The sequence below is a fragment of the Rhizobium sp. 01L410 genome (assembly GCF_056400165.1).
Window position 1 is genome coordinate 1 of record NZ_JBFTST010000010.1, and the last position, 112,337, is coordinate 112,337.

The 112,337-nt window shown below is 61.4% G+C and carries 100 protein-coding genes, 1 tRNA gene, 1 other RNA gene and 4 pseudogenes; 47 read left to right on the forward strand and 59 right to left on the reverse strand.

The window, feature by feature from the left end:
- Positions 1-2,543: pseudogene (locus tag AC1DV9_RS20845) on the forward strand (hypothetical protein); the annotation flags it as partial.
- A gap of 590 nt (positions 2,544-3,133) precedes the next feature.
- Here AC1DV9_RS20845 and AC1DV9_RS20850 read toward each other — a convergent pair.
- Together AC1DV9_RS20850 and cpdR1 are read right to left on the reverse strand one after the other, a co-directional pair.
- Positions 3,134-3,208, reverse strand: a tRNA-Val gene (locus tag AC1DV9_RS20850).
- Positions 3,209-3,292: 84 nt separating this feature from the next.
- Positions 3,293-3,655 (reverse strand): response regulator CpdR1, encoded by a 363-nt coding sequence (cpdR1, locus tag AC1DV9_RS20855; RefSeq protein ID WP_003542883.1) that lies wholly within the window; start codon positions 3,653-3,655, stop codon positions 3,293-3,295.
- A gap of 188 nt (positions 3,656-3,843) precedes the next feature.
- On the opposite strand from cpdR1, the gene AC1DV9_RS20860 reads away from it, so the two are divergent.
- Positions 3,844-4,725, forward strand: coding sequence for an N-formylglutamate amidohydrolase (locus tag AC1DV9_RS20860; RefSeq protein WP_112385543.1), 882 nt, complete (start codon positions 3,844-3,846; stop codon positions 4,723-4,725).
- 248 nt (positions 4,726-4,973) lie between these two features.
- Positions 4,974-5,747: a histidinol-phosphatase gene (gene hisN, locus AC1DV9_RS20865; protein ID WP_112518087.1), complete on the forward strand. Its 774-nt coding sequence runs from the start codon at positions 4,974-4,976 to the stop codon at positions 5,745-5,747.
- Between the two features lie 3 nt (positions 5,748-5,750).
- Here the strand turns inward: hisN and AC1DV9_RS20870 are convergent, their stop codons facing one another.
- Complete coding sequence (locus AC1DV9_RS20870) at positions 5,751-6,725, reverse strand: alpha/beta hydrolase (RefSeq protein ID WP_112518086.1); 975 nt, start codon at positions 6,723-6,725, stop codon at positions 5,751-5,753.
- A gap of 419 nt (positions 6,726-7,144) precedes the next feature.
- On the opposite strand from AC1DV9_RS20870, the gene AC1DV9_RS20875 reads away from it, so the two are divergent.
- Entirely contained in the window at positions 7,145-7,612 is a 468-nt protein-coding gene (locus AC1DV9_RS20875; protein ID WP_112385540.1) for an Hsp20 family protein, read from the forward strand.
- A gap of 82 nt (positions 7,613-7,694) precedes the next feature.
- Here AC1DV9_RS20875 and AC1DV9_RS20880 read toward each other — a convergent pair whose 3' ends face one another.
- Positions 7,695-8,699, reverse strand: coding sequence for a bile acid:sodium symporter family protein (locus tag AC1DV9_RS20880; protein WP_112385539.1), 1,005 nt, complete (start codon positions 8,697-8,699; stop codon positions 7,695-7,697).
- Positions 8,700-8,791: 92 nt separating this feature from the next.
- Here AC1DV9_RS20880 and AC1DV9_RS20885 point away from each other — a divergent pair, with 92 nt between their 5' ends.
- A complete protein-coding gene (locus tag AC1DV9_RS20885; RefSeq protein ID WP_477949897.1) occupies positions 8,792-9,649 on the forward strand; it encodes a LysR family transcriptional regulator in 858 nt (285 codons plus the stop codon).
- 41 nt (positions 9,650-9,690) lie between these two features.
- Here the strand turns inward: AC1DV9_RS20885 and AC1DV9_RS20890 are convergent, their stop codons facing one another.
- Positions 9,691-10,128, reverse strand: coding sequence for a BA14K family protein (locus AC1DV9_RS20890; RefSeq protein WP_112385537.1), 438 nt, complete (start codon positions 10,126-10,128; stop codon positions 9,691-9,693).
- A 206-nt stretch (positions 10,129-10,334) separates the two neighbouring features.
- Between AC1DV9_RS20890 and AC1DV9_RS20895 the strand changes: the two genes are divergently transcribed.
- Positions 10,335-10,463 (forward strand): hypothetical protein, encoded by a 129-nt coding sequence (locus AC1DV9_RS20895; protein WP_477831541.1) that lies wholly within the window; start codon positions 10,335-10,337, stop codon positions 10,461-10,463.
- A 7-nt stretch (positions 10,464-10,470) separates the two neighbouring features.
- On the opposite strand, the gene AC1DV9_RS20900 is transcribed toward AC1DV9_RS20895, so the two are convergent.
- A complete protein-coding gene (locus tag AC1DV9_RS20900; protein WP_112518083.1) occupies positions 10,471-11,523 on the reverse strand; it encodes a threonine aldolase family protein in 1,053 nt (350 codons plus the stop codon).
- A 538-nt stretch (positions 11,524-12,061) separates the two neighbouring features.
- Between AC1DV9_RS20900 and gltB the strand changes: the two genes are divergently transcribed.
- Both gltB and AC1DV9_RS20910 read left to right on the forward strand, forming a co-directional pair.
- A complete protein-coding gene (gene gltB, locus AC1DV9_RS20905) occupies positions 12,062-16,786 on the forward strand; it encodes a glutamate synthase large subunit (RefSeq protein ID WP_477949898.1) in 4,725 nt (1,574 codons plus the stop codon).
- Positions 16,787-16,986: 200 nt separating this feature from the next.
- Positions 16,987-18,462: a glutamate synthase subunit beta gene (locus tag AC1DV9_RS20910; RefSeq protein WP_477949899.1), complete on the forward strand. Its 1,476-nt coding sequence runs from the start codon at positions 16,987-16,989 to the stop codon at positions 18,460-18,462.
- A 45-nt stretch (positions 18,463-18,507) separates the two neighbouring features.
- On the opposite strand, the gene AC1DV9_RS20915 is transcribed toward AC1DV9_RS20910, so the two are convergent.
- Entirely contained in the window at positions 18,508-19,704 is a 1,197-nt protein-coding gene (locus AC1DV9_RS20915; protein ID WP_477949900.1) for an SGNH/GDSL hydrolase family protein, read from the reverse strand.
- Between the two features lie 87 nt (positions 19,705-19,791).
- A complete protein-coding gene (locus tag AC1DV9_RS20920) occupies positions 19,792-21,015 on the reverse strand; it encodes a lytic murein transglycosylase (protein WP_477949901.1) in 1,224 nt (407 codons plus the stop codon).
- Between the two features lie 200 nt (positions 21,016-21,215).
- Between AC1DV9_RS20920 and galU the strand changes: the two genes are divergently transcribed.
- The gene (gene galU, locus AC1DV9_RS20925; protein ID WP_112385532.1) at positions 21,216-22,103 is read left to right on the forward strand and encodes a UTP--glucose-1-phosphate uridylyltransferase GalU; all 888 of its coding nucleotides are present in this window, start codon (positions 21,216-21,218) and stop codon (positions 22,101-22,103) included.
- 3 nt (positions 22,104-22,106) lie between these two features.
- On the opposite strand, the gene AC1DV9_RS20930 is transcribed toward galU, so the two are convergent.
- Complete coding sequence (locus AC1DV9_RS20930) at positions 22,107-23,678, reverse strand: outer membrane beta-barrel protein (protein WP_477949902.1); 1,572 nt, start codon at positions 23,676-23,678, stop codon at positions 22,107-22,109.
- A 145-nt stretch (positions 23,679-23,823) separates the two neighbouring features.
- Between AC1DV9_RS20930 and AC1DV9_RS20935 the strand changes: the two genes are divergently transcribed.
- A complete protein-coding gene (locus AC1DV9_RS20935; protein ID WP_112518078.1) occupies positions 23,824-24,819 on the forward strand; it encodes a KpsF/GutQ family sugar-phosphate isomerase in 996 nt (331 codons plus the stop codon).
- On the opposite strand, the gene AC1DV9_RS20940 is transcribed toward AC1DV9_RS20935, so the two are convergent.
- The 8 genes from AC1DV9_RS20940 to AC1DV9_RS20975 all read right to left on the reverse strand — a co-directional run bounded on the left by AC1DV9_RS20940 (position 24,820) and on the right by AC1DV9_RS20975 (position 33,001).
- The gene (locus tag AC1DV9_RS20940; RefSeq protein ID WP_112385529.1) at positions 24,820-25,275 is read right to left on the reverse strand and encodes an NfeD family protein; all 456 of its coding nucleotides are present in this window, start codon (positions 25,273-25,275) and stop codon (positions 24,820-24,822) included.
- 3 nt (positions 25,276-25,278) lie between these two features.
- The gene (locus tag AC1DV9_RS20945) at positions 25,279-26,289 is read right to left on the reverse strand and encodes an SPFH domain-containing protein (protein ID WP_477949903.1); all 1,011 of its coding nucleotides are present in this window, start codon (positions 26,287-26,289) and stop codon (positions 25,279-25,281) included.
- A gap of 102 nt (positions 26,290-26,391) precedes the next feature.
- Positions 26,392-27,426 carry a ferrochelatase gene (gene hemH / locus AC1DV9_RS20950; protein WP_477949904.1) on the reverse strand — a complete coding sequence of 345 codons (1,035 nt, stop codon included), beginning with the start codon at positions 27,424-27,426 and terminating at the stop codon, positions 26,392-26,394.
- A 126-nt stretch (positions 27,427-27,552) separates the two neighbouring features.
- Positions 27,553-29,424 (reverse strand): 5'-nucleotidase C-terminal domain-containing protein, encoded by a 1,872-nt coding sequence (locus AC1DV9_RS20955; protein ID WP_477949905.1) that lies wholly within the window; start codon positions 29,422-29,424, stop codon positions 27,553-27,555.
- Between the two features lie 212 nt (positions 29,425-29,636).
- The gene (gene omp10, locus AC1DV9_RS20960; RefSeq protein WP_112385525.1) at positions 29,637-30,005 is read right to left on the reverse strand and encodes an outer membrane lipoprotein Omp10; all 369 of its coding nucleotides are present in this window, start codon (positions 30,003-30,005) and stop codon (positions 29,637-29,639) included.
- Positions 30,006-30,173: 168 nt separating this feature from the next.
- Positions 30,174-31,628 (reverse strand): homospermidine synthase, encoded by a 1,455-nt coding sequence (locus AC1DV9_RS20965; RefSeq protein ID WP_310297144.1) that lies wholly within the window; start codon positions 31,626-31,628, stop codon positions 30,174-30,176.
- 135 nt (positions 31,629-31,763) lie between these two features.
- Complete coding sequence (locus AC1DV9_RS20970; RefSeq protein ID WP_477949906.1) at positions 31,764-32,669, reverse strand: heme-dependent oxidative N-demethylase family protein; 906 nt, start codon at positions 32,667-32,669, stop codon at positions 31,764-31,766.
- A gap of 47 nt (positions 32,670-32,716) precedes the next feature.
- Positions 32,717-33,001, reverse strand: coding sequence for a YciI family protein (locus tag AC1DV9_RS20975; protein ID WP_477949907.1), 285 nt, complete (start codon positions 32,999-33,001; stop codon positions 32,717-32,719).
- A gap of 130 nt (positions 33,002-33,131) precedes the next feature.
- Here AC1DV9_RS20975 and AC1DV9_RS20980 point away from each other — a divergent pair, with 130 nt between their 5' ends.
- A complete protein-coding gene (locus AC1DV9_RS20980) occupies positions 33,132-34,037 on the forward strand; it encodes a GGDEF domain-containing protein (RefSeq protein WP_477949908.1) in 906 nt (301 codons plus the stop codon).
- On the opposite strand, the gene AC1DV9_RS20985 is transcribed toward AC1DV9_RS20980, so the two are convergent.
- The 3 genes from AC1DV9_RS20985 to AC1DV9_RS20995 all read right to left on the reverse strand — a co-directional run bounded on the left by AC1DV9_RS20985 (position 34,034) and on the right by AC1DV9_RS20995 (position 37,922).
- The gene (locus AC1DV9_RS20985; protein ID WP_477949909.1) at positions 34,034-34,660 is read right to left on the reverse strand and encodes an aminotransferase class IV family protein; all 627 of its coding nucleotides are present in this window, start codon (positions 34,658-34,660) and stop codon (positions 34,034-34,036) included. The genes AC1DV9_RS20980 and AC1DV9_RS20985 overlap by 4 nt on opposite strands.
- A complete protein-coding gene (locus AC1DV9_RS20990; RefSeq protein WP_477950037.1) occupies positions 34,657-35,763 on the reverse strand; it encodes an aminodeoxychorismate synthase component I in 1,107 nt (368 codons plus the stop codon). The genes AC1DV9_RS20985 and AC1DV9_RS20990 overlap by 4 nt, the downstream gene beginning before the upstream one ends.
- Before the next feature lie 305 nt (positions 35,764-36,068).
- A complete protein-coding gene (locus tag AC1DV9_RS20995; RefSeq protein WP_477949910.1) occupies positions 36,069-37,922 on the reverse strand; it encodes a M3 family oligoendopeptidase in 1,854 nt (617 codons plus the stop codon).
- A gap of 208 nt (positions 37,923-38,130) precedes the next feature.
- Here AC1DV9_RS20995 and AC1DV9_RS21000 point away from each other — a divergent pair, with 208 nt between their 5' ends.
- Together AC1DV9_RS21000 and AC1DV9_RS21005 are read left to right on the forward strand one after the other, a co-directional pair.
- Positions 38,131-39,684: a sigma-54-dependent transcriptional regulator gene (locus AC1DV9_RS21000; protein WP_477949911.1), complete on the forward strand. Its 1,554-nt coding sequence runs from the start codon at positions 38,131-38,133 to the stop codon at positions 39,682-39,684.
- Positions 39,685-39,862: 178 nt separating this feature from the next.
- Positions 39,863-41,716 carry a peptidoglycan L,D-endopeptidase MepK gene (locus AC1DV9_RS21005; protein ID WP_477949912.1) on the forward strand — a complete coding sequence of 618 codons (1,854 nt, stop codon included), beginning with the start codon at positions 39,863-39,865 and terminating at the stop codon, positions 41,714-41,716.
- A gap of 128 nt (positions 41,717-41,844) precedes the next feature.
- On the opposite strand, the gene AC1DV9_RS21010 is transcribed toward AC1DV9_RS21005, so the two are convergent.
- The 3 genes from AC1DV9_RS21010 to AC1DV9_RS21020 form a co-directional block, all read right to left on the reverse strand.
- Entirely contained in the window at positions 41,845-42,108 is a 264-nt protein-coding gene (locus tag AC1DV9_RS21010) for a DUF2312 domain-containing protein (RefSeq protein ID WP_007822869.1), read from the reverse strand.
- 91 nt (positions 42,109-42,199) lie between these two features.
- Entirely contained in the window at positions 42,200-42,505 is a 306-nt protein-coding gene (locus AC1DV9_RS21015; protein ID WP_477949913.1) for a DUF1244 domain-containing protein, read from the reverse strand.
- 10 nt (positions 42,506-42,515) lie between these two features.
- Positions 42,516-43,307: an N-formylglutamate amidohydrolase gene (locus AC1DV9_RS21020; RefSeq protein WP_477950038.1), complete on the reverse strand. Its 792-nt coding sequence runs from the start codon at positions 43,305-43,307 to the stop codon at positions 42,516-42,518.
- A gap of 219 nt (positions 43,308-43,526) precedes the next feature.
- Here AC1DV9_RS21020 and AC1DV9_RS21025 point away from each other — a divergent pair, with 219 nt between their 5' ends.
- Together AC1DV9_RS21025 and pyk are read left to right on the forward strand one after the other, a co-directional pair.
- Complete coding sequence (locus tag AC1DV9_RS21025; RefSeq protein ID WP_477949914.1) at positions 43,527-43,997, forward strand: DUF1036 domain-containing protein; 471 nt, start codon at positions 43,527-43,529, stop codon at positions 43,995-43,997.
- Positions 43,997-45,436 carry a pyruvate kinase gene (gene pyk / locus AC1DV9_RS21030; protein WP_112385514.1) on the forward strand — a complete coding sequence of 480 codons (1,440 nt, stop codon included), beginning with the start codon at positions 43,997-43,999 and terminating at the stop codon, positions 45,434-45,436. The genes AC1DV9_RS21025 and pyk overlap by 1 nt, the downstream gene beginning before the upstream one ends.
- 70 nt (positions 45,437-45,506) lie before the next feature.
- Here pyk and AC1DV9_RS21035 read toward each other — a convergent pair whose 3' ends face one another.
- From AC1DV9_RS21035 to AC1DV9_RS21045, 3 genes are read right to left on the reverse strand one after another with little or no spacing between them, the layout of a single operon-like run.
- Positions 45,507-46,061 (reverse strand): DUF4865 family protein, encoded by a 555-nt coding sequence (locus tag AC1DV9_RS21035; protein WP_477949915.1) that lies wholly within the window; start codon positions 46,059-46,061, stop codon positions 45,507-45,509.
- Complete coding sequence (locus tag AC1DV9_RS21040) at positions 46,058-46,459, reverse strand: cupin domain-containing protein (protein WP_477949916.1); 402 nt, start codon at positions 46,457-46,459, stop codon at positions 46,058-46,060. The genes AC1DV9_RS21035 and AC1DV9_RS21040 overlap by 4 nt, the downstream gene beginning before the upstream one ends.
- Complete coding sequence (locus AC1DV9_RS21045; protein ID WP_310297184.1) at positions 46,456-46,875, reverse strand: tautomerase family protein; 420 nt, start codon at positions 46,873-46,875, stop codon at positions 46,456-46,458. Before AC1DV9_RS21045 ends, AC1DV9_RS21040 begins: the two co-directional genes overlap by 4 nt.
- Before the next feature lie 105 nt (positions 46,876-46,980).
- On the opposite strand from AC1DV9_RS21045, the gene AC1DV9_RS21050 reads away from it, so the two are divergent.
- Positions 46,981-47,898 (forward strand): LysR substrate-binding domain-containing protein, encoded by a 918-nt coding sequence (locus AC1DV9_RS21050; RefSeq protein ID WP_477949917.1) that lies wholly within the window; start codon positions 46,981-46,983, stop codon positions 47,896-47,898.
- A gap of 71 nt (positions 47,899-47,969) precedes the next feature.
- Here the strand turns inward: AC1DV9_RS21050 and AC1DV9_RS21055 are convergent, their stop codons facing one another.
- From AC1DV9_RS21055 to AC1DV9_RS21070, 4 genes and pseudogenes are all read right to left on the reverse strand, one after another.
- Positions 47,970-53,432 carry a beta strand repeat-containing protein gene (locus AC1DV9_RS21055; protein WP_477949918.1) on the reverse strand — a complete coding sequence of 1,821 codons (5,463 nt, stop codon included), beginning with the start codon at positions 53,430-53,432 and terminating at the stop codon, positions 47,970-47,972.
- Between the two features lie 450 nt (positions 53,433-53,882).
- A pseudogene (locus AC1DV9_RS21060) lies at positions 53,883-54,033 on the reverse strand (helix-turn-helix domain-containing protein); the annotation flags it as partial.
- Positions 54,034-54,078: 45 nt separating this feature from the next.
- Entirely contained in the window at positions 54,079-55,053 is a 975-nt protein-coding gene (locus tag AC1DV9_RS21065) for a threonine ammonia-lyase (RefSeq protein WP_477949919.1), read from the reverse strand.
- Positions 55,054-55,125: 72 nt separating this feature from the next.
- The gene (locus tag AC1DV9_RS21070) at positions 55,126-56,187 is read right to left on the reverse strand and encodes a helix-turn-helix domain-containing protein (protein ID WP_477949920.1); all 1,062 of its coding nucleotides are present in this window, start codon (positions 56,185-56,187) and stop codon (positions 55,126-55,128) included.
- Between the two features lie 157 nt (positions 56,188-56,344).
- On the opposite strand from AC1DV9_RS21070, the gene AC1DV9_RS21075 reads away from it, so the two are divergent.
- On the forward strand, positions 56,345-57,052 hold the full coding sequence (locus AC1DV9_RS21075; protein ID WP_477949921.1) for a hypothetical protein: 708 nt from the start codon (positions 56,345-56,347) through the stop codon (positions 57,050-57,052).
- Here the strand turns inward: AC1DV9_RS21075 and ggt are convergent, their stop codons facing one another.
- The 7 genes from ggt to AC1DV9_RS21110 all read right to left on the reverse strand — a co-directional run bounded on the left by ggt (position 57,053) and on the right by AC1DV9_RS21110 (position 62,725).
- Entirely contained in the window at positions 57,053-58,795 is a 1,743-nt protein-coding gene (ggt, locus tag AC1DV9_RS21080; RefSeq protein ID WP_477949922.1) for a gamma-glutamyltransferase, read from the reverse strand.
- Positions 58,796-58,861: 66 nt separating this feature from the next.
- Positions 58,862-59,875, reverse strand: a complete 1,014-nt coding sequence (locus tag AC1DV9_RS21085) for an alpha/beta fold hydrolase (protein ID WP_477949923.1) — start codon at positions 59,873-59,875, stop codon at positions 58,862-58,864.
- A 65-nt stretch (positions 59,876-59,940) separates the two neighbouring features.
- Positions 59,941-60,555 carry a hypothetical protein gene (locus AC1DV9_RS21090; protein WP_477949924.1) on the reverse strand — a complete coding sequence of 205 codons (615 nt, stop codon included), beginning with the start codon at positions 60,553-60,555 and terminating at the stop codon, positions 59,941-59,943.
- Positions 60,556-60,666: 111 nt separating this feature from the next.
- Positions 60,667-60,792 carry a type B 50S ribosomal protein L36 gene (gene ykgO / locus AC1DV9_RS21095; RefSeq protein WP_003566454.1) on the reverse strand — a complete coding sequence of 42 codons (126 nt, stop codon included), beginning with the start codon at positions 60,790-60,792 and terminating at the stop codon, positions 60,667-60,669.
- A 154-nt stretch (positions 60,793-60,946) separates the two neighbouring features.
- Positions 60,947-62,011 carry a 5-(carboxyamino)imidazole ribonucleotide synthase gene (locus AC1DV9_RS21100; RefSeq protein WP_477949925.1) on the reverse strand — a complete coding sequence of 355 codons (1,065 nt, stop codon included), beginning with the start codon at positions 62,009-62,011 and terminating at the stop codon, positions 60,947-60,949.
- A complete protein-coding gene (gene purE, locus AC1DV9_RS21105; RefSeq protein ID WP_112385502.1) occupies positions 62,008-62,502 on the reverse strand; it encodes a 5-(carboxyamino)imidazole ribonucleotide mutase in 495 nt (164 codons plus the stop codon). The genes AC1DV9_RS21100 and purE overlap by 4 nt, the downstream gene beginning before the upstream one ends.
- A 19-nt stretch (positions 62,503-62,521) precedes the next feature.
- On the reverse strand, positions 62,522-62,725 hold the full coding sequence (locus tag AC1DV9_RS21110) for a YdcH family protein (protein ID WP_112385501.1): 204 nt from the start codon (positions 62,723-62,725) through the stop codon (positions 62,522-62,524).
- A 228-nt stretch (positions 62,726-62,953) separates the two neighbouring features.
- Here AC1DV9_RS21110 and AC1DV9_RS21115 point away from each other — a divergent pair, with 228 nt between their 5' ends.
- Positions 62,954-63,127, forward strand: coding sequence for a YdcH family protein (locus AC1DV9_RS21115; protein WP_112385500.1), 174 nt, complete (start codon positions 62,954-62,956; stop codon positions 63,125-63,127).
- Positions 63,128-63,287: 160 nt separating this feature from the next.
- On the opposite strand, the gene AC1DV9_RS21120 is transcribed toward AC1DV9_RS21115, so the two are convergent.
- Entirely contained in the window at positions 63,288-63,548 is a 261-nt protein-coding gene (locus AC1DV9_RS21120; protein ID WP_112385499.1) for an ArsR/SmtB family transcription factor, read from the reverse strand.
- A gap of 123 nt (positions 63,549-63,671) precedes the next feature.
- Between AC1DV9_RS21120 and AC1DV9_RS21125 the strand changes: the two genes are divergently transcribed.
- Positions 63,672-64,064 (forward strand): GFA family protein, encoded by a 393-nt coding sequence (locus tag AC1DV9_RS21125; protein ID WP_477949926.1) that lies wholly within the window; start codon positions 63,672-63,674, stop codon positions 64,062-64,064.
- On the opposite strand, the gene AC1DV9_RS21130 is transcribed toward AC1DV9_RS21125, so the two are convergent.
- Complete coding sequence (locus tag AC1DV9_RS21130) at positions 64,061-64,825, reverse strand: sulfite exporter TauE/SafE family protein (RefSeq protein ID WP_477950039.1); 765 nt, start codon at positions 64,823-64,825, stop codon at positions 64,061-64,063. The two genes, AC1DV9_RS21125 and AC1DV9_RS21130, sit on opposite strands and share 4 nt — an antisense overlap.
- Before the next feature lie 107 nt (positions 64,826-64,932).
- On the opposite strand from AC1DV9_RS21130, the gene AC1DV9_RS21135 reads away from it, so the two are divergent.
- Positions 64,933-65,589 (forward strand): thiamine phosphate synthase, encoded by a 657-nt coding sequence (locus AC1DV9_RS21135; protein WP_477949927.1) that lies wholly within the window; start codon positions 64,933-64,935, stop codon positions 65,587-65,589.
- A 10-nt stretch (positions 65,590-65,599) separates the two neighbouring features.
- A complete protein-coding gene (locus AC1DV9_RS21140) occupies positions 65,600-66,679 on the forward strand; it encodes a tetratricopeptide repeat protein (RefSeq protein ID WP_477949928.1) in 1,080 nt (359 codons plus the stop codon).
- Positions 66,680-66,682: 3 nt separating this feature from the next.
- Here the strand turns inward: AC1DV9_RS21140 and AC1DV9_RS21145 are convergent, their stop codons facing one another.
- Positions 66,683-68,419, reverse strand: coding sequence for a methyl-accepting chemotaxis protein (locus AC1DV9_RS21145; protein ID WP_112518051.1), 1,737 nt, complete (start codon positions 68,417-68,419; stop codon positions 66,683-66,685).
- Positions 68,420-68,761: 342 nt separating this feature from the next.
- Here AC1DV9_RS21145 and AC1DV9_RS21150 point away from each other — a divergent pair, with 342 nt between their 5' ends.
- The 15 genes and pseudogenes from AC1DV9_RS21150 to AC1DV9_RS21220 all read left to right on the forward strand — a co-directional run bounded on the left by AC1DV9_RS21150 (position 68,762) and on the right by AC1DV9_RS21220 (position 83,287).
- Entirely contained in the window at positions 68,762-69,091 is a 330-nt protein-coding gene (locus AC1DV9_RS21150) for an STAS domain-containing protein (RefSeq protein ID WP_442210093.1), read from the forward strand.
- Positions 69,088-69,456 (forward strand): response regulator, encoded by a 369-nt coding sequence (locus tag AC1DV9_RS21155; RefSeq protein ID WP_112385492.1) that lies wholly within the window; start codon positions 69,088-69,090, stop codon positions 69,454-69,456. Before AC1DV9_RS21150 ends, AC1DV9_RS21155 begins: the two co-directional genes overlap by 4 nt.
- Entirely contained in the window at positions 69,453-71,507 is a 2,055-nt protein-coding gene (locus AC1DV9_RS21160) for a chemotaxis protein CheA (protein ID WP_112518050.1), read from the forward strand. Before AC1DV9_RS21155 ends, AC1DV9_RS21160 begins: the two co-directional genes overlap by 4 nt.
- A complete protein-coding gene (locus AC1DV9_RS21165) occupies positions 71,504-72,007 on the forward strand; it encodes a chemotaxis protein CheW (protein ID WP_112385490.1) in 504 nt (167 codons plus the stop codon). Before AC1DV9_RS21160 ends, AC1DV9_RS21165 begins: the two co-directional genes overlap by 4 nt.
- Before the next feature lie 32 nt (positions 72,008-72,039).
- The gene (locus AC1DV9_RS21170; protein WP_112518049.1) at positions 72,040-73,746 is read left to right on the forward strand and encodes a methyl-accepting chemotaxis protein; all 1,707 of its coding nucleotides are present in this window, start codon (positions 72,040-72,042) and stop codon (positions 73,744-73,746) included.
- Between the two features lie 53 nt (positions 73,747-73,799).
- Positions 73,800-73,928: a hypothetical protein gene (locus AC1DV9_RS21175; protein WP_310297247.1), complete on the forward strand. Its 129-nt coding sequence runs from the start codon at positions 73,800-73,802 to the stop codon at positions 73,926-73,928.
- An 82-nt stretch (positions 73,929-74,010) separates the two neighbouring features.
- A pseudogene (locus AC1DV9_RS21180) lies at positions 74,011-74,514 on the forward strand (MCP four helix bundle domain-containing protein); the annotation flags it as partial.
- A gap of 180 nt (positions 74,515-74,694) precedes the next feature.
- A pseudogene (locus AC1DV9_RS21185) lies at positions 74,695-75,843 on the forward strand (methyl-accepting chemotaxis protein); the annotation flags it as partial.
- A 2-nt stretch (positions 75,844-75,845) separates the two neighbouring features.
- Positions 75,846-76,322 (forward strand): chemotaxis protein CheW, encoded by a 477-nt coding sequence (locus AC1DV9_RS21190; RefSeq protein ID WP_112385487.1) that lies wholly within the window; start codon positions 75,846-75,848, stop codon positions 76,320-76,322.
- Positions 76,323-76,349: 27 nt separating this feature from the next.
- Complete coding sequence (locus tag AC1DV9_RS21195; RefSeq protein WP_112518046.1) at positions 76,350-77,204, forward strand: CheR family methyltransferase; 855 nt, start codon at positions 76,350-76,352, stop codon at positions 77,202-77,204.
- Between the two features lie 12 nt (positions 77,205-77,216).
- Positions 77,217-78,314: a protein-glutamate methylesterase/protein-glutamine glutaminase gene (locus tag AC1DV9_RS21200; protein ID WP_112518045.1), complete on the forward strand. Its 1,098-nt coding sequence runs from the start codon at positions 77,217-77,219 to the stop codon at positions 78,312-78,314.
- Between the two features lie 185 nt (positions 78,315-78,499).
- Complete coding sequence (locus AC1DV9_RS21205; RefSeq protein WP_112385484.1) at positions 78,500-79,300, forward strand: inositol monophosphatase family protein; 801 nt, start codon at positions 78,500-78,502, stop codon at positions 79,298-79,300.
- A 113-nt stretch (positions 79,301-79,413) separates the two neighbouring features.
- Positions 79,414-80,493: a MotA/TolQ/ExbB proton channel family protein gene (locus AC1DV9_RS21210; protein WP_112385483.1), complete on the forward strand. Its 1,080-nt coding sequence runs from the start codon at positions 79,414-79,416 to the stop codon at positions 80,491-80,493.
- Positions 80,494-80,496: 3 nt separating this feature from the next.
- Complete coding sequence (locus tag AC1DV9_RS21215) at positions 80,497-81,528, forward strand: peptidoglycan -binding protein (RefSeq protein WP_112538686.1); 1,032 nt, start codon at positions 80,497-80,499, stop codon at positions 81,526-81,528.
- 121 nt (positions 81,529-81,649) lie between these two features.
- Positions 81,650-83,287 (forward strand): FAD-binding dehydrogenase, encoded by a 1,638-nt coding sequence (locus tag AC1DV9_RS21220; protein ID WP_477949929.1) that lies wholly within the window; start codon positions 81,650-81,652, stop codon positions 83,285-83,287.
- Between the two features lie 36 nt (positions 83,288-83,323).
- Here AC1DV9_RS21220 and AC1DV9_RS21225 read toward each other — a convergent pair whose 3' ends face one another.
- The gene (locus tag AC1DV9_RS21225; RefSeq protein ID WP_112385480.1) at positions 83,324-83,512 is read right to left on the reverse strand and encodes a YegP family protein; all 189 of its coding nucleotides are present in this window, start codon (positions 83,510-83,512) and stop codon (positions 83,324-83,326) included.
- A 65-nt stretch (positions 83,513-83,577) separates the two neighbouring features.
- Positions 83,578-84,567 carry a Bug family tripartite tricarboxylate transporter substrate binding protein gene (locus AC1DV9_RS21230; RefSeq protein WP_477949930.1) on the reverse strand — a complete coding sequence of 330 codons (990 nt, stop codon included), beginning with the start codon at positions 84,565-84,567 and terminating at the stop codon, positions 83,578-83,580.
- 230 nt (positions 84,568-84,797) lie between these two features.
- Here AC1DV9_RS21230 and AC1DV9_RS21235 point away from each other — a divergent pair, with 230 nt between their 5' ends.
- On the forward strand, positions 84,798-86,018 hold the full coding sequence (locus AC1DV9_RS21235) for an adenylate/guanylate cyclase domain-containing protein (protein WP_112385478.1): 1,221 nt from the start codon (positions 84,798-84,800) through the stop codon (positions 86,016-86,018).
- Between the two features lie 10 nt (positions 86,019-86,028).
- Here the strand turns inward: AC1DV9_RS21235 and AC1DV9_RS21240 are convergent, their stop codons facing one another.
- Positions 86,029-87,828, reverse strand: coding sequence for an ABC transporter transmembrane domain-containing protein (locus tag AC1DV9_RS21240; protein ID WP_477949931.1), 1,800 nt, complete (start codon positions 87,826-87,828; stop codon positions 86,029-86,031).
- Positions 87,829-88,020: 192 nt separating this feature from the next.
- On the opposite strand from AC1DV9_RS21240, the gene rpmE reads away from it, so the two are divergent.
- Positions 88,021-88,242 carry a 50S ribosomal protein L31 gene (gene rpmE / locus AC1DV9_RS21245; RefSeq protein WP_007527409.1) on the forward strand — a complete coding sequence of 74 codons (222 nt, stop codon included), beginning with the start codon at positions 88,021-88,023 and terminating at the stop codon, positions 88,240-88,242.
- Between the two features lie 148 nt (positions 88,243-88,390).
- Here rpmE and rcdA read toward each other — a convergent pair whose 3' ends face one another.
- The 3 genes from rcdA to AC1DV9_RS21260 all read right to left on the reverse strand — a co-directional run bounded on the left by rcdA (position 88,391) and on the right by AC1DV9_RS21260 (position 90,789).
- On the reverse strand, positions 88,391-88,906 hold the full coding sequence (gene rcdA / locus AC1DV9_RS21250) for a protease adaptor protein RcdA (RefSeq protein WP_112385477.1): 516 nt from the start codon (positions 88,904-88,906) through the stop codon (positions 88,391-88,393).
- Between the two features lie 379 nt (positions 88,907-89,285).
- Positions 89,286-89,477, reverse strand: coding sequence for a DUF1192 domain-containing protein (locus AC1DV9_RS21255; RefSeq protein ID WP_477949932.1), 192 nt, complete (start codon positions 89,475-89,477; stop codon positions 89,286-89,288).
- Positions 89,478-89,508: 31 nt separating this feature from the next.
- Positions 89,509-90,789 (reverse strand): MFS transporter, encoded by a 1,281-nt coding sequence (locus AC1DV9_RS21260; protein ID WP_112385475.1) that lies wholly within the window; start codon positions 90,787-90,789, stop codon positions 89,509-89,511.
- 174 nt (positions 90,790-90,963) lie between these two features.
- Between AC1DV9_RS21260 and AC1DV9_RS21265 the strand changes: the two genes are divergently transcribed.
- Positions 90,964-91,128 (forward strand): hypothetical protein, encoded by a 165-nt coding sequence (locus AC1DV9_RS21265; RefSeq protein ID WP_310297279.1) that lies wholly within the window; start codon positions 90,964-90,966, stop codon positions 91,126-91,128.
- Here AC1DV9_RS21265 and AC1DV9_RS21270 read toward each other — a convergent pair.
- From AC1DV9_RS21270 to tkt, 7 genes are all read right to left on the reverse strand, one after another.
- Positions 91,125-92,042: a PhzF family phenazine biosynthesis protein gene (locus AC1DV9_RS21270; RefSeq protein ID WP_477949933.1), complete on the reverse strand. Its 918-nt coding sequence runs from the start codon at positions 92,040-92,042 to the stop codon at positions 91,125-91,127. The two genes, AC1DV9_RS21265 and AC1DV9_RS21270, sit on opposite strands and share 4 nt — an antisense overlap.
- 112 nt (positions 92,043-92,154) lie before the next feature.
- Positions 92,155-93,075 (reverse strand): fructose bisphosphate aldolase, encoded by a 921-nt coding sequence (locus AC1DV9_RS21275; RefSeq protein ID WP_477949934.1) that lies wholly within the window; start codon positions 93,073-93,075, stop codon positions 92,155-92,157.
- Positions 93,076-93,310: 235 nt separating this feature from the next.
- On the reverse strand, positions 93,311-94,510 hold the full coding sequence (locus AC1DV9_RS21280; protein ID WP_477949935.1) for a phosphoglycerate kinase: 1,200 nt from the start codon (positions 94,508-94,510) through the stop codon (positions 93,311-93,313).
- 70 nt (positions 94,511-94,580) lie between these two features.
- Entirely contained in the window at positions 94,581-96,449 is a 1,869-nt protein-coding gene (locus tag AC1DV9_RS21285; RefSeq protein WP_477949936.1) for a potassium/proton antiporter, read from the reverse strand.
- A 279-nt stretch (positions 96,450-96,728) separates the two neighbouring features.
- Entirely contained in the window at positions 96,729-97,172 is a 444-nt protein-coding gene (locus AC1DV9_RS21290; protein ID WP_477940928.1) for an N-acetyltransferase family protein, read from the reverse strand.
- A gap of 147 nt (positions 97,173-97,319) precedes the next feature.
- Positions 97,320-98,330: a type I glyceraldehyde-3-phosphate dehydrogenase gene (gene gap, locus AC1DV9_RS21295; RefSeq protein WP_112385471.1), complete on the reverse strand. Its 1,011-nt coding sequence runs from the start codon at positions 98,328-98,330 to the stop codon at positions 97,320-97,322.
- Between the two features lie 68 nt (positions 98,331-98,398).
- Positions 98,399-100,372, reverse strand: coding sequence for a transketolase (gene tkt, locus AC1DV9_RS21300; protein WP_477949937.1), 1,974 nt, complete (start codon positions 100,370-100,372; stop codon positions 98,399-98,401).
- Positions 100,373-100,714: 342 nt separating this feature from the next.
- Here tkt and AC1DV9_RS21305 point away from each other — a divergent pair, with 342 nt between their 5' ends.
- The 3 genes from AC1DV9_RS21305 to ssrS all read left to right on the forward strand — a co-directional run bounded on the left by AC1DV9_RS21305 (position 100,715) and on the right by ssrS (position 101,600).
- A complete protein-coding gene (locus tag AC1DV9_RS21305; protein ID WP_112385709.1) occupies positions 100,715-100,990 on the forward strand; it encodes a DUF4164 domain-containing protein in 276 nt (91 codons plus the stop codon).
- Positions 100,991-101,003: 13 nt separating this feature from the next.
- A complete protein-coding gene (locus AC1DV9_RS21310) occupies positions 101,004-101,381 on the forward strand; it encodes a cell division protein ZapA (protein ID WP_112385469.1) in 378 nt (125 codons plus the stop codon).
- Positions 101,382-101,441: 60 nt separating this feature from the next.
- Positions 101,442-101,600: non-coding RNA, 6S RNA (gene ssrS, locus AC1DV9_RS21315), on the forward strand.
- A 9-nt stretch (positions 101,601-101,609) separates the two neighbouring features.
- On the opposite strand, the gene AC1DV9_RS21320 is transcribed toward ssrS, so the two are convergent.
- Complete coding sequence (locus tag AC1DV9_RS21320; RefSeq protein ID WP_162698732.1) at positions 101,610-101,762, reverse strand: hypothetical protein; 153 nt, start codon at positions 101,760-101,762, stop codon at positions 101,610-101,612.
- Positions 101,763-101,847: 85 nt separating this feature from the next.
- On the opposite strand from AC1DV9_RS21320, the gene AC1DV9_RS21325 reads away from it, so the two are divergent.
- Positions 101,848-102,768 (forward strand): LysR substrate-binding domain-containing protein, encoded by a 921-nt coding sequence (locus tag AC1DV9_RS21325; protein ID WP_477949938.1) that lies wholly within the window; start codon positions 101,848-101,850, stop codon positions 102,766-102,768.
- A gap of 4 nt (positions 102,769-102,772) precedes the next feature.
- Here the strand turns inward: AC1DV9_RS21325 and AC1DV9_RS21330 are convergent, their stop codons facing one another.
- Positions 102,773-103,174: a hypothetical protein gene (locus AC1DV9_RS21330; RefSeq protein WP_477949939.1), complete on the reverse strand. Its 402-nt coding sequence runs from the start codon at positions 103,172-103,174 to the stop codon at positions 102,773-102,775.
- Positions 103,175-103,450: 276 nt separating this feature from the next.
- On the opposite strand from AC1DV9_RS21330, the gene AC1DV9_RS21335 reads away from it, so the two are divergent.
- Positions 103,451-104,644 (forward strand): MFS transporter, encoded by a 1,194-nt coding sequence (locus AC1DV9_RS21335; RefSeq protein WP_477949940.1) that lies wholly within the window; start codon positions 103,451-103,453, stop codon positions 104,642-104,644.
- A gap of 38 nt (positions 104,645-104,682) precedes the next feature.
- Here the strand turns inward: AC1DV9_RS21335 and AC1DV9_RS21340 are convergent, their stop codons facing one another.
- On the reverse strand, positions 104,683-105,009 hold the full coding sequence (locus AC1DV9_RS21340; protein WP_112385466.1) for an ArsR/SmtB family transcription factor: 327 nt from the start codon (positions 105,007-105,009) through the stop codon (positions 104,683-104,685).
- Positions 105,010-105,065: 56 nt separating this feature from the next.
- Between AC1DV9_RS21340 and AC1DV9_RS21345 the strand changes: the two genes are divergently transcribed.
- Together AC1DV9_RS21345 and AC1DV9_RS21350 are read left to right on the forward strand one after the other, a co-directional pair.
- The gene (locus AC1DV9_RS21345; protein WP_477949941.1) at positions 105,066-105,560 is read left to right on the forward strand and encodes an SRPBCC domain-containing protein; all 495 of its coding nucleotides are present in this window, start codon (positions 105,066-105,068) and stop codon (positions 105,558-105,560) included.
- The gene (locus AC1DV9_RS21350; RefSeq protein ID WP_112538697.1) at positions 105,557-105,931 is read left to right on the forward strand and encodes a VOC family protein; all 375 of its coding nucleotides are present in this window, start codon (positions 105,557-105,559) and stop codon (positions 105,929-105,931) included. The genes AC1DV9_RS21345 and AC1DV9_RS21350 overlap by 4 nt, the downstream gene beginning before the upstream one ends.
- A gap of 1 nt (position 105,932) precedes the next feature.
- On the opposite strand, the gene AC1DV9_RS21355 is transcribed toward AC1DV9_RS21350, so the two are convergent.
- The 3 genes from AC1DV9_RS21355 to AC1DV9_RS21365 are packed head-to-tail and all read right to left on the reverse strand — an operon-like array spanning position 105,933 to position 110,728.
- Positions 105,933-108,101, reverse strand: a complete 2,169-nt coding sequence (locus tag AC1DV9_RS21355; RefSeq protein ID WP_477949942.1) for a glycosyltransferase family 2 protein — start codon at positions 108,099-108,101, stop codon at positions 105,933-105,935.
- Positions 108,086-109,375, reverse strand: coding sequence for a YyaL domain-containing protein (locus tag AC1DV9_RS21360; RefSeq protein WP_112518030.1), 1,290 nt, complete (start codon positions 109,373-109,375; stop codon positions 108,086-108,088). Before AC1DV9_RS21360 ends, AC1DV9_RS21355 begins: the two co-directional genes overlap by 16 nt.
- A gap of 54 nt (positions 109,376-109,429) precedes the next feature.
- A complete protein-coding gene (locus tag AC1DV9_RS21365; RefSeq protein ID WP_442210124.1) occupies positions 109,430-110,728 on the reverse strand; it encodes an HlyD family secretion protein in 1,299 nt (432 codons plus the stop codon).
- Between the two features lie 579 nt (positions 110,729-111,307).
- On the opposite strand from AC1DV9_RS21365, the gene gnd reads away from it, so the two are divergent.
- Complete coding sequence (gene gnd / locus AC1DV9_RS21370; RefSeq protein WP_112385460.1) at positions 111,308-112,327, forward strand: phosphogluconate dehydrogenase (NAD(+)-dependent, decarboxylating); 1,020 nt, start codon at positions 111,308-111,310, stop codon at positions 112,325-112,327.
- Positions 112,328-112,337 lie beyond the last annotated feature (10 nt).

Consider the following 112,337-nt stretch of genomic DNA (forward strand, 5'->3'; position numbering starts at 1 on the left):
GCGACAGCCAGATCGGCAAGCTCAGCGCCGACCAGATCAAGGTGATGACGCCGAAGCAGGTTACCGCCTTCACGGCTGGCCAGCTTGGCAAGTTCACCGACGATCAGATGGGTGCTCTGACGGCAGCCCAGGTCGGCTCTCTCTCCGACACGCAGATCGTCGGTCTCTCGGCTGCTCAGATCGGCAAGCTCAGCAACGCTGCAGTCGGCGGTCTGAAGGCAACGCAGATCAGCGGTATGTCTGACACGCAGCTTGAAGGTCTGAGTGTTGCTCAGGCTGGCGCACTGACGGCAGCCCAGGTCGGTGCTCTGAGTGCCGATGACATCAAGAAGTTCTCCGACGACGAAATCGGAGCGATTGGTGTAAAGTCGATCAACGGCCTGAAGAACGAGGCAATCGCTGCCCTTACCGAAAGCCAGATCGGCAAGTTGACGACCGGCCAGATCTCCGGTCTGCTGTCGACACAGGTTGCGAGCTTCACGGCTGCTCAGCTTGGCAAGTTCACCGACGACCAGATCGGCGCACTCTCCGCCGCTCAGGTTGGTGCACTGACCAACGACCAGATCGGTGGTCTTTCCGCCGGTCAGATCGGCAAGCTTAGCAACACAGCCGTCACCGGCCTCAAGGCAAGCCAGATCACGGCGATGACCGCCGATCAGGTTGCTGGCATCACCGCAGGCCAGAGCGCTCTTCTGACCGGTGCACAGGTTGCTGGCTTCACTGCCACGAACGTTACCAAGCTGACCGATGATGCGGTTGCTGGCCTGACCACCAAGGCAATCCCGAGCCTGACGAACGACGCGATCGCTGTCCTCAGCGAAAGCCAGGTCGGCAAGCTCAGTACCGACCAGCTCAAGGCGATGACGCCTAAGCAGGTCAGCGGCTTCACTGCCACGCAGCTCGGCAAGTTCACCGATGACCAGATCGGTGCGCTCTCCGCAACTCAGGTCGGCGCGCTGACCGATACGCAGATCGGTGGCCTCTCGGCCGGTCAGATCGGCAAGATCAGCAACACGGCAGTCACCGGCCTCAAGGCAACGCAGATCACGGCGATGAGCGCCGATCAGGTTGCCGGCATCACTGCTGACCAGAGTGCTCTGCTGACAGCTGCGCAGGTTGGTGGCTTCAGCGCCACGAACGTGACGAAGCTGACCGACAACGCAGTGGCCGGCCTGACCGCCAAGGCGATCCCTGGCCTGAAGAACGAAGCGATCGCTGTTCTCAGCGACAGCCAGATCGGCAAGCTCAGCGCCGATCAGATCAAGGCTGTGACAACGCAGCAGATCGCCGGCTTCACGGCTGGCCAGCTCGGCAAGTTCACCGACGATCAGATGGGTGCTCTGACGGCTGCTCAGGTCGGCGCACTCTCCGACACGCAGATCGCCGGTCTCTCGGCTGCCCAGATCGGCAAGCTCAGCAACGCTGCAGTGGGTGGTCTGAAGGCAACCCAGATCAGCGGCATGACCGACGTACAGCTCGAAGGCGTCAGCACGTCCCAGGCCGCTGTGCTGACGGCAGCCCAGGTCGGTGCCCTGAGCGCTGACGACATCAAGAAGTTCTCCGATGACGACATCGGGGCGATCACGGCGAAGTCGATCAACGGTCTGAAGGCCGATGCCATTGCCGCTCTCAGCGATAGCCAGATCGGCAAGCTCAGCGCGGACCAGATCTCCGGTCTGCTGTCGACGCAGGTTGCCAGCTTCACGGCTGCTCAGCTCGGCAAGTTCAGTGACGACCAGATCGGCGCACTTTCCGCCGCTCAGGTTGGTGCACTGACCAACGACCAGATTGGCGGTCTCTCTGCCGGTCAGATCGGCAAGCTCAGCAACGCGGCTGTAGCGGGCCTGAAGGCAAGCCAGATCACGGCGATGAGCGCCGATCAGGTTGCCGGCATCACCACAGGCCAGGCAGGTCTCCTGACTGCTCTGCAGGTCGCTGGCTTCAGCGCCACGAACGTCACCAAACTGACGGACGACGCGGTTGCCGCGATTGGCACCAAGTCGATCGGTGGTCTGAAGACCGACGCGATCGGTGTTCTCAGCGACAGCCAGATTGGCAAGCTGAGCGCTGATCAGATCAAGTCGATCACGACACAGCAGATCGCCGGCTTCAAGGCTGCCCAGCTCGGCAAGTTCACCGACGACCAGCTCGGCGCACTCTCCGCCGCCCAGGTCGGCGCACTGAGCAACGATCAGATCGCGGGTCTCTCCGCGGCTCAGATCGGCAAGCTCAGCGACACGGCGATCACCGGTCTCAAGGCAACGCAGATCACCTCGATGAGCACCGCTCAGATCGAAGGGATCACGCTGTCGCAGACCGCCAAGCTGAACGCTGCACAGATCGGTGCCATGGCGCCGGAAGGGGTCGCGAAGTTCTCGGTCGACGAGATCGCCGCAATCGACGTCAGCGCGATCAAGGGACTGTCTGCGGACGACATCACGGCTTTGGACAAGGATCACGCCAACGCCTTCACCACGCCGCAGATCCAGGCAATGAACGACGACCAGCTGGCAGCCGTCGTGGCCGCCTACAACGCAGCCTAAGACGCAAGGGAGGGTGGCCTGACGGCCACGCTTCACCGGCTTAACGCAATCGGGCCCGCAGCTTTGCGGGCCCTTTTCATTTTCCGGCCTCCGACCTCGCGCAGGGCAACAAGCTGCCGCCAGTTCGCTCCGAGACCATGCCGCGAATCATCATTGCCTTCCGATTCGAATCGGCTGTTTTATGTGATGGAAGTGTGCCACCGGCTGGGTCCGGTCATTCCGATTTTTCAACGGTCATAAAAGGCCCAGGGAAGGCCTTGGGCGAGAGATGACAGTCTTGTGCTGTTGCGCCCCGGCTGCATCGGCGAGCGCGTCCTGGAGGGCTCTGTAGAGGCTTTCACTTGTGCCAAAGATTCGGCCCGGCACACAGCCGCGATCGCCATGGTGTATCTCAAGGCATGCTTCTTAATTCGACTGAGAACCATACCGCAGCTTCCCTGCGGTAGTTCGCGGCAGACGCGGGAAATGGCAGTCCTGCAAAAGGCAGGGACGTGGGAGATTTTGCGAGAAAACTTAGCCGGCTTTGAGGGAGGCTAAAATCACCAATCAGCGGCTTGGTGAAAATCCTCTAATAAATCAAGAGGATCGGATGGTGGGCGTGACAGGGATTGAACCTGTGACCCCTACGATGTCAACGTAGTGCTCTCCCGCTGAGCTACACGCCCATCCGATGGCGGCGCATAGATCACAAAACCTTTGGGGCCGTCAATAGGCTTTTTTGAAGTTTTGTGACCTGACGCCTGCAAGCCTTATGCGGCAAGCATTTTGTTCACTTCGTCGACGAGATCGCGGAGGTGGAAAGGCTTGGAAAGGACCTTTGCATCCTTCGGTGCCTTCGAATCAGGGTTCAGTGCCACGGCAGCAAAACCGGTGATGAACATGACCTTGAGGTCCGGATCGAGTTCGGTCGCGCGACGCGCGAGTTCGATGCCGTCCATTTCAGGCATGACGATGTCGGTCAGCAGAAGCGAAAAGGGCTCTTCGCGGAGCCGGTCATAGGCGCTTGCGCCGTTGTCGTAGGACAGAACCTTGTAGCCTGCCTTTTCGAGCGCCTTCACGAGGAAGCGGCGCATGTCGTTGTCGTCTTCTGCAAGCAGTATCTTCTGAGTCATTATCCAGACCGCTGGTGAGATGAATTTTTATGGGAGGCTCCAGCCAATACACTAGTCCTTCCCCGGTAAACAACCGGTGAAGTGACCACCCGTGGCTGTCATCCCCTGTACATAGTATGGACTTGCGGCCGGGCAACTGGCAACATGGGGCAAGCAAGCCTCGAACGACATGGTTAAGAGGGTAGAAGGTGCCTGAAATCCGCGAATACGAGCTTTTTGAGATACGTGAGCCCGTGTCGCAGACCATTCCCTTCGTTTACAATTCCCCCCATAGCGGCCGCATTTATCCACCGGAATTTATCGCTCAGTCGCGTCTTCAGGGCATTTCGATCCGCCGCTCGGAGGATCACTACGTCGATGAACTGTTCTCGGCGGCGAGCCTGCTCGGTGCGCCGCTCCTGCTCGCAAACTTCCCGCGGGCCTATCTCGACGTTAACCGTGAACCCTATGAACTCGATCCGCGAATGTTCGACGGGCTTCTGCCGTCCTATGCGAACATCAATTCGCTGCGTGTTGCAGGCGGTCTAGGGACCATCCCGCGCATCGTCGCCGAAAACATGGAGATCTATGCGCGGCGCATTCCGGTCCAGGAAGGGCTTGATCGCGTCGAGAGCGTCTACAAGCCCTATCACGCCGCACTTCGGCGACTGATTGCCCGTACCCATGTTCAGTTCGGCTTCGGGGTGTTGATCGATTGCCACTCGATGCCTGGAAATGTGCGGGTTGCCGGCAGCAATCAGCGGCCGGATTTCATTATCGGCGACCGTTACGGAACGTCGGCCTCCGCCGAGTTGTCGCGCACTGCTATCAGCATCTTCGAAGAGATGGGCTTCACGGCCATTCGCAACAAGCCCTATGCCGGCGGCTTCATCACCGAGCATTACGGGCGCCCGTCGCGGGGCCTGCATGCGCTGCAGATCGAGGTCAATCGCTCGATCTATGTCGATGAGGTGACGCTGGAAAAGCGGGCTGATTTCCCTGTGATCGCCAATGCGGTGACGAGCTTCATGCGGCAGATGGCGGATTACGTGCAGCGTTTTGCTGACGATACGGCGCTAGCTGCCGAATAACTCCCTGGCAATACTCAAAAAAAACCGCGCTCTGCAGCGCGGCTAAGTCTAGGGAGGAAACACCCAAGGAGGGTATTTACAGTCAGAAGACTGTAAGAGGAAGCTACTATTGCATTGCACAATCGTCAAGCAAAATATTGCAGTGCAAAATAATTAGGCAGATAAAGATCGATTGCCTGAAGTGTTTGCATTTTAACGCAGTTTCGCTATGAAAAGCGCCAATCCCGAGGCCAGAAACGGATCCGCCAATGCTCCCCGACCGCTCGTTCTTCAATCGTCTAGCCGAAGCGGCCAAGGCCGAAACGCTGCCGCGCTTCCGCTCCGGCCTTGATGTTACCAACAAGCTCGCCAGCGGGTTCGACCCGGTCACCGAGGGCGACCAGGCGGCGGAAGCTGCGATCCGCAAGCTGATCGAGGCGCATTATCCCGAACACGGCATCCTTGGCGAGGAGCACGGCAGCGTCGGTCTCGACCGGGAATATGTCTGGGTCATCGATCCGATCGATGGCACGCGGGCCTTCATATCGGGCGTACCCGTCTGGGGCACGCTGATCGGCCTGCAGCAAAATGGCCAAGCCATCATGGGCATGATCGAGCAGCCGTTCACCGGAGAGCGCTATTTCGCCGACCAGAGCGGTTCGTTCTACACCGGGCCGGAAGGCGACCGGCAGCTCAAGGTGCGCGATTGCGATGCGCTTTCCAACGCCATCCTGTTTACCACCTCGCCGCATCTCTTCACCGGCAGCGATATGGACAAGTACCGGGAGATCGAAAGCCAGGTGCGGTTGTTCCGCTATGGCTGCGATTGCTACGCCTATGCGCTGCTTGCGGCCGGGCATATCGATCTCGTGATCGAAAACAGCCTGAAGCCCTACGACGTCGGCGGCATCATTCCCGTCGTCGAGAAGGCGGGCGGTATCATGACGACCTGGGACGGCGGGCGGCCGGAAAACGGCGGTTCGATTATCGCCGCCGGCAGCCGGGCTGTCTACGAACAGGCGATCGCCATCCTGCAGCGGTAGGCGTCAGGTGCCGATCGCTTCGACTTCCTGTATCGCCTCCGCATCGCTGCCGGGGATGAAGGCGTGGAAGGCGGCAAGGGCGGCTGCGCGATAGACATCGCGCTCCTGGAAGATCTCGTGACGGGCGCCGTTGACCGGCACCAGCTGACCGGCGCGGAAATAGCGCGACAGGCGCTCCTGGGCGATATAGGGCACGACGCCGTCACGCGTGGGGGCGATGACGACGGTCGGAATGGTGATGGAGAACAGGTGGTTCGGCGCCATCACCTTGTCGATCGTCTTGAAGGATTCGACCAGCCAGCGGGCAGTCGGCGGGCCGAGCGTTAGTTCGGGGTGATTGCGCATCATCGCGGCGTTGCGCTCGAAGCGGACCTCGTCTGACGTCAGCGGGTTGTCACGGAACTCGGGCTCGCGCAGTTTGGCGCTCAGCGCCATGGTGCCCAAGCCGACGCTGCAGGCAGCGGACGCCAGCCTACGGATAGTCGAGGCCGATGCAGCCTGGCCGATCAGACCGATGAACGGTGCCGATAGGACCATGCGTTCGATGCGCGTCGACAGATACGGTGCGGCGGAAAGCGCGATCAGCGCTCCCGTGGAATGCGCCAGAATGTAGAAGGGCAGGCGGGTGTCCGGCAGCACGATCTTTTCGAGGAAGATGTCCAGGTCGCGCTCGTAATCCGAAAACCGCCGGACATGGCCGTGCTGGCGCTTCTTGACGAGGCGCGGCGAGCCGCCCTGGCCGCGCAGGTCGAAGGTCGCCACCCAGAGGCCCTTCGCCGTCAGATCGCGGATCGTCTCGAAATATTTCTCGATATATTCGTTGCGGCCCTGCAGCAGCACCACCGTGCCCTTGGCGACGGAGGCGTTGGAGCGAAACACCGCATAGCGCAGCTGCTGCCCGTCAAAGGTCTCGAAATAGCCCTCGGTCCGGTTCTCTGGGGCCGGATTGTCTGGAGTCGAGATGAGAACCTGGTCCATGGGATTTGCCGCTGCTCGATGAACGTCCATTGTAGGGGATAATGCACGCGAGGCTGAAATCAACTCTTAAAGATCGTCCGGCCGCCAAGTCCGCTCGAAAAAAGAGACCGGCGGGGAGAGAGGGATGCCCGGCGCCGGTCCATAATCGGACTGAAGAAGAAGGGACGATGCACTTCAGCCATCGGGCCAGTTTGATTACCCGACGGTTTGATTTCTAGGACAGGGCGGCTGAACCGATACCGAACCGGGCGTTCATGCGTGGTTCACCGGTCTGATCGGCGGCACTTGAACTCCGGAAAATCGATCACCATCTGAATTCTGCAGGCGCCGGAAGGGCCTGCCGAACCGCTCCGAAGCTGCCGAATATGGGGTTTCGGGGACATGTTTTTCGCAACTCGTCGCTTCCCAAGGAGGACACTATGCGTCACGTCGATTTTTCTCCCCTCTACCGTTCCACCGTCGGTTTCGATCGTCTTTTCACGATGCTCGACAGCCTTGCTCAGCCCGATCAGGGCCAGACCTACCCGCCCTACAATATCGAGCGCACCGGTGAGAACACCTACCGCATCACGATGGCGGTTGCTGGTTTCGATGAAACCGAAATCTCGATCGAGGCTCAGGCGCACGCCCTGACCGTCAAGGGCGAAAAGAGCGAAGATGCTGCCGACGGCAGCGAATTCCTCTATCGCGGCATCGCCAAGCGCACTTTCGAGCGCCGCTTCCAGCTTGCCGATCACGTCGAGGTCACTGCCGCTTCGCTGAAGAACGGCCTGCTGCACATCGACCTTCTGCGCAGCATTCCTGAAGCCATGAAGCCCCGGAAGATTGCGATTGCCGCCGAGGCGGTTAACGCGCCCAAGGCCATCGAGGCTCAGGTCACCAACTGATCAATCCCTCCCAGGACTGAAAAGAAAAGCGGCGCTCCGATGGAGCGCCGCTTTTTTGTTGATTGCGTGCCGCGCTCACCGGTCAGGCCGGACTTGCCGCTTCCTCGAGTTCTTTAGCGCTGGCCCGCTTTGCGGCGGCAGCTGCGTATTTCTGGGCGATGACGGCGCAGGCCATCAGCTGGATCTGGTGGAACAGCATCAGCGGCAGCACGATGGCGCCGATCGACTGGCCGGCGAAGATGACGTTGGCCATCGGCACGCCGCTCGCCAGGCTCTTCTTTGAGCCACAGAAGGTGATGGTGATCTCGTCGGCCTTGTTGAAGCCAAGCGCCCGGCTTCCGTACATGGTGATCGCAAGCACCAGCGCCAGCAGCAGCATGTCGAGGACGATGACAACGGCGATATCGCCGATCGAGAATGTATGCCAGAGACCCTCGACGACGGCCTTGCTGAAGGCCACGTAGACGACCATCAGGATCGATCCGCGATCGACAGGCATCAGGATCTTCTTTTTCGAGCGGATCCAGTCACCGATCCACGGCTGCAATACCTGGCCAAGCACGAAGGGCAGCAGCAGCTGCAGCATGATCTGCTCAAGCGCATCCCAAGAAAAGCCGCCATGGCCGCCGACAGAGAACAGCAAGCCGACGAGCAGCGGCGTCAGGAACATACCGAAAATGTTCGAGGCCGATGCCGAGCAGATCGCTGCCGGAACATTGCCGCCGGCCATCGAGGTGAAGGCGATCGAGGACTGAACCGTCGAAGGCAGCACGCAGAGGAAGAGAATGCCAAGATAGAGCGGCTGCGGCAGGATCGTATCGGGGATGAAGCCGATGGCTACGCCAAGCAGCGGGAACAGCGCAAAGGTGGTCAGCAGGATCGCCAGATGCAGACGCCAGTGCAGCACGCCGGCGATCACCACGTCGCGGGAAAGACGCGCGCCGTGCAGGAAGAACAACAGGGCGATCGCCAAATCCGTGGCAATGCTGAAGTAACCAGCAAACGCACCGTCCGCCGGAAACAGCGACGCGAGGATAACGGTGCAGACGAGGAGGATCGTGAAAGTATCTGGCAGGAAGCGGCGCATGATCTGGTCCCGGGCAATTCTAAGTTCATTGTTTTGTCATCCATTATGATTCAGGATGCAAGGAATAACAGTTATCATGAATTGAGATTAAAATGCTCGATCTTACCCAGTTGCGCAGTTTCGTCACCGTCGAACAGATGGGCAGTTTCACTCTGGCTGCCGAGCGGCTGGGGCTTGGACAATCCACCGTCAGCCAGCATATTCAGCGGCTTGAAACGTCGGTCGGCCGGAAATTGCTGGCGCGGGATACGCATAAGGTGGTGCTGACTGGAGACGGTGAGGCGCTGCTGTCGCATGCCCGGGCCATGCTTTCGATCGAGGGGCAAGTGCAGTCTCTGTTTCGCGGCAACAGTCTGCGCGGCAAGTTGCGGCTCGGCGTTTCGGAGGATTTCGTCACCAGCCAGCTCCCGGCGGTGCTGGAAGATTTCGTCCGCTCGCATCCCTCCGTTGATCTGGAGCTCACCGTTGCTCTTTCTGGTGCGCTCTATGAGATGCAGGACAATGGCGAGATCGACCTTGTGCTTGCCAAGCGCCGGCTGGGGGATGCGCGCGGCAAGCTGGTTTACCGCGAGCCTCTGGTGTGGCTGGCGCGTGATCCCGAGCATATCATGGCGCAGAACCCGCTGCCGCTGATCGCCTTTCCGGCGCCAAGCGTCACCCGCAGCATCGCGCTTGAAGCACTGGGGCGAACGCAGGTGGCGTGGCGGATCGTCTGCACCTGCGGCAGCCTCAGCGGCCTTACGGCGGCGGCGCGTGCCGGAATGGGGGTGCTGGTGCAACCGCGCAGCATGGCACCGTCAGGATTGAAGGAAATTTCGCCTGGTCGGCTGCCGGTGCTCGAGGATGTGGAATTCGTGCTCGTTCCACGCAAGGGCGCCGATCGGGCTCTGGTCTCGGCGCTTTCCGAAGACATCCTCGGCAAGGTGCGCAGCTTGCGGTCAAGCAGCTAAACAGAAACCCCGCCGGATTGGCGGGGTTTCTGTTGTTCTGGTTATGGGCCTACGCACTGCTGGCGGGGGCCATTATAGGGCTGGAACGTGTTGTCCGAAGCCCGGTACGAACGGTAGCGGTCGGCGCACCAGCGGGTGTGCGAGTTGCCGCCATAGTAGCGCGGCTGCGACGCAGCGCTCAATGCGCCGCCGATGATCGCACCGGCTGCAAGTCCGCCGATAATCGCGCCAGCATTGTTGTTATGGCGATGGTAGTAGCCGTCGCGATAGTAGCGGCGGTTATAGTTCGAGTGGTAGCGGCCATTGTTCCAATGGTGGTTGTTCCAGTTGCGGTGGCGCACAATTCTTGGGCTGCGCACCTGCTGGATATCGGATGCCAGCTGCGGCTTCTCGATGTTGACCACCGGGAACGCCTGCGCTGGCGCAATGCCGGTGAAGGCGGTAGCGAGAGAAATAACTAGGATTGCGAGTTTTTTCATGATTTTCACCTTTCGCCTGTAAAATCGAAAGGCGGCTCGAAAGTTCCGCGAGACCACACATTTGTGCAGGCTTTCACGCAAACGTTAACGGGCTGCTTGCCGCTTTAAGCTCGTCTCAACCGTGTCGCTTAGACGTTTGGTCAGATTTCGGCCGATAGTTTAGCAATCCTTAAAGGTCGTCGTTCGGGGCAAGGGAGAACGGACCGATGATTTATGGAGCAATATTCGTATCCGGGCTGGTTGCCTGCGTGATGATGATCGTGGTGATCGGCCACGAAGCAGAAAAGGCGGATCAGGGTGCACCCCAATCCGCCGTCTTCGGACATCAGAATTGATGCCTCCTTATGCCGCCAGGCATTTCAGGAAGCCGTCGACATCGGCTTCCGTCGTCGCAAAGCTTGTCACCAGACGGATCAGCGTTTCGTTGTCGCCAACGAGTTCCGGGGTGGCGACCGGGATAGGCCACTCATAGAATTTTGCGCCGCGGCTTTCGGCGGTCTTGGCTGCGGCTTTAGTGATAACGGCAAAGACTTCGTTGGATGCCGTCGGCCAGGCAAGGCGGGCGGAATTGCTGGCGCCGATGCCGGAGCGCAGCTGGTCGGCCATGCCGTTAGAATGGCGTGCAAGGCCAAGCCAGAGCTCTTCCTCGAAGTAGGCGTCGAATTGCGCGGCGATGAAGCGCGACTTGGAGAAGAGCTGCGCGGCGCGCTTGCGGATGAAGGGAATGTCCTTGGCCTGCTCCGGGTTGAAGAAGACGATCGCTTCCGCACACCAGCAGCCGTTCTTGGTGCCGCCGAACGAGAGAATATCGACGCCGCGCTTCCAGGTCATTTCCGCCGGTGTTGCACCGAGCGCGACAAGCGCATTGGCAAAACGGGCGCCATCCATATGAAGCGGGAGGCCGCGCTTCCTGGCGATCGACGAGATCTCGCCGATTTCAGGCAGCGAGTAGACGGTGCCGATCTCTGTCGCCTGAGTGATGGTAATGGCGGAGGCGCGGCCGTGATGCACGGCATCTTCCGGGAAGCTGGCGATCTTCGCCGAGAGTTTGGCCGGGTCGATCTTTCCAGCCTCGCCGCTGACGGGGATCAGGCGGGCAGAATCGGCGAAGAATTCCGGTGCGCCGCATTCGTCTTCGATCACGTGGGCCTCGGAATGGCAGAAAGTCACGCCGCCCGGCCGTTGCACGCTGGCAAGCGAGAGCGAGTTGGCGGCGGTGCCTGTTGCCACGAAGAAGACGGCGACGTCGCGCTCAAAGACCTCGGAGAAGCGGGCTGCGACCTTCTTGTCGAGATCGCTGTTGCCATAGGCGGCGGCAAAGCCGGTGGAGGCGGAAAGAAGACGTTTGGCAATGGCCTCGTGGGCACCGGCCCAGTTGTCGGAAGCAAAAAACATGATGTGACCGCACTTGGTAGTTTGGGGGAGGGGCAAAGTTCGGCAGGGACATTACGCCATTGCCGCGGCCGATCAAGCGCCAGCCATCAGACACATCACGAAATCTGATTTCCGCAATCAATATACAAAATAGTGCAAAAGGGCGTAATTTTATGTCGCTTAGTTATTGTTTCTGGTAACTTTCGGTCGAAACTTGATGTTTTTTTAATTTATCACTCTTGCGGGAGCTCCGTCATTCTGGCATAGAACTTGTGAATTAGGACAGGGTTGTTGTCCTATTTTGGCCTTCGTGGCCGGAGAGGTGCCGAAAGTCCTGACCTTTGCAGGCTTTCACGTTATAGTCCGCACGAGCGCAAGACCTTTGAGGTTGCGCGGAAGCGGCTGACAGGCGCGGAGCGCGGCGGATCGCTTCTGGCGGACGCATGCGGCCGATCTTCACAATGCAACAGCGCTGTCACGCGCCGGACCTAAGATCGGGAACGGTGCATGACGAAAGGCCGCCCGCCGACCCCCGCGGGCTTTGACAGGAGCGAAGACGATGACGAACAAGACGCCATCCACGAGTTTTGACCAGAGTGCTGTGGCCAATGCGCGCGCAACGGCCAAAACGCGCAAATTCGCCTCCGGACTGCCGAAAAAGCAGGGCCTCTACGATCCCCGCAACGAGCATGATGCCTGTGGCGTCGGCTTCGTTGCGCATATGAAGGGTCAGAAGTCGCATCAGATCGTCAAGGACGGTCTCTTCATTCTCGAAAACCTGACGCACCGCGGTGCTGTCGGCGCCGATCCGCTGATGGGTGATGGCGCGGGCATTCTCGTGCAGATTCCTGATCGCTTCTTCCGTGAGGAGATGGCGAAGCAGGGCATCACCCTGCCGAAGGCTGGCGAATACGGCGTCGGTCACATCTTCATGCCGCGCGACGAAGCGCAGATCGAGCATTTCAAGAAGGTGATCAAGGATGTCATCACCGAGGAAGGTCAGGTTCTGATCGGCTTCCGCGATGTGCCGGTCGACAACTCGTCGCTCTCCAAGGCGCCCGAGATCGCCGCCACCGAGCCGCATCACGTTCAGATCTTCATCGGCGCCGGCGAAGATGCCGCGACGAACGACGAGTTCGAGCGCCGCCTGTTCACGCTCCGCAAGGTGATCTCCAACCGCATCTATGACGAGTTCGATGGCGAGGAGAGCAATTTCTATCCGGTATCGCTGTCATCGGCGACGATCGTCTACAAGGGCATGTTCCTGGCCTATCAGGTCGGTGCCTACTACAAGGATCTGGCGGACCCGCGCTTCGAGAGCGCCGTCGCCCTCGTGCACCAGCGCTTCTCGACCAACACCTTCCCGTCCTGGAAGCTGGCGCATCCGTACCGCATGGTTGCCCATAACGGCGAAATCAACACGCTGCGTTCCAACGTCAACTGGATGGCGGCGCGTCAGGCCTCGGTGTCCTCGCCGCTGTTCGGCGACGATATCTCCAAGCTCTGGCCGATCTCCTACGAGGGCCAGTCGGATACGGCCTGTTTTGATAACGCGCTCGAGTTCCTGGTGCGCGGCGGCTATTCCATGGCGCATGCCGTGATGATGCTGATCCCGGAAGCCTGGGCTGGCAACCAGTCGATGGCTGCCGAGCGCAAGGCATTCTACGAATACCATGCTGCGCTGATGGAGCCGTGGGATGGCCCGGCTGCCGTTGCCTTTACCGATGGCAAGCAGATCGGCGCGACGCTCGACCGTAACGGTCTGCGTCCGGCGCGCTACCTCGTCACCAACGACGATCGCATCATCCTCGCTTCGGAAGCCGGCACGCTGCCGGTTCCGGAAGAGGACATCGTTCAGAAGTGGCGCCTGCAACCCGGCAAGATGCTGCTGATCGACATGGAAAAGGGCCGGATCGTTTCCGACGAGGAAGTGAAGTCCGAGCTTGCAACCAAGCATCCGTATCGCAGCTGGCTCGACCGTACGCAGCTGATCCTCGAAGACCTGAAGCCGGTGGAGCCGCGCGCGCTGCGCCGAGATGTTTCGCTGCTGAACCGCCAGCAGGCCTTCGGCTATACGACCGAAGACACCAAGATCCTGATGTCGCCGATGGCGACCACGGGTCAGGAAGCCGTCGGTTCGATGGGCACCGATACGCCGATCTCGGCAATGTCGGAAAAGTCGAAGCTGCTCTACACCTATTTCAAGCAGAACTTTGCGCAGGTCACCAACCCGCCGATCGATCCGATCCGCGAAGAACTGGTCATGAGCCTCGTGTCGTTCATCGGCCCGCGTCCGAACCTGCTCGACCATACCGGCATGGCGAATGCCAAGCGTCTGGAAGTGCGCCAGCCGATCCTGACCAACGGCGATCTCGAGAAGATCCGCTCGATCGGCCACACGGAAGACCGCTTCGACACCAAGACGCTCGACTTCACCTATGACGTGGAGCGTGGCGCCGAAGGCATGCCCGAAATGCTCGACCGCCTCTGCGAACGCGCCGAGGCAGCCGTCAAGGGCGGTTACAACATCATCGTGCTGTCGGACCGTCAGCTCGGCCCCGACCGCATCGCCATCCCGGCGTTGCTGGCGACCGCTGCCGTCCACCATCACCTGATCCGCAAGGGTCTGCGCACCTCTGTTGGTATCGTCGTCGAGACCGGCGAGCCGCGCGAAGTACACCATTTCTGCCTGCTCGCTGGCTATGGTGCCGAAGCGATCAACCCTTATCTCGCTTTCGATACGCTGCTCGACATGCATGCCAAGGGCGAGTTCCCGAAGGAAGTCGACGCCTCGGAAGTCGTCTATCGCTATATCAAGGCTGTCGGTAAGGGCATCCTGAAGGTGATGTCGAAGATGGGCATCTCGACCTATCAGTCCTATTGCGGCGGCCAGATCTTCGATGCGATCGGACTGCAGCAGGAACTGGTCGACAAGTATTTCTTCGGCACGGCAACGATGATCGAAGGTGTCGATCTCTCGGCGATCGCCGAGGAAACCGTTGCGCGCCATACATCGGCTTTCGGCAAGGACCCGCTGCTGGCGACGACGCTGGATATCGGCGGCGAATATGCCTACCGCATGCGCGGCGAAAGCCATGCCTGGACGCCGGACGCTGTTGCCACGCTGCAGCATGCCGTCCGCGGCAATGCCGAGGACCGCTACCGCGAGTTTGCCGAAATGGTGAACACCTCGGCGCTGCGCATGAACACCATCCGCGGCCTCTTCAACATCAAGAGTGCCGAGCAGCTGGGCCGCACGCCGGTTTCCGTTGATGAGGTCGAGCCTGCGATCGATATCGTCAAGCGCTTCTCGACGGGCGCCATGTCCTTCGGCTCGATCAGCCGCGAGGCGCATACAACGCTGGCGATCGCCATGAACAAGATCGGCGGCAAGTCGAACACCGGCGAGGGCGGCGAAGAGAGCGACCGCTACATGCCGCTGCCCGACGGTTCGCAGAACCCGGAACGCTCGGCGATCAAGCAGATCGCCTCGGGACGCTTCGGTGTGACCACCGAATATCTCGTCAATGCCGACATGCTGCAGATCAAGGTCGCGCAGGGCGCAAAGCCCGGCGAAGGCGGTCAGTTGCCCGGCCACAAGGTCGATGCGACGGTTGCCAAGACCCGCCACTCGACGCCGGGTGTCGGCCTGATTTCGCCGCCGCCGCACCACGACATCTATTCGATCGAAGATCTGGCACAGCTGATCTACGACCTGAAGAACGTCAACCCGACGTCCGATGTTTCGGTCAAGCTCGTCTCGGAAGTCGGCGTTGGCACGGTTGCCGCCGGCGTTGCCAAGGCGCGTGCTGACCACATCACGGTCTCGGGCTTCGATGGCGGGACGGGCGCATCGCCGCTGACTTCGCTGAAGCATGCCGGTTCACCATGGGAAATCGGCCTTGCCGAGACGCAGCAGACGCTGGTGCTGAACGGTCTTCGCTCGCGCATCGCCCTGCAGGTCGATGGCGGTCTGAAGACCGGCCGCGACGTCGTCATCGGTGCGCTTCTCGGTGCCGACGAGTTCGGCTTCGCGACCGCGCCGCTGATCGCCGCCGGCTGCATCATGATGCGCAAGTGCCATTTGAACACCTGTCCGGTTGGCGTTGCGACGCAGGACCCGGTTCTGCGCAAGCGCTTCAAGGGCACGCCGGAGCACGTCATCAACTACTTCTTCTTCGTCGCCAACGAAGTGCGCGAAATCCTGGCCTCGCTCGGCTTCACCAAGCTCGACGATATCGTCGGCGCTTCGGAGCTGCTGGAGAAGGACGAGATGCTGGCGCACTGGAAGGCCAAGGGTCTCGATTTCAGCCGCATCTTCCACAAGGTCGAGGCCGCCAAGGAAGAGACTTACTGGACCACCCGCCAGAAGCATCCGATCGACGATATCCTAGACCGCAAGCTGATCGAGCAGGCGGAGCCGGCTCTCTCCTCAAAGACCCCGGTTGCCTTCGAAGTCGATATCAAGAACGTCGACCGTTCGGCAGGCGCGATGCTGTCTGGCGAAGTCGCGAAGCGCTATAACCATCGCGGCCTGAAGGAAGACACGATCAACGTGACGCTTCGCGGCACGGCCGGACAGTCGTTCGGCGCGTTCCTGGCCCGCGGCATCACCTTCAACCTGATCGGCGACGGCAACGACTATGTCGGCAAGGGCCTGTCGGGCGGCAAGATCATCGTTCGTCCGCCGGAAAATTCGAAGATCGTCGCGGAAGATTCGATCATCGTCGGCAACACCGTTCTCTACGGCGCGACCGAGGGTGAATGCTACTTCCGCGGTGTCGCGGGCGAGCGCTTTGCTGTCCGTAACTCGGGTGCGATCGCCATCGTCGAAGGCGTGGGCGACCACGGCTGCGAATACATGACCGGCGGCGTTGTCGTCGTGCTCGGCGCAACGGGGCGCAACTTTGCGGCCGGCATGTCCGGTGGCGTGGCTTACGTTCTCGACGAGATCGGCGATTTCGCCAAGCGCTGCAACATGGCGATGGTCGAACTCGAGCCGGTTCCGGAAGAGGACGACATGATGGAGAAGCTGCATCATCACGGCGGCGATCTGGCGCACAAGGGGCGTGTCGACGTCTCCGGTGACATGACGCGTCACGACGAGGAGCGCCTCTATCAGCTGATTTCCAACCATCTGCACTACACGGGCTCCACCCGCGCGAAGCAGATTCTGGACGGCTGGGCCGACTACCGCCCGAAATTCCGCAAGGTCATGCCGGTCGAGTACCGCCGTGCGCTTGAGGAAATGGAGCGCGCCCGGATGGGTATCGCTGCGGAATAATTTGCAAAGAAGTCCGCCGCGCCGAGTGCGTGGCGGATGACCGGACTATCTTCAAATGACCCGTGCCGATTGGTGGCAGCATCCTGCTGCTGGTCCGCGCGGATGGATCTCAGGGGATATGTGCTGATGACGGTCGAAAGAAGCAACCTGCCTCCAGAGCTGAGGCTGATGATGGACAACTGGCCGCAGGCGAGGCGGTCATGAGGGTAAGGGACAAAAATATGGGTAAGGTTACAGGCTTTCTGGAAATCGACCGGCAGGTTGCGAAGTATCAGCCGGCGTCGGATCGTATCCGGCATTTCCGCGAATTCACCATCCCTATGTCTGACCCGGAAGTGCAGAAGCAGGCAGCTCGCTGCATGGACTGTGGCATCCCCTATTGTCATGGCCCGACCGGCTGCCCGGTTCACAACCAGATCCCGGACTGGAACGACCTCGTCTACAACAACAACTGGGAAGCAGCGATCCAGAACCTGCATTCCACCAACAACTTCCCGGAGTTCACCGGCCGCGTCTGCCCCGCGCCCTGCGAGGAAGCCTGCACGCTGAACCTCGAAGATACGCCTGTGGCGATCAAGACGGTCGAACAGGCGATTGCCGACAAGGCCTATGAGCTCGGCTTCATCCGCCCGCAGCCGGCGACCGTTCATACCGGCAAGAAGGTTGCGATCATCGGTTCGGGTCCGGCCGGCATGGCGGCTGCCCAGCAGCTCGGCCGCGCTGGTCACGAGGTTCATCTCTATGAGCGCGAGAGCAAGGCCGGCGGCCTGCTGCGCTACGGCATCCCTGATTTCAAGATGGAGAAAAACTTCATCGACCGCCGTGTCGAGCAGATGAAGGGCGAGGGCGTTACCTTCCATTGCGGCGTCAATGTCGGCGTGGATGTGACGGTCGAGCAGCTCCTGGCAGATCATGACGCGGTGCTTTATTGCGGCGGTTCGGAAACCCCGCGCGAGGCCGGTATTCCGGGCACGGATTTCGCAGGCGTTCATGACGCCATGCCTTATCTCGTGCAGCAGAACAAGCGCGTCGGCCGCGAGAATATCGACAGCGTCGGCTGGCAGGCGGATCCGATCTTGGCCGGTGCCAAGCATGTCGTCGTCGTCGGTGGTGGCGATACCGCATCGGACTGCGTCGGCACGGCGTTCCGCCAGGGCGCCGTCAAGGTGACCCAGCTCGACATCCGCCCGCAGCCGCCGGAAAAGGAAGACAAGCTCGCCGTCTGGCCGTTCTGGGCCACGAAGATGCGCACCTCGTCATCGCAGGCCGAAGGCGCTGTCCGCGAATTCCAGGTCGCAACGCTCGAATTCGTCGGAGAAGATGGCGTGCTGACCGGCGTGAAGTGCTGCGAAGTCGATGAGCGCCGCAAGCCGGTTCCCGGCACGGAGTTCGTGATCAAGGCCGATCTGGCCTTCATCGCCATCGGCTTCCGCGGCCCGTTCACCGACAGCGTGCTCAAGGAACTCGACGGCAAGCTGACGCTGAACACCGACCGCCGCGGCTCGACCAACGTCGTTGCCAACGACAAGGACTACAAGACCTCTGTCGACAAGTTCTGGACCGCCGGCGACGTGCGCCGTGGCCAGTCGCTGGTCGTCTGGGCAATCCGCGAAGGCCGCCAGGCCGCGCGCGCGATCGATGAAGCGCTGATGGGCTCGACGGTTCTGCCGCGTTGATCGGAAGCTTGATCTGAAAAAGCAGGGCCGCTTTTGCGGCCCTTTTTATTTTGCGGAAACCTGCTTCGGTTCCTTGGCGGCGGGAAGCCTGTAATCATCGACGCGGCCGGCGGGCGCCTGTTCGACCATGCCGTCCTGCACCAGAATGTCGCGTGGCGATTTCGTCAGCGATACCGGCGGTGCCTTGGCGCCGAGCAGTTCGGATCCACCGTCGAGATTGGGATCGGAGAGGCTGATCGGCTGCGTGTGCGGCGCGTTGGGTTCCGGCAGGCCGAGGCTCGGCAGGTTGCTGGTGTCGAGGCGCACCAGGTCCGGGCTCGCCTGGGTGCCGAGAATGCGGCGTGCCGGCTTCTCGACATAGAAGGCAACCTTGCGGCGCCCCGCCTGCGTCAGGTTGATGCCGTCGGAGGTGCGCAGGCGTACCTGCTGGCCGTTGATATCCGAACCGGTGACGATGAACTCGCCACCCTCGTTGACGAAGCCGTCCCAGATGTCGACGAACTCGCCGCCGGCACTTTCGATCTGTTTTCGGAACAGCTGGTTCATCTGCACGGCATCCGCCGTCATCGAATCCGAATCGAAGGCCGGGAGACCGACCCAAAGCAGCGGGATCTTGCGGCTTGTCACTTCCCTGCCGAAATTCAGCACACGCTTCTGGTATTCGGCATACCATGCGTCGGTCCGGAATTTCTCCTTGGTGCCGTTGATCGCCATCTGCTGGCGGTCGTTGGCGCCGATCATCACGACGACGATGGCAGGCTTCACCTCGTCCATCATCTTCAGCAGTTGTTCTGGCCAATCGTAGTAGTCGTCACGCACGAGGCCTGAGGAGACGTTGCCGCGGGCATCGATGACGACGCCGGGAGAGGTCTTGAAGGCTTCGGTCATACCATCGCCGAGGCCGCTTGCCAGAAAGTCGCCGACGATCAGGATCTTCTGGGCATTTTCCTGCTTCTGAACGACGTCCTCATCGGGCACGGGCGCCACGGCCTTTGGCGCAGCCGCTGCCTTGGGCGGCGCAGTGCGCTTCTTCTGCGGGCGGGGCCGCTGGACATCGGGCGCTGGCGGATATTCTTCTTCGACGGCGCGGCGGCCGAGGAAGAAATCGAGGATCGAGCGACGCTGATAGCGCTCCTGTGCGTCGGCAAAATGGACAGGCGCAGTCACACCGAACGACAGCGCCAACGCAGCCGTCAGCAGCGTTCGTCCGCCGAGTTTCCGCTTGTGATCAGACTTCCGCATGGTCATGCCCCGCATCTCACGCCATTTTCGCATGGAGTGGGCGCAATCGTCCACTCACAACGCGATTTGTGCCGCGGATTCTTCCTGTTAGCGCCGCAGCGCGTTCAGAAGAGGAAGCGAAGGCTCGCCATCCGTCTGCATGCCGAGACGCTGCTGGACTGCCGAAATGGCCGCTTTCGAGCCGGAGCCGAAATTGCCATCGACTTCGCCGTCGTAATAGCCGAGCGTCTTCAGACGGGTCTGGAGCTCGAACTTTTCCTTCACATCGAGCGTACCATCTGGCCGCGGCCAGCGCTGCTTCATGCCGCCATAGCCGGCGATCTCGTCGGCAAGCAGACCGACGGCGAGAGCATAGCTGTCGGAAGCATTGTATTTCTTGATGGTGAAGAAGTTCGAGGTCATAAGGAAGCCGGGGCCGCCCGGGCCGCCCGGCATTTTCAGCTGCGCCTTGGTGGAGGCGTCCTTGAAGCTTTTGCCGTTCGGACGGGTCAGGCCCATCGCGGCCCATTGCGCCAGCGTGTGGGTCTTACCTGCCTGCTTGGCAGCACTTGCGGGAACCTGGACTTCGTAGCCCCAGGTCTTGCCTGTGTCCCAGCCGTTCTTGGCCAAGAGGTTGGCCGAAGTCGCCAATGCGTCCGGAACCGAGTTCCAGATGTCGCGATGGCCATTGCCGTCGGCATCGACGGCGTAAAGCAGGTAGCTGGTCGGGATGAACTGCGTGTGGCCCATGGCGCCGGCCCAGGAACCGGTCATGCCGTCGGCGGAGATATCGCCGTTCTGCAGAATCTTGAGTGCGGCAATGAGCTGCTTCTGGGCAAATTTCGCCCGGCGCTCATCGGCATAGGCAAGCGTTGCCAGTGCGCGCGGCACGTAATGCAGGCGGTCGTCTTTGGCGAGCACGGCGCCGTAATTCGATTCCATCGACCAGATGGCGAGAATGATCGTCTTGTCGACGCCGAAATGGCGCTCGATGGCGTTCAGGGTCGAGGCGTGCTTTGCGGCCATTTTGCGGCCGATCTCGACTGTATAGGGGTTAACCCGGGAATCCACATAGTCCCAAATCTTGGTGGTGAATTCCGGCTGAAAAGCCGCCTTTTCAAGGACTGTAGGGTCGGGTTCGGTCACTCCCGCGAAGGCTTTGCGGTACGTTGCCTTGCTGATGCCATTTTGCGCGGCAGTTTGATAAAAGTCCGCGATCCACTTTTGGAACCGTTGGTCGGCGGCTGCGTTATGCGGAGCCAATCCGGCGGAAGCGGTCACAACGAGGGCGAGAGCAAGACCACGAAGGGAGTATTTGTGATTTTTGGTCATCGGCAGTCCGTATCCGTCATCTCTGTTACAAGTGCGGCGGAGGGGCATTCCGTCCGGACCCGAGACTACCGGAACGAAGTCAACAAATTCTTTACCATGACAACGTCTTCCCGTCATCATTTGTAAAACAGTAGCGAATTTAGCTTAATTCACCCCAAATAGCTTGAGTTCAAAGCGATAAGCCCCCCAGGAGGTTCTACGTGACGCAGCAGAAAAAGGTTCGTAAGGCGGTATTCCCGGTCGCAGGTCTTGGAACGCGGTTCCTTCCGGCAACCAAAGCCGTTCCGAAGGAAATGCTGACCGTCGTCGATAAACCGATCATTCAGTATGTGGTCGACGAGGCGCTGGAAGCGGGTATCGAGCATTTCGTGTTCGTCACCGGCCGCAACAAGCACATCATCGAAGACTATTTCGACATCCATTTCGAGCTGGAGCAGACGCTGCGCGAGCGCAGCAAGAAAGCCGAGATGACGCTGCTCGCCGGCCAGCTGCCGAAGGCTGGTACCGTCAGCTTCACCCGCCAGCAGGAGCCGCTCGGCCTCGGCCACGCCGTCTGGTGCGCCCGCGAGATCGTCGGCGACGAACCGTTCGCGCTGCTGCTCCCTGACATGATCATGAAGGCCGAGGGCAAGGGCTGCATGAAGGGGATGATCGATCTCTATGCTCAGAGCGGCGGCAACATCATCGCCGTCGAAGAATGCGAGCCGGATCAGACGCACAAATACGGCATCGTCGGTGTCGGCGAGGCGATCGGTGAAGGCTTCCGCATCACCGGCATGGTCGAAAAGCCTGCCAAGGGCACCGCACCGTCGAACTTCTTCATCAACGGCCGCTACATCCTGCAGCCGGAGGTCTTCAAGATTCTCGAAACCCAGGAGCGTGGCGCGGGCAACGAAATCCAGCTGACCGACGGCATGCTGAAGCTTCTGACGTCGCAGGATTTCGCAGGCTATCACTTCAAGGGAACGACCTATGACTGCGGCGCCAAGGATGGCTTCATCCTCGCCAACGTCGCCTTCGCGCTCGACCGTGCGGATATCCGCCCGACCGTCGAGGACGGCTTCAAGGCTCTGCTGAAGGGTCTTTAAGACCTAGCGCTTCAGCCGCAAACCGACACCGGCTCGCCATTGCTGCGAGTCGGTGCCTTCATCCCGCGTCGTCAGCTCGTAGCCGAGAGTGCTGGTGAGATCGAGATAGCGGTTGATGTTCCAGATGAGACCGGCACTCGTCGTATAGACCGTCTCATCGCTGCTCGCTCCGGCCGGATAGTCGCGCAGCGTCACCCCACCCAGAACCGTTGCCTGCAGGTTGTCGCGCAGCTGATGCGTGATCGTCGTCGTCAAGGCGTGCGAGACATAGCCGCTCAGCCCCGGCGTCGTGGAAGGCTGGATGCTGGTCTGCAGGTCGAAATTGACATTGGTACCGCGCAGCGGCGACCAGAGGATATTGGCGTCGACAGTCGCCGTATCGATCGAGGCCAGGCGGTCGTCGTCGAAACTTGCGGTTTCGTATCCGGCGCTGACTTCGCCCCTGAGCTTCTCGCCGAGATCGACCTGCACGCCGGCCTTGGCGCCGTAGCTGTTGCCGGAGCGGGCGTAGCCTGAGCTGTCGCGGGTCTCGTCGTAGGCGGTCTTGCCTACAGTGCCCTCGATGAAGGGGATGAGTGCCGGGGAGAGCTCGTAGCCGATGCGGGCGCGGAAGGTGCCGGCGGTCTGGTCGCGGTCGCTGAGAGAAACGTCCGTGCCGTTTGCCAGCGTCACGTCGGAATAGATGGTCCTGACGACATCGAGTTCGGTGGTGCCGCGCAGCACGCCGAAGTCGCGCTCGATTGAAGCACCGGTGCTGAATTCCTGAACATTCGACTGCTTGCTGGCATCGGAGATGGCGTTCGGATCGTCGGTGTCTTCACGGTAGAAGCGGTAGCCGCCCTTCAGATGCGCGACCGTATCCTCCGGCAGATCGAGGCGCAGATCGCCGTCGATCTGGAAGGAGGGCTGCTCTTCGCCTTCGCCGCTGATGTTCTGCTGCCAGCTGCCCTGGCTGGTGACGGTCAGCTGGTGCAGCGCCCAGTCGGATGTGAGCGTCGCGTTGCCATCGGTCTGCAGGAAGCCGCGGCTTTCCTTGGTGCCATTTTCCTTGGTCGTCTCGGTATTGATCGACTGCGTAATCGACGGGCGCAGGATGAAGGTGCCGACGCGGATGCCATCGGTATCCTTCTCGGTCAACGCATCGTCGGCCTTGCGCGGCAGACGGCGTTCGTCGATCGCCGGTTCGCGGGTGTTGAGGCGGCGCATGTCCTCGTCGAGGATCGAGCCTGTCGTCTCGTCGCTCGGCTGCTGATCGCCTGATGCCGTCGTGGATGACGTGCCGTTCTGCTGGGCGGCGCCGGTCTGGGTGCCGGTTGCGGTGTCATCGGGGGAGGGCACGCCGGGCTGGCCCGGATCCGGAACACCATCGCCATCCAGGTCGGCCGCCTGTGTCTGCTGGTCGCCGGTGTTGCCGCCGGAAGAATATTGGGAGGAGGATGTGCCGCTGCGGTAGCTCTGCGACGATTGGGCGAATGCGGCCTGCGGCAGTGCTGCGGTGGCCAGGAGAACGGCAGACACGGCAAAGCGCGTCGCACGGAGCGGCGTCAAACTGCTCGTATCACGTTCCTTGCCCATTCAGAATCCGCGTGTGGCATGCTTCAACTCGTTACCTGAAAGTAAAACGTCATAGTTAATCATTCGTTTAGACTGGTGCCTTCGGGCCGTCGTTTCGACCGAGACAGCAATGGACAGCCACAGTGAAAAGCGCTAACGCAGGCTCATGATGAGGAAAGCTGTCAATCTGGCCGAGAACAGTGTGCTGGAATCCGCGAAGCGGACCATCACGACGGAACGGCGCGGTCTCGAGGCGCTCGAGCGCGCGCTCGACAACGGGCTTTCCGGCCCATTCTCCCAAGCGGTCGAAACGATCGGCGGCATTAGTGGCCGGGTGATTGTGACGGGCGTCGGCAAGAGCGGCCATATCGGCGCCAAGCTGGCTGCGACATTCGCCTCGACAGGAACGCCTGCCTTCTTCGTACACGCCGCCGAAGCCAATCACGGCGATCTCGGCATGATTGCCAGGGACGATCTGGTTCTGGCGATCTCCAAGGGCGGCGAGAGTGCTGAGCTTCGCAGCATCATTTCCTATACGCGCCGGTTTTCGATCCCGCTGATCTCGATCACCTGCGGCGCGGAATCGTCACTCGCCAAGGCCTCGGATGTGGTGCTTCTCGTTCCGAACGAGGAGGAAGCCTGCCCGAACGGTCTCGCGCCAACCACCTCTACACTGATGCAGCTGGCAGTCGGCGATGCAGTGGCGGTAGCGCTGCTTGAGGCGCGCGGGTTCACGGCGCGCGATTTCCATGTGTTTCATCCCGGCGGGAAACTGGGTGCCAGCCTGGCGCATGTGGGTGACATCATGCATACCGGCGAGCGCGTGCCGCTGGTGCCGCAGGGCACGCCGGTGCCGGATGCGATCCAGGTTCTGTCGCGCAAGCATTTTGGCTGCGTCGGCATTCTCGATCAGGACGGCCGGCTTTGCGGCATCGTGACCGAAGGGGACATGGCGCGCAATCTTACGCGCAACCTCGCGGAACTTGTTGTCGATGACATCATGACGCGGACGCCGAAGGTGGTGAAGCCGAGTGTACTGGCAACTGCTGCCTTGGCGCTGCTCAACAAGCACCATATCGGCGCGCTGATCGTCGTCGATGACGACAACCGGCCGGTCGGGCTCATCCATTTCCACGATCTCTTGCGGATCGGCGTCGCCTGATCAGGCGGCCTCAACCGTCAGGTCGCGGCCATTGCTGGCAACGACCTTGACGCGGGTGCCGACCGGAAGGTCAGGCCCCATCACCTGCCATATCGTATCGTCGAGACGAATCCGGCCGCGTCCCTCGCGGATCGGCTCGGCCAGCGTTGCCGTGCGGCCGACGAGGCTTGCGCCGCGCTGATTGAGGAAGGGCTCGTCCGTTGCGTCGTGGCGCAGCGTCAGCTTGCGGCCAACGAAAGTTGTCGCCACGGCAAAGGCCGCGAAAAGGATCAGTTGCACTTCCCAGACCCAGAAGCCTGCGTCCCATAGGAGAAGCGAAAGGACGCCGACGGCGAGCGCCGCAAGGCCGATCCACACCAGGAAGAAGCCGGGCACGATCATCTCGGCGGCAAGCAGGATCAGACCGATCACCCACCAGCTCCACGGGCCAAGCTCTGCAACGATGCGTGCCAGCATGCGTCAGCGCTCCGGGTTCTGGTTGAACGGGTTTACGGGTGGCGTGCTGCGCTGGGTGACCTGGCGGGAAGGCTGCGGGGCGGGTGGGGTGCTGCCGTCGCCGAAGACTTCCTTGGCGATGGCGCCGATGCCGCTCAGCGAGCTTAGAATGGAGGACGCCTCGATCGGCATCAACACCACCTTGGAATTGGGGGCCGAGCCGATCGACGTCAGGGCTTCTGTGTATTTCTGCGCCACGAAGTAGTTGATCGCCTGCACGTCGCCGGCGGCAATCGCTTCGGACACCATCTTAGTTGCCTTGGCTTCGGCTTCGGCTAGGCGTTCGCGCGCTTCGGCGTTGCGGAAGGCGGCTTCGCGCTGGCCTTCGGCCTGCAGGATCGCCGACTGCTTGGCGCCTTCGGCGCGCAGGATCTGGGCGTTTCGCGAACCTTCGGCTTCGAGAACCTGGGCGCGCTTCTCGCGCTCCGCCTTCATCTGGCGGGCCATGGCATCGACGAGATCACGGGGCGGCTGGATGTCCTTGATCTCGACACGGGTGACCTTGATGCCCCAGGGGTGCACGGCCTCATCGACGACGCGCAGCAGGCGGTCGTTGATCGCGTCTCGGTTGGAGAGCAGCTCGTCGAGATCCATCGAGCCCATCACTGAGCGAATGTTGGTCATCGTCAGGTTGAGGATGGCGTTTTCCAGGTTGGAGACCTGATAGGCGGCCTGCGCGGCGTTCAGCACCTGATAGAAGGACACGGCATCGGCGGAAACCGAGGCATTGTCCTTGGTGATGACCTCCTGGGTCGGCACGTTCAGGACCTGTTCCATGACATTCATCTTGGCGCCGACACGCTCGATGAAGGGAGTGATCAGGTTGAGGCCGGGCTCCAGCGTCCGCGTGTAGCGGCCGAAGCGCTCGATCGTATAGCGATAGCCCTGCGGCACCGTCTTGACGCCCGCAAAGAGCACCAGAATAACGAAGATGACGAGTGCGATGACGACGATGTCGAAGCCGCCCAGGACCATGAAATTCCTCCACCGGTTGTTGCCGGAATATCCGGCACACATCAAACGTGGAGACTTATCCCGTTATTTGCAATGATCCGCAACAAAAAGCCGCTGGCTGGGTCAGACCCAGCCGAGAAGCTCACGCCGCACCACCTTTTCGAGCACGCGCATACCGTCTTCGCTGTCGTTCAGGCAGGGAATATGCGCGAATTTCTCGCCGCCGTTCTCATGGAAGGAGTGGGCTGCCTGCTCGGCAATCTCTTCCAGCGTTTCGAGACAGTCGGACACGAAGCCGGGGTTGAGGACCGCGATCTTCTTGACGCCGTCCTGCGCCAGCTTCTCGACCGTCTTGTCGGTATAGGGCTGCAGCCACTCCTCAGGGCCGAAGCGGGACTGGAAGGTGACCATGAACTTGTCTCTCGACAGTCCGAGACGCTCGCGGAGCAGCCGGCCTGTCTTCTGGCACTGGCAGTAATAGGGATCGCCCTGCTTGAAGTAGGACATCGGGATGCCGTGGAAGGAAGCAAGGATCATCTCCGGCTTCCAGTCCAGCGTGGCGAGATGGTTGGTCACCGAGTTGGCGAGCGCCTCGATATAGGTCTCGTCGTCGTGATAGTCGGGGATCGTGCGCAGGGCAGGCTGCCAGCGCATGGTGAGCAGCTTCTGGAACGCCTTGTCGTTGACCGTTGCCGTGGTTGCTGCCGCGTACTGCGGATAGAGCGGGAAAAGCACGATGCGGTCGCATCCGGCGGCCTTCAGGCTGTCGATCTTCGAGGCGATTGACGGATTGCCGTAGCGCATCGCCCAATCGACGACGACGTTGGGAATGTCCTTCAGGCGCTTGGCCATCAGGTCCGACTGGCTGCGCGTATAGGTGCGCAGGTAGCTCTCGTCCTTGTCCTTGTTCCAGATCAGCTCATAGGCCTTGCCGACCTTGCCGGGGCGGGTGTTGAGCACGATGCCGAACAGGATCGGGTACCATTTCCAGGGCGACCATTCGATGACGCGCTTGTCGGTCAGGAATTCCTTGAGGTAGCGGCGCATCGAGGAATAGTCGGTGCCATCCGGTGTGCCGAGATTGACGAGCAGCACGCCCACCTTGCCAAAGGTCACGGGCGGGTGTTCCGCCGGGCGGTTCGAAAGTTCAACGGTCATTCTGGCCCCAACGCTCTCATGTCTTCGCCGGCTCATACGCAGCCGGACGCGATCGGTTCAACCCTATAAGTAGAAAAGCCGGCCCGGGAAACCCCGGACCGGCTTTCGAGATCGGGACAAATCGTCTTACTTCGCCGGGAGCTTCAGCTCCTCGCCGACAACAAGGCGGCGCGGGTTCGGGCTGCCATTGGCTTCGGAGATCTTCTTCCAGAGTTCGCCATTGCCGTAGAACTGCTTGGCGAGATCCCAGAGCGTGTCGCCAGCAGCAATGACGTGGCTGGCGGGCGTTGCCGCTGCCGGAGCAGCCGCAGCCGGTGCCGCAGCGGGAGCGGCGGCCGGTGCTGCTGCCGCTGGGGCCGCAGCAGGCGCTGCCGGTGCGGCGGCACCAGCGGCTGCGATCGCCGTCACGCGTCCGTCGGTATAGGGCTTGTAAGGGTTATGTGCCGTCAGGTATCCGACGGTGACATCGGCAAGATCGGGGCCGAAGTCGTAGGCATTCTTGCCTGCTGTTTCGAAGATCGAATAGCCGTCGCCGCCAGCGCGCATGAAGTTGTTGGTCGCAACGCCGTAGGTCTTGGCCGGATCGATGGCGACGAAATTATCGCCGTCCTTAACCTGCACATCGCTGACGCGGCTGCCGACCGGCTTGGAGACGTCGAAGCTGTATTTCAGACCGGCAACCTGCGCGAAGCGGCCGGCACCCTGATCGATCTGGCTGACACCGTTTTCGAGCGCCTTGACGACGTCGGCACCGGTCAGCTGGAAGGTGGCCAGCGTATTCTGGAAGGGCAGAACGGTGATGACCTCGCCCTGGGTGACTTCGCCGCCATCGATCGAGGCGCGCAGACCGCCGCCGTTCTGGATGGCGATCTGGACGCCCTGGCTCTTGGTGCGGTCGAGCATGGCATCGGCGACGAGATTGCCCATCGAGCATTCCTGGACGCGGCAGATGGTGCGATCACCCTCGATCGGACCTTCCGACGCGCCGATAACCTTCTTGCGCAGGTCTTCGATCGGCTTGGCAAGCTCGGCGATGCGGGCAGTGAGCGCGGGATCCGGGGTGAAGGAAGAATCGATCAGGATCGGATCGCCCTTGGCGCTCTTGACGACGCCGTTGTCATCGAAATCGACGACGAGATCGCCGAGATACTTGCTGTAGGATGCCGCCTGAACGACCGGAACCTTGTAGCCGCCCGGGTTGTCGACCAGCGTCGGATAGGGGCCTTCGGCCTTCGGATCGGTGTTCGACAGCAGGCTGTGCGAGTGGCCGCCGACAACGACGTCGACATCTGGGATCTTGGCGATCGCCGAGAGATCGCGCGGGTAGCCGACATGGGTCAGCGCGATGATCTTGTTGATACCTTGCGCCTTCAGGTCCTGAACGGCTGCGGTGATCGAGGCGACGTCGTCGGCGATCAGCACCTTCGGGCCGGGCGAGGAGAGTTCTTCGGTGTCGTTGGTGACCGCGCCGACGATGCCGATCTTCTGGCCACCGACATCGAGAACCAGCGATGGCTTGATGCGGTCGCCGAGCTTCGAACCGTCGCCGGCAAGGACGTTGGCCGAAATGACCGGGAACTGCACTTTGTCGAGGAAGGTGGCGAGGCCGTCTTCGCTGTCATCGAATTCATGGTTGCCGACGGTCATGACGTCGAACTTCATGGCGTTCAGCACTTCGGCTTCGGCGGCACCCTTGTAGGTCGTATAGAACAGCGAGCCCTGGAAGTTGTCGCCGGCGTTGAGCAGCAGCACGTTCTGGCCGGAGAGGGCCTGGCGGCGCTGGTCGATGGCGGTCTTCAGGCGGGCGGCGCCGCCGAAGCATTCCTTCTTGCCTTCTTCCTCGGCAGAGCAGGTGGAATCGAACTTGTTGATCGATTCAATGCGGGAATGGAAATCGTTGATGTGAAGAATATTGAGCTGATAGTCGGCGAAAGCCGCGCCCGTGCTGAGCGCCAGCATGGATGCCGTCAGCAGACCGAAACTAAAGGATTTCGTCATCCTGTTCTCCTGATTTTCCGGCGGCAGCGCTTACCCCTGGCTGTTTCGCCGATCCCTCTTAGCCGTTTTCACCCGGCGCGCCGGATGTTTTCATCTCACCTGCGCAACCGCAAGCGAAAAGCTGGGCCAATGCCCGCGCTTTCCAAGTGGCGGTAAACAAAAAAGCTCCCGTGAAGGGGAGCTTTTCATTTTCGGCAATCGGTGAAGTGTGGTTACAGGCTGCGTGTGAGCGTGAATTGCGCGCCGGCATCCGAGGTGCAGTTCAGCTGGCCCTGATTGACCAGTGCGCAGTTGACCTTGGACTGGGTCTTGCGCACCAGCGAGGTCATGTTGATTTCCACCAGAGACGGTCCGGTGTTCACATAGGTGCCGGATGCCAGCAGCTGGTTGCTGTCGGTCGTGCGGGTGGTGAAGGTGCCAGCCTGGAAGGTCGATACGATGCCGTTCGGATCGCGCCATGCGCCTTCGACGCCCGTTGGCGCGGCGCGGGTGGAAACCGGCATAGGACGGGGATCAGAGGAAACACAAGCTGCGAGCGCTGCTGCTGCAGCCGCGAGCGCGGCAATATTTCTCAACTTCATAAAGCTTCTCCGGCGATTGGCGGCGGACCATATCCGCAAGTTCTGGAAAAAACATGGCGCGAGGCGGCCGCCAAGGCAAGCCTTCTGCAAGCTGCAAGCGAAATTACACAGCAGGCGTTACAAAAATGCCCGCCTTTCGGCGGGCATTTTGTCTCTGCCGGTTCGCGATTACGTGCGAACCAGGATGTTCTTGAACTGCCACGGATCCTTGGTGTCGATGTCCTCGGGGAAGAGGCCCGGGCGGCCATCGAGCGGGGTCCAGTCGGTGTAGTGTCCTTCGACCGGGCCGAGGTAAGGCAGCTGCACTTCGAGGCAGCGCTTGTAGTCGATCTCGTCGGCTTCGACGATGCCGGCCTTCGGGTTTTCGAGCGCATAGACCATACCGGCGAGAACGGCCGAGGTGACCTGCAGGCCGGTGGCGTTCTGGTACGGCGCGATGCGGCGGGTTTCTTCGAGCGACAGGCGCGAGCCGAACCAGTAGGCGTTCTTCTCGTGGCCGTAGAGCAGCACGCCGAGCTCGTCGATGCCTTCGACCAGTTCGTCCTCGTCGAGAACGTGGTGCACGGGCTGCGCCGTGCCGCCATTGCCGAACATCTCATGCAGCGACAGAACGGCGTCGTTTGCGGGATGATAGGCGTAGTGGCAGGTCGGGCGGAAGGTCACTTCGCCGTCCTTGTCGCGCACCGTGAAGTAATCGGCGATCGAGATGGACTCGTTGTGGGTGACCAGGAAGCCGTATTGCGGGCCAGGCGTCGGGCACCAGGTGCGCACGCGGGTGTTGGCGCCCGGCTGCTCGAGGTAGATCGCTGCCTTGTTGCCCTTCTTGTGCTTCTTGGCGTTCTTCGGCATCCAGTTTTCGTGGGTGCCCCAGCCGAGTTCCGCCGGCTGCAGGCCTTCGGAGATGAAGCCTTCGACCGACCAGGTGTTCCAGAAAACGTTGAGCGGCTTCGGGGTCTTGGTGAGCTGCGTATCGCGCTCGGCAATGTGGACGCCCTTGACGCCAAGCTTCTTCATCAGCTTGGCCCAGCCTTCGCGGTCATGCTGATCCGGCTCTTCGAACTTCAGGCCGGTGTCGTTGGCGAGGTTGACCAGCGCCTGCTTGACGAACCAGGAAACCATGCCCGGGTTTGCACCGCAGGTGGAAACGGCCGTTGCGCCGCCCGGGTTCTTTTCCTTTTCCTTGCGCACGGTTTCGCGCAGCGCGTAGTTGGTGCGGTCGGCGTTCTTCATGCTCTTGTCGAAATAGAAGCCGAGCCAAGGCTCGACGACGGTGTCGATGTAGAGAACGTCGAGCTTGCGGCAGAGCTTCATCAGGTCGAGCGAACCGGTGTCAACCGAGAGGTTGACGCAGAAGCCCTGGCCTTCGCCTTCGGTCAGGAGCGGCTTCAGCAGGTCCTTGTAGTTGTCCTTCGTCACATATTCCTTGATATGACGGACGCCGTGCTTCTTGAGGATTTCCATGTCGCCCGGCTCTTCGCGCGGGTCGATGACAACCAACCGGTTCTTGTCGAACTTGAAGTGGCGCTCGATCAGCGGCAGCGTGCCGCGGCCGATGGAGCCAAAGCCGATCATGACGATCGGGCCGGTAATTTCGGCATATACCGGGTGGTTCTGTTCCGTCATTCTTTTCTCCTGTGGAAGGCGACGAAGGCGATAGCCTCAAGAATTCTTCAAAATGCGCTGAAAATAAGCGAAGTGACCGGCTCTAACCATAAAATGGCGTCACAATAAAGAGCGTTTGGTCCGGGAAAGCAAATATCAGGCGGGGGCCAGCTGCTGTGCAAGGCTGTGCAGCTTCTGCACGAGGTCAGCTTTCTGCAGCGTCAATCCCTTGTAGGCGGCCTGATGTTCGTCCAGCGCGTCGAGTTGTGACGCGAAGCTTGAGGCGAGTTCTGCGGCCCGCGGGTGATGCTCGATCGCGACAATCGGATCGACATAGACGCGGATGGTGAAGACGATATCGCCGGAAACGGGAAGCTTGCGCAGCGTCTGCCGCTCGACGCGGGCGAAGCGTTCTGCGAGCGTGAAATCGTCGGCAGAAGGCGGGCGGCGGTGCTTGGAGAGCGGCAGGAAGAGATCGCCTGTCGTGTTGACCGACCAGTTCATCCGCTCGACCGGCTGGGTGACCTGCAGATTGTCGAAGATGCGGGTGATCAGCGCGGCGTTGCGCGTGCCTTCGCTGAAACCGGGCACATCCGCATGGATCGCATGCATCGGACGGCCGAACTTTTCCTGCAGCGACCAGGAAGACGGGAAGGAGACGTGGCCTGCGACCAAATGCCAGCCATCATCCTTGCGGCGCATGATGACGAGATCATCGGCAACAAGGAGGCCGGCTCTCACCAGCGGCGGCAGTGTGCTGTCGGCGAGATCAACTTTGGTGCCCACCGTTTCGATAACGCTGCCGTGGCGGGCATACAGATCGGGATGGGCAGAGCAGAGATAGTCCGCAAGCAGCGCCAGACATTCTTCCTGTGCCGCCAGCGTTTCGTGTTCGGCGACAAACACGTCCTCGCGATGGGCACCGATGAGGCTGCGCTTCTCGCCGAGATAGCGCGCCAGATCGGCATCAGGCTCGATCCACCTGCCGATATCGAGCGGCATCAGACCGATGGTGAACGGCCTGGATGATCCATCATAGGGTGTGTAAGCGCGAAGTTTCATTGTCAGGAAACTGCCGGTTTGCCGGATTTGATGCAAGAGTAAAGCGTTTACCCCTTCAAAGCTTCCAATCCCTCATTGACCGTCGTCAATGCCACTTCCGTCACCTCATACTCCGCAACGCCGTGCACCGTGAAAGGATCGGCCGCGACATAGGCTTCGATCTCGGACCGGTCGCCAGTGGCGAAAATCACGCCGCCGGTGCGCGGGACCTTGCGGCCGGAGGCGAGGAACCAGCCTTTTGCATAGCCTTCCTTCACCCAGGCCATGTGCGTCTCCATGTGTTTGTCGGCCTCCTCGTTGGGCTTCACGTAGGTGAGGGAGAGAATGAACATGTTCCGATCCTGAAAGCTGTGTGCCGTTATGAGGCTGTTGATAACCGAAATGGGACTGGTCCATCCATCTTCTTTTTAGACTTTCGCCGCAATGTGCCACACATCGCCACAGCACGCCCGGGACCATCGGATGACCCAGATATCGGAGCGGCTTGCGGAGTTGCAGGAAGAAAGTGCCGTGCTGATCGGGCTCTACGATCAGGATGACCGTTTGCAATATGCGAACGCCGCCTTTCGCTCCATCTTCGCCATCGAGCCGGACGAAACGCCCACATGGGCCGAACTCATGCGCCGCAACACCAAGGCCGGACGCGGTACGATCATCCGTACAGCCGATTTCGAGGCTTGGCTGATTTCGGCGCAATCGCGCCGCGGCAAGCTGCCGTTCCGCGCCTTCGAGACCGATGTCGTCGATGGCCGCTGGTTCTGGATGACGGAGACGGTTCAGCGCGACGGCTGGATGCTCTGTATCGCCAGCGACATCACGCATATGAAGACCAGCCAGCGCGATCTCCGGCAGGATCGCGACTTCGCACTGAAAGCATCGCAGACCGACGAGCTGACGGGCATTTCGAACCGGCGTTTCATGATGGCGGCGGTTGAGAACATGATCCTGCGGCAGGGTTCGGCCATGTCTATCAGTGGCTGCATGTGCATCATCGATCTCGATTTCTTCAAGCGGATCAACGATAGCTTCGGCCATCAGGTGGGGGATCTGGTGCTGATCGATTTTGCCCGCCGCGTCCAGCCGATGGTCCGTCGCCGCGACAGTTTCGGGCGGATCGGCGGCGAGGAGTTCATGCTGGTTTTGCCGGATACGACGCTGGAACAGGGGGAGAAGATCATCGACCGGGTGCTCGACCGTGTCCGCGTTGCGCGGCCGCTGCTGGCTTCGCCGGCATTTTCCTATACCTGCTCCGCCGGGCTGGCAGAGCTCAGGATCGGCGATACGGTGCAGCAGATCTACGCGCGGGCGGACGAGGCACTCTATGTTGCCAAGCAGAGCGGCCGCGATCGGCTGAAGATCGTCGCCTAAGGCAGGAGCATGGCGGAGATCAATCCGCGCAGCGAGTTGCCCATGTAGAGCTTGCCGGCGGCGACATCGGCAAGACCGATGCGGCCAACGCGCGCCTTGCGCTGGCAGATCAGCTCGGTGCGCAACACGCCCGCCAGCAGACCGCAGGAGATCGGCGGCGTGCGCAGAATGCCAGAGCCGTCATCGAGGAAGACCGAGGTAATGGTACCCTCGCAGACCTCATCCTTCTCATTGAGCATCAGCACTTCGTCGGCATCAGCAGCTGCATATTCCGCCCGCGCCGTCTCATAGACCTCGCGGCGGGTCGTCTTGATGCGCAGCAGCCTGTCGCTGCTATCAAGGCGCCGGGTGGCCAGCTTCACTCTCCAGATGGTGTCAGGCGCCAACGGCACGAAGGGGGCGCTGGTCACCTCGATCCGGCCATTGGCGTCGAAGGTCAGCCGGACACGGAGCGGGGCCGCCGCATCGCGAACCGCCTCTTCCAGAGCTTCCGCCGCAGCCCGAGGAACGGGAAAGCCGATACGGCGGGCAGAGCGTTCGAGGCGGGCGAGATGAAGTCGCAGCCGAATGAAACCAGCCTCCGGTTCCCAGCGCAGCGTCTCGATCAGCGAGAAATCGCTCATCGGGCGATCTCCTGGTCGCCGATCGCAAACCGCGCCTTCAACAGGCACTCGTCATATTCGGCCTCCGCAGTGGAATCGAAAACGATCCCGCCGCCGACATTGAAGACGGCGCGGCCGTCCTCGAAAAGACTGATGGTACGGATGGCGACGGAGAAGCGCATGGCACCCGAGGGGGCGATCATGCCGATGGCACCGCAATAGACATCGCGCGGCTGGTCCTCGAGATCGTCGAGGATCTGCATGGCGCTGAGTTTGGGGGCGCCAGTGATCGAGCCGCAGGGGAAGAGAGCGGCGAAGATATCGCGGATCGTCAGATCGGGAAGCAGCTTCGCCTGCACATGGCTCACCATCTGGTGCACCGTGGGGTAGCTCTCGATGTCGAAGAGTTTTGGCACGTCGAGCGTGCCGACCTCGGTGATGCGCGAAATATCGTTGCGCAGGAGATCGACGATCATCCGGTTTTCGGCCTGGGTCTTCACATCGGCCAGCATGGCAGCTTTGATGGCTTCATCCTCTGCCGCATCGGCCCCGCGCCGGGCGGTGCCCTTCATCGGATGCGTCTCGATCCAGCCGTCCTCATCGGTGCGGAAGAAGAGTTCCGGCGAGCGCGAGAGTATGATCGGACCGCCGAGATCGGCATAGGCGCCGTATTTGACCGGCTGGCGCTCGATCAGCGACCAGAAGGCGGCGAGCGGATCGCCGTTCCAGCGTGCCTCAACCGGCATCGTCAAGTTTGCTTGGTAGCAATCGCCCTGGCGCAGATGCCAATGGAGGCGGTCGAAGCGGGTCTTGTAGGTATCGAAATCCCAGCCGGCTTTCGGGGCTGTCAGGAATTCCTCGTTGTCGCTGCGGCGCACCGGCTGCGACAGGGGTTGGTCATCCGGTGCCGGGCGGTCGAAGACGCCGAAGCGGAGGAGTGGTGACTGGCGATCGGCGGGGAGTTTGGGGGCGAGCTTGTCTTCGAAGAGGTAGCCGGCCTCATAGGAGATGTAGCCCGCCAGCCATTTGCCTGCGGCTTTGGCGTCTTGCATTCGCTGCAGGGCAGGGAAGAATTCGGCTCGGTCGTTCGCGATTATGGTTTCGGATGGCTCGGCGAAGAGCATCGTCTGTTCTGTAGTGTCGTCGCGGAAGAGGATGAATGGGCTCAATTTACGCCTCCCTCATTCCTGTGCTTGTCACAGGAATCCAGTGCGCCCAAGTCCTTGGGCGCGAAAGACTCCCTTCACGGCGCAGACGCGCCGTGGCTGGATTCCTGTGACGAGCACAGGAATGAGGGAGTGGGTGGGTTGGCGTCATTCGTTCTCTCTTGGACGGCAGCAAGGACGGCGTAACCCGCCTGACATGCGGAAAGCCGTCTCGCTGATCGCCCTTCGTCGACCTTCTCCCCGCGAGAAGGAGGCCTATCGCTTCAGCCCTTATCCAAAGCTTCCAATTCGTCGATCAGCCCCTCGATCATCGACAGTCCCTTGCTCCAGAACGACGGATCGGTGGCGTCGAGGCCGAAAGGCTTCAGGAGCTCGGAGTGATGCTTGGTGCCGCCGGCCTTCAGGAGCTCGAAATACTTGTCCTGAAAACCCTTGTCGGCCTTCTGGTAGACGGCATAGAGCGAGTTCACCAGGCAGTCGCCGAAGGCGTAGGCGTAGACATAGAAGGGCGAGTGGATGAAGTGCGGGATATAGGCCCAGTAGGTCTCGTAACCCTCGGAAATCTTGATCGCCGGTCCGAGGCTTTCGGACTGGACCGAGAGCCAGAGTTCGCCGATATCGTCGGAGGTCAGTTCGCCGGCCTTGCGCGCGGTGTGCAGCTTGCGCTCGAATTCGTAGAAGGCGATCTGGCGCACGACCGTGTTGATCATGTCCTCGACCTTCTGTGCAAGCATCGCCTTGCGCTCGCGCTTGTCGGCCGTCTTGTCGAGCAGGGCGCGGAAGGTCAGCATTTCGCCGAAGACGGAGGCGGTCTCGGCCAGCGTCAGCGGCGTCTGGCACATCAGCGCGCCCTGTCCACCGGCCAGAACCTGATGCACGCCGTGGCCGAGCTCGTGGGCGAGCGTCATCACGTCGCGCGGCTTGCCCATGTAATTGACGAGCACATAGGGATGAGCCGACGGCACCGTCGGATGCGCGAAGGCGCCGGGCGCCTTGCCGGGGCGAACCGGCGCGTCGATCCACTGTTCGTCGAAGAAGCGCCTGGCGATATCGGCCATCTCGGGGGCGAAGTTGCCATAGGCCGAGAGAACGGTATCCTTCGCCTCGTTCCAGGAAATGACGGCGTTCGAGGTTTCCGGCAGCGGTGCGTTGCGGTCCCAGAAATTCATCTGGTCCATTCCGAGCCATTTCGCCTTCATCTTGTAATAGCGGTGCGACAGCCGGGGATAGGCCTGCTTGACGGCGGCAGCCAGGGCATCGACCACTTCGCGCTCGACACGGTTGGCAAGGTGCCTGGAGTCGGCGATATCCTCAAAACCGCGCCAGCGGTCGGCGATGTCCTTATCCTTGGCGAGCGTATTGGTGATCAGCGTGAAGACGCGGATGTTGGTCTTGAAGGTTTCGGCCAGCGCCATCGCTGCCTTGTGGCGGGCTTCCGGATCGGGGTCCTGCAGCATGTTGAGCGCGACTTCGAGCGGCACCTTCTCACCGTCGATCTCATAGCGAAGCTCGGCCATCGTCTCGTCGAACAGGCGGTTGAAGGCGGCGGCCGATGTCATCGACTTTTCGAGGAAGAGCTGCTCCAGCTTGTCATCCAGCTGATAGGGCTTGTCCTTGCGCAGGTCGACAAGCCAGGGGCGGTAGTGCCCGGCGGCCGGGTCGTTTTCCATGCAGGCATCGATGACGGCGTCGTCGATGCGGTTCAGTTCCAACGCGAAGAACAAGAGGTGCCCGGAGAATTCGGTGACGCGCGCCTGCACGTCGCCATACAGCTTGCCGTTAACAGGGCTCGTCGTGTCGGAGAAATAGGTGAGGCCGGCAAACGAGCCGAGACGGCCGATGATGTCGTCGAGCGCTTCATATTCTTTCAGTGCCTGACCGATGCCATCGGCGCCGGTCTTGGTGGCGGCTTCGGCAAGCTTGCCTTTCCATTTCTCCTCGAAGGCGACCGCGTTCTTGCCTGCCTTTTCCATGTCACTGTTAAAGGCCGTCGAGGTTGCCGAAGGGTAGAGGTCCTGCAGTTTCCAGACCGGAAGGTCGCCGAGGGCAGCGTCGGCCGCGCCACCGGCAGATGTTGCCGAGAAATTAAGACCGGCAGCGTTGAGCGCAAGATTCATGGCGAAGCTCCTCTTCCTCATTCAAAACAGGTCTGACTACCTAAGCGCCGGAAGGTCCCGCATCAAGGGGCTTTCGGCGCGTTAAAGGCCCCGGTTCGATACGGATTCGCCATCGTCACAATCGTTAAAATGCAATTATTTCTCAAAACTGGATGTTCAAGCCTTTCAGGCAGAGTGCAACCTAGGTTTCGCATGAAGTGAGGCGACAATGACCGGTTACAATGAGCTCAAAGGGGCAGGGCAGATACTCGTGGTCGAGGATGACCCGGTACAGCGCCGTCTGTTGAAGAACGCAATCGAGCGCCACGGGCACGTCGTCCATCAGGCAGAGAATGGCCGCATCGGCCTGGAGATGGTCAAGCGCGATGCCGGCCTCTTCAACGTCATCGTGCTCGATTTGATGATGCCGGAGATGACCGGTCTCGAATTCCTGGAAGCGGTGCACGAATTCGGCACACAGATCCCGGTGATCGTACAGACCGGGCAGGGCGGCATCGAAACGGTGGTCCAGGCGATGCGCGCCGGCGCCTTCGATTTCGTCGTCAAGCCTGTCTCGCCCGAGCGGATCGCCACCTCGATCGCCAATGCGATGAAGCTCGACCAGCGCGAAGTGAAGGCCCGCGCCGGCCGCCGTTCGCGCTCCGGCGTCGTTGGCTTCGATGATATCGTGTCGGCAAGCCCGGCGATGCTCCGCGTCATTGATCTGGCGCAGCGTGCCGCGCAATCGAACATTCCTGTTGTGCTCGAAGGCGAGTCCGGCGTCGGCAAGGAGCTTGTTGCCCGGGCGATCCAGTCTGCCGGCGACCGTTCCGGCAAGCCGTTCGTAACAGTCAACTGTGGTGCTATCCCGCATAATCTGGTCGAGAGCATCCTGTTCGGCCATGAGAAGGGCGCGTTCACGGGCGCGACCGAGCGCCATACCGGAAAGTTCATGGAGGCCGATGGCGGCACGATCTTCCTCGATGAGATCGGCGACCTGCCGCTCGAGGTTCAGGTCAAGCTGCTGCGCGCCGTCCAGCAGGGCGAGATCGAGACCGTCGGTGCCCGCACCGCACATAAGGTCAATGTCCGGCTGATTTCGGCGACCAACAAGGATCTGATCGAGGAGGTCAAGAACGGCCACTTCCGGGAGGATCTCTATTACCGCCTCAACGTCTTCCCGATCACCATTCCGGCGCTGCGCAAGCGCAAGGAAGACATTCCGCATCTGGTGCGCGTCTTCACCGACCGGTTCTCATCGGAGCAGAAGAACGGGTATCGCATGACCGTCAATTCCGGTGCGCTGGCACTGCTGACGGCTTACGACTGGCCGGGCAACATCCGGCAGCTGGAAAACGCCATCTTCCGTGCTGTCGTACTGGCGGAAGGCTCTGAGCTGACGGAATCTGATTTCCCGCAGATTGCGGCGCAACTGCCGGAATACGATGTGGTCGATCACTTGGCGCTGGTCGCCGACAACACGCATCGCGATCACGATGCGGAGTTTGCGGCATCCGATTACAGCGTTCCGCCGCCCTCGGTTCTCGATGCTGCGCATCGTCACGCCGATAGCGCCGAAAACGCGATCGCGAGCGTCAATCCGGCCGGCGAGGTGAGGAAACTTGCTGATGTCGAAGAGGAGTTGATCCGATTCGCCCTTAAATTCTACCGGGGCCAGATGAGTCAAGTGGCGAGGAAACTGGGGATCGGCCGTTCGACGCTGTATCGCAAGCTGAAGGACTACGGCATTGACCCCGATAATCCCCAGAGGGACGCCGCTTAGTCCACAATCCGTTAATATTCCCGCAAGCATGTTCGGTTACTGTTCATAAACCACTTGTTAGTCGATCGTTGACTATGTAAAGAAAAGGTTGATCGTGTGTGGCATTTTTGCCATCGTGTCACCGCATTTGACAGTCATTGGGACAGCCGGACATTTGGCAGTCTGACGGGGATTGAGTTTGCCGGATCTGAATGAGCATACCAAGCCTTCGCGCTTGAGCTGGCGTACGCTGTGCGCCAACGTTGGCGGAAAGGTGGTCCGGACGGCAATGGCCGCCCTCCTCGCGCTTGCGGTATCCTCACCTGTATTCGTCGGCACGCCTTCCGAAGCGGCCGGCGAAACACGCAGCCTGAAGCTCTATTTCATCCATACGGGTGAAAAGGCCGTCATCACCTACAAGCGCAACGGCAAGTTCGACCCGAAGGGTCTTGAGCAGCTGAATCGATTCCTTCGCGACTGGCGCAAGAACCAGCCGACGAAGATGGATCCGCATCTGTTCGACCTGATCTGGGAAGTCTACCGCCAGAGTGGCTCGAAAGATTACATCAACGTCGTCTGCGGTTTCCGCTCGCCGGGCACCAATGCGATGCTGAAGTCGCGTTCGCGCAATTCCGGTGTCGCCGAGAAGAGCCAGCATATGCTCGGCAAGGCGATGGACTTCTTCATTCCTGACGTGAAGCTAGCGACGCTGCGTGCGATCGGCATGAAGATGCAGGTCGGCGGTGTCGGCTTCTATCCCAAGTCTGGTTCGCCATTCGTGCATATGGATGTCGGCGGCGTTCGTGCCTGGCCGCGCATGAGCCGCGATGAGCTCGTCCGCCTCTTCCCGAAAGGCAACACGCTTCATATCCCTGCCGACGGCACGCCGCTTCCCGGCTACCAGCAGGCATTGGCCGACTACAAGCGCCGTGTGAATTCCGACCAGCTCGTCGCTGCCGTCGGCGGCGATAATCTCTCGGAAACGAAGAAGCCGAAGACGCTGTTTGCAGCGTTGTTCGGTGGCGGTGCGGACGAAGAAGAGGACAGCTCGGACGATTCGGCTCCGGTCGCTGTTGCCAAGGCAACGCCGACCAAGCCTGAAGCTCCGGCTGCCGCGGCCGAGCCGGTGCAGGAAGAAGTTCAGGTTGCCGCGGTTAATGCGCCGGTTCCGCAGGTTCGTCCGGCATTCGCCGGTCAGCTTGGCGGTGGCGAGGTCGCCAATGCGATGCTTCCGGCCAATTCGGGCAATGCAGCCCAGCAGGCTCTTGCTGCCGCGACCGCGCAGGAAGACCAGCCGCAGCAGTTTGCCGATCTCAGCACCTATCATGTTCCTGTTCCGGAGCTGCTTGGCCAGCGCCGCGAGCCGGGTGATGCGGAAGTGGCTTCCGTCGATCCGTCCATTCCTGTTCCGACGCCTGTTGATCGTCCTGTTGCTGCCGAAAACCTTCTGGCTGCAGCTGCTGATGCTGATCCAGATGCTGCGGGCGACGAAGCGGAAGCCGAACAGCTTTCTCCTGCCGTTGCACAGCAGCTCGACAAGGATAGCGCTGCTTCCGGTCCGCAGGTTGCTGCTCTCGCGCCGGCGACGGTCGAGCAGGCGATCAATGCCGCTATGCCCGGATCGAAGCTTGTCGCCGCCAAGACGCCGGTGCAGCTTGCAGCACTTGCGCCGACAAAGTCTGCGAGCTTCGGCGATAACTTCGATCTGCCTCAGCAGCAGGTCAGCGTTGATGATGCCGTTCCTGTCACGCCGTCCAAGGGTGGACGTCCGACCAAGGCCGTTGCTGCTGCCGCCGATGCAGGCCGCGCTTCGGTTCGCACCGAGCCCAAGCTGACGCAGAAGATGATCTCGCAGTGGGCGCTCACCAATGCGCGTCTCGAAATGGTCACCAAGCCGGTCAAGGCGCCGCGCTTCGTCAGCCAGACGCTCCGCGCACAGCCGACCGCCGTCTATGCCGAAGGCTTCAACGTCAAGACCGCTTCCATCGACCCCGGCCGTTTCAGCGGCACGGCCGTCAACTTCATGGAAGTGAAGAAGTTCAACACGAACTGAGACGTCCAATAGTTTGACAAAGGCCGCTGGAGCGATCCGGCGGCTTTTTTTGTTTGTGTACCCGTCAGGCCATAGAAAAAGCCGCCGAGGCGCGGGGCCTGGCGGCTTTTGAACTATGCAGTCGCGGCTCAACCTTCCGGCGGCGACTCGATCATGCCGAGCGCATGGAGGTAGGTGTCGAGGATCGCATCTTCTTCCATGCGCTCCTGCTCGTCCTTCTTGCGCAGGGCAACGACCTTCTTGAGGATCTTGGTGTCGAAGCCCATGCCCTTGGCTTCGCCGTAGACGTCCTTGATGTCGTCGGCGATGGTCTTCTTTTCTTCTTCCAGGCGTTCGATACGCTCGACAAAAGCGCGAAGCTGATCGCGGGCGACGCCGTGAGCATCAGACATCCGTGTTCTCCTGATTTTTGCGGATTGAAATTCGTGGGCGTTGACTGCCGTGAAGCGGCGCCGCGGTCAAGCCCCTTCGGCCATCATCGGCTTATTTGTGCGGGTTGTTCGTGTCGAAAGCGGCTTTCTGTGCTTCCGAAGCCTCGTTCTGGTGAAGGGTTTTCCACTGCTCGTACGGCATTCCGTAGACGATCTCGCGGGATTGATCCCTGGTTACGGCTACGCCGTTTTCCTCGGCCGCTTCCCGGTACCAGTTCGACAGGCAGTTGCGGCAGAAGCCTGCAAGGTTCATCAGATCGATGTTCTGGACGTCGGTGCGATCGCGCAGATGCGCCACCAGCCTGCGGAAGGCGGCGGCTTCGAACTCTGTCTGCTGTTCTTTCGTCAGGTCGGTCATATCGATTCCTTCATGCATAGGGGCCGGTGCGCGACGGGTGCACCTTGTATTCGTGCAGAACCGGATCGGCATTCATCGCCTCGAAGACCGGCGCCAGCCGCGCCGCCCAATCGGCGATGCCGGCCTCGTTGCCGATCAGATCCTGACGGATTTCGAGCAGGGCGTGCGGAATGCCAGATACCATGCAGTGCCGGTACATGGTGTCACCCTTCAGCGCACCATCATAGGGCTCGTTGTCACCGACAATGAGATCGGGATCGCGGCGCAGCATGTCAAGCAGCGGGCCGACGGCGCGGTGGTCGCTGTCCCAGAGGACGGCTGCGTGCCACGGGCGGGGAACACCCTTCCAGGCGGGCGTATAGGAATGCAGCGACAGGACCAGCGGCGCCTTGCCGGTGGCACTCGCCACCTTGGCGATCTCCGCCGCTACGGCATCGTGATAGGGCCGGTGGAAGCGCTCGATGCGGTTCTGCCATTCGGCTGAGGAGATCGGGTGGTTGCCCGGAATGATGGCGCCATCCGAGATCTTCATGATTAGCGTCGGGTCGTCCTCACCGCGGTTCGGATCGATCAGCAGCCGCGAGAAGCCGCCGAGGACGGCGGGAACGCCGAGCCTGGTGGAGAGGCTGCGCACCAGCCCCTCGATGCCGATGTCGTAAGCAATATGCCGGGCAAAGGCCGTCTCCGGCAGGCCAAGCATGCCGTAGCTTTCCGGCAGCCGGTTCATGGCGTGATCGCCGAGGATCACCATGCCGCTGTCATGATTGCCGGGTAGGATTTCCAAGGGGTTGAAGTCTTCCATCAGCGAAGGGCCATTCGTCATTTCGGGCAAGGCGCCACTGATCGCATGCACGTGCCGGAGGTTCAAGCGGGATGAGACGGCAACAGCCGTGACTCGCCGGTCACAAGCAGGTTATGAAAGGAATATAATCGATTAGCATCGCGTTGACATTCGCGGGATGGCGGCGCAAGAAGGCACGGGAAAACGAATAACCGTGGGAGCAAATCGGAAGCCGTGTTGATGCAAGCCGCACCAAGTTTCCTCACCCGGTCCGGGCCGCTTGCCCGCCTCGCTTTGTTCGCATTCGCAGCCATGATTCCATTCTTCGCCGCAAACGCGGCACGCGCGGATTTCCGCGTCTGCAATGGCACCCAAAATCTGGTCGGCGTCGCCATCGGCTATCGTGCCAAGGATGGCTGGATCACCGAAGGCTGGTGGCAGGTCCCGGCAACGACCTGCGCGACGCTGATCGAAGGAGAGCTGCAGTCGCGATATTACTACCTCTACGCAGAAGATGCCGCCCGGGGAGGCCGTTGGACGGGCGATGTGCAGATGTGCGTAGCGGAGAACGAGTTCAAGATCACGGGCGTCAATGATTGCTATGCCCGTGGCTACCAGAAGATGGGGTTCAAGGAATATGATACGGGCCGCCAGGGTAGCTGGATGGTCCAACTTTCCGATACGCCCGGAACGCAAGAAAGCCCGAATTGATGAAGCGTAACCGCAAAGTAAAAATCCTCGCCACGCTCGGCCCCGCCTCCAGCGACGAAGCGATGATCGAGAAGCTGCACCAGGCTGGTGCCGATGTCTTCCGCATCAACATGAGCCATGCGAGCCATGACGTGATGCGCTCGCTGATCCAGCGCATCCGCTCGGTCGAAGCCCGCTCCGGCCGCCCGATCGGCATTCTCGCCGACCTGCAGGGCCCGAAGCTTCGCGTCGGCAAGTTCGCCGATACCAAGGTCGACCTGAAGCCCGGCCAGACCTTTACGCTCGACAACAACGAAGCGCCCGGCGATGCCACCCGCGTCTTCCTGCCGCACCCGGAAATCCTGGAATCGGTACAGCCGGGCCACCGCCTGCTGATCGACGACGGCAAGCTCGCCCTTCGCGCTGAAAAGTGTGATGGCAAGAGCATCGTCACCACGGTTATCTCGGGCACCAAGATTTCCGACCGCAAGGGCGTCAGCCTTCCCGATACGCTGCTCACCGTCGGCGTTCTGACGGATAAGGACCGCGTCGATCTGGATGCCGTTCTGGCCACCGACGACGTCGACTGGGTTGCGCTCTCCTTCGTGCAGCGCCCGGAAGATCTCGCCGAAGTGCGCAAGATCGCCAAGGGCCGCGTCGGCATCATGTCGAAGATTGAGAAGCCGCAGGCGATCGAGCGCATCGAAGAAATCATCGAGCTGTCGGATGCCCTGATGGTTGCCCGTGGCGACCTCGGCGTCGAAATGCCGCTTGAAGCCGTTCCCGGCATCCAGAAGCAGCTGATCCGCGCCTGCCGCCGTTCGGGCAAGCCCGTCGTCGTCGCGACGCAGATGCTGGAATCGATGATCACAGCACCGGTTCCGACCCGCGCCGAAGTCTCCGACGTTGCGACTGCCGTGTTCGAAGGCGCCGACGCCGTCATGCTCTCGGCTGAATCGGCATCGGGTGACTATCCGGTCGAAGCCGTGGCCACAATGGCGTCGATCGCTACCGCCATTGAGCGCGAGCCGCATTACCCGGGGATCATCTACGCGCAGCGCGCTCAGCCTGAGGCAACCGGTGCCGACGCGATCTCGCTCGCCGGCCGCCAGATTGCCGAAACGCTGAAGCTCTCGGCCATCGTCTGTTACACCTCGTCGGGCACGACGGGTCTGCGCGCCTCGCGCGAGCGCCCGCAGGTGCCGATCCTGGCGCTGTCGCCGATCATCAAGACGGCCCGCCGTCTGGCGATCGTCTGGGGCCTGCACTGCGTCGTTACCCACGACGCGACCGATCTCGACGACATGGTCAACCGCGCCTGCCGCATCGTTGCCGACGAAGGCTTCGGCAAGCCCGGCGACCGCATCATCATCTCGGCCGGCGTTCCGCTCGGCACGCCTGGTGCTACCAACATGATCCGCATCGCCTATATCGGCTCCGACGGCCGCAGCGGCATCTGATCCTCAGAGATTGCCAGGAATACAAAACCCGCCGCGAACACGGCGGGTTTTTTCTTTTGGGCAGATCGGCTTAAGCGGGCAGGGACATATGACCGACCCGGTAAATCTGGCCATCACCTGATATCAGCGGCGCGCCGCGATAAAGCGTGAAGCGGACGAGCGACCACGTCGTCGCTTCGAAGGCCGAGATTGCGGCCAGCACATCGCGCCTGCTGCCTGCTCGCGACGCACGCTCCGTTTCCTGCACTTTCAATCCGGCAAGATCCGCGTGCGGCTCGATGGGGAGTACCTCGCTTGACGCGAACTGCGCCTTGCCAAGATCGGGCGCGGTGGCTGCATGCCAGACCATCCACTGGCGGATGCTCGGGCGCCCGAAGGACTGGGTCAGTGCCTCAAAGCCCGGCCCGGTGATGAAATTGCTGGCGCCTTCAGGCTCGTTCCAGAGATAGAAGGGCGCATAGAGATTTTCCGCACTGCCGAACTCGCCCTTTCTGGCGCTGAGATAGGCTTTGAAACCTAGATGCGGCAAGCCATCGGTGCCCTGCCCACGGTCGCGGATCCGGCGGTCGATGATGCCCATGTCGTAATCGGCGGGCAGGATGAAGCTGTATTGCATGGCGATCATCGGGATATCTCCACGGGTTCCAGCCAGTCGACGATGCGTTCGCCGTCGGTCGCCTGGATGCTGATGTAGCTGAAAGGGCTGCCGGCGGCCGCGCCATGCCAGTGCTTCTCATGTGGGGCGAACCAGACGGCGTCGCCGGTTCTGAGTTCCTCCACCGGGCCGCCGTCGCGCTGGGCGCGGCCGATGCCGGAGAGGACATAGAGCAGCTGACCGCGCGGATGCGTGTGCCAGTTGGTGACGGTGCCGGGATCGAGTGTTGCCCGCATGGCCGTGTTCTCGCCGCGAGATTCGCCTTCGAGCAGCATCTCGACCCAGAAGGGTGCCGATGCCACGCCATCGGGCGAGCGCGTGACGTTTCCCGGGCGGCGGATGGTCATCGTGAGAGGATTGCCGCTCATGACGGCTCTCCCATGGCGCGGGCGCGCCAGCCGTCATCCGCCATCTGCGCCAGGCCGTCGCCGAAGGACCATTCGTCGGGCTGAGAGCTGACGATGGTGATCATGATGTCTTCCTTCCGAAGCCCCGGCGCCTCGGTCAGCAATTCGGCGGCGCGCTTGAAAAAGGCCTTGCGCATCTCCGTCGTCCGCGGCCGGCCGGCGCGGATCGCGAAGAGCACGAAGTCGTCGGAGCGTGGACCGGCGAGATAGTTGCGGTCGAAGATCAGTTCGCCCGGTTCATGCTGCTGGATTTCGTGGAAACGGTCGGCAGGTGGCACGTCGAAGGCCTCGACGAGCGCGCGATGGATGCCGTCCGAAAGGGCGCGCAGGTATTCCGGCGATTTGCCTTTGAGAAGAGAAATGCGAACGAAGGGCATGGGAGCCTCCTTGTTTGAAATCTTGACAGGAGGAGCATCGCACGGCAGTTTAATCCGAAAAATCAGAATATATTGGATCAATAATCCTGAAAAATGGGATTGATTATGCGCAAGACGAATTTCGATCTGGATGTTCTCCGAACATTCGCGACCGGCATGGAGCTCGGCAATTTCGCGAAGGCTTCCGAACGTCTGGGACGTTCCACATCCGCCGTCAGCGCGCAATTGAAGAAGCTTGAAGAGCAGGCGGGGACGCCGATCTTCCGCAAGGCAGGGCGCGGCCTGGCGCTGACCGAAGCCGGTGAGACTATGCTTGCCTATGCCCGCCGTCTGCTTGAACTGAACGACGAGGCGGTGGCGGCAATCCAGAGCGTCGAGCTGGAGGGATGGGTGCGGCTCGGGCTGCAGGAGGATTTCGGCGAGACCGTGCTACCAGAGGTGCTCGGGCGTTTCGCGCGGGCGCACCCGAGGGTCCGGATCGAAGCGCGTGTCGTCCGCAATATCGAACTGATCGAGCGGGTGACAACTGGCAAGCTCGATCTGGCGCTCGCCTGGAGCAGCGGCACGGTGACGGCGCATTGCGAGACGATCGGCGAAGTTCCGATGCAATGGATCGGCCCGGCCTCGGGGCCATCACCGTGGAGCGCCGAAAGCGGGGAGCCGCTGCCGCTGGCCTCGCTTGAAGCTCCGTGCCTGCTGCGGACCGCGGCCACGAATGCTCTCGACCGCGCCAACATCCCCTGGCGCCTTTCTTTCGTCAGCCCCAGCCTTGGCGGGCTGTGGGCAGCGACTGCGGCAGGCCTCGGGATCACCATCCGCACGCCGATCGGTCTGCCGTCAAAAGTCGGAGCGCTTGCGCCCGGCGCTGCCGGACTGCCGCCGCTGCCATCGCTCGGGCTTGTGCTGCACCGGGCGGAGGCGGATCCGGATGCGGCGACGGCGCGCCTTGCCTCGCTCGTCCTGCAATCCGTCCGCGAGGCGTTGGTCACCGCGGTACCGGTGAAGGGGCTGGTTGGAGGTTAGGCTTCTGCCACAGCTGAATTGATAGCCGCTCCCGATCCTTGACGGGGAGCGGCCAGGAACCGGAGACCGCTCTAGAAGTCGCTATAGGCCGCCACAACGGCTGCAACCTGTTGGTCGTTCATGGCCAGGACCTGAGGGCTTGTGAAGGCGTTGGCGTGGCTCTTGTCGAGACCCCTGAGGTCCTCGACGGAAAGTCCGGAAATCGCCCCGGTGTCGATGGCGGCGATGTCTTCGACGGAGAACTTCGCCACATCCTCGGGCGCCATTGCGGCGAGCTGTGCGGCACTCAGCTTTGCCGTCTGCGCCGGTGTGAAGCCTTCAATCTGGTCAGCCGTCATCGCGGCGATCTGGGCTGGCGTGAAACCGGCGACAGCTGTGTCGCTGAATTTGCCGATCTGTGCGGCGGTCAGACTGCCGATCTGCACGGCACTCATCCCGGCTAGCTGGGCGGCAGTCAGAGCGCCGAGCTGAGCGTCTGTGAACTTGGCAAGCTGAGCCGGGCTGAAGCTCGGAATCTGCTGCGGCGTCAGCCCCTTCAGCTGATCGGGGCCGAGCTTGCCGAGCTGGCTATCGCTGAGGGCAGCGATGACGTCGCTCCGCAGGCCGATCATCGCCTTGGCATTGATGGCGCCGATTGCTTCATTCGTCAGCTTGAAGACGTTTGCGACCGTCAATCCGGCCACCTGCAGGGCGGTGAAGCCGCCAATCTGAGCCGGGGTCAACCCGGCCACCTGATCCGCGGTCATGGCCGTAATCTGGCTTGCCTTGAGGCCGACGGTGGCGGTCGCGCTGATCTTGCCGATCTGCGCAGGAGAAAGCGCCGCGATCTGGCCGTTGGTCAGTGCTCCAGCCTGCGCTGCCGACAGGGCGCCGATCTGATCGTCGGTGAGCCCGCCAAGCTGTGCAGGCGTGAGGCCCGGGATCTGCGCCGGAAGCAGGCCGGCGATCTGCTCCTTGCTGAGCTTGCCCATCTGTTCTGTACTAAGGGCCGCGATCGCGTCATTCTTCAGGCCGGCTATCGCCGCTGGGCTGATAGCCGCCACTTCGTCGGCAGTGAATTTCGCAATATCTTGCGGGCTCAGGGCGGCCACCTGAGCGGCCGTCATTGCGCCGACCTGGGCAACGCTGAGCGCTTCAAGCTGCGTATCCGACATGGCGGCGATCTGCGCCGGCGTCAGGCCGGCAACCGCAGCGTTGTTCAGCTGGCCGATCTGGGCAGCGGAGAGAGCCGTAATCTGATCGTTGGTCAGCGCCCCGGTTTGCACCGCCGACAACGCCCCCATCTGCTCGTCCGTGAACTTGCTGAGCTGAGCCGGCGTGAAACCGGGCATCTGCGATGCGGTCAAAGCCTTGAGCTTGTCAGCGCCGAGCTTGGCGATCTGGCTGTCGCTGAGGACGCTGATGGCCTCCGGCTTGAGGCCGCCAATCGCGGTGGCGCCGATGGCCGCGAAGGCATCGTCGCTCAGCTTGCTGACAGCGAGCGCGCTGAAGCCGGCGACCTGTGCCGCAGTTAGCAAAGCGCTCTTGTCCGCAGTGATCGTGGCTACCTGATCTGGCGTCATCGCCGCGATCTGCATAGCGGTCAGGCCGGCAAAGGCGGTATTGCTGATTTGACCGATCTGAGCGGCAGTAAGGCTGCTGATCTGTGTGCCGGTCAGTGCGCCGACCTGAGCCGCGGATAGTGCGCCTATCTGCTGCTCGGTAAGTTTGCCGAGCTGTGCTGCGGTGAAGCCCGGGATTTGCTGTGCAGTGACCGAAGCGATCTGTTCCGCGCTTAGCTTTCCAATCTGGCTGTCGCTCAAGGCGGCAATCGCCTCGTTGGTCAGGCCGGCGATGGCTTTGGGATTGATCGCGGCAAATGCCTCGTCGCCAAGCTTGACGATATTTGCTGCCGTCAGGCCAGCCGTTTGTGCCGCGGTCAAGGCACCGGCCTGCGCGGCCGTAAGCCCGGCAATCTGGTCAGCCGTCATTGCGGCAATCTGAGAGGACTTCAAACCGGCAAAAACCGCGGTGCTCAGCTGTCCGATCTGCGCGCCGGACAGACCTGATATCTGGTCATTGGTCAGCGAACCCGCCTGCGCCGCCGTTATCGCGCCGATCTGTTCTTCAGTGAACTTACCGAGCTGCGTTGCCGTCAAGCTGGCAACCTGGCTGGGCAGCAAGCCTGCGATCTGTTCAGCACTCAACTTGCCGATCTGGCTTGGGGTGAGAGCGGCGATCACTGCGTTGGTCAGACCGGAAATGGACTTGGGATTGATCGCGGCAATCTCTTCGTCGGAGAACTTGGCTATGTCGGCCGCGGTGAGCGCACCAATCTGAGCTGCCGTCAGCGCGCCGGCTTGGGCGACACTCAGGCCTTCGCGCTGCGCTTCCGTCATATCGGCAATCTGCGTGGGTTTAAGGCCTGCAACGGCCGCGCCGCTGAGCTGGCCAATCTGCGCCGCGGACAGACCTGCGATCTGCTCCTTGGTCAGCGCGCCGACCTGAGCCGCTGAGAGCGCGCCAACCTGCTCGTCGGTGAACTTGCCGAGCTGAGCGGCAGTGAAGCCGCCCATCTGCGCTACAGTGAATGCCTTGATCTGGTCGGCGCTGAGTTCGCCGATCTGGGTGTCGGTCAGAGCAGCGATCGTTTCGTTCTTCATGCCCGCAATCGCCTTCGGGGGGATGGCGGCGACAACATCGACGGGCAGTTTCGTGGAATTGCCCGGGTTTACCCCGGCAACCTGCGCGGCGGCAAGAACAGCGGCCTGCGCTGCTGTCAGTCCGGACAGTTGGTCGGCGCTCATCGCCGCGATCTGCGCCGCCTTCAAACCGGCAATGGCCGCGTTGCTGAGTTCACCGATCTGAGCAGGCGTCAATGCTGCAATCTGGGCCGTGCCAAGCGATGCGGCTTGAGCTCCAGACAGCGCATTGATCTGCTCGTCGCTGAAACCTCTGAGCTGATCGGGGGTGAAGCTGGCTATTTGAGATGCCGTAAACGCCTTGATCTGCGTAGCGCTCAACATCGAGATCTGGTCGTTGCTGAGCGCTGCAATCGCCTCGCTCTTCAGGCCGCCGATCGCCTTGGTGTTGAGGGCGGCAATGGCTTCGTCGCTCAGCTTGGTGACGTTGGTTGCCGTAAGACCGGCAGTCTGCGCTGCCGTCAGCGCCCCGGCCTGGGCTGCCGTGAGACCGCCAAGCTGGTCAGCCGTCATCGCGCCGATGTGCGTTGCCTTGAGGCCGGATATGGCAGCATTGCTAAGTTGACCGATCTGGATATCGGAAAATCCGCCGATCTGGGCGTTGGTCAGCGCACCGGTCTGCGTTGCCGACAAAGCTTTCATCTGTGTCTCGGAAAACGTTCCGAGCTGGGCAGGGCTGAAGCTTGCAATCTGTTTGGCGGTCAATGCTTTCATCTGATCCGCACTCAGCATGCCGATCTGCGTGTCGGTGAGTGCAGCGATGGTATTGGCCGGCAATGCGCCAATGGCCTTGGGGCTGATGGCCGCGATCTCGTCGTCCGAGAATGTGGCGATATCCTCCGGCGTCAATGCGCCGACCTGCGTTGCCGTCAGGGCAGCAACCTGTGCAACGCTTAGACCCTCAAGCTGCTCGGCCGTCATCGCAGCGATCTGGCTCGCCTTGAGAACGCTCAACGCCGTGTTGCTGAGCTGGCCGATCTGGGCACCGGAAAGGCCGCTGATCTGATCGTTGGTCAGCGCACCAGCCTGGATTGCCGACAAAGCACTCATCTGGGCGTCGGAAAAGGTGCCGAGCTGACTAGGCGTCAGCATGCCGAACTGCCTTGGCGTCAGAGCCTTGATCTGCAGCGCGCTCAATGCGGCGAGCTGGTCATTTCCGAGAGCCGCGATGACCTCGCTCTTGAGGCCGCTGATCGCCTTGGGATTGATCGCGGCAACAGCATCGGCGGCCATTTTGGAAATGTTCGTGGCGCTGAAGCCAGTGGTCTGCAGGGCGGTCATTACAGCCATCTGCGCTGCAGTCATACCGGCCACTTGATCTGCGCTCAGGGCTGCGATCTGCGTCGCTTTCAGACCTGGAATGGCCTTGACGTTAAGCTGGCCGATTTGGGCGTCAGAGAATCCTGCGATCTGCGCGTTGGTGAGAGCTCCGACCTGCGCTGCCGACAGGGCATCGATCTGTCCACTGGAAAACGCGGCGAGCTGGTCCGGTGTAAAGGCGAGCATCTGCTTTGTGCTCAACACCTTGATCTGGCTGGTGCTGAGCTCGGCGATTTGGCTGCTGCTTAGCGCAGAAATTGCTGCATTGTTAAAGCCGCTGATTGACTTGAAGGCGGCAACTGCGTCGCCACTCAGCCCGGTGACGTTTGCTGCACTGAAGCCCCAAGCCTGAGACGTGGTTAGAACTCCTGCCTGGGCTGCCGTGAAGCCGGCCACTTGATCCGCCCGCATTGCCGCAATCTGCGCCGCCTTCAGGCCACTGACAGCTGCGTTGCTAAACTGCCCGATCTGCGCTGCCGTCAAGCCGCCGATCTGGCTATTCGTCAGTGCGCCGATCTGAGTGGCCGACAGTGCCTTGATCTGCAGGTCGGAGAATGCACCGAGATGGTCCGGCGTTATGCTGGCAACCTGCTTTACCGTCAGCATTCTGATCTGATCGGCGCTCAACTTGGAAATCTGCTCGCCGCTGAGAGCCGCGATCGCTTCGGGCTTCAGCGCGGCAAACGCCTTGGCGCTGATTGCTCCGATTTCGTCGGGCGAGAATTTGGCGATGTCATCGGCGCCCAGCGCGCCAACCTGGGTTGCGGTCAGTGCGGCTGCCTGGGCAACACTGAGGCCTTCAAGCTGGATATCGCTCATCGCGGCGATCTGTGTTGCCTTCAGACCTGTGATGGCCGTGTTGCTGAGGCTTGCGATCTGTGTGGCAGTCAGTCCGACGATTTGTGTGTTGGACAGCGTGCCGACCTGGGCTGCCGACAGTGCGCCGATCTGGCTCTCGGAGAACGACGCGATCTGGCCAGGCGTCAAGCCGGCGATCTGCTTTGCCGTCAGCGCCTTGATCTGATCGGTGCTCAATGCGGCGATCTGCTCGCCGCTGAGAGCGGAAACTGCTTCGGTCTGCAAGCCGCCGATCGCCTTGGGGCTGATCGCCCCGACGTCTTCTGCCGAAAACTTGGCGATATCGTCCGCCCCGAGCGAAGCAATCTGGGAGGCGCTCAGGCCCTTGATCTGATCGGGAGTCAGAGCCTCGATCTGCTCGGGGGTGAGGACCGCAAGCTGGGTCGTGCTCAAGGCGGCGATCTGAGCCCCGCCAAGCGCGGCAAGTTTCGCGGCGTCGATCGCTGCGAGTAGCTCCGGTCCCAGACCGGCAATCGCACCGGCCGATATGGCACCAAGCTGAGCTGAGTCGAGCTGTCTGATATCTTCCGCTTCGAGCGCAGAAATCTGCGTCTTGCTGAGAACCCTCACCTGATCAGGAGAGAGCGACCCGATATCCTCGGCCGAAAGCTCCTTGATCGTCTTCGTCGAGAGAGCTCTGATCTGGGCGGTCGTAAAGGAAGCGATCGAGGTCATCTAGTTGCCCTTGCACTGGCGTTGCCGGTAACCGTCTCACGTCTGATGTCCAAAAGGTTCGCACGCACCGCCTTCGGGCGGTTTGCAACAAACTCAACGGAACAAGACGCAGAAACAAATGGTTCGACAGGCATCGCTGGAAGCGAGCCGATGGGCGGGACAAGCATTATCGATGCGGCGCGCGTAAAGCGGCCGCCTTCCCAACACGACATGCGGCATTGCTGCCGCAAATCGTCAGGCCTAAAACAACCGAAGCCGTTATCGGCCGAAAAATGACTTACCCCACAACCAACGATTACAGCCCTACCTGCCGCCGTCTTGTCAGGATATGTGTCGTGCTAAGCTTGCGTGAGGATGGAGAGACAACGCCCGATCAACGGCGCCGCGAAATAGACAGCTTCCGCGTGCGGTAATGATCGCGAGTTCAGGGGACCTGTTCGCTCTGTGCGTCCGGCGGATGTTCTGCGGTGGCTGGCTGAATGCGCGCAGGAAGGCACGGCGTATCCGCTCGCCATCGGCAAAAGCCGGTCTCGCGGGCGAAAGCACCGATCGGGTGGCGCGCCTGTCACATCAACAGTCTTGCCGCTTCCAGCCGCAGGTTTCTGCTCGAAACCAGCCACCCGTTATAAGGTCTGAGGACCCGGCGTCAGCCGAAGCGCTCCAGCGCCATTGCGAAAACGCCGGTATCGACATTGCCGCCCGAAGTGACGGTGATGACGGTATCGCTCTCCAGCGCCTTGCCGTGGAACAGTGCCGCAGCAAGGGCCACCGCACCGCCAGGCTCGACGATGATCTTCAGCCGCTTGAAGGCGAGCGCCATGGCGCGCAGCGCCTCGTCGTCCGTCACGGCGATACCTGCGCCGGCAAGCCGCTGCAAAATCGGGAAGGTGATCTTGCCGGGTTCAGGGGTGATGATCGCATCGCAGATGGAGCCGGCCAACGCCGCATTGCGCTTGATTTCGCCGGATGCCAGCGAGCGCGCGAAGTCGTCGAAGTTTTCAGGTTCGCAGGTGCGGACGGTAAAGCTCGGGGCGCTTGCTTCCAACGCCAGCGCGATGCCGGAGCTCAGTCCGCCGCCGCCGCAGGGCACCAGAACTTCGGCTTCCTTGATGCCTTCTTCTTCAGCCTGTTCGGCGATCTCAAGACCCGTCGTCCCCTGGCCGGCGATGACGAGCGGTTCGTCGAAAGGCTTGATCAATGTCAGGCGCCGATCGGCAGAGAGCCGGGCGCCGATGGCGTCACGGTCTTCCTTGGCGCGATCGTAGAGCACCACCTCGGCGCCGTAGGCGCGGGTATTGTCGATTTTCAGCTTCGGAGCGTCCGCGGGCATGATGATGACCGAGGGGACGCCGTGGAGCTTGGCGGCCAGCGCCACGCCCTGCGCGTGGTTGCCGGACGAGAAGGCGATGACGCCGCGCTTGCGGATATCGGGTTCCAGTCCCGATACAGCCGACCAGCCGCCACGGAACTTGAAGGAGCCCGTGTGCTGCAAACATTCGGCCTTCACGAAGACACGGCGACCGGCCATCTCGTCGAGAAACGGCGACGAGAGCAGCGGCGTGCGCCTGATATGTCCGCGCAGACGGGCGCGGGCGGCGACGATCATTTCAATGGATGCCATGGGATGTTCTTTCGGCTGATGTGCTGCGCCATGAATAGAAGACGGCTTTGCGCTTGTGAACGCCGGTTCTTGTCACCGTGACACGAAAGCCTGTAGTGCGGTCTCCTTGGCGGGTTGCGGCGCGCGCTCACGGCGCCGGTATTCCGTGGGGCTGGTGCCGGTGACGCGCAGGAATTCGCGATTGAAGTTCGACTTGCTGATGAAGCCTGCCTCGAACATCACGCTGGTGACCGGCACATCGCTATGCGCCAGTTGCTCGCAGGCGAGGCGGATGCGGAACTCGTTGACATATTGCGAGACGCTTATGCCGTGGATGCGGTTCACCGCCACCGAGACACGGCGGGCAGGCAGGCCGAGCTTGCGGGCGATGCGGTTCAGATTGAGCTCGGGATCGCGATAGATCTGCTTGGTTTCCATGAGGCTGTCGAGACGGCTGGCGACGGCGCCGTCCTCTTCCGTCGGAAGAACAGGGGACGGTGGAGCGCTGTCGATCCCCTGTTCAGGCTGCGTGCCGCCGGCGATCGAGGCCGCGGCGCCGAGGATCAGGAGGACGATGACGTTTCCGAGCGCAACGATGGCCCCGGCGTTGGCGCCGCCGGTGCGGTAGAGATCGAGGCTGATGACGACGTCGCTCAGGCCCGAGCCGATCAGCGCGACAGCCGTAATGACCAGCGAACGATAGGAAAGGAACGCCCCATCGAGGCGGGAGGCGACAAGCGCATCGGCGCCGCTTCGCGAAATCCAGAGCAGCGCGACACCATAGCCGATGAAGAGCAGGATCAGGCTCAGGCCGACGACATCCCGCCAGAAGGCGAATGCCAGAGCAACGCCGACTGCCGGCAGAAGATGCGGCCATTGCCGGCTCAGCGGCCGTGGCGTGCCGAGCGTCAGGTCCGCGAAGCTTGCAAAGGAGAGCGGCGCGACAATGGCAGCGAGCACGGCCTGCAGCGGCATGATCGCCAGCATGTCGTAGCCCCAGCGCAGTCCGATGAAGACGGATTGCACCGCATAGGCGGCGATCAGCGCCAGAAACAGCCGCCGTCCGGGCGCGCTCCATTCCTCCATCCTCAGCATCCGGATGAGGAGGATAGAGAGGAGCAGGGCGACCACGAAAGGCAGAGGCACGAAAATCATCGGCAGTGTCCGGACATTTATCTCGTCAATATGAGCACGAGATTGGCCTTGATCGCAATTGCGGGCGACCCGGAACACGATCGAGGTCTCGGGAAAGCGTGTCGGACCTCACCTTGTTTGCGCCGGATCCCACCGGTGTCAAACAGGGAGCAAACCGATGACCATTATCCTTTCCATACCGCTTTTCTTCATGAGCCTCGTTTCCGCCTTCGGTGGCTCGAACACGCCGAGCGAAATCTTCGACATCACCAAAATCCGCTCTATCGTCATCCAGGGCGATTCCAGCTCGATCAGGATCACCACCGATGCCGGCAAGCCTTATGAAGCCGTCACATCCGGCCGCCGCAGCGGCTGGTTCTCATCCTGGTACTCGAGCTGGTTCTTCAATGCCTGCAAGGATGAAAGCCGGGTGCGGATCGACGGCACGGCGATGACGATCGATGTCGGCGTCTCGGCGTGGAGCGACATTGCCGATTGCACGCCTGAAGTTTCCGCCAACGTGCCTGCGGGTGCGGCCGTGTCGATTGATCAGCATGCCTTCATGGCAAGGCTTGACGGAAACTTTTCCGCGTTTCGGACATCGGGCAACGCTGCGGATATCACACTCAACGGTCACGCATCGGAGGTCGACATCACGGGCACCGCGGTACGGGCGAACCTTACCTATGCCTTGATCACCCGGGACGAAACGATAGGCATCGAGGCGCAGTCGCTCGATGCCTATATTGGCTTCGGGGAGCATGTACCAGTCGATTACACGGTGATGGCCAAGGCGTCGCTGGTCGATACCCTGACGCCGAGCGTGCCGGGGGCAAAGCCGCAGGTGACGATCCGGGGCGATTATGTCCGCGCCCGGATCCGTTGATCAATAGCCCTTGGCCGAACCTTCCGCAGCGCGGCTGTCCATGGCGCCATAGTAGCGCGAGCCGCCGCCTTTCTCGATATCGGCGAGGCTCTTGCCGCCGACGAGGATGCCGGCGGCCTGACCCCAGAGGGGCGCGTCGTTGCCGCCGTCGAAGCTGTAGCCCATGGCGGCGAGCGCCTTTTCGGTGTCAGGCGACAGTGCATAGGGCTCGAGATAGACCTTATCAGGCTGCCATTGGTGATGGATGCGCGGGGCATTCACTGCCTGGCTGATGTCCATGCCGAAATCGATGACATTGAGGATCGCTTCGAGCGTGATGGTGATGATGCGCGAGCCGCCCGGGCTGCCGATCACCATGAAGGGCTTGCCGTCCTTGGTGATGATTGTCGGGCTCATCGAGGAGAGCGGCGTTTTCTTCGGGGCGATGGCATTGGCCTCGCCCTGGACGAGGCCGTAGAGGTTTGCCACGCCGGGCTTTGAGGTGAAGTCGTCCATCTCGTTGTTCAAGAGGATGCCGGTGCCCGGCGCCACCACACCGGCGCCGAAGGAGCCGTTCAGCGTGTACGTCACCGCAACGGCGTTGCCTTCGTCGTCGATGATCGAATAGTGGGTCGTCTCGGTGCTTTCCTTGCCGCCGAGCGGTTTCAGATCGGCTGATTTTCCGGCCTTGTAGGGATCGATCTTCTCCCGGATCTCGGTGGCATAGGCCTTGTCGAGCAGCTTGGAGACCGGATTGTCGATGAAGTCAGGATCGCCAAGTGCAGCGTTGCGATCGACATATGCGTAGCGCATCGCCTCGACCATCGCATGCACGGTCTCGGCCGAGCCGTAGCCGAGATAGGAGAGCGGATAGTCTTCGAGAACGTTGAGGATCTCGCAGATGATGACGCCGCCGGAGGAGGGCGGGGGTGAGGAGATGATGTCGTAGCCGCGGTAATTGCATTCGATCGGCTTAAGTTCGCGGACCGAATATTGCTCGAAATCTTCTTTGGCGAGGATGCCGCCCTTTGACTGGCTGGCCTTGACGATCGCGTCTGCCGGGGTGCCCTTGTAAAACGCGTCGGGGCCTTTCTCGGATATCGCCTGAAGCACGGCGCCAAGTTCCGGCTGCACCAGCTTCTCGCCTTCCTCATAAGGTTTGCCATCGGGCTTCAGGAAGATCTTGGCAGCCGCCTCGTCTTTGGCGAGACGCTTTGCGCTGCTGGCGAGCGAGGCTGCATCTCCCTGCTCGAAGGTGAAGCCGTCCTTGGCGAAAGCGATCGCCGGAGCGAGCAGGTCGGCACGGGATTTGGTGCCGTATTTTTCGCGCGCGGTCTCGAAGCCCATCACCGATCCCGGCACGCCGACCGCGAGATAGCCGTCGAGGCTGGCGCGCGGAACGATATCGCCCTTGGCATCGAGATACATGGTCTTGGTGGCGGCGAGCGGTGCGCGTTCGCGGAAGTCCAGAAAGGTGCTCTTGCCGTCCTTGGTGCGGATGGTCATGAAACCGCCGCCACCAATATTGCCTGCGGTGGGATAGACGACGGCCAGCGCATAACCCACGGCCACAGCTGCATCCACGGCGTTGCCGCCGCTCTTCAGAACTTCGACGCCGACATCGGTTGCCAGATGCTGCGCCGTGACGACCATGCCATGCTCTCCCTCCACCGGAGCAGGCGAGGCGGCATGCACGGTGACCGGGCCGAGCGCCAAGGCGAAAGCGGTGAAAAGCGAGACGGTCCGGGCTTGCAGCCGATCCATGATATCCCCTCCAAAGAATAAACTATGGGGTGTGATATGGTTCGGCCTGCGCCGGGTGCAAGGCTTTCAGTTCGCGGTCGCAACGATATCGCCGGTCAGCCGCTCTTCGGCGTTACGGGCCGCTGCCTGCAGATCGCGCGGCATGCCTGCAATCTTCTCAAGTGCTGCGATGGCCACATCGGTCGCCAGATAATCCGGCTTGTGCCCGACGCCCCGTATGGTCACTAGCTCCGATCCGGCGATATCGCGGGCGAGGCCTTGGGAGTGCAGGTGTTCCCAGACGATGTCGTCGCTGTCACCGGTCATGATGACGGTCGGCGCGGTGATCTCCCGATAGCGATGGGACTCGGCCTTGAGATAGCCGAGCAGGCGGGTGAAATCCGTGGCGTTGTTGTGGAAGGTGCCGGGCCGCAGTACCAGTGACGGGCCGGTACTGGCGATATAGTCAGCCGGGCGGACGTTCGGCCGGAAGACGTTCATCGTGCCCTGTTCCAGCCGCCGCAATCCCATTGGCACGACGAGCGCGTGATTGAAGAGCCAGCCGATCAGCGGGGCGGCTGCCGCATGATAGTACCAGTCCACGCCGCCCGGCCACGGGTGGGTCGCCGGCGCAAGGAAGAGCAGCCCCGCCGTCTTCTCCGGATGATGGACACCGAAGGCGGCGGCGATGGCGCCGCCGAAGGAATGGCCGACGATGATCGCCTCCTCGATGCAGCGCTTTTCCATTAGCCGGGCGATGGCCGCCGCCTGGCCGGACGGCACGGCATTTTCGGGCCCGCCACGCTCGGAGTAACCGTGTCCGGGGCGGTCGACGAAGAGCATTTCGGCGCGGCCCTGCAGAGGCCGCAGAAAGGCACCGGTCTGATCCAGCAGATTGCCGCTGGCGCCATGAATGAAGACGATCGCCGGCAGGTCGGCCGTGTCTGGACGCGGGATATGCAGAGCGTTCATGCGATAGCCGCCGATATCGGTCAGCTCGCCGATATTGGGGAAAGCCTGCTCGAACTGCCGGGCTTTGAAGGAGCTGTAGCCGATCGCGGCGGCCAGGGGGGCAAGAAGGGCGGAAACTTCGGCAAGCATGGGCGGACCGGCGGTGAACTCTGTGACTGTTTCCTAAAGTTGGTCTCGCGCGGCCGCCGTCAAGATCAGGTGCGGCTGCCCGCCAGTTTTTCGGACAGCGTGTTCACCTGCTCCTGCGCCGTGCGGTTTGCCGGGAAGACCTCCAGGAAGCGTTCCCATGCCTTCAGCGTCAGCTGGTCGTTACCGGTGTCGTTCAGAATCGCGGCCATGCCGGACAATGCGCCGAAGTGGCGGGGATCGAGATCCAGTACATGCTCGATGTCCGACATCGACTTGCGATAATTGCCCGAGGCGTAGTTGAGGGTTGCGCGGCGGTTCCAGCTCTCGGCATAGGTCGGCTTCAGGGCAATCGCCTGGTCGAGAAAGTCGAGGGCGGCGGCGCTGCGCTTGTCCTCGATTGCCTTGTCGGCCCACTGCATCAGAAGGTTTACGGTGGCGCTGCCGGAATCGTTCCATTCCGTGCGAATTTCCTGCGCGATGCCGTTGGCCTTTTCGGGGTCACGTTCGCGTTTCAGCTGGGCGTAGAGATTGTCGAGCCTCTGCTTCGGGGAGGCGTTGGTATCCGGCTGCTCGACGATGACGTCCTTCTCGGCGCTGGCGGCGGGGAAGGCAGGAGCAAGGAAACCGGTGGCGAGCGGCGCGGCCGCCAAGAGCAAAGCAAAAAAGCGCATGGCGGACAATGTAGCCCGCCATCACACAAGATCAAAGAAAATTTGACGTGATCACCAAAGCGACCCACCGGAAATGAGCGATCAAGCGGCTACGCCGTCAATCGCTTCCGGAACGCGCAATCAGCCCTGACGAGCCTTGAAGCGCGGGTTCAGCTTGTTGATGATGTAGATGCGGCCCTTGCGGCGAACCAGACGGTTGTCACGGTGACGAGCCTTGAGCGACTTGAGCGAATTCTTGATCTTCATTTTTCTGATCCGCGATCTCTGGGGGGAATTTCACATTCGCCCGTATCTTCAAACATTCAAAAGCGCGCTCGTGGCGCGCCTTTAGGTTGGGCAGGCAGATAACCCGATGGCATTCCTGTGTCAACCACATGAAGGCCTTTTATCCGGCAAAATCCTAGGTTTTCGCCGTCAGCACCGTCACATGGCCCATCTTGCGGCCAGGGCGGGACTCGGTCTTGCCGTAGAGATGGACGAGCGCGTCCTTGCGCCTCAGCCAGTCCGGAACGGTCAATATATCATCGCCGATGAGGTTCTGCATCACGCAATCCGAATGCCTGCCGGCATCGCCGAGCGGCAGCCCGCCGACGGCCCGGATATGCTGCTCGAACTGGGAAACCACGCAGGCGGCTTCCGTCCAATGGCCGGAATTATGGACGCGCGGCGCCATCTCGTTGGCGATCAGGCTGCCGTCGGCGAGCACGAAGAACTCGATACCGATGACGCCGACATAGCCGAGAGAAGTCAGGATTGCATCCGCGGCCTGGCGGGCAGCCTTTGCCGTGGCATCGGAAACTGAGGCCGGGATCGTAGAGGTGTGGAGAATGCCGTTTCTGTGGATATTCTCGGCCGGATCGAAGGCGACGACCGTGCCATCAGTCGCGCGGGCGGCGATGATCGACACTTCGCGCTCAAAGGCGACGAAGCTTTCCAGAATCAGCGGGACACCACCGAGAGCCACAAAGGCGCCTTCGGCGCTGTCGGCTGCCGAACGGAACACTTTCTGGCCCTTGCCGTCGTAGCCGAGGCGCCGGGTCTTCAGAACCCCCTGGCCACCGAAGTCCTTCAGCGCTGCTTCGAGGTCTGCCTGACTGTCGATCGCGCGAAACTTGGCCGTCGGAATGCCGCAGTCATTGATGAAGCGCTTTTCGACCAGACGGTCCTGGGCGGCTTCCAATGCCTTCGGCGGCGGATAGACTGGCACACTTGCGGCCAGCGTTTCGGCAGCGCCGACCGGTACGTTCTCGAATTCATAGGTGACGACGTCGCAGAGGCTGGCGAGCTCGGCAAGCGCTGCCGGATCGTCATAGGCGGCGGTGATCTGGTGGTTGGCAACCTGGGCTGCGGGGGAATCGGCCTGCGGCTCCAGAATGACCGTGCGGAAATTCAGGCGTGCGGCAGCCATGGCCAGCATGCGGCCAAGCTGGCCGCCGCCGATGATGCCGATTGTCTTTGCGCTCATCTATCGTCCATAGGGTATTCGGCGATCGCATCGCTCTGGCGTGCGCGCCATTCATCGAGGCGATCAGCAATATCGTCGTCGGAAAGGGCAAGAACGGCAGCCGCCAGCAGGGCGGCGTTGATCGCGCCGGCTTTGCCGATCGCCAACGTGCCGACCGGGATGCCGCCCGGCATCTGCACGATCGACAGCAGGCTGTCCTGGCCGGACATCGTCTTGGATTGCACCGGTACACCGAAGACCGGAAGCGGGGTAAAGGCGGCCGTCATGCCCGGAAGATGGGCCGCACCGCCAGCGCCGGCGATGATGATCTTGAAACCTTCGTCGCGAGCACCCTTGGCGAAACTGACCATCCGGTCTGGCGTGCGGTGGGCGGAGATGATGCGCGCCTCGTAGGGGATCTCGAGCGCCTCGAGCGTGTCGGCAGCGTTCTTCATGGTTTCCCAGTCGGATTGGCTACCCATGATGATGGCAACGGGTGGTCTGTCTGTCATCGTCAACGGCACGTCCTCTTCAGGCGATGATATCCGGGATGATCTGATCCTCGAGCTTCGACAGCTTGTCCTTGATCACAAGCTTCTTCTTCTTCATGCGCTGAACGCGCAGAGCATCGCAGCCGGTGGCAATCATGGCATTGATCGCGGCATCATAATCTTCGTGTTCCTGACGCAGGCGAGCCGCGATGAGCCTGACTTCCGCCTGTTCCTGATCGGCCATTTACATTCCCCATTATCGTCTTCGGACGTTGTCCGGTCTGCCGATGATTTCCGCAAGCTCCTATCACCAAATAGCGGTAACGGGAAGTTAGTGTTGATCATGAATTTGCCATCGACACACCATGTTTTCGCCTTCGACAAGCCTTCAAAAATATGTCACAGTCGAAAGGTTGACGCCTAGAACTCCAGCGATGGATGGCTGGGGAAGGCAAGAGGAAGGAAGGGTCTAATGACTGTTCAAGCTCATCTTGAGTCACTACAGAAGAAGCATGTAGCTCTGGAGGAAGAGTTACATTCGCTGATGACAGCTCCCTCCAAAAGAGACGCAGACATTGCGGAGTGCAAGCGCAGGAAACTGCGTATCAAAGACGAGATCCAACGTCTGAAATCTTCCGTTCACTAATCGAATAATTGAGAGATCATTGCTCGGTCAATTGCGGTCCATAAGGACATAAACATAATCTTTCAAAAGGTTTAGCAAGACAGAGCCGATCCCAAGACATCATGCGCCAGTCCATTCAGTGCGGAGTTGGACTGGCGCATTTTTTTATGTAAGGCGGGCGCTAGGCCCAGAATTGATCCAGCCAGAGATTGAGCTTGTCGAAGCCGCGGTTGTTGACCGCGTAGATACGGCGCGTGCCTTCCGAGGTGACGGAAACGAGGTTGGAATCGAGCAGCGCCTTGAGGTGCTGCGAGACCGCCGGGCGGCTGATCGGCAGGCCTTCGGCGAGCTCGTTGACCGTCTTCGGCGCGCGCCTCAGCTCTTCCAGCAGGAACCGCCGGTTCGGATCTGATATCGCGGCGAAAGGGTCAGCGCTCGACATGCCGAAACGCTACGGCAAAGGGCGCATTCCGGCAAGAGAATTGTGCGGTGCAGCAAGCACGATTGCAGCTTTGCCGTCTGCCGCCCTAGATATCTGCTCAGCTTCATTTTGAGGAGGATCAGGATGGACCGCATCACCGGCAGCTGCCTTTGCGGCAGCGTCCGCTTTGCCGCGACGGGAGCCCCGTACCGGGTCGGCATTTGCCACTGTCTCGATTGCCGCAAGCATCACGGCGCCCTGTTCCATGCCTCGGCGATCTATCCTGCCGATGCGGTCGAGGTTCAAGGCGAGACGGGGAGCTATGCCGGGCGGTTCTTCTGCCCGCGCTGCGGCTCGCCGGCCTTCGGCCGCAGCGGCGATGAGATCGAGCTGAACCTCGGCTCGTTCGATGTGCCCGGCCAGTTCAAGCCGACCTACGAGCTCTGGACGATCCGCCGCGAGGCATGGCTGCCGAAATTCCCCTGGGTTCGCAGCTACGAGCGCGAACGCGACAATGCAAGCCGCTCGGAAGATTAATAGCCGAGACCCTCACGGATGATCAGGAAGGCAGCGATCAGCGCCATCGCGTACATGAACGGATAGAAGATCTCCGGCTTCATGCGGCGCACGCACCATGCGCCGGCGATCGTTGCTAGCGGCGCGAAGGGCAGCAGCGTCATCGATGTGACGAGGTTCTTGGTGTCGAGCTGGCCAAGGGCGAAATAGGGGATCAGCTTCACGGCGTTGAGGATTGCGAAGAAACGAACGCTGGTGCCGGTGAATTCACGCGGCGGCAGTTTCAGCGGCAGCGCGTAGATCTGAAAGGGTGCGCCGCCCGCGTGAGCGACGAAGCTGCCATAACCTGACAGCGTTCCCCAGGCACTGGCAAGAAACGGCCGCTGACCGCGGGGCGGAACGATCTTGCCTGTACCGGGACCGAAATTGTTCCAGAAGTAGCGCAGACAGAACAGCACCGTGACCGTGCCGATGATGATGCGCAGCACATTGCCGGGAATGAGCGCCGATGTTGCCCAGCCGAGCGCGATCCCGAAGAGGGCGCCTGGCAGCATGGTCTTCAGCGTCGTCCAGTCGCCATGCTGGCGCCAGATGATCAGCGAGATGATGTCCATGAAAACGAGGATCGGCAGCAGGATGGCGGCGGCTTCGACCGGGGAGACGACGAGCGCCAGAAAGGGGACGCCGATCAGTGAGAGGGCATCTCCCATGCCGCCCTTCGCCAGCCCGACGAGCAATACCGCGGGCACCGCCGCGTAAAAGAATGACAGTTCCGGCAGCATGCTTTTCAAGTCCTCCCCTTGCCAGCCCCGTCTATCGGAATTACTCACACAAAACGAGTGCGGAGTTGCCGCCTGCTGGCGGAATCCGCGGAAAATGGAAAGACGTCATGACCACCGACCCGGAAAACCGCTGCCGCCTAGTTCTGATCGCCCCCGACATCGCCGATGCCGATGAGAGGACGAAGATCGTCGGCGACGCGCTGAAGGGCGGCGATGTCGCCTCGGTGATCGTTCCGCAATACGGTCTCGATGACGGCGCCTTTCAGAAACATGCCGAAAAGCTTGTCCCGGTTATCCAGGATGCCGGCGCTGCAGCGCTGATATCGGGCGACAGCCGTATCGTCGGACGGGCGAGGGCTGACGGGCTGCATATGGCTGAGCCGGCTGCAGCACTGGCCGAGGCGATCGACAAATATGCCGACAAGCTGATCGTCGGCGGCGGCAACGCGACCGATAGGCATACGGCGCTGGAGATCGGCGAGGCCCGCCCGGACTACATTTTCTTCGGCAAGCTCGACGGCGACATCAAGCCGGAGGCGCATCCGAAGAACGTTGCGCTCGGCGAATGGTGGGCATCGATGATCGAGATCCCGTGCATGGTGATGGGCGGAACGGACCCGGCCTCGGCGCTCGTCGTTGCCGAATCCGGCGCCGAATTCGTCGCCCTCCGTCTGGCGGTCTTTGCCGATCCGACACAGGCGCCTGCGATCGTTGCGCAGGTCAACGCACTTCTTGACGAAAAAGCGCCACGGTTTGAGGATTGAAGTCGCGCTTATGCCGATCCTAGCCGTTCAGATGCGCCGATTCTTCCTTGCTGCCGCCACGCTCGCCGTGGCGCTGCCCCACGTTGCTGCCGCGCAGACGATCGACAATGTGGTGACACGGCCAGTCGGCGGCGATGCCGAGCCGCTGAAGAAGGGCCGCCCGGCAGAGGGTGCGCAGCCCTCGTCCGGGCTCGGCGTGCTGGATCGCATGGGTGCGAAGCTGCCCGATCTGCCGCCCGAGAAGAATTACCACGGACCCGTCGATGACGCCTACGGCGCCTATCAGCGCGGCTACTACCTGACGGCGATGCAGCTTGCGCTGCCGCGGGCGCAGCTTGGCGATCCCTCGGCACAGACGCTGGTTGCTGAGATGCAATATGCCGGACTTGGCGTGCGACGCGATCTGAAGAGTTCGGCCTTCTGGTACGGCAAGGCGGCCGAGGGTGGTGATGCGGCGGCTATGTTCAAGTATGCGCTGATGCTGATGGCCGGCGAGATCGTGCAGCGCGACAAGGCGAAGGCCGACGACTACATGAAGAAGGCTGCTGATTCCGGCAATTCTTCGGCGCAATTCAACTGGGCACAGATCCTGACATCCGATCATCCCGGACAGGAGGGGCTGAAGCTGGCGCTGCCTTACTATGAAAAGTCAGCCGAACAGGGGATTGCCGACGCGCAGTATGCCGTTGCTGAACTCTATTCGACCTTGCCCGACCTGCCGGAAGAAAAGCGCCGGCGGACGCGTGAATGGATGGCGCGTGCGGCGCGTGCCGGTTTCGATACCGCCCAGGTCGATCTGGCTGTCTGGCTCGTGAATGGCCAGAACGGTCCGCGCGATTTCGTGCGTGGCTTCGAATGGATGCAGCTTGCTGCCAACCGCGGTAACGTCGTGGCGCAGAACAAGCTCGCGCATCTCTACATCTATGCGCTTGGCACCAAACCCGATCCGATCGAGGCTGCCAAGTGGTATGTCCTATCGCGCCGGGCCGGATTGCCCGACCCGGAGCTTGAGGACTTCTTTCTGGGGATCGAGGACGATCAGCAGAAGGCGGGGATCGACCGGGCGAACAAGTTCCGCCGGCTGCCGTAGTTCCTAGAACAGCGCATCGGCGAAGAGATCTTCGTCACCACCCGCGCTTACGGGCGCTGCTGCCACCGGCGCGGGCGCGGCTTCGTCTTCCATTTGCGGGATGATGTGGCGGTGGACGTGCCGCTCCTGCACCATGGTGTAGAGCTTGAAGATCTTGCGATCGAGCGGCGCGACAGCCTCGGCGATGTCGTCGATGGAGGCGATTTCCTGACCGGCGGCATCTTCCAGAACAGTGGCGCAGCGAGCCAGCGTTTCGCCGAGATCGTGTTCGAAATCGAGCTTCCCGATCATCAGGGTGATCTTGCTTGCGACCTCGCGGCCGTGCTCGGCCAGCACCTTCAGTTCTTCTTCCATCATGTTGGCGGCAGAGCGGATGCTGCCGACGGCGGCCGTCAGGTTCTCGGCGAGGCCGCCGGAATTGCCGGTTGAGGGCGCCATGTTGCCGGCGGCTGCTTCCAGTGCCGGAAGGCCGTTGACGATGGAGTCGGCTGAATCGTCGAGCTTGCTTGCAAAGATGCGCAGCTCGGCGGTGACGACGTTGATCGACTTGCCCTCTTCGCCGAGGCGGCTGCAGCGCAGGTTAGTGTTCAGAGCCATGTAATTGATATCGGTCTTGACCGAACGGATGTTGCCGATCGATTCCAACAGCTTAGCGGCAGTGCCCAGCGTCGATTGGCTGACCTGATCCGCCTGCCGGGTGGCCGCATCGACCTGCTTGACGATCTCGTGGGCTGCCGAGACGCTCGATTCCAGGGCGCGCATGAAGTTGTTTTCGCCGCCGCCGCCCATCTGATCGCGGAGCTTCATGATCTCGTGCGTGTCGTGGCTGAAGCTCTTGATGGTCTGCACGACATTCTGCGAGTCGCGGTGGAAGTCGGTGCACATGTCCGCCATCTGTGCGGCGGTCAGGTGGTTGATGACGTTGCGCAAACGCTCGCGCTGGTCGGCGTCGAGCGATTTGCCGTCACCATCCAGAAACTCGTCGAGCAGGGCAAAGCTGCTCTGCACATGCTCGATGCGCTGACGGGTGATGTCGCCGATCTGCAGTGCCGACAGCGTCGAGGCGACCTTGGACTGGACGCCGCGTGCGATGGCGCCGACGTCGCGGGCGATGGCGCCGAGATTCTGGCGGTGGCCGGCAATCTTCTGCGCATCCTGGCGGAGCGCCGAAGCCACGGCAGGAACGGTCTCAGAATAGCTCTTCGACAGATTGACGCCAAAGCTCAGCGCCACTTTGACTTCCTTCTGCAGGCTGTCGAGATGGCCGGCGAAGCGGTTGACTTCCTCGGTACCGGAATAGATGCGTTCAAGGATTTCCTGGGCGAAGCCGGCGAATTCGGGAAGGCCAGCACCGGTGATCTTCACGGTCACCGCAAAAGTCCGCAGGTAGCGCATGGTCTCCTGCATTTCGGCAATGTGCTTGTGCAGATCGCTGCCGGTCTGTGCAAGGACCGTCAGGGCGTTCTGGCGGGCCTGTTCGGTCACCGGCAGCGCCGTCAGGCTCTCGACGGTCGCGCGCAAATCGGCATCGGCATTGCTCGACTCATTGTTGTCGAGTGCCTTGGTGATGTTATCGAGGGAATTCAGCAAACGGTTGAGAACATCCATCACCGAAAGCAGCACCGTGCCGCCTTCGAGGAAGCGCTCTTCGACCTGGCTGCGCGCCGTTTCCAGCGTCCGGCTTACATCCGTGCCCGCCGTCAAGATTGTCGGCTGTGCCGATACCGCCCCGTGTTTCACCCTGTTCCCTTTACTTATAACTTTTGGAAATCTGGTGCTATCTTTACGGGCAGGATGGAAATGAGGGGTAAACAGTTTCGACTCGCGTACGTTGTGATTAATGCTGCGTAAAGATTCCAGCGCCCCTTGTCCGCTTTAGCCCTAATATTAAAATAACAGACTGTTTTCATTTTGTTTTTTAAATAGCTGGAAAGCCATACTACAACTTATCTTAGGTAAGAATTCGGGAGTCCCGACTCGCTCCAATTGCAGATCGGTTACAACCAGAATTTACTCCCCGTTAAGCCTGTCGTGAGAGTCCTTTAAAGGAATACAAGTATTTCTCATGCCGCGAGGGCTGACTTGAACATGGATAATCAACTCCGTGATTCTGTATTATTTCCTGATGTTCTGAGCATCCGAAACGTATCCGATCTGCGTGCGAATATTATTTCGGCGCTCGATAGTAATGAGCGGATTGTATTTGAGATTCCGGCTGGTGCCGAAGCCGACCTGAGCTTCGTGCAGCTGGTTGAATCGGCACGGCGGCAAGCAAAGGCGCTGGGCAAATCCCTGACACTCTCCTCGCCTGTTGGCGAACGTCTTCTCAAGGTTCTCGAACGGGCCGGCTTCGTCGAAGCCTTCACCGCCGAGGACGCGAAGTTCTGGTTGCATAAAGAGGTTACAGCATGAGCGCCAACATCCTGACAGTCGACGATTCCGCCAGCATCCGGCTGACGACCAAGGTCACGCTGACCAATGCAGGCTACGCCGTGACCGAGGCGGTCAACGGTGCGGAAGGCCTTGCCACCGCGCAGACCGCCCAGTTCGATCTGATCGTCACCGATCTGAACATGCCTGTTATGGATGGCCTGACGATGATCGAGGAGCTGCGCAAGCTGCCGAGCCAGGCCGGCGTTCCGATCATCTTCCTGACGACCGAGTCCGACGCCGATCTGAAGGCGCGCGCCAAGGCCGCCGGTGCGACCGGCTGGCTGACCAAGCCGTTCGATCCTGAGAACCTGGTGAAGATCGTCAAGAAGGTCTTAGGCAGATGAGCACGCTCGATCCGGTCGCAGTCTTCCGCATGGAAGCCGCCGAATGCCTGGAGGCAATCGAGGCGGGCCTTCTCGATCTCACCCATCAGCTCGACGACAAGGGTCTCGTCGATGCCGTCTTCCGCGGCCTGCACACGCTCAAGGGTTCGGGCGCGATGTTCGGCTTCGAGGCCCTAGCCGCCTTCACGCATCATTGCGAGACGGCTTTCGACCGGGTCCGCAAGGGCGAAGTACCGGCGACCGCCGAACTGGTGGCAGCGGTACTGGCAGCTCAGGACCACATGCGCGCCCTCGTCGATCAGCCAGATGCCGATCACGGTGATACCGGACAGAAGCTGCTTGCCCTGCTGCAGGCAGCTGTCGGCGGTTCTGCTGCTGCGAAAGAGCCGGTGCCTGCCGTCGCTGCTCCGGCCGCCGCCGCACCAGCGCAGCAGAAGAAGCTCAACCATTGGCGCATCCGTTTCAGCCTGCCGTCGAATGCGATGGCCAACGGCACCAATCCGCTCGGCCTCCTCGACGAGCTGCGCGAACTCGGCGAGTGCACCGTCCGCGCCAATACCGCCGCTATCCCGCCGTTGAACGAGCTGGTCCCGAACGAGCTCTACGTTTCCTGGGAAGTGGTGCTGAAGAGCGAGCAGGATCGTTCGGCGATCGACGATGTCTTCATCTTCGTAATGGATGACATGGAGCTCGAAGTCGTCGATATCGTTGACGCCCCGGCACCTGCTGCCGAGCCCGTGAAGGCCGTCGAACCTGCACCCGCAGTCATTCCCGCAGCCGCGACCCCGGCTGCTGCTCCGGCCTTCAAGCCGGTCGAAGCGGTGCCGGCCAAGCGCGAGGCGCCGGCTGTTGCCGCTGACAGCCGTCAGGCCAAGGCGCAGGAAAATGTCCGCGTTCCGGCCGAGCGTCTCGACGAACTGATGGACCGCGTTGGCGAGCTTGTCATCGCCCAATCGCGTCTCAGCCAGCTTGCCAGCTCCAGTGCTGATATTGCCTTGCGCTCCGTCTCGGAAGAAATCGAGCGGCTGTCGGGCGAGTTGCGCGACACGATGATGGTGCTGCGCATGGTGCCGGTGGCAACGCTGTTTTCGCGCTTCCGCCGCCTCGTCCACGATCTGGCCCGCGAAACCGGCAAGGTGATCGAGCTGGTCACCGAAGGCGAGAGCACCGAGGTCGACAAGACCGTCATCGAGCGTCTTGCCGATCCGCTGGTGCATCTGGTCCGTAACTCCATCGACCACGGTCTGGAAACGCCTGCCGACCGTCTTGCTGCCGGCAAGAGCGAAACCGGCACGGTGACGCTGTCTGCCCGCCAGTCCGGCGGCGAGGTGATCATCTCAATCAAGGATGACGGCCGCGGCATCAACCGGGAACGGGTACGTGCCAAGGCGGAGTCGTCAGGCCTGATTGCGCCTGGCCAGCCGCTGTCGGATTCCGAACTGCTGCAGCTGATCTTCGCGCCGGGCTTCTCGACGGCGGCGGCGATCACCAATCTTTCCGGCCGCGGCGTCGGCATGGATGTGGTCAAGAAGACGGTCGAGGCGCTGCGCGGCGCCATTGATATCGAAAGCAAGCCGGGCGAAGGCTCGGATGTGTCACTTCGCATTCCGCTGACGCTGGCGATCATCGACGGTCTGCTCGTTCGTGTAGGCTCCGGCCGCTACGTCATTCCGCTGTCGGCGGTCGAGGAATGCCTCGAGCTTTCGCTCGAAGAAGACCTGCGTTCGCGCGGGCGGAGCTTCATCTCGCTGCGCGACAGCCTGGTGCCGTTCCTGCGACTTCGCGATCTGTTCCGCACCGGCACCAAGCCTGACGTTCACCAGAAGGTGGTGGTCATCTCGACCGGCACCGAGCGTGTCGGCCTCGTTGTCGATCAGATCATCGGCGACCACCAGACGGTCATCAAGTCGATGTCGAAGCTGCATGACGACGTTGCGACCTTCTCGGGCGCAACCATTCTCGGCGACGGCAGCGTCGCCCTCATTCTCGACGTCGGCCACCTCGTGGCCGCCGGTCAGCAACAGGAATCTCAGATGAGGGTGGCAGGATGAGTGCGGTAGCCGAGAGAGTGGACCAGTTCTGGTCCTATGCCGACGAAGTCGAAGTTCTGACATTCGACATGAACGGCGAAACCTTCGCGCTCGAAGCTGTGATGGTCCAGGAAATCCTCGACCTCCTGCCTGAGACCGCCGTTCCCGGCGCTCAGTCCTTCGTGGCCAGCGTCATCAATTTTCGCGGCAAGGTCATCCCGCTTGCCGATCTGCGCCTCGCCTTCGGAATGGAAGCGACCGAAGCGACGATCGACAGCCGCATCATCGTTATTGAAATCGACCTGCATGGCGAGCAGACGCTCGTCGGCCTCAGGACCGACAAGGTGAATGAAGTCACCACGCTCGCAAAGACGGCGAGCGAACCACCGCCGAGTGTCGGCATGCGCTGGCGCGCCGACTACATCAACTGCCTCGTCAAACGGGGAGGGGAATTCATCATCATCCCCAACCTGCAGGCAATCTTTTCCTCCCGGCACGACAGCGCCGGCAACTCACACTGAAACGCCGTTGATATCAGCTAGGGGGCTGGACGATGCGACTGACAATTAAAGCAAAACTGGTGACTGCGTTCACCTTCATCATATTAATGCTCGTGGGTACCGCCGGTTACGGCGTCATGAGCCTGGGCGCACTGAACGACACGCTCGGCAATCTGCTTGCCGGTCCGGCGGCACGCCTCGATCTCGCGCAGCAGATCAATATCGCGCAGCTGGAAGCGATCCGTCAGCAGAAGAATCTGCTGACTTCCCGCACACCGGACGATATCGCCTCTTCGATTCAGAAGGGTGATCAGGCCCGCAAGGACTTCTCTGACGCATTCAGCAGCGTCGTTGCGATCGCCAGCGAAGAAGGCAAGCCGCGCTGGGCACAGATTGCCGAATTCTCCAAGGCGTTCAACCAGGCTGACGATCAGATCCGCGATCTGATGAAGGCCGGGAACATGGATGCTGCTAACACCATTTCGGTCTCCACCGCGCGTGATGCTGCTAACAAGATCGATGCGGCGCTCGACGATATTCTGGTACTCGAAAAGCAGCGCATGAAGGATGCCGACGACAGCGCCGATCTGCAGTTTTCATCGACCCGTACGGTCATGATCTCTATTGCCGGCGTCGCTCTGCTGCTCGCCGCTGTTACTGCCTTCTGGATCGCCAACACCATCAGCAAGGGGCTGACCCGCGCCAACACCGTCGTTCGCGAAGTTGCCGAAGGCGACCTCACCAAGACGGCTGAAATCACCAACCGCGACGAAATCGGCGAGCTGCTCGGCAACGTCAACGTGATGATCGAGCGTCTGCGCGGCGTCGTCGCCGATGCGCTGTCGGCTGCCGACAACGTCTCGTCGGGCAGTCAGGAACTGTCGGCTTCCTCCGAGCAGGTCTCGCAGGGCGCGACCGAACAGGCCGCGTCCGCCGAGGAAGCATCTGCCTCGATGGAGCAGATGGCTGCCAACATCAAGCAGAACGCCGACAACGCCGCTCAGACGGAAAAGATTGCCCGCCAGTCTGCCAAGGACGCCGAAGCATCGGGCGAAGCCGTCACTCGCGCCGTTGAAGCGATGCGCACGATCGCCCAGAAGATTGGTATCGTTCAGGAAATCGCCCGCCAGACCGATCTTCTCGCCCTGAACGCCGCAGTCGAAGCAGCCCGTGCGGGCGAACATGGCAAGGGCTTTGCGGTCGTCGCCTCCGAAGTCCGCAAGCTTGCCGAACGCAGCCAGTCGGCTGCCGCCGAAATCAGCTCGATGTCGGGCGATACGGTGAAGGCTGCTGCCGACGCCGGTGAAATGCTCGGCCGTCTGGTTCCCGATATCCGCAAGACCGCCGAACTGGTCTCCGAGATCAGCGCCGCCTGCCGCGAGCAGGATATCGGTGCCTCGCAGATCAACGAAGCGATCCAGCAGCTCGACAAGGTGACCCAGCAGAACGCGGGTGCATCGGAAGAAATGTCGGCAACGTCTGAAGAACTCGCTGCCCAGGCAGAAGAGCTCCAGGCTTCGATCGCCTTCTTCAAGGTCGATACGGCTGGTGCTACCCGCGCCGGTGTCAAGAAGGCTGCTCCGGTCAAGACCACCGCCAAGTTCGTCAAGGCCCCGGCTGCTGCCCGCAAGCCGACCAACGATCACTTCGCTCACGGTCAGTCGGTTTCGAGCCAGCAGGCTCGCGCCAAGGGCTTTGCGCTCGACATGTCGATGGGCGGCCCTGACGCGCATGACGACGACTTCCGCGAAAGCGCCTGAGCGCTGAAGCTCCGATGAGATTGCCGCGGGCCTGATGGGCCCGCGGCAGGGAAATGCCCGGCGTGATGGATGCGCCGGTTTCGACCGGCGATGTCTGCCTGCCGGTCGCCGAAGCCCGGGTGCGTCCTGATTGGCTGCCGGCTCAAGCGACGATGATCTGGAACAAGCGAATGGTCTCGTGATGCGTGCCGCTTACCGCGGCACGATCCAAGCGCCGCGGTGCCGCGGCGGAATAATCAGACAATCTCTAGTGAGGAATGCCCTATGACTGCCAGCCGCAAAAAAGGACTCTTCAGTTCCATCGGCACCAAGATTCTTGCGATCCAGATCTCGTCCAGCATTGCCATTGCCAGCGTCATCGGCGGTGGCGCCTATTACGGCATGAATGCCATGACTGAATCGATGAAGTCGATCTATGACGATCGCGTCGTTCCATTGCAGCAGCTGAAGCTGGTGTCCGACGCCTATGCCGTCAGTATCGTCGATACGACGCACAAGCTGCATGCCGACAAGCTCGACTGGCAGCAGGCCGCGACCAGCATCGAAGGCGCAAAGCGTACGATCTCCGACCAATGGTCGGCCTATCTCTCGACCGAGCTGACGCCGCAGGAAAGCCTGATCGCCGAAAAGGTGAAGAGCGACATGGCCAAGTCCGACACCAAGGTCGAGGAACTGCAGGATATCCTGAAGTCGCGCGATGCTGCCAAGCTCGATGGCTTCGTGAAGAATGACCTCTATCCGGCAATCGACCCGACCACCGACGGGATCGGCAAGCTCACCGAGTACCAGCTGGAAGCCGCGAAGGAACTCAGAGAGCAGGGCATCGCGCTCTTCCATTCGCTGATCCAGCTCACCGTCATCAGCGGTCTGCTGATCACGCTGGCTGCGATCGGCGTCGTCATCTTCGTCACCAACGCCATCAAGCGCAACCTCGCTGCCGCCACCGAGCTGGCAAGCGCAGTCGCTCTCGGCGATGTTGCTGCCACGGCCACCGTCAATTCGAATGACGAGGTCAAGGACCTGGTGGACGCGCTGAACACCATGACCGCCAACCTCCGCAACACGGCCGGCATAGCCGACCAGATCGCCAATGGCGACCTGACGGTCATGCCGAAGGCGCTGTCGGACAAGGATACGCTCGGCATCGCCCTGGAGCGGATGGTCGAACGTCTGCGCGGCGTCGTTGCCGATGCGATCGCGGCTGCAGAGAACGTCTCGGCGGGAAGCCAGGAACTGTCCTCCAGCTCGGAGCAGGTCTCGCAGGGTGCTACCGAACAGGCTGCCTCGGCTGAAGAAGCCTCCGCGGCCATGGAGGAAATGGCGGCCAACATCAAGCAGAACGCTGACAATGCCGCTCAGACCGAGAAGATCGCCCGCCAGTCGGCAAAGGATGCCGAAATCAGCGGCGAAGCGGTGACCCGCGCCGTCGAAGCGATGCGTACGATCGCCCAGAAGATCGGCATCGTTCAGGAAATCGCCCGCCAGACCGACCTTCTCGCTCTGAACGCCGCTGTGGAAGCAGCCCGTGCAGGTGAACATGGCAAGGGCTTTGCGGTCGTCGCCTCCGAAGTCCGCAAGCTTGCCGAACGCAGCCAGTCGGCTGCAGCCGAGATCAGCGCCATGTCGGGTGATACTGTCAAGGCTGCTGCCGAGGCCGGTGATATGCTGGGACGTCTGGTGCCGGATATCCGCAAGACCGCCGAGCTGGTTTCCGAGATCAGCGCCGCCTGCCGCGAGCAGGATGTCGGCGCCTCGCAGATCAATGAAGCGATCCAGCAGCTCGACAAGGTGACCCAGCAGAATGCCGGTGCATCCGAGCAGATGTCGGCAACCTCCGAAGAGCTTGCGACGCAGGCTGAAGAGCTGCAGGCCTCGATCGCCTTCTTCCGCGTCGATATGGCGACCGGGCGTCAGCAGAAGGTGCCGGCGGCTCGCATGTCGGTCAGCCGCATCCCGGCGCAGGCCGTTCGCAAGCCGTCCAAGGCTCCGGCTGCCAACAGCATTGCCAGCCAGCAGGCACGCGCAAAGGGCTTTGCCCTTGATATGTCAATGGGCGGTCCCGACGAGGGCGATGCCGAATTCAAGGAAAGCGCATAATCATGGCGACAGCGTCCCAGGAAGCTCAATTCGTGACTTTCAGCCTCGGCGATGAAATCTTCGCCGTCCCGGTGGAAGTGGTCAGGGAAATTCTAGACTACGCGGAAGCGTTCAAGATCCCGAACGGTCCGGACTACCTGCTCGGCCTTCGCGACGTGCGCGGCCAGGGCGTGCCAACCATCGATCTCCGGCTGAAGCTCGGCATGTCGAAGACGCAGCCGACCTCGCATACGCGGGTTCTCGTTCTCGACATCCCGATGGAGAGCCGGATGCTGACGCTGGGCCTGGTTGCCGACCGGGTCTTCGAGGTCACGCCTTTCCGGCGGGATCAGATCGAGGCGGCGCCCGATATCGGCGTCCGCTGGCGTTCGGATTACATCGCCGGTGTGGTCCGCCGCGACGATGGTTTCGTGGTGATCGTCGATCTCGCGCGGCTGCTGTCGCGCGAGGATGCCTCGGCATTGCAATCGGCGGCCTAGCGCTGCCGCCTTTGGAGTATTGCGTACATGAGTGTGGCAGCAGTGGAAGCCCAATTGCCGGGCGACCGGATCAGCAAGCGTAATTTCGATAAGCTTGCCCGGTTCATCTACGATTATAGTGGCATCAAGATGCCTCCGACGAAACTGACGATGCTCGAGGGCCGCCTGCGCCGCCGCCTTCGGGCCACCCATCACTCCAGTTTCGACGATTACTGCGACTTCCTCTTCGATCACGGCGGCCTCGAGCAGGAAACGGTTTACCTGATCGACGTGGTGACGACCAACAAGACCGACTTCTTCCGCGAGGCCAAGCATTTCGAATATATGCAGCTGACGGCGCTTCCGGCGCTTGTTGCAGGTGGTGCGCGCAAGATCCGCACCTGGAGTTCGGCCTGCTCGACCGGCGCCGAACCGTATACGATGGCGATGGTGCTCTCCGAATTCGTCGAGGAGCGGGCCGGGCTGTCCTACAGCGTGCTGGCCACCGACCTCAGCACCGATGTGCTGCAGACGGCGCGCCGCGGCATCTATCCGCAGGATCTGGTGCAGCCAGTACCTCACGATCTGCAGCGCAAATATGTGATGACTGCCAAGCAGCCGGGCCGCCGTGATGTGCGCATCGCACCGTCGCTGCGCAGCAAGGTAGGCTTTGCGCGCATGAACCTGATGGACGACAAATATCCGGTCGGCGAGCCGATGCAGATCATCTTCTGCCGCAATGTGCTGATCTATTTCGACAAGCCGACGCAGCAGGGTGTGCTGAGCAGGCTCTGCGACTGCCTGGCCGACGGCGGCTACATGTTCATCGGCCATTCGGAATCGATCACCGGATTCGACCTGCCGCTGAAGCAGGTTTCGAACACGGTGTTCCAGAAGACGTAAAGCAGGATTGAGATGGGAAAGAAGATTCGCGTCCTCGTCATCGACGATTCCGCCAGTGTTCGCCAGACGCTGGTCCGCATTCTCGAAGAAGACCCCGATATCGAAGTCATGGGCGTGGCGACCGACCCTTTCATGGCCGCCCGCAAGATGCAGGAAGACGTCCCAGATGTCATCACGCTGGATGTTGAAATGCCGCGCATGGACGGCATAACCTTCCTGCGCAAGCTGATGTCGCAGCACCCGATCCCAGTTGTGATGTGCTCGTCGCTGACGGAGACCGGTTCCGAGACGTTGATCCAGGCGCTGGAAGCCGGCGCCGTCGATATCATTCTGAAATCGAAGATCGGCGCTGCCGACAGCCTGGCTGATGATGCGATCCGCATCCGCGAAGTGGTGAAGGGCGCTGCCCATGCTCGCTTGCCGTCGGTGCGGCGTGGTGTCGGCGTGGTGCGTTCGGCATCCGCTGATGGCCCGGCGAAGAAGCTCACGGCCGATGCGATGCTGCCGCCGCCGACGGGTCGCGCCATGGCGAAGACCACCGAGATGGTCGTCTGCGTTGGCGCATCGACAGGCGGAACCGAGGCGCTGCGCGAATTTCTGGAAGCGCTGCCGGCCAACGCGCCGGGCATGGTCATCGTCCAGCACATGCCGGAGAAATTCACCGCCGCCTTCGCCAAGCGCCTCAACGGTCTCTGCGAGGTCGAGGTCAAGGAAGCGGCCGATGGCGATGCGGTGTTGCGCGGTCATGTGCTGATCGCGCCCGGCGACCGGCATATGCTGCTCGAGCGCCAGGGCGCGCGCTATCATGTGTCGGTGAAGACCGGACCGCTGGTTTCCCGCCACCGCCCCTCCGTCGATGTGCTGTTCCGCTCGGCCGCGCGGTCTGCCGGCTCGAACGCCATGGGTATCATCATGACCGGGATGGGCGACGACGGCGCACGCGGCATGCTCGAGATGCATCAGGCCGGCGCCTATACAGTGGCGCAGGACGAGGCGAGCTGCGTGGTCTTCGGCATGCCGAAGGAAGCGATCGCCAAGGGCGGTGTCAGCCGCGTGCTGCCGCTCGACCAGATAGCCCGCGAAGTGCTGCTGACACAGCAGAAGTTCTAGAGAAACCGGCGGCCTCGGCCGCCGGTTTTCGTCTGGCGACGAGGGTGGGCATCGTCTCCCCTTGAAATTTCCCCGATTTTGTGGTCTTGAGGCCGCCAATCTTATAAAGCGCTGCCTTTTCCGGCGATCAGGGACACTTCCCGCCCTGACAGCGACCCCGTACCAGTTCCAAGGAAATTGCCAACATGGCCCGTTCTGCTCTTCTCAATGTCATGGTTCAGGCTGCCATCAAGGCAGGCAAGTCGCTGGGGCGTGATTTCGGAGAAGTTCAGAACCTGCAGGTTTCGGTCAAGGGTCCGGGCGATTTCGTTTCGAATGCCGATCGCAAGGCCGAGAAGATCGTCAAGGAGGAGCTACTGAAGGCGCGTCCGACCTATGGCTTCCTCGGCGAGGAAAGCGAAGAGATCAAGGGCACGGACGGCGCGCATCGCTGGATCGTTGATCCGCTCGACGGCACCACCAACTTCCTGCACGGCATTCCGATGTTTGCGGTCTCGATCGCGCTGGAGCGTAACGGCGAGATCGTCGCCGGCGTCGTCTTCAACCCGGCGACCGATGAGCTCTACACCGCCGAGCGCGGCGGTGGCGCATTCCTCAACGATCGCCGTCTGCGCGTCGGCGCCCGCCGCGTGCTGTCCGATGCCGTCATCGCCTGTGGCGTTCCGCATCTCGGCCGCGGCAATCACGGCAAATTCCTCGTCGAGCTGCGCCATGTGATGGGCGAAGTTGCCGGTATCCGTCGTATGGGTGCAGCGTCTCTGGATCTCGCCTACGTGGCTGCTGGCCGCTTCGACGGCTTCTGGGAAGACCGCCTTTCCCCGTGGGATATCGCTGCCGGTATTCTGCTGATCCGCGAAGCCGGTGGTTACGCAACCGACTGGAACGGCGGCGCTGACGTCGTCGAAGGCGGCGCGGTGGTAGCGGGCAACGAGTACATTCACAAGGCACTCACCGAAACCATCAAGCGCCCTATCCCTTCGAAGTAATTCCTCATCAAAACCGGCTGTTGTAAACACACGGTTTTCTGTCGCGGCATACTTCAATTTGGCACAATGTTGCTCTAGTCTCGCAGTGCAAGCAATGCGGAGGCTGCGAGACCATGGAAAACGTGAATGCGGCGGAGTTCGGCTCGACCGAAAAACCGAGCGGTACCTATACGCACAAACTCTCCAGCCCGATGTCCTTCCTTTGGACGATGGTCCTCTTTCTGGTGATCGTCGGCTTCATTGCTGCGATCCTTTTCAGGCAGACGCAAACCGCCTTCATGCATAATCCGGGCCTCAACGGCCTGATCCTCGGCGTGCTCGCTGTCGGCATCATTCTGGTGTTCAGCCATGTGCTGGCGCTCAGGCCCGAAGTGCGCTGGTTCAACTCGTTCCGCGCCGCCGGCAGCGCCGACAAAGTGAATCGCAATCCGAAGCTGCTCGCGCCGATGCGTGCGCTGATCGGCAGCCGCAAATCGACGGCAACACTGTCGACGACGGCGCTGCGTTCGATCTTGGATTCGATTGCGACCCGTCTCGATGAATCCCGCGATACGTCCCGCTATCTCATCGGCCTCCTGGTCTTCCTCGGTCTGCTCGGTACCTTCTGGGGCCTTATCGGCACCATCGGTTCGATCAGCAATGTCATTCAATCTCTCGATGCCGGCACCAATGGCTCCGGCGATGTGCTGGCGACACTGAAGGAAGGTCTTTCGACGCCGCTTTCGGGCATGGGCCAGGCCTTCTCGTCGTCGCTGCTCGGTCTTTCCGGCTCGCTGATCCTCGGCTTCCTTGATCTGCAGGCCGGCCGCGCGCAGAACCGCTTCTACATGGAGCTGGAAAACTGGCTTTCGTCGGTGACCGACGTTGGCTCGGACATGCCGGTTCCTATGATCGATGCTGCAGGCGGCTCTTCGGAAGATGTGCGTTCGCTCTCAGAATATCTGAAGAAGGTTTCGGAAGACGGCGGTGCCGGCAATCAACGTTCCGTTGCCGCTATGGCGAGCCTCGCGGAGGGTATCCAGGGCTTGGTCAAGAACATGCGAAACGAGCAGCAGATGCTGCGCGACTGGATCGAGGCGCAGCAGGACGAGGCCAAGGCGATGCGCCGCACGCTCGACCGGCTAGCCGAGCGGATCGGGGCGCAGGAGCGTGGCTATCGCAGTAGTCAGACAGAGAAGAGCGAGGGCAAGTAAGCCATGGCTCTCGCCAGGAACCGCCGCCGCGAGCGTACGGTCGATTATTGGCCGGGTTTTGTCGATGCGCTGTCGACGCTGCTGATTTCCATCATGTTCCTGCTGACGGTCTTCGTCGTCGGGCAGTTCATCCTCAGCCGCGAAATCAGCGGCCGTGACGAGGTGCTGACGCGCCTTAACAGCCAGATCAACGAACTCACCCAGTTGCTGGCGCTCGAAAAGGGCAGCAAGCAGGATCTGGAAGATTCCGTCGCCAACCTGCAGGCTTCGCTTGCCGGCGCCGAGAGCGAGCGTTCGCGGCTGCAGGCGCTTCTCGATGCCGGCTCCGGCGGGCAGGACGTCGCGCAGCAGCGCATCGGGGGGCTGACGAAAGAACTCGACGAGCAGAAGCAGGTCAGCGAGCGGGCGATGAGCCAGGTCGAGCTGCTCAACCAGCAGATCGCTGCACTCCGCAGCCAGATCGCTGCCGTCGAAGTGGCGTTGCAGGCATCCGAGCAGAAGGATCAGACCTCGCAGACGAAGATCGCAGATCTCGGGCGGCGGCTGAACGTGGCTCTGGCGCAGCGCGTGCAGGAGCTGAACCGCTACCGGTCCGACTTCTTCGGCCGTCTGCGCGAGATTCTCTCCGATCGCGAAAACATCCGCATCGTCGGCGACCGCTTCGTCTTCCAGTCGGAAGTGCTGTTCCCGTCGGGCAGCTCGGATCTCAATCCGGACGGTACCGCCGAGATGGGCAAGCTTGCGGCGGCCCTTCTCGATCTCGCCAAGGAAATCCCGCCTGAGATCAACTGGGTGCTGCGTGTCGATGGACACACCGACAATGTGGCGCTGTCAGGCACGGGGCGCTACCGCGACAACTGGGAGCTCTCCTCGGCGCGCGCCATCTCGGTCGTCAAATATCTGATCTCACAGGGTGTCCCTGCCGACCGGCTGGTGGCCGCAGGCTTCGGCGAATTCCAGCCGATCGCACCCGGCGATACGCCGGATGCACGGGCAACCAACCGTCGTATCGAGCTCAAGCTCACCGAGAAATAGGCTGGGGGCGGTATCTGGCCGCCCTGCCATCGCCCCAAATTTCAGAGAGTGAAATCCAGCAGTTGCGGCTGACGCCGCTGCTGAATAACGTTGGATTCGTGAATGCGGGGAGGCGTTCGGGATGGAATGTGATGTGCTCGTCATCGGCGCAGGCCTGGCGGGATTGGTGGCGGCTTCAGAGGCTGCCGATCGCGGACACAAGGTCTGCATCGTCGATCAGGAAGGCGAGCAGAGCCTGGGCGGACAGGCCTTTTGGTCTCTCGGCGGGCTGTTTCTCGTCAACAGTCCCGAACAGCGCCGGTTGGGTATCCGCGACAGTATCGATCTGGCGCGGCAGGACTGGTCTGGCTCGGCGGGGTTCGACCGGCCGGAAGATTACTGGCCGCGGCTCTGGGCCGAAGCCTATCTGGAATTTGCTGCCGGCGAAAAGCGATCCTGGCTGCATCAGCAGGGCATGCGCTGGTTCCCCGTCGTCGGCTGGGCCGAACGCGGCGGCGGCATGGCGCATGGCCATGGAAACTCGGTGCCGCGCTTTCATTTGACCTGGGGAACAGGGCCGGCCGTTCTCGAGCCTTTCATTCGCCGTGTCCGCGAAGCGGAGGAACAGGGCAAGATCACCTTCGCCTTTCGCCACCGCGTCGATGATCTGATCGTCGAGAACGGCACGGCCGTCGGCGCTTTCGGCACCGTGCTGGTGCCTGACAATGCGCCACGCGGCAAGGCAACGGCGCGGATGATTTCCGGCACGTTCCAGATCCGGGCTGGGGCCGTCGTCGTTACCTCCGGCGGGATCGGTGGCAATCATGATCTTGTCCGGCGCAGCTGGCCCGTGGACCGGCTGGGGGCACCTCCTGCATCGATGGTGGCGGGTGTGCCCGCCCATGTCGATGGCCGGATGCTGGAAATCGGCGAACGCGCCGGCGCGCGCGTCATCAACGGCGACCGCATGTGGCACTATATCGAGGGCTTGAAAAACTGGGATCCGGTCTGGGCGAACCATGGTATCCGCATCCTTCCCGGTCCTTCCTCCTTCTGGTGCGATGCGCGCGGCAACCGGTTCGCCGCCCCTGCCATGCCGGGCTTCGATACGCTCGGGACGCTGAAGGCGATCAAGCGGACCGGCTACGACTACAGCTGGTTCATCCTGACCAAGGCGATCATCAAGAAGGAGTTTGCTCTCTCGGGCTCCGAGCAGAACCCGGATCTGACGGGCAAGGATATCAAGCTCCTGCTGCAGCGTCTCGGCAGCGAACCGCCGGGGCCGGTGCAGTCGTTCATGGACAAGGGCGAGGATTTCATCGTTCGCAACACGCTGGAGCAGCTGGTCGACGGCATGAATGCGCTGACCGGCGAGAGGCTGCTCGACGTTTCGCATATCCGCCGGCAGATCGAGGCGCGCGACCGCGAGATCGGCAACAGCTTTTCCAAGGATGCGCAGTTGACGGCGATCCGCGGCGCACGGCGCTATATCGGCGACAAGCTGCTGAGGACGGCCCGGCCGCACCGGCTGCTCGATCCGGCAAAGGGACCATTGGTTGCCGTGCGCCTGCATATCCTGACGCGAAAGTCGCTGGGTGGTCTGGAGACGGATCTTTCGGCCCGGGTGATCGGCCCAAATGGCGATGCCATACCCGGTCTCTATGCGGCCGGCGAAGTCGCCGGTTTCGGCGGCGGCGGCATGCATGGCTACAACGCGCTGGAGGGGACCTTCCTCGGCGGTTGCATTTTCTCCGGCCGGGTGGCCGGGCGGGCGGTGTGAAGGCGGCACCGCATTCGGGATGCCGCCTCCCTTAAATTATGCCGTTGGCTTGGTCTGATCGTCGACCGTTGCGCCGGGCGCATTCTTCTTGATGGATTCGATGGCGCTCAGCGCGGATGCCTTTGCTTTGTAGCCTTCCGAGCCGAACATCTGCTCGCCGTTTGACGCCTTGAAGCGGAAACGGAATTCACCAGCCTTGTCTTTGTACACTTCGAACTTATACATCGATTGTCTCCCAAAATCAGGAAGTTGCCCCGGTAACAAAGAGCAATCTAGAGCAAAAGTTCAATCTATTCCATCTGGATATTTGCACCTTTAACGATCGGTTCCCACTTGGCCAGTTCGGCCTTCACATGGGCGCCAAGCTCTTCCGGCGTCGAGCCGACGATCGTGGCGCTGAAGTCCTTCATCCGCCCGGCTACGGCAGGATCCTTCAGGGCCTTGTTGGCTGAATCGTTGAGTTTTGCCACCACATCGGCCGGTGTATTGGCCGGGGCGAAGAGCGCGTTCCAGGTGTAGGTCTCGTAGCCGGGAACGCCGGATTCGGCGATCGTCGGAGTATCCGGGAAGGATGTCGCCCGCTCGGCCGTCGTGACCGCCAGCGCGCGCAGCTTGCCGCTCTTGATGTGCGGGGAGGACGAAGGCAGGTTGTCGAACATGATCGAGACCTGATTGCCGAGCAGGTCGGTCAGCGCCGGGCCTGCGCCCTTGTAGGGGATGTGCTGCATCTTCGTTCCGGCCATGGCGTTGAAAAGCTCGCCGGAGAGATGCAGCGGCGTGCCGTTGCCGGAGGATGCGTAGCTCCACTTGTCCGGCTCGGCCTTCAACAGCGCGATCAGCTCCTGAACGTTCTTGGCTGGCAATTCCGGATTGACGACCAGTACGTTCGGCACCACGACCAGCAGCGAAACCGGGGCGAAATCCTTCTGCGGATCGTAGGGCGTCGATTTGAGGATCAGCGGGTTCAGCGCGTGGGTGGCAACGGTGCCCATCAGGATCGTGTAGCCATCCGGCTCGGCGCGGGCGACATTATCGGCGCCGAGATTGCCGCCGGCACCGGCAACGTTCTGGACGATGACCTGCTGGCCGAGATCGGCAGACATCTTCTCGGCGATGATGCGGGCGACGACATCGGTCGATCCGCCGGCGGCGAACGGCACCACCATGGTGATGGTGCGATCGGGAAATCCTTCGGCCAGCGCCGCTCCCGCGCCAAGCGCGGTCAGCATCCCGATGCCGAGGGCGATGCTTGCCCGGCGAGTAAAGGTAAAAGTCGCCATTCGATTCTCCTCCCAGAATTCAACAGCCCAGTCGCCCGGCTGCGTCTGGCCGGGCAGGAGGAGGTTAGGGCAGGGTGGGGCAAAGGCAACCGGTGCGATTGCTCGAGGGCATGCGACTTTAGTCGCCTTGGAATGGGGGATTGATATTACATTTGCACCTTCGATAACCATCTAAGGGTAAAACAGAATTCCACCGCTTGCCGCCGCAAGCGGATTTCATGAGGTTTGATATGCATCTGTCCCCCGATGCGATGGCCACTTTCACGGATGCCGAAGACGGCGCCTGGCCGCTTCGCCGCCGCCGTATTCTCGACTGGCTGGTCAACGAGACGCGCGGCGAACGCTTCATCGACAACATCTTCGTCGAGATGAATGAAAGGCTCCTGGAAGCAGGCGTGCCGCTGGGCCGCGCGACGCTGCATTTCCGCACGTTACATCCGCAATGGATGGGCGCGCGCGTTCTCTGGCGGCCGGGGCTGAAGGAAGGCAAGATCACCACCTTCGGCTATGGTGTCGAGAACACGCCGCAGTTCCTCAGCAGCCCGATGAACGAGATCTTCAGCGGCGCGTCGGAAGTTCGCCAGAACCTCGAAGGCGAGATCCGCAGCGACTATGCGCTCTATGAAGAGTTGCACGGCGAGGGACTGACTGACTATATCGCCTGGCCGCTGGAGCACACGCTCGGCAAGCGCCATGTCGTCACCTTCTCCAGTAATCGGCCGGGCGGTTTCACGGCCGAGCATATTTCGTTCCTTCGTGATCTTCTCCCGGCCCTGACGCTGGTCAGCGAGATCCGCGTCAAGAATATCCTGGCGCGCACCCTGCTGCAGACCTATGTCGGCCCGCATGCCAGCGAACAGATCCTCGCCGGCGCCACGACGCGAGGCAGCGGCAGCACGGTTGGTGCGGCGATCCTGATCTGCGATCTCCGCGACTTCACGACGATCTCGGACATGTGGCCGCGCGACGACGTCATCGAGCTGCTCAATGCCTATTTCGATGCCATGTCCGAGCCGATCGAGCGCCATGGCGGCGAGATCCTCAAATTCATGGGTGATGGGCTGCTGGCAATCTTCCCGCTCAGCAATCCCGATGCCTGCCGCAATCTTCTCCTGTCGCTGAAGGAAGCCCGCACGGCCATCAACGACCTCAACAAGTTCAATGCCGAACGCGGTGTTGTCGAACTCCGCTACGGCGTCGGCGTCCATGTCGGAGATGTTATGTACGGCAATATCGGCTCGCGCAAGCGCCTGGACTTCACGGTGATCGGCCCCGCTGTTAACGTCGCTTCACGGCTCGAAACGCTGACCAAGGAGGTCGGCCGTCCGGTGCTGATATCGAAGGCCTTCGTCGACATGGCAAAATGCGGCGCGGAACTGGAGCCGGTCGGAACCTATCCGCTCCGCGGATTGGGAGAACCAGTGGACGTGTTTACGTTCCCGCAGGGGTGAAAGCCATTACTTAGCCGATCGCCAAAAACTCTTCCGCGCCTGCATCGAACTGCAGCTTCGCGAGCTTGGCATAGATACCGCCGTGGCGGATGAGGCTTTGGTGGTTGCCTTCCTCGACAATGCGGCCCTGGTCGAGGACGAGGATGCGGTCGGCTTTCAGGACGGTTGCCAGGCGGTGGGCGATGACGAGGGTGGTGCGGCCCTGCATCAGACCGTCGAGGGCCTTCTGGACCAGCGTCTCGCTCTCGGCATCGAGCGCCGAGGTGGCCTCGTCGAGCAAGAGGACCGGCGCGTTCTTCAGGATCGCGCGGGCGATGGCGATGCGCTGGCGCTGGCCGCCCGATAGGGTGATGCCGCGTTCGCCGACCTGCGTGTCGTAACCGCGGTCGAGGCGGGCGATGAATTCGTCGGCCTGCGCGGCGATCGCGGCGGCGCGGACCTGCTCCGGCGTTGCCTCCGGGCGGCCGAAGGCGATATTGTCGTGGATCGAGGCGGCAAAGATCGTTACGTCCTGCGGGACGATCGCCATGCGCTCGCGCAGATCATCCGGGTCGGTGGCGCGGGCATCGAGGCCGTCGATGGCGACAATCCCCTGTTGCGGGTCGTAGAAACGCAGCAGCAGCGAGAAGATCGTGCTTTTGCCGGCACCCGATGGCCCGACGATGGCAACGGTTTCGCCGGGGGTGACATGAAAGCTCAAACCATGCAGCGCCGATTTTCCGGGGCGCGACGGATAGGCGAAATGGACGTTTGAAAACTCGACGCGGCCGCGGGCGGGCACCGGCAGGATTTCCGGCTGGGGCGGTGCTGCGATCGGCGATACTTCGTCGAGAAGCTCGGTCAGCCGGTCGGCGGCACCGGCGGCTTGCGAGAGTTCGCCCCAGACTTCAGAAAGCGCGCCGAGCGAGCCGGCGGCGATGACCGAATAGAGCAGGAACTGGCCGAGAGTGCCGGCTGACAGCGTGCCTGTGAGCACGTTATGGGCGCCGACCCAGAGAACCGCGACGACGCTGCCGAAGATCAGGGTGATGGCTATACCGGTCAGCAGCGCGCGCGAGCGGATTGCCGAGCGGGCGGCTTCATAGGCGGATTCGACCGCCATGCCATAGCGGGCGGCTGCGGCATCCTCGCCGTTGAAGGCCTGGACGGTGCGGGTGGCGGCAATGCTTTCGTTGGCAAAGGCGGAGGCTTCGGCAAGCGTATCCTGCGCGGCGCGCGAGCGCTTGCGTACCGAGCGGCCGAAGGCGACCAGCGGGAAGACGATCAGTGGGATGGCGCCGAGCGCCAGGCTTGCCAGCTTCGGCGAGGTGACGACCATCATGCCCATGGCGCCGAGACAGAGGATCAGGTTGCGAAGTGCGACCGAGGCGGTGGCGCCGACGGCGGACTTGATCTGTGTCGTGTCGGCGGTCAGGCGGGAGACGATCTCGCCCGACTGGTTGACGTCGAAAAACGAGGCGGAGAGGCGGGTGACATGGGCAAAGACATCGCGGCGCAGGTCCGAGACGATGCGCTCCCCAAGGGTGATGACGAAATAGTAGCGGAGCGCGCTGGCGATCGCGAGAACGATCGCCATCACCATCAGCATCGCGAAGTAGCTGTTGATGAAGGAGCCGTCCGGCTGCGTGAAGCCGTGATCGATCATCCGGCGAATGGCCAGCGGCAGGGCAAGCGAGGTGACGGCGGCAAGCGCCAGCGCGACGAGGGCGCCGGTTACCAGGCCGCGGTAGCGCATGACATAAGGCGTCAGACGCCCGAGAGGCTTCAGCGACCGCGACTTCTTTTCCCCGCCCTGCACTGCGTCTGTCAAATCAGCTCCAATCGCCCTCAAACCGTTGATCACCAGCTTGTTGGCACTTGTTATCCTTTAGGCCTTCATGTATAGGCACCGCATCCGAATGGGAAGCCGTAGCCTTCGTGACTGCGGCTTCATTTATTCAATCGGGCCTCTTGCCGCAATGACATGCGTCAAATTGGACCCTGGCATCGCAGGAAGATTGTTATGAAGGCTGATATCCATCCCGACTACCACACCATCAAGGTTGTGATGACTGACGGCACCGAATACGAAACCCGCTCGACCTGGGGTTCGGAAGGCGCTGTCATGAACCTCGAAATCGATTCCAAGTCCCATCCGGCATGGACGGGCGGCAACCAGCAGCTCATGGACCGCGGTGGCCGCGTTTCCAAGTTCAACAAGCGTTTCGGCGGCCTCGGCCTCTAATCGCTTCTGCGGTACTGAATTTGAAAAGAGCCCGGTTTCTACCGGGCTTTTTTATTGCCCGGTTTTGGGGCTGCGCTTTCCGCCAATGAAAAAGGCCGGTTGCGCAGGGAACGCAACCGGCCGGATTTAAATATACTTCTGAGTAAACTTAGTTGTTGCCGAAAGCGGTCTGCAGCAGGCTGAGCTGAGCCTGAACGCTGTTCTGATTGTCGGGAACGATCGGGGCTTCCGACGGGCGATAGATTTCGCGGTCGAGAAGGGCGATGCGATTCTGCAGCCGTAGCGAGCGCTCGACGAGATCGCGGAAGGATTCCGGCAGGTCGCCCCAGCCCGGAGCATTGCGATCGACGTTGAAGCCGTCGAGGCGAACCTTGTTCTTTTCAGCCAGAACCTGATCGCGAGACATCTCGCCATTGTTGACGGCGCGCTGCAAGAGCAGCCACGATGCCATCTGCATCAGGCGGGTGGTGAGGCGCATGGATTCCGCTGCGTAAAGTACCGACGCCATGCGGGGGAGGACCTTGGAAGCTGCGCGGCCGTTACCATCGAGGTAGGCTGCGGTTTCTTCGACAAGCGACATGCCCTCGGCATAAAGCGTCTTGAATTGCGACGATGCGGCGGCGCGTCCGGCGAAGCTGATCGTATTCAAACCAAGTTCCGACATTCAATTTGTCCCTGTTGCACGCGTCTACATATGGTCAGGTAACGCCAGCCTGAAGTAAAAGTTTCAAGGGCCGGTCTTTATGTCTTTAAGATGGTATCATTACCCTAAATGCGCAAGGCGTTTCTTAAGAAAGGGTTAACTTCCACAGATTCGTGGTGAACGGCCGCGCAGGCAAAAAAGAAGAGCCGCAAAAGCGGCTCTCAAGGTAAAACAGGGAGAAAAATCAGACCAATTCACCGCATGGAAAACTGTCTGAGATCCAGACGAAATCTGGATGGTTTAAGTAATAGCTCGTAAAGCTTAATATCCTGTTAATACTGTTCAGCATTAAGACTGGGCGAAGCGTGTTTTGCGCTTGCCTGTGACTTCTTTCTTGAAGTCAGGAGCGGAACAGGCCCTCGGCGGCGGCGCGCCCGGAAGCCTTCCTGGCCGACTCGGCCTCCAGTCTAGCGATCTCGCTTTTCAGCAGCTCGATTCGCTCCTTGAGCTCACCGACCGACAACAGCGAGAGATCCGCACCAATCTCGTGGGCGGTCTTCTTCACTGGCCGTTCCTCGTCAAAGAAGCTCATGGCAATCCTCCCTTTCGTTCAGTTTGGCTTTTCAGCCATACTTTACAGCAGGATCGCCACTTTCGGGAGACTTGTTGGATCCGCGGTCGGCAAGCGTCATGCTTTCGGGTGTGATCATCGGCGATGTTGCCGTCGGGATCGTCGTGTAGGCGTCACGGGCGTCAGGGTGGATGGCAGCGCGCAGGCGGCTGCGGATGATCGCGTAGGCGGCGATCAGCACGTGAGCGATCGCCGTTACCAGGAACAGCGCGTGCGGGCTGACCATCGACATGACAGGGCCGCCGATCGTCGGGCCGATGACGGTGCCGATGCCGTAAAGCAGCAGCAATCCGCCGGAGACCTTCACGAAATCCTCGGAGGAGGCGAAGTCGTTCGCGTGCGCCACGGCGATCGGATAGAGCGTGTTGGCGACGGCGCCGTAGAACACCACGAGGCCGATCACCCAGAAGGGGTCGGACGGGCTGAAGAGGACGATCAGGATGCCGGCGAGAGCCGCAAGGCCGGACATGGCGGCCAGAACGTAGCGGCGGTCGATGCGGTCCGAGAGGCGGCCGGCCGGAAACTGCATGACGGCGCCGGCAAAGATCGTGGCGCTCATCATGATGGCGATGCTGGTATCCGAGAGCCCGGCACCGGCGCCGAAGACGGCGCCGAGCGTACCATAGGCACCGTTGGCAATGCCCACGAGCAGGATGCCGAGGCAGGAGACAGGCGAATTGCGGTAGAGCGCCGGCAGGTCGAGGCGCACGGCCTTCAGCGGCTGCGGAGAAGCCGCCGTCGACAGCGTCGTCGGCAGCATGGCGACGCAATAGAAGACGCCGCAGATCATGAAGAGGATGGGCGTGCGCACATCTTCCAGCGGGATCATCATCTGGCCGCCGACGACGCCGAACAGCGTAATGGCGATATAGAGCGAAAAGATCGCGCCGCGGCTTTCGTTCGTCGCCCGTTCGTTCAGCCAGCTTTCGATGATCATCGAGGTGCCGGCGGTGGAGAAGCCGGTGACGGCGCGCAGCGCAATCCACCAGACCGGATCGATGACGATGCCGCTGAACAGCGCGCTGATGGCGATGATGGCTATGAAACCGGAGAAAGCGCGCACATGGCCGACACGGCGCACCATATTCGGCGCCACGAGGCAGCCGATAACAAAGCCGCCGGCCCAGGATGTGCCGAGCAGACCGAGCGTGGTGGTGGCGTAACCTTCGATGTTCCCGCGGACGGGGAGCAGGATGCCCTGCAGGCCATTGCCCATGAAGAGGAAAAGCGTTCCGAAAAGCAGCGCGGCGACGGACAGCAGATTTCTTCTCATATGCCCACTCTCGACGAGTTCGATTTCAAAAAGACATAAGCCGAGACGATGTCCCGCCCAGTCCCAATGGTGTTGATTGTGCCCCGGAATGCCGTTACGGCATGAAGAAATTCTGTGTTCGCCCGGAATAATGTCGGTCCTGTGACATTATGATAATATTGGAAAAATAAAACCATGACCAAGCTGCTCGCATTGCTGCTCATCCTGGCCATGGTCATACACATCATCAAGCCGTTCGGGCTGCCCGGTTTGCGACGGCGAATGGACTTCTGGAAAATTGCGCTCATCGCTTTTGCGATCTGGACGGTAGCGCTGCTCGGCCGCGAGTTCTTCGGCTAGGCGAGAATCTCGCCGCGCATGACGAAGACGCAGCTGCCGGAAATGCGGACATCGGTGATCGTTCCACCCGCTTTCGTCACATCGACCTCAATGATGCTCCGACGACCCATCTCGACACCCTGTTCGATAGTGATGCGTTGTTGGCTGTCGTTTCCGGGCGTCTGGGAAACCAGATAGGCCGAGAGGGCGGCGGAGGCACTGCCGGTCGCCGGGTCTTCAGGGACGTTATCGAGTGGCGCAAACATGCGCGCGCGAAGATGCCAGGGGTTCTCGCTGGAGCGGACATAGAGGAACAGCGAGAAGTCGTGGTTGTTCTCGCCGCGGTTACCGGCGGCTTCGCGAAACAGGGCGGGGTTGGGCACCGCTGCGGCAAGTGCCTCGAGGTTCGCGAGTTCGGCAACGGCAAATTCCAGGCCGACGGAGACGAAAAGCGGGTGGTGGAGTGCGGTGGCGATCTCATCCGGGCGTATGGCGATGCAGCGCGCAATATCGGCTTCCGGGATTGCAGCGCCTACCTGCAGCGGTTTTGGCGCACGGATCGTCGCTGCGGTCACCTTTCCGCTGCTGCGGCGCAGATCGACCTCGACGATACCGGCGGCTTCCTCGAAGCGCAGCCGGTCGCTGACCGGTTTGCCGAAGACCTCGCTTTGCTGGCCGATGAAATAGGCGGTGCCGACATTCGGATGGCCGGCGAAGGGCACTTCCATGGTCGGCGTGAAGATGCGGACATGCGCGGTGTTGGCAGGATCCTTCGGCGGCAGCACGAAGGTTATTTCGGAATAGCCAAACTCGGCGGCGATCTTCTGCATTTCGGCCGTGTCGAGAGCCTCTGCGCCGGTGATGACGGCAAGCGGATTGCCTTCGAAACGAACGGAGGTGAAGACGTCGAGGGTGGTGTAGGCAAGATTGGGCACGGCAGGCTCCTGTTCGGCAGGCAGCCATGATTAGCCGTGAGCGCCTGTCACAGAAGGGGCAAACTTGTCGCCGTGACAAAGAAAATGGGCGGCCAAAGCCGCCCACATTTGATCAAACGAGGGCGCTCTCGCGCGCGTCGGACTTATCGACGCTTGCGGCATAGATCTGGGCGATCGTTTTGGTCAGGCTCGCGTCGAATTCCGCGTCGCTCATCGTGACGCGCAGGTTTTCCGCCAGAGCGCGCGAGAAGCTGGCGATCATGCCATAGTTATGGCTGAGCTTTTCGCAGGCTTCCTCGGTGCTGTATCCGCCTGAAAGGGCGACAACGCGGATCACCGATTTGTGGGCGATCAGCGGCGCATAGAGATCGGCAACGGTCGGGATCGTCAGCTTGATCATGACCTTTTCACCGGCAGGGAGCTTGTCCAGTTCCTTCAGGATCTCGTCGCGCAGGATGGCCTCGGCCTGCTGCTTTGTCGGGCTATCGATCGAGACTTCCGGCTCGACGATCGGGATGAGGCCGTGGCCGATGATCTGGCGCGCCACTTCGAACTGCTGCTTCACTACGGCGGCGATCCCTGCCTTGTCGGCATGGGCGATGACCGAGCGCATCTTCGTGCCGAATATGCCCTTCTGCCGGGCGCGGATCAGGAGCGCGTCCAGATCGGGCATCGGCTTCATCACCTGAACGCCGTTTTCCTCGGCTTCGAGGCCTTTGTCGATCTTCAGAAAGGGAACGACGCCGCGCTTTTCCCAGAGGTAAGAGGGGACAGCCTGACCATCGACTTCACCGTCCATGGTCCGTTCGAAGAGGATCGCGGCAATGACCTTGTCGCCCGAAAAGGCAGGCGCGCTCATGATGCGGGCGCGCATGGCATGGACCAGGCGGAACATTTCCTCGTCACCGGAATAATCCGATTCAGATACGCCATAAAGACGCAGTGCCTTCGGCGTCGAGCCACCGCTTTGATCCAGCGCTGCAATGAAACCCGGTGCAGAGCTCATCTTATCCAACATCTTCGCGTCTACCATGCTGCTCCTATCCAAAAATCGGCGCGCTAGGCGCCTACGGCTCAATGGCTATCATTCGCGGATAACAGAAGTTTATGAGCGGGAGAATGGAGCGCTAAACCATTGAAACGATTGAAATCATTTCAATCGTTTGAAAGTTTGGGCAGTTTTGGCCCCACTGAGCAAAAGACCGCGAAAGCGAGGTGCTTCCGCGGTCTTATCCACATGTAAAAATTGTTAAATCAGCTTTGGCTGATTATTTGCCCTTGAGAACGGCAACGCCTGGAAGGACCTTGCCTTCCATCCATTCCAGGAAGGCGCCGCCTGCCGTCGAGACGTAGCTGAAGTCGTCGGCAACGCCTGCGTGGTTGAGCGCCGAAACGGTATCGCCACCGCCCGCGACCGAAGTCAGCTTGCCGGCCTTGGTACGCTCGGCAGCGTATTGTGCCGCCGCAACCGTCGCCTTGTCGAAGGGCTCGATCTCGAAAGCGCCGAGCGGGCCGTTCCAGACCAGCGTCTGCGCACGGTCGATCCAGGCCTTGACGGCTTCGACCGACTTCGGGCCGACGTCGAGAACCATGGCATCGGCAGGGATCGCGTCGATGGCGACGGTCTCGTTGGCGGCTCCCGCCTTGAATTCGCGGGCGACGACGCCGTCCTCCGGCAGGATGATGGCGCAGCCGGCGGATGCGGCTTCGATCATGATCTGCTTTGCGGTTTCGGCGAGATCATGCTCGCAGAGCGACTTGCCGACATTGGTGCCGCGGGCGGCGATGAAGGTGTTGGCCATGCCGCCGCCGATGACGAGGGCGTCGACCTTCTTCACCAAGTTCATCAACAGGTCGATTTTACTCGACACCTTGGCGCCGCCGACGATGGCAACGACCGGGCGGACCGGCTCACCGAGACCCTTTTCCAGCGCTTCCAGCTCGGCCTGCATCGTGCGTCCGGCATAGGCCGGCAGCAGATGGGCGAGACCTTCGGTCGAGGAATGGGCGCGGTGGGCGGCGGAGAAGGCGTCGTTGACATAGATGTCGCCGTTGGCGGCGAGCGCCTTGGTGTGTTCGGCGTCGTTCTTTTCTTCAGCCTTGTGGAAACGGGTGTTTTCGAGCAGCAGGATATCGCCATCCTGCAGCTTGGCGACGGCGGCGGATGCTGCATCGCCGACCGAGTCCGTGGCAGTGGCAACGGGCTTGCCGAGAACCTTGGCGACGTCGGCTGCGATCAGCGACAGCGAAAGGTCAGGCGAGGGACCATCCTTCGGGCGGCCGAAATGGGCAAGCAGGATGACCTTTGCGCCCTTCTTCGACAGTTCGAGGATCGTCGGTGCAACGCGCTCGATGCGGGTTGCGTCGGTAACCTTGCCGTCTTTCACCGGAACGTTGAGATCGACGCGGACGAGAACGCGCTTGCCGGCGATGCCGTTGAGGTCGTCGAGGGTCTTGAAAGCTGGCATGGGAGTATCCGTTCGTTAGTGCCTTGGAAGGTGGCCGACCATAGCAAGGATGCCCCGCGACGCAAGGTGTTCAGCCGTGCTTTTCACGCGCGTTTTCGTCGCTCTCCGCCACCCGTCCCGCATGCGCGGGCTCCGGTACATGGCGGCCTTTGAAGCGGTCGCGGATGCGCTGGATGATATCGCGCATGTTGATGAAGATCGGCAGGGTGATTGCCGGTTCCACCGCTTCCAAAGACATGCCGACGGAGCTGATGTGATCCTGATCGTCGAGGTCGCGAACGATGAGGATGATCGAGCCGAGACGGACGCGATCGGCATAGTCGGCCTTGCCGCCAAGCCTCTGCTTCATCAGTTCGGCGATCGTCAGGCCCTTCTCGGATTCGTTCAGCAGACCCGGCCCATAGGCGGCATCAAGATCGGCGGCTGGACGGATCGGCGAGAGCGCGAAGGCTCCGAAGAAGTCCGCATCATCCTCATCGACAGGCGCCTTGCTGGCGAAGAGACGGTCGAGCAGGCGCGCGTAGCTCGGCACGATGAAGAGATAGACCAGATCGTTTTCACGTAGCCGCCCGGCATATTGATAGCGCAGCGACTTGCCGTCGCGGATGACAAGCGAGGGGGTGGCCCAGCGCGGGATGCGCTCGCCGCGCAGGACGGGGCTGTCCTTGATGACGCGGTAGGCGAGGAGTTCATGGTTCGCCGAGCCCGGCAGATCGATCTCGACCTTGTCGACGGCGCCCATGCGCGGCGGAATGATGAGGCCGAGCTTCTTCGCCACCGGTTTGATCGTCCAGCCTTGGACAAGGAGCGAGACGAGGACGATGATGAAGGCGACGTTGAAATAGACATGGCCATTTGGCAGGCCGCCGAGGATGGGCATGATGGCGAGAAGGATCGAGACGGCGCCGCGCAGCCCGACCCAGGCGACGAAGCCGATTTCCTGCTGGGTGTAGTCGTAGGGTAGAAGCGACAGCCATACGGCCAGCGGACGGGCGACGAAGATCAGGAACAGCGCCAGCGCCACGGCAGGCAGGATGATCGCCGGAAACTGCGACGGCGTCGCCAGCAGCCCGAGCACGAGGAACATGATGATCTGTGCCAGCCAGGTCATGCCGTCCTGGAAACGCTTGATGGCGGCAAGGCCCGGAAGCTTACGATTGCCGGCATAGATGCCCGCGACATAGACGGCGAGGAAGCCGCTGCCGCCGACCGCGCCGGTGAAGGCGAAGACCAGCATGGCAAGGCCGAGCACGAAGATCGGCGTCAGGCCGCGATCGGTATCGAGGCGGCTGACCACCTGGGCGATCATCATGCCGCCGAGCATGCCGAGGATGACGCCGAGGCCCATTTCCTCGATGAAGAGGGCCAGCATCGATAGATTGATGCCGGAATAGCCTTCGCCGCTCGCCAGCAGTTCGACGAGGACAATGGTGAGGAAGATCGCCATCGGATCGTTTGTGCCGGACTCGACTTCCAGCGTCGAGCGCACCTTGTCGCGGATATTGATGCCGCCGATGCGCAGCAGGAAGAAGACAGCGGCGGCATCGGTCGAGGCGACGATCGAGCCGAGCAGCATGCCCTCGAGCCAGCTGAAATTGAGCAGCCAGGTGGCGGCGAAACCGACAAGGGCGGCGGTCATCAGCACGCCGACGGATGCAAGCGTCAGCGAGGGTATAGCGGCAAGCTTGAAGGCCTGGATCGGCGTGCCGAAGCCGGAATCGAAGAGGATGACGGCGAGCGCGATGGAGCCGAGGATATAGGCAAGATAATTGTTGCTGAACTCGATACCCAGGCCATCGACGCCGGCCAGCAGGCCGATGCCGAGGAAGAGCAGCAGCAAAGGGGCGCCGAAACGGAAGGCGAGCAGGCTGGAGAAGGCCGCAAGAAGCACCAGCGCCGTCGAAACCAGCACGACGATATAGAATGCTTCCACGTCCATCCCCTTTCACATCCGCGCCGCGGCCGCCCCCGGAAACCGCAACCATTGCTCGATCCTCGTCCTTTGCTGCGCTTCCGCCAGTAAACGGCAAAACAGACCGGAAGGGTAGGCCTTGCGGCTTAACCTTGCTGGGCTGCGGCGTCATGCTGCTGAACGGAGAGCCGGACGGCTCACCAGCGAATGCTACGGGAGAGAATCTCTATAAAGAATGTATAGGCAAATCAGGCGAGAGCAGGGCAAAAACTGAGATGAGCATCGCTTTTGCCGATAAGGCGGCGCTTATCGGCCATTGACCTGAAAGCGCTTGTTGATGCGATCGACCGGCGTGCCGTCGAGAAGGGGAACATCCTTGGTGACGCTGTAGGTCACGAAGCCCATTTTCGCATAGTAGGCCAGACCACCGGTATTGTCGGCGCGGATCGTCGCGTTGATGAACTCCATATCGAGCGACCGGGCGGCCGCGAGCGTTGCCGCAAACAGCGCGGTGCCGACGCCGGGGATCTTCGGGTGCATGCGGGAAAACGTGCCGATATCGGCCCATCCCTCGGGAAGATCTGGATAGAGACTTAGGAACTGAAATCCCGCAAGGACGTCATCCGTCTCGGCGACATGGCACGTCAGCGCCGACTGGCCGTCTATGAACCAGTCTCGCAGTTGATCGGGAGAGAAGGATTCTTCCATGGCGGTCGTGCCGCCAGCGGCGATGATCTCGTTGAGGAGCATGGTGAGTTCATCGGCATCGGCTGCGCGCGCTTTTCGAATTCTGAGATCCACCAAGATACCGTTCTCCCCTTTTCGGCCGTCATTTAAAACAAAAACGGCCCGGTTTCCCGGGCCGCTCTCTCGATCTGCTTTTCGCAAAAGCGAGGCTTAGATGAGCTTTGCGAAGGCGACGGCCGTGTCGGACATGCGGCTCGAGAAGCCCCATTCGTTATCGTACCACGAGAGTACGCGCACGAAGTTACCTTCCATGACCTTGGTCTGGTCGGTCGCGAAGATCGACGAATGGTCGTCGTGGTTGAAGTCGCGGGAAACCAGCGGCTCGTCGGTGTAGCCGAGAACGCCCTTTAGCTTGCCGTTGGAGGCAGCCTTGATCGCTTCGTTGATTTCTCCGACGGTCGTTGCCTTCTTGGAAACGAACTTGAAGTCGACGACCGAGACGTTCGGGGTCGGAACGCGGATCGACGTGCCGTCGAGCTTGCCCTTCAGGTGCGGCAGCACGAGGCCGACGGCCTTGGCAGCGCCGGTGGAGGTCGGGATCATCGACAGGGCTGCAGCGCGAGCGCGGTACAGGTCCTTGTGCATGGTGTCGAGCGTCGGCTGGTCACCCGTGTAGGAGTGGATCGTGGTCATGAAGCCATGATCGATACCGACGGCGTCGTCGAGAACCTTTACGACCGGCACGAGGCAGTTCGTCGTGCAGGATGCGTTGGAGATGACCAGGTGTTCCTTGGTCAGCTGGTCGTGGTTGACGCCGAAGACGACGGTCAGGTCAGCACCATCGGCAGGAGCCGAAACGATGACGCGCTTGGCGCCGGCCGTCAGGTGGGCAGCAGCCTTGTCGCGCGAGGTGAAGATGCCGGTGCACTCGAGCGCGATATCGACGCCGAGTTCGCCGTGCGGCAGCTGTGCCGGGTCGCGAACGGCGGTCACCTTGATCGGCTTGCCGTTGCCGACGATGATCGTGTCGCCTTCGACCTTGACGGTCGCCGGGAACTTGCCGTGGATCGAATCGTAGCGCAGCAGGTGAGCGTTGGTTTCGACCGGGCCGAGGTCGTTGATCGCCACGACTTCGATGTCGGTGCGGCCGGATTCGACGATAGCGCGGAGAACGTTGCGGCCGATGCGGCCGAAGCCGTTGATGGCAACCTTTACAGTCATGTGCATTCACTCCCTAGACATGGGGCTTGCGGATGGAGTGGAGAGCGCCGGAGCGCTCTCCCTGAAACTCAGAGCTTTGCTTCTGCGGCAGCGACGACGGCGTCTGCCGTGATGCCGAAATGCTTGAAGACGTCCTTGGCCGGGCCGGAAGCGCCGAAGCTCTTCATGCCGATGAAGGTGCCTTCCGGACCGATGAACGCATCCCAGCCTTCGCGAACGGCGGCTTCGACGGCGATCTTGACCGGCGAGTTGCCGAGCACTTCCTTGCGGTAGGCATCCGGCTGTTCGAAGAACAGTTCGGTGCAGGGCACGGAAACGACGCGGACGGAAACGCCCTTAGCTTCGAGCGTGGCGCGGGCGGCAACGGCGAGTTCGACTTCAGAGCCCGAAGCGAAGATCGTCACCTTGGCGTCGGCCTTGCCAGCGAGCGTATAGGCGCCCTTGGTCGTCAGGTTTTCTTCAGAATATTCGGTACGAACCGTCGTCAGGTTCTGACGGGTCAGCGCCAGCGCGGTCGGGCGGTTCTTCGTCTTCAGCGCGATCTGCCAGGCTTCCGCCGTCTCGGTGACGTCGGCCGGACGGAAGACCAGCAGGTTCGGAACGGCGCGCAGGCTCGGCACCTGTTCGACCGGCTGGTGGGTCGGGCCGTCTTCGCCGACGCCGATCGAGTCATGCGTCAGGACGTGGACGAGGCGGATGCCCATCAGAGCGGCGAGGCGGATCGGCGGACGGCAATAGTCCGAGAAGATCATGAAGCCGCCGCCATAGGGGATCAGGCCGCCGTGCAACGAGATGCCGTTCATGGCAGAGGCCATGCCGTGTTCGCGGATACCCCAGTGCATGTAGCGGCCGGAGAAATCCGTTGGCGTGATCGAGACCATCTGGCTGGTCTTGGTGTTGTTCGAAGGCGTCAGGTCGGCGGAGCCGCCGAGCGTTTCCGGCAGAAGGCCGTTGATCACTTCAAGCACGTCCTCGGACGCCTTGCGGGTCGCGACTGTCGGCTTGGTCTCGACGATTTTCTTCTTCAGGTCGCTGATCGCAGCATCGAAGCCTTCAGGCAGGTCACCAGCGAAGCGGCGGCTGAATTCGGCGTTGTGAGCCGACTTTGCGAGGCCAGCTTCCCACGACTTGACCAGATCGACCGAGCGGGCACCAGCGGTGCGCCATGCGTCGAGAACGTCGGCCGGGATGACGAAAGGTTCGGCTTCCCAGTTCAGAGCCTTGCGGGTAGCGGCGATTTCCTCGGCACCGACCGGGTTGCCGTGAACCTTGTGGCTGCCCTGCTTGTTCGGAGCGCCGAAGCCGATGATCGTCTTGCAGGCGATGAAGGTCGGGCGGTCGGACTTGTGGGCGGCTTCGATGGCAGCGGCGATTGCCGCCTGGTCGTGACCGTCGACTTCGATCGTGTTCCAGTGAACCGCCTTGAAGCGCATGATCTGGTCGGTCGAGTCAGACAGGGAGACGGCGCCGTCGATGGTGATCGAGTTGTTATCCCAGAAGAGGATCAGCTTGTTCAGCTTCAGGTGACCGGCAAGCGCGATCGCTTCATGGCTGATGCCTTCCATCAAGCAGCCGTCGCCGTTGATGACGTAGGTGTAGTGGTCCTGCAGGTCGGAACCGAATTCCTCGCGCAGCTTGCGCTCGGCGATCGCCATGCCGACGGCATTGGCAATACCCTGGCCGAGCGGGCCGGTGGTCGTTTCGATGCCGGTCGCGTGGCCGTATTCAGGATGGCCGGCGGTCTTCGAACCGAGCTGGCGGAACTGCTTCAGGTCCTCGATCGTCATGTCCGGATAGCCGGTTAGATAGAGGAGCGAATAGAGAAGCATCGAGCCGTGGCCTGCGGAGAGGACAAACCGGTCGCGGTTCGGCCAATGCGGCTTCTTCGGGTCGAAGCGGAGATACTTGCTGAAGAGGACAGTGGCGACATCAGCCATGCCCATCGGCATGCCCGGATGGCCGGAATTAGCCTTTTCGACTGCATCCATGGCGAGGAAGCGGATCGCATTTGCCATCCGGTCGTGTTGTTCAGGAGAGGTCATGGCTATTCCACGGGTTCCGGGTGTCGGGGGATGGCCTCGAGCCTTCTGAAGACCATCGATGAGAGCGGGGTGACACATAGCAGTTGGAACGGCCAAGTCAATAAATTGCGGGCCGAATCCGGGACGGGTGCGACGATTTTTAACATTTGACCATCAAATTTTACAAAAGACCAATTCACTGCAAAGACTGGGACTATTTCAGTCATCCACAGAATAGGGCCGGTGCCCCCATGCCGCCTTTATTGACGGGCAGTTGGCGAGCTGCATATCCTCTTGAAAACACTGAACCGGCACCGCTTGCCGATTCGAATGGTCTTCTGCGGGAACACCGGACTTAAGACAATGACGCCGACAGGCAACGCCATGGAAGCAGCGCTCAACGAGCTCAAACAGGCCATCTCAGGCCTGGAGAACGCCGTCGACATGCGCATCGAACGCCAGCGCGAGCAGGGCGATATCGAGGGCGAGGTACGACGCGTTCATGCCGACCGCTCGAAACTGGCGCAGGAGCTGGATCAGGCGGAATTCCGGGCGAACCGTCTGGAAGAGGTCAATCGCGAGGTCTCCCGCAGGCTTGTAACGGCGATGGAAACCATCCGCGCGGTTCTGGACCGGTAAAGGAAGCAGCGACATGGCGCAGGTGACTGTTACGATCGACGGCAAGGCCTATCGCATGGCCTGCGAGGAAGGCCAGGAAGGCCATCTGACGGATCTCGCCAACCGCTTCGACGGCTATGTCGGCCATCTCAAGGGCCAGTTCGGCGAAATCGGCGATCTCAGGATCACTGTCATGGCCGGTATCATGGTGATGGACGAGATTGCCGAACTCACGCGCCGGGTGGCGGGTCTCGAGGCGGAACTCGACGGTCTGCGAAGCAATCGCGATACGGTACTTGCCGCGACCTCGCGCACCGAGGAGACGCTGGCATCGGCGCTTGGCGAAGTTACCAGCCGCCTGCGCAGCATCACCGAAAAGCTGAACGGCCGGACGCCTGCCGAGCTGAATTAATTCGCCGAAACACTGTCTTCTGCCACTGGCGCGGCCTCGAGAACGCCCTTATATATTGAAGGCGATCTGCGCCTCTCGACAGGAATCACAATCCCTGGGGCCATACTCGATCCAACGGGAGCTGTCCCTGACCAGGCTCGTGGGCCTGGACATATGGCGCCCACCTACGTTTGTAGGCACCCAGGATCGTAAACATCCACCGGTTGCCGCGGATCGCACTTTTCCCCTTCACAGTTTCCCTTCCCCGATTGCCACGTCCTTCTTCAGGTGAGCGCTTAGGTCGTTGGCCTTGGCGGGGCGGGGCGGTTTGGCCGCCGATTTGGCCCGATATGGCTGAACCAAGCGCAGCAAGATATTCAGAAATTTCATGGAAACGGTCATGGTCTTTCCTTCCATGACGCCAATTTACTGCTGTGGAGTAGCGCAGTATAATGAAACTCCCTCCGCTCAATGGTGAAGGATTTTCATGCCAAATCGCGTTCTGCCGCCTGTCGCCACATTGCAGGCCTTCTGCGCCATTGCGGAAACCGGCGGCTTTGCCAAAGCGGCGGAGCGGCTGGGTCTTACGCAGACGGCAGTCAGCCACCAGATCGCGCAGCTCGAAGGCTGGCTTGGCGGACGGCTTTTCGACCGCGGGCGGCATGGGGCCAGGCTGTCGGCTCTCGGAGCGAAGCTTCATCCGGACATTTCTGCGGCAATGACCGCACTGGAGACGGCGCTGCATCAGGGCCGTGCGGCAAGCCTCGATCCCTCGCTGGTCATTGCCACGACACCCGAATTTTCCAGCCAATGGCTGGCGCCACGTCTGGAGGCCTTCTGCCGCCGTTATCCGAAGATTGAGGTGCGCACCGCGGTCACCTATCAGCGCCCCGATTTCACCAGCGTCGATCTGGCGATCTGGCTTGGGCATGGCGGCTCAGAGCTTGTGACCGAATCCTTATTGCTCGACGACGAATTCGTGGTGTGTGCGCCGGAAGTCTCCGCGCGGCTTCCGAGCCGGGGTGCGGTTCGTGCGGCACCTCTGCTTGCCTATCGCGGCATGCGCCATACGGTTCTCGATTGGCAGCGATGGTTCGAGCAGGTTGGCGGCGACCTGAATTCGCAGGAGCTGGCCGGTTTCGATATTGGCGAAGCGGTGCGGGAAGCAGAGGTCTTCGATACATTCGAGGAGATGCTGGAAGCCTGCGGCCGGGGCGAAGGCTTTGCGCTCGTTCGAAGTTCGCTGGTGGATGCAGATATTCAGTCGGGAAAATTGGTGCGCTGTTTCGTCGAACAGCAGCCGGCGGCATTGAATTATGCGATGCTTTATCCGGCGGGCGCCCTGGAAAAAACGTCAGTCGCGCTCTTCAGGCAGTGGCTGCTCCGCCAGACAGGGCCGCAGCAATAAGTTCTTACTCGGCTGCAGCCAGATAGATGGTGTTTTGCGAGGAGGCGGCGAGCGCCTGGACTCTTGCTTCGGCCTTGGCGATCAGCTGGTAGAACTCGTCCTGTGCATCGACATCGAGCTGGATGACGGCGTTGACGTCCTCCGGGGTATCGCAGACGCAGGCAACAGCCGATATCGGACAGATGCCGCCCGGATAGCGCTTTCCACTGCCGGTATAGGCGCGGCGGCCCCAGCGCTCGGAGAAAACGGTCTCTTCGCGATCCAGATTCAGAATCGTGCCCTTGCAGGCCGTGACGATCGCGGCCTTGCCGTAAGCGAACCAGTGATAGTTCAGCTTGCGCAGGATATATTTGCCAGTGATGTCTTCTCCGGCCAGTTCGGCGGGATCTTGAATCATTCTGATCATAACGGCGTCCTCGAAGTTGCCTTCAATATCCGGTATGTCGGTTTCCGCTGCAAGTCGAAAAACATCAGGTTTTGTATAGACTTAGTCACAAACTATTTCCAATTTTTACAAACGGACGGCTGTTGCGCATACCGGAGCGAGTTTGATTTGGTGAATTGAATTCATAAGTGTTGGGATTTTCACCCGGATTATCGTCGCAATGGCGGTCGCCCATATTGTGAGCCGAACAAGAATTTGCCGCGCCTGTCAGATGCGGCTTTCACATCGGATCTCATTATGCCCCTTGCACTTTTTGCTTTGACGATCGCGGCCTACGCGATCGGAACCACCGAATTCGTCATCGTCGGCCTGCTGCCAACCGTTGCCGATGACCTTCACATCACGCTGCCGCTCGCCGGCCTGATCGTCAGCGTCTATGCCCTCGGCGTCACTTTCGGTGCGCCCATCCTGACGGCGCTCACCGGGCGGATCGAGCGCAAGCCGCTGCTGCTCGGGCTGATGGCGCTGTTTGTCCTTGGCAACGCGATGGCCGCGCTCAGCCCCGGCTACCTGCCGCTGCTGGTGGCCCGTGTGCTGTCGGCCTTTGCCCATGGCGTATTCTTCTCGGTCGGCTCGACGATCGCCGCCGGTCTGGTTCCCGAAAATCGCCGCGCCTCGGCCATCGCCATGATGTTCATGGGGCTGACGGTGGCAATTGTCACCGGCGTGCCGCTCGGCACGTTCATCGGCCAGACTTTCGGCTGGCGCGCGACATTCGCAGCCGTTGCCGGGCTGGGCGTCATCGCCTTGATTGCGATTGCCGTCCTGCTGCCATCGACGCTGACGAAGGCCGAACCGGCGACGCTGCGCCAGCAGGCCGGCGTCCTCGGTAGCGGGCGCCTGCTGATGGTGTTCGGAATGACGGCGCTCGGATATGGCGGCACCTTCGTGGCCTTCACCTTCCTGGCCTCGATCCTGCAGGAGGTCACCGGCTTCTCGGCTTCCTCAGTTAGCCTCATCCTGGTGCTCTACGGCCTGGCGATCGCTGCCGGCAACATCGTCGGCGGGCGGATCGCCAATCGGGATCCGGTGCGGGCGCTGACCTGGCTCTTCGTTGCCCAGGCCGCGGTTCTGGTGCTCTTCAGCTTCACGGCCGTCTCTCCCTGGCTGACGATCCCGACGCTGGTGGCGCTCGGCTTCCTCTCCTTCGCCAATGTGCCGGGCCTGCAGCTCTATGTCGTTCAGCTTGCCAAGCAGGTCCGCCCGGCAGCTGTCGATGTGGCCTCGGCGCTGAACATCGCCGCCTTCAACCTCGGGATTGCCGCAGGCGCCTGGATCGGCGGCCTGGTCGTCGAGTCGCCGCTTGGCCTGCAGGCGACACCGTGGGTCGGCGCCATTCTGGTCGTTGGTGCGCTGCTTCTGACGCTGAAGAGTGCGGCTCTCGACCGGCGGGTGGTTCCGGAGGCGGAGCCCATGCGCAGGGCGGCCTGAACGGTCATGCAATCAACGGGCGCTTCGGCGCCCGTTTTCTATTGCGCTTCAAGATCGCTCTTCAGCCGGTCGATGATCGAAAGAGCGTGCCCGGCATAGGCGCTGATCCAGCGGTCGTAGATATGTTTGATCGGCAGGCTGTTGAGGTGGTTCCAGCGTTCGCGGCCCTCCTTCTTCGCGATCACCAGACCGGATTCCTCCAGAACCTTCAGATGCTGCATCACCGTGCAGCGGTCCATATCCGGAAAATTTTCGCAGAGCATGCCGGTCGTGCGCGGTCCGTCCTTCAAAAGGTCGAGGATCTCGCGGCGCCGGAAATGGGCGAGGGCCTTGAAGACAGGGTCGTTTTCCGATTCGCTTGACATGTTATGTTTTTATAACATAATGACGCCGATCACAATGGAAAAGAGGAGGAAATGCCATGTCCCTCGGTATTCGTGTCGGAGGCCGGATCGGCCGCCCTGCCGCGGAGGTTTTCGATGCGGTGGTCAATCCGAAAAAGCTCTCGGGCTATTTCACGACGGTCGGCGGCGCGAGCGCGCCGCTCGTCAAGGGGACGACGGTGACCTGGTGGAAGGACGCGCCGGTTGAGGTGGTCGATCTGGTGCCGGAGAGCCTGATCGTGCTGCGCTGGGACGGCGGAACGGATGCGGACAAGGTCCGCTACAAGACGACGGTCGAAATGAAGTTCGAGGCGCTTGAGGATGGCGGCACGATGGTGACCATCTCCGAAGACGGCTGGCACGAAGACGAAGCCGGACGGCGCGGCACCTATCTCAATTGCGAGGGCTGGGCCAACATGCTGTGCTGCATGAAGGCCTTCGTCGAACACGGCATCAATCTGCGCGACGGCATGTTCCTCAGCGAGATGCGCGGCGAGCCGGCCGAAGCGCCTGACTATGAGGCGCGGACATGAGCGCGGCTTTCGAGGGCGGCGTCGATGTCGCGATGAAGGTGCCGCCGCACCAATATCAGCCCGTTTTGAATTTTTACCGTGATGTCGTCGGACTGAAGGAAATCGGCAATGAGGGTACGCGCGGCTTCGAACTCGGACCGATCCGGCTTTGGATCGACGAGAGCCCGGGCATGAGTCAGGCGGAACTCTGGCTGGAGCTCTTCACGCCGGATTTCGGCCAGGCCGCAGAGCATCTTCGCCAGGCTGGGGTGACGCGCTGCGATGCCATCGAACCGCTCGGCGAGAGTTTTCGCGGCGGCTGGATCCTCAATCCAGCCGGCATCGTCCATATGGTGCGGGAGCCGGATACCTGGGAACCGCCCTCGGAGTGACCTATTCGGCCGCGGGCGGCAGCAATCCCTGGCCCGGCGCCGGCAATGCCCTTGATCCGCTCGCCAGGATGCCGCCCGGCGACGGGCGCCATCTGGAGCGGCGTACGGAGACGGTGTTGGCCGCCATCCGCGTCTGGCCGGAATAGGCGGACGGCTTCTGGAACATGCGGCTGAAGAGGGCGCGGAGCGCTGCCAGCGGATAGGCCCGGCCCGGCATTGCTTCCGGCATCTCGCTGTAGAGCCGCTGGATCATCTTGCGCCGGACGACCGCCGGATGGGCGTGGATATCCTCGCTTTCGCGCCGTTCCTTCACCGCGACGACGGAGACGGTGAAGGACGACCGGTTCTGATCGATGCGGTCGATGCGTCCGGCGACGTCGAAGCCGGGGAAGGGCGAAAAGAGAAGCAGATCGCCGACACCGGCATTCATGCCGATACGCGGTTGCTGCAGGCTGATTTCCGCCTGTGTCAGAGACAGGCTATCGACGGTGCAGGGCAGGGCTTGGCCGTTGCAGGTCATCGCCGTCTTGCGTCCGACCGGAAACTTGATGGCATCCAGCGGCTCGCGCGGCAGCTCGATGCAGACGAGCATCGAGACGAAGGCATAGACCATCACCACCATGCCCCAAGCGACGCTGAAGCTGTCGAGGCCGCTGTAATTGCTGAGAAGCGGTCCGTTCAGCATACCTGTGAAGGTGAGGATGATGATCAGCGCGAAGGTGGTGGCGATCGGATAGAGGATATCGACGCGGGTGCGGTCCTCGCCCTTCGCCGTCACCTTGAATGGCCGTCCGAAGGGGTGGGCGATAGCGTGGCAGATGGCGATGGTGATCGGAATGGCCGAGACCATCTGCGAGACCTCGGTGAACAACGGCAGGCTGCGCCAGCCGGAGACCCAGGCGTGGAAGGTCCACATCGCGCCGACCATCGGCAGCGCATAAAGGAAGAAGGCTTCGGGCTCCATCAGGATGGCCGGCAGGCCGAGGAAGTAGAAGAGGATCGGCGCCGCCATCAGAAGCAGCATGAACGGCCGGCAGAACCAGAACAGCAATCCGTGGAAATAATGCAGCCGCTGCATCAGCGTATAGCCGCGGCCGAAGAACGGGCCGTCGCGCAGAAGCGCGACCTGGATGGTGCCGAGGCACCAGCGGCAGCGCTGGGTGATGTAGCCTGACAGGCTTTCGGCGGAGAGGCCGACGCTGAGGCGTTCGTTCAGCCAGCGGGTGCGCAATCCCTTTTGCATCAGGCGGTAGGTGAGATGAATGTCTTCGGTTACGGTCTCCTCGGGCATGCCCCCGATCAGCTCCAGCGCATCGCGCCTTACAACGCAGGATGTGCCGACGCAGAAGGCCGCGCCCCAGCCGTCCTTCGACGGCTGCATGACGTCGAAGAAGATGCGCTGGTCATCGACCCAGGCCTTGGACGCCAGCAGGTTATGCTGCACCGGGTCGGCGTTGTAATAGAATTGCGGGGTCTGGATCAGGCCGATCTCGGGATCGACGAACTGGCCGATGATGCGCTTAAGGATCGGCCGCTGCGGCGCGAAGTCGGCATCGAGGATCAGGATGAAGGGGGCGTTGGTGATCTGCTTCGACCAGCGGATGGCATTGTTGATGTTGCCGCCCTTGGCGCCCTTGTTGTCGTCGCGCGTCAGATAGCGCACGCCGAGCTCGCCGCAGTAGTCGCGCAGCCATTCGCGCCGCCCGTCGTCGAGGATCCAGATGGTGAAGTTGCCGTAGTCGATCGCCTTGGCGGCCAGGATCGTCCGCTCCAGAATGGTGACATCCTCGTTGTAGGTGCAGATGAAGACGTCGACCGCCGGTGGCTTTCCCATGCGCGAGATCATCGCCTCGCTGGTATCGGCTGCTCCCGTATGGTCGGTTCGACGGAAGAAGAAGACGATCGACAGCAGTGTGTAGAGGATGACCACGGCCTCGAAAGCCAGGTAGATGCGCGGCCAGATCGCGTAGGCGCTCCAGTCGAAAGCTGGCAGCGTCGTCGTCAGCCGGAAATAGACGTAGTTCGCAAGCATCAGGATCAGGATGGTGCCGAAGACGGCGCGGTCCTTGCTCCTGTTGCTGTCGAGCAGCAGTGCGCAGCCCAGAATGAGGGCAAGCGTCACCAGCGAGAAGAGGATGGCATCCGAGAGGGTGACTACTTCTGGGGACATGGCTTTTCCTCGTTCTTGGCCGCAAAGGAATCTGCATTGAAGGGGTTGAGCCTGAGCGCCGCGAGCACGGCCCATCCCGTCGCCCCGACATGGGGCAGGCGATAATATTTGAAGTCGCCGGGCTCGGAGTTCGGCCCGACCTGCAGCCCGGTGGTCAGCTGCTCATCGACGGTGGCGTAGATCAGTTTCTCGGGTGAGATCTGGGCCGATATGGTCTGGAACAGCGGCTCCGCCTTCTGCGCATCGCCGACCATCTGATAGATCAGCGCCGCCTGCGCGGTGCCTTCCAGCCATATGCCGTCGCGATCGTCGTTGAAGTCGAAGCCTCCTGGAACGCCGTGATTGGCCTCGGTCCATTCGAGCACTTGCGGTGCCTTGGCGGCAAAATCCTTGACGGCGATCAGCGGCCACAGCTCGGCATCGAGACCGGACATGTTGACGTTGGGCGCGTTGCTGTCCGGCACGCTGCCGATATAGAAACGGCCCTCTGCCTTGTTCCACATGGCGTCGAGGAAGTCCTTGGCGCTCTCGCCGTCGTGCTCCCAGTCGCCGGCCTCGTCGATTGTCGCCAGCCAATGATCGGCAGCGTAGATATCGAGATTGTGCTCGGTGGATTTCCAGGTCATCCGGTCAGGCGTCGGCTCGTGGCCGAAGAAGCCGCCGAAATAGCCGGGGTTCTTGGGGTCGGCAGTCGAGCGGTGGATGAAGTCCATGATCTTGCGGGCGCCGTCGAGATAGGCGGTCTGGCTGGTTTCGGAATAGGCGGCGAGCAGGCCGAGCGCGCCCCAGGCGGTGCTCCCGGTCGCACTGCCGACCTGATAGCCGTCCTCGATCCAGGAATTGCTGGCCGTGCTCCAGTAGCCGGGAAGCAACATGCCGTCCTTGCCTGTTATGACCGGCCCGGAGCGATAGGCGTTGCGCAGCCGTCCGTCGTGATAGTGGCGGTCGGTTTCCAGCGCCAGCACCAGCGCATCGGCGACGCGTTTGGCCTCCTTGGCGCGGCCGCAGCCATAGAGCGCCATCATCGCCAGCGCGTTGTCATAGGTGAAGCCGGTATTGTCGAGCGCCGGGTGCAGTTTCGATCCGCCGTTTGCCGGTTCGAAACTTCGAAAGACAAAAGCCTGCTCCGGTTCACCCGTCATCAGCGCGGCAAGGCCGTCGCAGAGCGTGCAGGCCAGTTCGTCATGTTTGCCTGCGGCCGCAGCAGGCGGTGGACTGAAGGCGAATGCCGCCATGGCGAGCATCGCCGCTAGGAACGTTCTACGCAAAACCATATCAAAGTCTTCCCTGTTATCGCCGCTCGATAACGTGAAGCGAAAGCGCGCTTGTTACTGCTGGAGGCTCGCCATCTTGTGGCCCTTGTCGAAAAAGGCCGACGCGGAGAGCAGGCCGTCCGCCTCTGACAATTTGTCGACGGCCATTTTCGAATAGCGGGTGAGGCGCGCGACGACGGTCTCTCCAAGCGAGACAATCACGTCCTCACCGACATTGCATCCAAAGAACTTGTCGTTGTTCGGCTGTCCGGCAGCGGTCAGCTCGACAGGATCGTCATCGACCTTGACGAGGACATAGACCTCGTCGCCCTCGGCCTTCGGAAACTTGGCGAAATAGCGGTTCTGCTGGCCACTGTCGAAGTAGCGGACGATCTTGTAGACGTGGCCGCTTTTCTTGACGCCGAGCGAGCGGAAATTGACCATCGCCGGCGTGCCGATATCGAGGGAGGAGACGTCGCGGCTTCTGTAGACCGCCGCAGCGAACGCCTCGGTGCAGTCGAGAGACTTGGCGACCGCCTGGCCCTGCATGACGAAATCGCCGAAGGAGGCGTCGACGCTGACGACCTGGCCGTGATGGTCGGCGACCACCTCGGCTGCTCCCGATTTGCCAAGCCGGCCTTCCTCGCGGTTGATCAGTTTCTCGACCTGCGCCTTGCGCTCGGTCATCTGGTTGATCTCGATATTGTCCTCGGCGATGTCGCCGGCGAGCTTGGTGCGCTGCATTTCCAGCGTCAGCAGGTTGGCTGCGACCGTGCCGCCCGTATAGATGTCGCGGCTGACCAGCGACTGGACGATCTCGTTGCGCTTCAGTTCGCCGCGGGCTGCATCGAGCTCGCCCTGGGCGGCATTGCGTTTCTGGCGCTGCGGCTCGACACTCGCTTCGGAGGTCATCCCCTTCTTCAAAAGCACGGTGGCGCGCTGCAGCAGTGCATCCTGCTCGGCAAGCCGCGCCTCGTAGATCGAGACGTTCGATTGGGCGTTGCTGATGACGGCGCCAAGTTCGCTCAGAACCCCGTCCTTCACATCCGATATCTGCGCCTTGACCTTGCTCAGCTGGTCATTGCGCTCGGCAACCACGTTGATCGTGTTGTTGAGCTTTTCTGTCAGGTCGAGCTTCTCAAGCCGGAGACCGGTGAGAGACGTCTGATCCTGATTGGGATTGGAGACGGTTGCCGTCACGTCGCCGAGATTGACCACCTGGCCGACCTGAAGCGAAATCTTGTCGACGCGGCCGTAGATCGGTGAGGCGATCATCTGCACGGGGGCGTTGATCACCGCCTTCGGCGAAACGACGAAGAACTGGTTGGGTACCATCGACATGCCGATGGTGAAGAGCAGCAGGAATGCGAACAAATACCCAGCGATCCGCGAAGCAGACAGTATTCGTACGTCTTTTGGATGAATATTAATTGGTGTGGCCTTCATAGTCTTCAATCCTGAACTGACAAATCATAGATCGAAATTGAAGGGCACTTCCCCCGTTGTTTTTTTATTTAGTTGTTAATCAAAAAGTACCATCGAGATTTCGCCAAGGCAACTGCTCACCAAGTGCAAAATTTTGCGGGACAGTGTTGTGACGAAGATGAGCGGTAAGTTAAGAATATGAAAAGAAACGGATTAATCAGCTTTATTTCGGGCATAGAAAATTTTCGTGACTGCTTTGATTGGCCGCTTGAAAGCATCCGCCGGTAACTGCGGCATGCTGCAATGCAACTGCCATACGTCTTTGCCGCCGGGCTCCGGGCGGCTCTTTTACTGAGTTTTTCACTCCGATTTTAACAGGGCCACACCCTTTGCGCGAAACGTTTCGCGGCATGAAAGCAAGGTGGCGAGGATCTCATCTCCCGAATGTGACAGAGACTTCGCTTGCCTGCGGCGGCATGAGTGCTAATTTCCGGAATCATATCGATTAGATTCCCAGGAGAATATAAAATGCAGCTTGGCATGGTAGGTTTGGGCCGTATGGGCAACTACATGGTCCAGCGCTTGATGCGGGATGGCCATGAATGCGTGGTCTATGACGCGAAGCCGGAAAGTGTTGCCGACCTGACGGGCAAGGGCGCCACCGGAGCCAGCTCGCTGGAGGAGTTCGTCTCGAAGCTGTCGCGTCCGCGCGCCATTTGGCTGATGCTGCCGGCTGCCATTACCGACAAGGTGATCGCCCAGCTTCTGCCGCTGCTGCATGATGACGACATCATCATCGACGGCGGTAACTCCTATTATCATGACGACATCCGCCGCGGCGCGGAGCTCATCACCAAGGGCATCCATTATGTGGATGTCGGCACCAGCGGCGGCGTCTTCGGCCTCGAACGCGGCTATTGCCTGATGATCGGCGGCGAAAAGGGCATCGTTCAGTCGCTGTCGCCGATCTTTGCATCGCTGGCGCCTGGCGTCGGCGACGTGAAGCCGTCGGAAAACCGCACCGCTGGCGAACACAGCACGGCCGAGCAGGGCTATCTGCATTGCGGTCCGCATGGCGCCGGCCATTTCGTGAAGATGGTCCACAACGGCATAGAATACGGCCTGATGGCCGCCTATGCCGAAGGCTTCAACATTCTGAAGAATGCCAATATCGGCGCGGCGACGCATGAAGCCGATGCCGAGACGGCGCCGCTCGCACATCCGGAACATTACCGCTACGACTTCAATCTGCAGGATGTTTCGGAAGTCTGGCGCCGCGGCAGCGTCATCACCTCCTGGCTGCTCGACCTGACCTCGGATGCGCTGCATGCCGATCCGGCTCTGGCGAAATATGCCGGCCGCGTCTCCGATTCCGGCGAGGGACGATGGACGATCATGGCGGCAATCGACGAAAGCGTTCCGACGCCGGTGCTGAGTGCTGCGCTCTACGGCCGCTTCTCGTCGCGCGACCAGGACGAGTTCGCCAACAAGGTGCTCTCGGCGATGCGTGCCGGCTTCGGCGGTCACGTCGAGAAGCCGAAGGCGTAAAGCCCAACAG

Excerpts from the sequence above, each read along its gene's own strand:
- AC1DV9_RS20970 (WP_477949906.1), bottom strand. The coding sequence starts at position 32,669 with ATGAAACTTCGCGCTTACACACCCTATGATGGATCATCCAGGCCGTTC.
- AC1DV9_RS21215 (WP_112538686.1), top strand. The coding sequence starts at position 80,497 with ATGGCTCTCGCCAGGAACCGCCGCCGCGAGCGTACGGTCGATTATTGG.
- AC1DV9_RS21205 (WP_112385484.1), top strand. The coding sequence starts at position 78,500 with ATGGCCCGTTCTGCTCTTCTCAATGTCATGGTTCAGGCTGCCATCAAG.
- AC1DV9_RS20965 (WP_310297144.1), bottom strand. The coding sequence starts at position 31,628 with ATGACGGAACAGAACCACCCGGTATATGCCGAAATTACCGGCCCGATC.
- AC1DV9_RS21085 (WP_477949923.1), bottom strand. The coding sequence starts at position 59,875 with ATGCTTGCCGAAGTTTCCGCCCTTCTTGCCCCCCTGGCCGCCGCGATC.
- AC1DV9_RS21100 (WP_477949925.1), bottom strand. The coding sequence starts at position 62,011 with ATGAGCGCAAAGACAATCGGCATCATCGGCGGCGGCCAGCTTGGCCGC.
- ykgO (WP_003566454.1), bottom strand. The coding sequence starts at position 60,792 with ATGAAGATCAAGAATTCGCTCAAGTCGCTCAAGGCTCGTCACCGTGAC.
- AC1DV9_RS21140 (WP_477949928.1), top strand. The coding sequence starts at position 65,600 with ATGCCGATCCTAGCCGTTCAGATGCGCCGATTCTTCCTTGCTGCCGCC.
- AC1DV9_RS20910 (WP_477949899.1), top strand. The coding sequence starts at position 16,987 with ATGAGGGTAAGGGACAAAAATATGGGTAAGGTTACAGGCTTTCTGGAA.
- AC1DV9_RS20915 (WP_477949900.1), bottom strand. The coding sequence starts at position 19,704 with ATGCGGAAGTCTGATCACAAGCGGAAACTCGGCGGACGAACGCTGCTG.
- AC1DV9_RS21070 (WP_477949920.1), bottom strand. The coding sequence starts at position 56,187 with ATGATTTTCGTGCCTCTGCCTTTCGTGGTCGCCCTGCTCCTCTCTATC.
- AC1DV9_RS21265 (WP_310297279.1), top strand. The coding sequence starts at position 90,964 with ATGACCAAGCTGCTCGCATTGCTGCTCATCCTGGCCATGGTCATACAC.
- gnd (WP_112385460.1), top strand. The coding sequence starts at position 111,308 with ATGCAGCTTGGCATGGTAGGTTTGGGCCGTATGGGCAACTACATGGTC.
- AC1DV9_RS21035 (WP_477949915.1), bottom strand. The coding sequence starts at position 46,061 with ATGATCGCCATGCAATACAGCTTCATCCTGCCCGCCGATTACGACATG.
- AC1DV9_RS21285 (WP_477949936.1), bottom strand. The coding sequence starts at position 96,449 with ATGGACGTGGAAGCATTCTATATCGTCGTGCTGGTTTCGACGGCGCTG.
- AC1DV9_RS21125 (WP_477949926.1), top strand. The coding sequence starts at position 63,672 with ATGGACCGCATCACCGGCAGCTGCCTTTGCGGCAGCGTCCGCTTTGCC.
- rpmE (WP_007527409.1), top strand. The coding sequence starts at position 88,021 with ATGAAGGCTGATATCCATCCCGACTACCACACCATCAAGGTTGTGATG.
- AC1DV9_RS21225 (WP_112385480.1), bottom strand. The coding sequence starts at position 83,512 with ATGTATAAGTTCGAAGTGTACAAAGACAAGGCTGGTGAATTCCGTTTC.
- AC1DV9_RS21325 (WP_477949938.1), top strand. The coding sequence starts at position 101,848 with ATGCCAAATCGCGTTCTGCCGCCTGTCGCCACATTGCAGGCCTTCTGC.
- AC1DV9_RS21040 (WP_477949916.1), bottom strand. The coding sequence starts at position 46,459 with ATGAGCGGCAATCCTCTCACGATGACCATCCGCCGCCCGGGAAACGTC.
- AC1DV9_RS21235 (WP_112385478.1), top strand. The coding sequence starts at position 84,798 with ATGCATCTGTCCCCCGATGCGATGGCCACTTTCACGGATGCCGAAGAC.
- AC1DV9_RS20955 (WP_477949905.1), bottom strand. The coding sequence starts at position 29,424 with ATGACGAAATCCTTTAGTTTCGGTCTGCTGACGGCATCCATGCTGGCG.
- AC1DV9_RS21175 (WP_310297247.1), top strand. The coding sequence starts at position 73,800 with ATGCCCGGCGTGATGGATGCGCCGGTTTCGACCGGCGATGTCTGCCTG.
- AC1DV9_RS20930 (WP_477949902.1), bottom strand. The coding sequence starts at position 23,678 with ATGGGCAAGGAACGTGATACGAGCAGTTTGACGCCGCTCCGTGCGACG.
- AC1DV9_RS21360 (WP_112518030.1), bottom strand. The coding sequence starts at position 109,375 with ATGGTTTTGCGTAGAACGTTCCTAGCGGCGATGCTCGCCATGGCGGCA.
- AC1DV9_RS21340 (WP_112385466.1), bottom strand. The coding sequence starts at position 105,009 with ATGTCAAGCGAATCGGAAAACGACCCTGTCTTCAAGGCCCTCGCCCAT.
- AC1DV9_RS21015 (WP_477949913.1), bottom strand. The coding sequence starts at position 42,505 with ATGACCGACCTGACGAAAGAACAGCAGACAGAGTTCGAAGCCGCCGCC.
- AC1DV9_RS21025 (WP_477949914.1), top strand. The coding sequence starts at position 43,527 with ATGCAAGCCGCACCAAGTTTCCTCACCCGGTCCGGGCCGCTTGCCCGC.
- hisN (WP_112518087.1), top strand. The coding sequence starts at position 4,974 with ATGCTCCCCGACCGCTCGTTCTTCAATCGTCTAGCCGAAGCGGCCAAG.
- AC1DV9_RS20920 (WP_477949901.1), bottom strand. The coding sequence starts at position 21,015 with ATGACCAAAAATCACAAATACTCCCTTCGTGGTCTTGCTCTCGCCCTC.
- AC1DV9_RS21110 (WP_112385501.1), bottom strand. The coding sequence starts at position 62,725 with ATGGCCGATCAGGAACAGGCGGAAGTCAGGCTCATCGCGGCTCGCCTG.
- AC1DV9_RS21065 (WP_477949919.1), bottom strand. The coding sequence starts at position 55,053 with ATGGCATCCATTGAAATGATCGTCGCCGCCCGCGCCCGTCTGCGCGGA.
- AC1DV9_RS21115 (WP_112385500.1), top strand. The coding sequence starts at position 62,954 with ATGACTGTTCAAGCTCATCTTGAGTCACTACAGAAGAAGCATGTAGCT.
- AC1DV9_RS21130 (WP_477950039.1), bottom strand. The coding sequence starts at position 64,825 with ATGCTGCCGGAACTGTCATTCTTTTACGCGGCGGTGCCCGCGGTATTG.
- AC1DV9_RS21350 (WP_112538697.1), top strand. The coding sequence starts at position 105,557 with ATGAGCGCGGCTTTCGAGGGCGGCGTCGATGTCGCGATGAAGGTGCCG.
- AC1DV9_RS21165 (WP_112385490.1), top strand. The coding sequence starts at position 71,504 with ATGAGTGCGGTAGCCGAGAGAGTGGACCAGTTCTGGTCCTATGCCGAC.
- AC1DV9_RS21160 (WP_112518050.1), top strand. The coding sequence starts at position 69,453 with ATGAGCACGCTCGATCCGGTCGCAGTCTTCCGCATGGAAGCCGCCGAA.
- cpdR1 (WP_003542883.1), bottom strand. The coding sequence starts at position 3,655 with ATGACTCAGAAGATACTGCTTGCAGAAGACGACAACGACATGCGCCGC.
- AC1DV9_RS20990 (WP_477950037.1), bottom strand. The coding sequence starts at position 35,763 with ATGCTCTTCGCCGAGCCATCCGAAACCATAATCGCGAACGACCGAGCC.
- AC1DV9_RS20870 (WP_112518086.1), bottom strand. The coding sequence starts at position 6,725 with ATGGACCAGGTTCTCATCTCGACTCCAGACAATCCGGCCCCAGAGAAC.
- omp10 (WP_112385525.1), bottom strand. The coding sequence starts at position 30,005 with ATGAAGTTGAGAAATATTGCCGCGCTCGCGGCTGCAGCAGCAGCGCTC.
- AC1DV9_RS21055 (WP_477949918.1), bottom strand. The coding sequence starts at position 53,432 with ATGACCTCGATCGCTTCCTTTACGACCGCCCAGATCAGAGCTCTCTCG.
- AC1DV9_RS20985 (WP_477949909.1), bottom strand. The coding sequence starts at position 34,660 with ATGAGCGATTTCTCGCTGATCGAGACGCTGCGCTGGGAACCGGAGGCT.
- AC1DV9_RS21020 (WP_477950038.1), bottom strand. The coding sequence starts at position 43,307 with ATGGAAGACTTCAACCCCTTGGAAATCCTACCCGGCAATCATGACAGC.
- AC1DV9_RS20945 (WP_477949903.1), bottom strand. The coding sequence starts at position 26,289 with ATGGTCCTGGGCGGCTTCGACATCGTCGTCATCGCACTCGTCATCTTC.
- AC1DV9_RS20900 (WP_112518083.1), bottom strand. The coding sequence starts at position 11,523 with ATGTTTTTTGCTTCCGACAACTGGGCCGGTGCCCACGAGGCCATTGCC.
- gltB (WP_477949898.1), top strand. The coding sequence starts at position 12,062 with ATGACGAACAAGACGCCATCCACGAGTTTTGACCAGAGTGCTGTGGCC.
- AC1DV9_RS20875 (WP_112385540.1), top strand. The coding sequence starts at position 7,145 with ATGCGTCACGTCGATTTTTCTCCCCTCTACCGTTCCACCGTCGGTTTC.
- AC1DV9_RS21200 (WP_112518045.1), top strand. The coding sequence starts at position 77,217 with ATGGGAAAGAAGATTCGCGTCCTCGTCATCGACGATTCCGCCAGTGTT.
- AC1DV9_RS21305 (WP_112385709.1), top strand. The coding sequence starts at position 100,715 with ATGACGCCGACAGGCAACGCCATGGAAGCAGCGCTCAACGAGCTCAAA.
- AC1DV9_RS21320 (WP_162698732.1), bottom strand. The coding sequence starts at position 101,762 with ATGACCGTTTCCATGAAATTTCTGAATATCTTGCTGCGCTTGGTTCAG.
- AC1DV9_RS20980 (WP_477949908.1), top strand. The coding sequence starts at position 33,132 with ATGACCCAGATATCGGAGCGGCTTGCGGAGTTGCAGGAAGAAAGTGCC.
- AC1DV9_RS21050 (WP_477949917.1), top strand. The coding sequence starts at position 46,981 with ATGCGCAAGACGAATTTCGATCTGGATGTTCTCCGAACATTCGCGACC.
- AC1DV9_RS21230 (WP_477949930.1), bottom strand. The coding sequence starts at position 84,567 with ATGGCGACTTTTACCTTTACTCGCCGGGCAAGCATCGCCCTCGGCATC.
- purE (WP_112385502.1), bottom strand. The coding sequence starts at position 62,502 with ATGACAGACAGACCACCCGTTGCCATCATCATGGGTAGCCAATCCGAC.
- AC1DV9_RS20880 (WP_112385539.1), bottom strand. The coding sequence starts at position 8,699 with ATGCGCCGCTTCCTGCCAGATACTTTCACGATCCTCCTCGTCTGCACC.
- ggt (WP_477949922.1), bottom strand. The coding sequence starts at position 58,795 with ATGGATCGGCTGCAAGCCCGGACCGTCTCGCTTTTCACCGCTTTCGCC.
- AC1DV9_RS21135 (WP_477949927.1), top strand. The coding sequence starts at position 64,933 with ATGACCACCGACCCGGAAAACCGCTGCCGCCTAGTTCTGATCGCCCCC.
- AC1DV9_RS21000 (WP_477949911.1), top strand. The coding sequence starts at position 38,131 with ATGACCGGTTACAATGAGCTCAAAGGGGCAGGGCAGATACTCGTGGTC.
- AC1DV9_RS21195 (WP_112518046.1), top strand. The coding sequence starts at position 76,350 with ATGAGTGTGGCAGCAGTGGAAGCCCAATTGCCGGGCGACCGGATCAGC.
- AC1DV9_RS21330 (WP_477949939.1), bottom strand. The coding sequence starts at position 103,174 with ATGATCAGAATGATTCAAGATCCCGCCGAACTGGCCGGAGAAGACATC.
- AC1DV9_RS21010 (WP_007822869.1), bottom strand. The coding sequence starts at position 42,108 with ATGTCTGATGCTCACGGCGTCGCCCGCGATCAGCTTCGCGCTTTTGTC.
- AC1DV9_RS21290 (WP_477940928.1), bottom strand. The coding sequence starts at position 97,172 with ATGCTCCTCAACGAGATCATCGCCGCTGGCGGCACGACCGCCATGGAA.
- AC1DV9_RS20890 (WP_112385537.1), bottom strand. The coding sequence starts at position 10,128 with ATGAAAAAACTCGCAATCCTAGTTATTTCTCTCGCTACCGCCTTCACC.
- AC1DV9_RS21220 (WP_477949929.1), top strand. The coding sequence starts at position 81,650 with ATGGAATGTGATGTGCTCGTCATCGGCGCAGGCCTGGCGGGATTGGTG.
- AC1DV9_RS21255 (WP_477949932.1), bottom strand. The coding sequence starts at position 89,477 with ATGAGCTTCTTTGACGAGGAACGGCCAGTGAAGAAGACCGCCCACGAG.
- AC1DV9_RS20885 (WP_477949897.1), top strand. The coding sequence starts at position 8,792 with ATGCTCGATCTTACCCAGTTGCGCAGTTTCGTCACCGTCGAACAGATG.
- AC1DV9_RS21310 (WP_112385469.1), top strand. The coding sequence starts at position 101,004 with ATGGCGCAGGTGACTGTTACGATCGACGGCAAGGCCTATCGCATGGCC.
- AC1DV9_RS21075 (WP_477949921.1), top strand. The coding sequence starts at position 56,345 with ATGACCATTATCCTTTCCATACCGCTTTTCTTCATGAGCCTCGTTTCC.
- AC1DV9_RS21045 (WP_310297184.1), bottom strand. The coding sequence starts at position 46,875 with ATGCCCTTCGTTCGCATTTCTCTTCTCAAAGGCAAATCGCCGGAATAC.
- AC1DV9_RS20895 (WP_477831541.1), top strand. The coding sequence starts at position 10,335 with ATGATTTATGGAGCAATATTCGTATCCGGGCTGGTTGCCTGCGTGATG.
- hemH (WP_477949904.1), bottom strand. The coding sequence starts at position 27,426 with ATGACCGTTGAACTTTCGAACCGCCCGGCGGAACACCCGCCCGTGACC.
- tkt (WP_477949937.1), bottom strand. The coding sequence starts at position 100,372 with ATGACCTCTCCTGAACAACACGACCGGATGGCAAATGCGATCCGCTTC.
- AC1DV9_RS21260 (WP_112385475.1), bottom strand. The coding sequence starts at position 90,789 with ATGAGAAGAAATCTGCTGTCCGTCGCCGCGCTGCTTTTCGGAACGCTT.
- AC1DV9_RS21280 (WP_477949935.1), bottom strand. The coding sequence starts at position 94,510 with ATGCCAGCTTTCAAGACCCTCGACGACCTCAACGGCATCGCCGGCAAG.
- AC1DV9_RS20940 (WP_112385529.1), bottom strand. The coding sequence starts at position 25,275 with ATGCTGGCACGCATCGTTGCAGAGCTTGGCCCGTGGAGCTGGTGGGTG.
- AC1DV9_RS21210 (WP_112385483.1), top strand. The coding sequence starts at position 79,414 with ATGGAAAACGTGAATGCGGCGGAGTTCGGCTCGACCGAAAAACCGAGC.
- AC1DV9_RS21275 (WP_477949934.1), bottom strand. The coding sequence starts at position 93,075 with ATGGTAGACGCGAAGATGTTGGATAAGATGAGCTCTGCACCGGGTTTC.
- AC1DV9_RS21335 (WP_477949940.1), top strand. The coding sequence starts at position 103,451 with ATGCCCCTTGCACTTTTTGCTTTGACGATCGCGGCCTACGCGATCGGA.
- AC1DV9_RS21190 (WP_112385487.1), top strand. The coding sequence starts at position 75,846 with ATGGCGACAGCGTCCCAGGAAGCTCAATTCGTGACTTTCAGCCTCGGC.
- AC1DV9_RS21355 (WP_477949942.1), bottom strand. The coding sequence starts at position 108,101 with ATGTCCCCAGAAGTAGTCACCCTCTCGGATGCCATCCTCTTCTCGCTG.
- AC1DV9_RS21345 (WP_477949941.1), top strand. The coding sequence starts at position 105,066 with ATGTCCCTCGGTATTCGTGTCGGAGGCCGGATCGGCCGCCCTGCCGCG.
- pyk (WP_112385514.1), top strand. The coding sequence starts at position 43,997 with ATGAAGCGTAACCGCAAAGTAAAAATCCTCGCCACGCTCGGCCCCGCC.
- AC1DV9_RS20975 (WP_477949907.1), bottom strand. The coding sequence starts at position 33,001 with ATGTTCATTCTCTCCCTCACCTACGTGAAGCCCAACGAGGAGGCCGAC.
- gap (WP_112385471.1), bottom strand. The coding sequence starts at position 98,330 with ATGACTGTAAAGGTTGCCATCAACGGCTTCGGCCGCATCGGCCGCAAC.
- rcdA (WP_112385477.1), bottom strand. The coding sequence starts at position 88,906 with ATGTCGGAACTTGGTTTGAATACGATCAGCTTCGCCGGACGCGCCGCC.
- AC1DV9_RS20995 (WP_477949910.1), bottom strand. The coding sequence starts at position 37,922 with ATGAATCTTGCGCTCAACGCTGCCGGTCTTAATTTCTCGGCAACATCT.
- AC1DV9_RS21155 (WP_112385492.1), top strand. The coding sequence starts at position 69,088 with ATGAGCGCCAACATCCTGACAGTCGACGATTCCGCCAGCATCCGGCTG.
- AC1DV9_RS20935 (WP_112518078.1), top strand. The coding sequence starts at position 23,824 with ATGATGAGGAAAGCTGTCAATCTGGCCGAGAACAGTGTGCTGGAATCC.
- AC1DV9_RS21170 (WP_112518049.1), top strand. The coding sequence starts at position 72,040 with ATGCGACTGACAATTAAAGCAAAACTGGTGACTGCGTTCACCTTCATC.
- AC1DV9_RS21120 (WP_112385499.1), bottom strand. The coding sequence starts at position 63,548 with ATGTCGAGCGCTGACCCTTTCGCCGCGATATCAGATCCGAACCGGCGG.